This is a genomic window from Brachymonas denitrificans (assembly GCF_907163135.1).
Taxonomy (GTDB): Bacteria; Pseudomonadota; Gammaproteobacteria; order Burkholderiales; family Burkholderiaceae_C; genus Brachymonas; species Brachymonas denitrificans_A.
The window spans coordinates 2375926-2486943 of sequence record NZ_CAJQUA010000001.1; the positions used below are offsets into that span (position 1 = coordinate 2375926).

At 65.7% G+C, this 111018-nt stretch carries 108 protein-coding genes and 2 pseudogenes (2 of these 110 cut by a window edge); 65 read left to right on the forward strand and 45 right to left on the reverse strand.

Features of this window, described 5'->3' with window-relative positions; genetic code table 11:
• From KKQ75_RS11150 to KKQ75_RS11215, 14 genes are all read left to right on the forward strand, one after another.
• Positions 1–422, forward strand: the 3' portion of a protein-coding gene (locus KKQ75_RS11150; protein ID WP_213362242.1) for a hypothetical protein. Its footprint begins 211 nt before the window's first position; only the last 422 of its 633 coding nucleotides appear in the window; its start codon lies off the left edge, out of view; it ends in the stop codon at positions 420–422.
• A 126-nt stretch (positions 423–548) separates the two neighbouring features.
• A complete protein-coding gene (locus tag KKQ75_RS11155) occupies positions 549–800 on the forward strand; it encodes a helix-turn-helix transcriptional regulator (RefSeq protein ID WP_213362244.1) in 252 nt (83 codons plus the stop codon).
• The gene (locus KKQ75_RS11160; protein WP_213362245.1) at positions 797–1099 is read left to right on the forward strand and encodes a helix-turn-helix domain-containing protein; all 303 of its coding nucleotides are present in this window, start codon (positions 797–799) and stop codon (positions 1097–1099) included. The genes KKQ75_RS11155 and KKQ75_RS11160 overlap by 4 nt, the downstream gene beginning before the upstream one ends.
• Positions 1100–1518: 419 nt before the next feature.
• Positions 1519–1830: a hypothetical protein gene (locus tag KKQ75_RS11165; RefSeq protein WP_213362246.1), complete on the forward strand. Its 312-nt coding sequence runs from the start codon at positions 1519–1521 to the stop codon at positions 1828–1830.
• On the forward strand, positions 1827–2108 hold the full coding sequence (locus KKQ75_RS11170) for a hypothetical protein (protein WP_213362247.1): 282 nt from the start codon (positions 1827–1829) through the stop codon (positions 2106–2108). Before KKQ75_RS11165 ends, KKQ75_RS11170 begins: the two co-directional genes overlap by 4 nt.
• Positions 2105–2332, forward strand: coding sequence for a hypothetical protein (locus tag KKQ75_RS11175; protein WP_213362248.1), 228 nt, complete (start codon positions 2105–2107; stop codon positions 2330–2332). Before KKQ75_RS11170 ends, KKQ75_RS11175 begins: the two co-directional genes overlap by 4 nt.
• Positions 2329–2604, forward strand: coding sequence for a hypothetical protein (locus KKQ75_RS11180; RefSeq protein ID WP_213362249.1), 276 nt, complete (start codon positions 2329–2331; stop codon positions 2602–2604). Before KKQ75_RS11175 ends, KKQ75_RS11180 begins: the two co-directional genes overlap by 4 nt.
• On the forward strand, positions 2594–3484 hold the full coding sequence (locus KKQ75_RS11185) for a hypothetical protein (RefSeq protein ID WP_250131074.1): 891 nt from the start codon (positions 2594–2596) through the stop codon (positions 3482–3484). The genes KKQ75_RS11180 and KKQ75_RS11185 overlap by 11 nt, the downstream gene beginning before the upstream one ends.
• A 31-nt stretch (positions 3485–3515) precedes the next feature.
• Positions 3516–5372, forward strand: coding sequence for a DUF927 domain-containing protein (locus KKQ75_RS11190; protein ID WP_213362250.1), 1857 nt, complete (start codon positions 3516–3518; stop codon positions 5370–5372).
• Positions 5359–5787: a hypothetical protein gene (locus tag KKQ75_RS11195; RefSeq protein WP_213362251.1), complete on the forward strand. Its 429-nt coding sequence runs from the start codon at positions 5359–5361 to the stop codon at positions 5785–5787. The genes KKQ75_RS11190 and KKQ75_RS11195 overlap by 14 nt, the downstream gene beginning before the upstream one ends.
• Before the next feature lie 4 nt (positions 5788–5791).
• Positions 5792–6310: a hypothetical protein gene (locus KKQ75_RS11200; protein ID WP_213362252.1), complete on the forward strand. Its 519-nt coding sequence runs from the start codon at positions 5792–5794 to the stop codon at positions 6308–6310.
• Positions 6311–6320: 10 nt separating this feature from the next.
• A complete protein-coding gene (locus KKQ75_RS11205; protein ID WP_213362253.1) occupies positions 6321–6857 on the forward strand; it encodes a hypothetical protein in 537 nt (178 codons plus the stop codon).
• Positions 6850–7194, forward strand: coding sequence for a single-stranded DNA-binding protein (locus KKQ75_RS11210; protein ID WP_213362254.1), 345 nt, complete (start codon positions 6850–6852; stop codon positions 7192–7194). Before KKQ75_RS11205 ends, KKQ75_RS11210 begins: the two co-directional genes overlap by 8 nt.
• An 81-nt stretch (positions 7195–7275) precedes the next feature.
• Entirely contained in the window at positions 7276–7860 is a 585-nt protein-coding gene (locus KKQ75_RS11215; RefSeq protein ID WP_213362255.1) for a hypothetical protein, read from the forward strand.
• A gap of 616 nt (positions 7861–8476) precedes the next feature.
• On the opposite strand, the gene KKQ75_RS11220 is transcribed toward KKQ75_RS11215, so the two are convergent.
• Positions 8477–9037: a LysR substrate-binding domain-containing protein gene (locus tag KKQ75_RS11220; protein ID WP_250131136.1), complete on the reverse strand. Its 561-nt coding sequence runs from the start codon at positions 9035–9037 to the stop codon at positions 8477–8479.
• 1 nt (position 9038) lies between these two features.
• Here KKQ75_RS11220 and KKQ75_RS11225 point away from each other — a divergent pair.
• From KKQ75_RS11225 to KKQ75_RS11250, 6 genes and pseudogenes are all read left to right on the forward strand, one after another.
• Positions 9039–9356 (forward strand): annotated as a pseudogene (locus KKQ75_RS11225) (benzoate 1,2-dioxygenase large subunit); the annotation flags it as partial.
• The gene (gene benB, locus KKQ75_RS11230) at positions 9350–9826 is read left to right on the forward strand and encodes a benzoate 1,2-dioxygenase small subunit (protein ID WP_250131137.1); all 477 of its coding nucleotides are present in this window, start codon (positions 9350–9352) and stop codon (positions 9824–9826) included. The pseudogene KKQ75_RS11225 and the gene benB, both read left to right, overlap by 7 nt.
• A gap of 9 nt (positions 9827–9835) precedes the next feature.
• Positions 9836–10852 carry a benzoate 1,2-dioxygenase electron transfer component BenC gene (benC, locus tag KKQ75_RS11235; RefSeq protein ID WP_213362259.1) on the forward strand — a complete coding sequence of 339 codons (1017 nt, stop codon included), beginning with the start codon at positions 9836–9838 and terminating at the stop codon, positions 10850–10852.
• Between the two features lies 1 nt (position 10853).
• Positions 10854–11639: a 1,6-dihydroxycyclohexa-2,4-diene-1-carboxylate dehydrogenase gene (locus KKQ75_RS11240; protein ID WP_213362260.1), complete on the forward strand. Its 786-nt coding sequence runs from the start codon at positions 10854–10856 to the stop codon at positions 11637–11639.
• Positions 11640–11716: 77 nt separating this feature from the next.
• Positions 11717–12906: pseudogene (locus KKQ75_RS11245) on the forward strand (benzoate/H(+) symporter BenE family transporter).
• 391 nt (positions 12907–13297) lie between these two features.
• A complete protein-coding gene (locus KKQ75_RS11250; RefSeq protein WP_213362261.1) occupies positions 13298–14647 on the forward strand; it encodes an MFS transporter in 1350 nt (449 codons plus the stop codon).
• Between the two features lie 149 nt (positions 14648–14796).
• Here the strand turns inward: KKQ75_RS11250 and KKQ75_RS11255 are convergent, their stop codons facing one another.
• The 4 genes from KKQ75_RS11255 to KKQ75_RS11270 all read right to left on the reverse strand — a co-directional run bounded on the left by KKQ75_RS11255 (position 14797) and on the right by KKQ75_RS11270 (position 19423).
• On the reverse strand, positions 14797–15261 hold the full coding sequence (locus tag KKQ75_RS11255) for a MaoC family dehydratase (protein ID WP_213362262.1): 465 nt from the start codon (positions 15259–15261) through the stop codon (positions 14797–14799).
• A 279-nt stretch (positions 15262–15540) separates the two neighbouring features.
• On the reverse strand, positions 15541–16434 hold the full coding sequence (gene mmsB / locus KKQ75_RS11260; RefSeq protein ID WP_213362263.1) for a 3-hydroxyisobutyrate dehydrogenase: 894 nt from the start codon (positions 16432–16434) through the stop codon (positions 15541–15543).
• A 27-nt stretch (positions 16435–16461) separates the two neighbouring features.
• Positions 16462–17622 (reverse strand): acyl-CoA dehydrogenase family protein, encoded by a 1161-nt coding sequence (locus tag KKQ75_RS11265; protein WP_213362264.1) that lies wholly within the window; start codon positions 17620–17622, stop codon positions 16462–16464.
• A 301-nt stretch (positions 17623–17923) separates the two neighbouring features.
• Entirely contained in the window at positions 17924–19423 is a 1500-nt protein-coding gene (locus KKQ75_RS11270) for a CoA-acylating methylmalonate-semialdehyde dehydrogenase (RefSeq protein ID WP_213362266.1), read from the reverse strand.
• A 215-nt stretch (positions 19424–19638) separates the two neighbouring features.
• Between KKQ75_RS11270 and KKQ75_RS11275 the strand changes: the two genes are divergently transcribed.
• Complete coding sequence (locus KKQ75_RS11275; protein ID WP_213362268.1) at positions 19639–21066, forward strand: helix-turn-helix domain-containing protein; 1428 nt, start codon at positions 19639–19641, stop codon at positions 21064–21066.
• On the opposite strand, the gene KKQ75_RS11280 is transcribed toward KKQ75_RS11275, so the two are convergent.
• Positions 21067–22419, reverse strand: a complete 1353-nt coding sequence (locus KKQ75_RS11280; protein ID WP_213362270.1) for a sodium-dependent transporter — start codon at positions 22417–22419, stop codon at positions 21067–21069.
• A gap of 341 nt (positions 22420–22760) precedes the next feature.
• Between KKQ75_RS11280 and KKQ75_RS13100 the strand changes: the two genes are divergently transcribed.
• The gene (locus KKQ75_RS13100) at positions 22761–23840 is read left to right on the forward strand and encodes a YadA-like family protein (protein ID WP_250131075.1); all 1080 of its coding nucleotides are present in this window, start codon (positions 22761–22763) and stop codon (positions 23838–23840) included.
• A 135-nt stretch (positions 23841–23975) separates the two neighbouring features.
• On the opposite strand, the gene KKQ75_RS11295 is transcribed toward KKQ75_RS13100, so the two are convergent.
• Together KKQ75_RS11295 and KKQ75_RS11300 are read right to left on the reverse strand one after the other, a co-directional pair.
• Entirely contained in the window at positions 23976–25148 is a 1173-nt protein-coding gene (locus KKQ75_RS11295; RefSeq protein WP_213362273.1) for an iron-containing alcohol dehydrogenase, read from the reverse strand.
• 240 nt (positions 25149–25388) lie between these two features.
• Complete coding sequence (locus KKQ75_RS11300) at positions 25389–27593, reverse strand: 3-hydroxybutyrate oligomer hydrolase family protein (protein ID WP_213362274.1); 2205 nt, start codon at positions 27591–27593, stop codon at positions 25389–25391.
• 284 nt (positions 27594–27877) lie between these two features.
• Between KKQ75_RS11300 and uvrA the strand changes: the two genes are divergently transcribed.
• Together uvrA and KKQ75_RS11310 are read left to right on the forward strand one after the other, a co-directional pair.
• The gene (gene uvrA / locus KKQ75_RS11305) at positions 27878–30874 is read left to right on the forward strand and encodes an excinuclease ABC subunit UvrA (RefSeq protein ID WP_213362275.1); all 2997 of its coding nucleotides are present in this window, start codon (positions 27878–27880) and stop codon (positions 30872–30874) included.
• A 180-nt stretch (positions 30875–31054) separates the two neighbouring features.
• Positions 31055–31495 (forward strand): HIT family protein, encoded by a 441-nt coding sequence (locus KKQ75_RS11310; RefSeq protein ID WP_213362276.1) that lies wholly within the window; start codon positions 31055–31057, stop codon positions 31493–31495.
• A gap of 50 nt (positions 31496–31545) precedes the next feature.
• On the opposite strand, the gene KKQ75_RS11315 is transcribed toward KKQ75_RS11310, so the two are convergent.
• Positions 31546–32127 (reverse strand): DJ-1/PfpI family protein, encoded by a 582-nt coding sequence (locus KKQ75_RS11315; protein ID WP_213362278.1) that lies wholly within the window; start codon positions 32125–32127, stop codon positions 31546–31548.
• 95 nt (positions 32128–32222) lie between these two features.
• Positions 32223–33011: a 5'-methylthioadenosine/adenosylhomocysteine nucleosidase gene (locus KKQ75_RS11320; RefSeq protein ID WP_213362279.1), complete on the reverse strand. Its 789-nt coding sequence runs from the start codon at positions 33009–33011 to the stop codon at positions 32223–32225.
• A 191-nt stretch (positions 33012–33202) separates the two neighbouring features.
• Here KKQ75_RS11320 and KKQ75_RS11325 point away from each other — a divergent pair, with 191 nt between their 5' ends.
• On the forward strand, positions 33203–33688 hold the full coding sequence (locus tag KKQ75_RS11325) for a copper resistance protein NlpE N-terminal domain-containing protein (protein ID WP_213362280.1): 486 nt from the start codon (positions 33203–33205) through the stop codon (positions 33686–33688).
• Positions 33689–33795: 107 nt separating this feature from the next.
• Here the strand turns inward: KKQ75_RS11325 and KKQ75_RS11330 are convergent, their stop codons facing one another.
• The 4 genes from KKQ75_RS11330 to KKQ75_RS11345 all read right to left on the reverse strand — a co-directional run bounded on the left by KKQ75_RS11330 (position 33796) and on the right by KKQ75_RS11345 (position 37122).
• Entirely contained in the window at positions 33796–35034 is a 1239-nt protein-coding gene (locus tag KKQ75_RS11330; RefSeq protein ID WP_213362281.1) for a thiamine phosphate synthase, read from the reverse strand.
• Positions 35031–35459 carry an acyl-CoA thioesterase gene (locus tag KKQ75_RS11335; RefSeq protein ID WP_213362282.1) on the reverse strand — a complete coding sequence of 143 codons (429 nt, stop codon included), beginning with the start codon at positions 35457–35459 and terminating at the stop codon, positions 35031–35033. The genes KKQ75_RS11330 and KKQ75_RS11335 overlap by 4 nt, the downstream gene beginning before the upstream one ends.
• Before the next feature lie 10 nt (positions 35460–35469).
• Positions 35470–36132 carry a glutathione S-transferase family protein gene (locus KKQ75_RS11340; protein ID WP_213362283.1) on the reverse strand — a complete coding sequence of 221 codons (663 nt, stop codon included), beginning with the start codon at positions 36130–36132 and terminating at the stop codon, positions 35470–35472.
• A 174-nt stretch (positions 36133–36306) separates the two neighbouring features.
• On the reverse strand, positions 36307–37122 hold the full coding sequence (locus KKQ75_RS11345) for a biotin--[acetyl-CoA-carboxylase] ligase (protein WP_213362284.1): 816 nt from the start codon (positions 37120–37122) through the stop codon (positions 36307–36309).
• Between the two features lie 154 nt (positions 37123–37276).
• Here KKQ75_RS11345 and KKQ75_RS11350 point away from each other — a divergent pair, with 154 nt between their 5' ends.
• On the forward strand, positions 37277–40318 hold the full coding sequence (locus KKQ75_RS11350; protein ID WP_213362285.1) for a DNA topoisomerase III: 3042 nt from the start codon (positions 37277–37279) through the stop codon (positions 40316–40318).
• 123 nt (positions 40319–40441) lie between these two features.
• Here the strand turns inward: KKQ75_RS11350 and KKQ75_RS11355 are convergent, their stop codons facing one another.
• Positions 40442–41017 carry an MOSC domain-containing protein gene (locus tag KKQ75_RS11355; protein ID WP_213362287.1) on the reverse strand — a complete coding sequence of 192 codons (576 nt, stop codon included), beginning with the start codon at positions 41015–41017 and terminating at the stop codon, positions 40442–40444.
• A 287-nt stretch (positions 41018–41304) separates the two neighbouring features.
• On the opposite strand from KKQ75_RS11355, the gene KKQ75_RS11360 reads away from it, so the two are divergent.
• Positions 41305–41766 (forward strand): Lrp/AsnC family transcriptional regulator, encoded by a 462-nt coding sequence (locus KKQ75_RS11360; RefSeq protein ID WP_213362289.1) that lies wholly within the window; start codon positions 41305–41307, stop codon positions 41764–41766.
• A 72-nt stretch (positions 41767–41838) separates the two neighbouring features.
• On the opposite strand, the gene KKQ75_RS11365 is transcribed toward KKQ75_RS11360, so the two are convergent.
• Complete coding sequence (locus tag KKQ75_RS11365; RefSeq protein ID WP_213362290.1) at positions 41839–43239, reverse strand: aminopeptidase P N-terminal domain-containing protein; 1401 nt, start codon at positions 43237–43239, stop codon at positions 41839–41841.
• Between the two features lie 229 nt (positions 43240–43468).
• Between KKQ75_RS11365 and KKQ75_RS11370 the strand changes: the two genes are divergently transcribed.
• Positions 43469–44026, forward strand: a complete 558-nt coding sequence (locus tag KKQ75_RS11370; protein WP_250131076.1) for a cytochrome b — start codon at positions 43469–43471, stop codon at positions 44024–44026.
• A 52-nt stretch (positions 44027–44078) separates the two neighbouring features.
• A complete protein-coding gene (locus tag KKQ75_RS11375) occupies positions 44079–44438 on the forward strand; it encodes a peptidase inhibitor I78 (protein ID WP_213362291.1) in 360 nt (119 codons plus the stop codon).
• A gap of 9 nt (positions 44439–44447) precedes the next feature.
• On the opposite strand, the gene KKQ75_RS11380 is transcribed toward KKQ75_RS11375, so the two are convergent.
• Positions 44448–45218, reverse strand: coding sequence for a nucleotidyltransferase family protein (locus tag KKQ75_RS11380; protein ID WP_250131077.1), 771 nt, complete (start codon positions 45216–45218; stop codon positions 44448–44450).
• 140 nt (positions 45219–45358) lie between these two features.
• On the opposite strand from KKQ75_RS11380, the gene KKQ75_RS11385 reads away from it, so the two are divergent.
• From KKQ75_RS11385 to KKQ75_RS11395, 3 genes are all read left to right on the forward strand, one after another.
• Positions 45359–47506 carry a transketolase family protein gene (locus KKQ75_RS11385; protein WP_213362292.1) on the forward strand — a complete coding sequence of 716 codons (2148 nt, stop codon included), beginning with the start codon at positions 45359–45361 and terminating at the stop codon, positions 47504–47506.
• Between the two features lie 39 nt (positions 47507–47545).
• Entirely contained in the window at positions 47546–48550 is a 1005-nt protein-coding gene (gap, locus tag KKQ75_RS11390) for a type I glyceraldehyde-3-phosphate dehydrogenase (protein WP_213362293.1), read from the forward strand.
• 103 nt (positions 48551–48653) lie between these two features.
• The gene (locus KKQ75_RS11395; protein WP_213362294.1) at positions 48654–49463 is read left to right on the forward strand and encodes a carbon-nitrogen hydrolase family protein; all 810 of its coding nucleotides are present in this window, start codon (positions 48654–48656) and stop codon (positions 49461–49463) included.
• A gap of 111 nt (positions 49464–49574) precedes the next feature.
• On the opposite strand, the gene alr is transcribed toward KKQ75_RS11395, so the two are convergent.
• A complete protein-coding gene (gene alr / locus KKQ75_RS11400) occupies positions 49575–50693 on the reverse strand; it encodes an alanine racemase (protein WP_213362295.1) in 1119 nt (372 codons plus the stop codon).
• Positions 50694–50952: 259 nt separating this feature from the next.
• Here alr and lplT point away from each other — a divergent pair, with 259 nt between their 5' ends.
• Both lplT and KKQ75_RS11410 read left to right on the forward strand, forming a co-directional pair.
• Positions 50953–52242, forward strand: a complete 1290-nt coding sequence (gene lplT / locus KKQ75_RS11405) for a lysophospholipid transporter LplT (RefSeq protein WP_213362297.1) — start codon at positions 50953–50955, stop codon at positions 52240–52242.
• A 52-nt stretch (positions 52243–52294) separates the two neighbouring features.
• Positions 52295–53197 (forward strand): DMT family transporter, encoded by a 903-nt coding sequence (locus KKQ75_RS11410; RefSeq protein WP_213362299.1) that lies wholly within the window; start codon positions 52295–52297, stop codon positions 53195–53197.
• Between the two features lie 3 nt (positions 53198–53200).
• Here KKQ75_RS11410 and KKQ75_RS11415 read toward each other — a convergent pair whose 3' ends face one another.
• From KKQ75_RS11415 to fur, 6 genes are all read right to left on the reverse strand, one after another.
• The gene (locus KKQ75_RS11415; RefSeq protein WP_213362300.1) at positions 53201–53392 is read right to left on the reverse strand and encodes a hypothetical protein; all 192 of its coding nucleotides are present in this window, start codon (positions 53390–53392) and stop codon (positions 53201–53203) included.
• Between the two features lie 357 nt (positions 53393–53749).
• Positions 53750–55006, reverse strand: coding sequence for a glycolate oxidase subunit GlcF (gene glcF / locus KKQ75_RS11420; RefSeq protein ID WP_213362301.1), 1257 nt, complete (start codon positions 55004–55006; stop codon positions 53750–53752).
• A gap of 4 nt (positions 55007–55010) precedes the next feature.
• Complete coding sequence (locus KKQ75_RS11425; protein ID WP_213362302.1) at positions 55011–55727, reverse strand: LrgB family protein; 717 nt, start codon at positions 55725–55727, stop codon at positions 55011–55013.
• A complete protein-coding gene (locus KKQ75_RS11430; RefSeq protein ID WP_213362303.1) occupies positions 55720–56091 on the reverse strand; it encodes a CidA/LrgA family protein in 372 nt (123 codons plus the stop codon). Before KKQ75_RS11430 ends, KKQ75_RS11425 begins: the two co-directional genes overlap by 8 nt.
• A gap of 11 nt (positions 56092–56102) precedes the next feature.
• Entirely contained in the window at positions 56103–57254 is a 1152-nt protein-coding gene (gene glcE, locus KKQ75_RS11435; protein WP_213362304.1) for a glycolate oxidase subunit GlcE, read from the reverse strand.
• A 79-nt stretch (positions 57255–57333) separates the two neighbouring features.
• A complete protein-coding gene (gene fur, locus KKQ75_RS11440; protein ID WP_213362306.1) occupies positions 57334–57777 on the reverse strand; it encodes a ferric iron uptake transcriptional regulator in 444 nt (147 codons plus the stop codon).
• 160 nt (positions 57778–57937) lie between these two features.
• Here fur and KKQ75_RS11445 point away from each other — a divergent pair, with 160 nt between their 5' ends.
• The 4 genes from KKQ75_RS11445 to KKQ75_RS11460 are packed head-to-tail and all read left to right on the forward strand — an operon-like array spanning position 57938 to position 60554.
• Positions 57938–58468, forward strand: a complete 531-nt coding sequence (locus tag KKQ75_RS11445; protein WP_250131078.1) for an outer membrane protein assembly factor BamE — start codon at positions 57938–57940, stop codon at positions 58466–58468.
• Positions 58469–58513: 45 nt separating this feature from the next.
• Positions 58514–59371, forward strand: coding sequence for a 4-hydroxy-tetrahydrodipicolinate reductase (gene dapB, locus KKQ75_RS11450; protein WP_213362311.1), 858 nt, complete (start codon positions 58514–58516; stop codon positions 59369–59371).
• A complete protein-coding gene (locus KKQ75_RS11455) occupies positions 59368–60111 on the forward strand; it encodes a MotA/TolQ/ExbB proton channel family protein (protein ID WP_213362313.1) in 744 nt (247 codons plus the stop codon). The genes dapB and KKQ75_RS11455 overlap by 4 nt, the downstream gene beginning before the upstream one ends.
• Positions 60112–60128: 17 nt before the next feature.
• Entirely contained in the window at positions 60129–60554 is a 426-nt protein-coding gene (locus KKQ75_RS11460; protein WP_213362314.1) for an ExbD/TolR family protein, read from the forward strand.
• Positions 60555–60621: 67 nt separating this feature from the next.
• Here KKQ75_RS11460 and KKQ75_RS11465 read toward each other — a convergent pair whose 3' ends face one another.
• From KKQ75_RS11465 to KKQ75_RS11480, 4 genes are all read right to left on the reverse strand, one after another.
• Complete coding sequence (locus tag KKQ75_RS11465; protein ID WP_213362315.1) at positions 60622–61611, reverse strand: TauD/TfdA family dioxygenase; 990 nt, start codon at positions 61609–61611, stop codon at positions 60622–60624.
• 134 nt (positions 61612–61745) lie between these two features.
• Complete coding sequence (gene gorA / locus KKQ75_RS11470) at positions 61746–63104, reverse strand: glutathione-disulfide reductase (protein WP_213362316.1); 1359 nt, start codon at positions 63102–63104, stop codon at positions 61746–61748.
• Positions 63105–63131: 27 nt separating this feature from the next.
• Entirely contained in the window at positions 63132–63431 is a 300-nt protein-coding gene (locus KKQ75_RS11475) for a HigA family addiction module antitoxin (RefSeq protein WP_213362317.1), read from the reverse strand.
• 12 nt (positions 63432–63443) lie between these two features.
• Positions 63444–63725, reverse strand: coding sequence for a type II toxin-antitoxin system RelE/ParE family toxin (locus KKQ75_RS11480; protein WP_213362318.1), 282 nt, complete (start codon positions 63723–63725; stop codon positions 63444–63446).
• A gap of 109 nt (positions 63726–63834) precedes the next feature.
• Between KKQ75_RS11480 and leuS the strand changes: the two genes are divergently transcribed.
• The 3 genes from leuS to holA are packed head-to-tail and all read left to right on the forward strand — an operon-like array spanning position 63835 to position 68123.
• Positions 63835–66540: a leucine--tRNA ligase gene (gene leuS / locus KKQ75_RS11485; protein WP_213362319.1), complete on the forward strand. Its 2706-nt coding sequence runs from the start codon at positions 63835–63837 to the stop codon at positions 66538–66540.
• A 9-nt stretch (positions 66541–66549) separates the two neighbouring features.
• The gene (gene lptE, locus KKQ75_RS11490) at positions 66550–67044 is read left to right on the forward strand and encodes an LPS assembly lipoprotein LptE (protein WP_213362321.1); all 495 of its coding nucleotides are present in this window, start codon (positions 66550–66552) and stop codon (positions 67042–67044) included.
• A gap of 8 nt (positions 67045–67052) precedes the next feature.
• The gene (gene holA / locus KKQ75_RS11495) at positions 67053–68123 is read left to right on the forward strand and encodes a DNA polymerase III subunit delta (RefSeq protein WP_213362322.1); all 1071 of its coding nucleotides are present in this window, start codon (positions 67053–67055) and stop codon (positions 68121–68123) included.
• Between the two features lie 40 nt (positions 68124–68163).
• On the opposite strand, the gene KKQ75_RS11500 is transcribed toward holA, so the two are convergent.
• Positions 68164–69597: a mechanosensitive ion channel family protein gene (locus KKQ75_RS11500; protein WP_250131079.1), complete on the reverse strand. Its 1434-nt coding sequence runs from the start codon at positions 69595–69597 to the stop codon at positions 68164–68166.
• A 164-nt stretch (positions 69598–69761) separates the two neighbouring features.
• Between KKQ75_RS11500 and KKQ75_RS11505 the strand changes: the two genes are divergently transcribed.
• The gene (locus tag KKQ75_RS11505) at positions 69762–71024 is read left to right on the forward strand and encodes a glutamate-5-semialdehyde dehydrogenase (RefSeq protein WP_434087731.1); all 1263 of its coding nucleotides are present in this window, start codon (positions 69762–69764) and stop codon (positions 71022–71024) included.
• 25 nt (positions 71025–71049) lie between these two features.
• On the opposite strand, the gene KKQ75_RS11510 is transcribed toward KKQ75_RS11505, so the two are convergent.
• Positions 71050–71571: a regulatory protein RecX gene (locus KKQ75_RS11510; RefSeq protein WP_213362324.1), complete on the reverse strand. Its 522-nt coding sequence runs from the start codon at positions 71569–71571 to the stop codon at positions 71050–71052.
• A 101-nt stretch (positions 71572–71672) separates the two neighbouring features.
• The gene (gene recA, locus KKQ75_RS11515) at positions 71673–72728 is read right to left on the reverse strand and encodes a recombinase RecA (protein ID WP_213362325.1); all 1056 of its coding nucleotides are present in this window, start codon (positions 72726–72728) and stop codon (positions 71673–71675) included.
• Between the two features lie 228 nt (positions 72729–72956).
• Between recA and KKQ75_RS11520 the strand changes: the two genes are divergently transcribed.
• A complete protein-coding gene (locus KKQ75_RS11520; RefSeq protein ID WP_213362326.1) occupies positions 72957–73427 on the forward strand; it encodes a MarR family winged helix-turn-helix transcriptional regulator in 471 nt (156 codons plus the stop codon).
• A 103-nt stretch (positions 73428–73530) separates the two neighbouring features.
• On the opposite strand, the gene KKQ75_RS11525 is transcribed toward KKQ75_RS11520, so the two are convergent.
• Positions 73531–74370 carry a transglutaminase-like domain-containing protein gene (locus KKQ75_RS11525; protein ID WP_213362327.1) on the reverse strand — a complete coding sequence of 280 codons (840 nt, stop codon included), beginning with the start codon at positions 74368–74370 and terminating at the stop codon, positions 73531–73533.
• Positions 74371–74504: 134 nt separating this feature from the next.
• Entirely contained in the window at positions 74505–75419 is a 915-nt protein-coding gene (locus tag KKQ75_RS11530) for a LysR family transcriptional regulator (RefSeq protein WP_213362329.1), read from the reverse strand.
• Positions 75420–75522: 103 nt separating this feature from the next.
• Between KKQ75_RS11530 and KKQ75_RS11535 the strand changes: the two genes are divergently transcribed.
• The 4 genes from KKQ75_RS11535 (at position 75523) to KKQ75_RS11550 (ending at position 79426) form a co-directional block, all read left to right on the forward strand.
• Positions 75523–76758 carry an acyl-CoA dehydrogenase family protein gene (locus tag KKQ75_RS11535; RefSeq protein WP_213362330.1) on the forward strand — a complete coding sequence of 412 codons (1236 nt, stop codon included), beginning with the start codon at positions 75523–75525 and terminating at the stop codon, positions 76756–76758.
• Positions 76759–76829: 71 nt separating this feature from the next.
• Positions 76830–77909: a phosphotransferase family protein gene (locus KKQ75_RS11540; protein ID WP_213362331.1), complete on the forward strand. Its 1080-nt coding sequence runs from the start codon at positions 76830–76832 to the stop codon at positions 77907–77909.
• On the forward strand, positions 77909–78610 hold the full coding sequence (locus KKQ75_RS11545; RefSeq protein WP_213362332.1) for a histidine phosphatase family protein: 702 nt from the start codon (positions 77909–77911) through the stop codon (positions 78608–78610). The genes KKQ75_RS11540 and KKQ75_RS11545 overlap by 1 nt, the downstream gene beginning before the upstream one ends.
• A gap of 48 nt (positions 78611–78658) precedes the next feature.
• The gene (locus KKQ75_RS11550; RefSeq protein ID WP_213362333.1) at positions 78659–79426 is read left to right on the forward strand and encodes an SDR family oxidoreductase; all 768 of its coding nucleotides are present in this window, start codon (positions 78659–78661) and stop codon (positions 79424–79426) included.
• Here the strand turns inward: KKQ75_RS11550 and mrdA are convergent.
• The 4 genes from mrdA to KKQ75_RS11570 are packed head-to-tail and all read right to left on the reverse strand — an operon-like array spanning position 79411 to position 84354.
• Entirely contained in the window at positions 79411–81780 is a 2370-nt protein-coding gene (mrdA, locus tag KKQ75_RS11555; protein ID WP_213362334.1) for a penicillin-binding protein 2, read from the reverse strand. The two genes, KKQ75_RS11550 and mrdA, sit on opposite strands and share 16 nt — an antisense overlap.
• Before the next feature lie 16 nt (positions 81781–81796).
• On the reverse strand, positions 81797–82315 hold the full coding sequence (gene mreD, locus KKQ75_RS11560) for a rod shape-determining protein MreD (RefSeq protein WP_213362335.1): 519 nt from the start codon (positions 82313–82315) through the stop codon (positions 81797–81799).
• Positions 82312–83271, reverse strand: a complete 960-nt coding sequence (mreC, locus tag KKQ75_RS11565; RefSeq protein WP_213362337.1) for a rod shape-determining protein MreC — start codon at positions 83269–83271, stop codon at positions 82312–82314. The genes mreD and mreC overlap by 4 nt, the downstream gene beginning before the upstream one ends.
• Positions 83272–83310: 39 nt before the next feature.
• Positions 83311–84354 (reverse strand): rod shape-determining protein, encoded by a 1044-nt coding sequence (locus KKQ75_RS11570; protein ID WP_213362338.1) that lies wholly within the window; start codon positions 84352–84354, stop codon positions 83311–83313.
• A gap of 294 nt (positions 84355–84648) precedes the next feature.
• Here KKQ75_RS11570 and gatC point away from each other — a divergent pair, with 294 nt between their 5' ends.
• The 4 genes from gatC (at position 84649) to KKQ75_RS11590 (ending at position 89267) form a co-directional block, all read left to right on the forward strand.
• The gene (gene gatC, locus KKQ75_RS11575) at positions 84649–84951 is read left to right on the forward strand and encodes an Asp-tRNA(Asn)/Glu-tRNA(Gln) amidotransferase subunit GatC (protein WP_213362339.1); all 303 of its coding nucleotides are present in this window, start codon (positions 84649–84651) and stop codon (positions 84949–84951) included.
• A 58-nt stretch (positions 84952–85009) separates the two neighbouring features.
• Complete coding sequence (gatA, locus tag KKQ75_RS11580) at positions 85010–86503, forward strand: Asp-tRNA(Asn)/Glu-tRNA(Gln) amidotransferase subunit GatA (protein WP_213362340.1); 1494 nt, start codon at positions 85010–85012, stop codon at positions 86501–86503.
• Between the two features lie 4 nt (positions 86504–86507).
• The gene (gene gatB / locus KKQ75_RS11585; protein WP_213362341.1) at positions 86508–87965 is read left to right on the forward strand and encodes an Asp-tRNA(Asn)/Glu-tRNA(Gln) amidotransferase subunit GatB; all 1458 of its coding nucleotides are present in this window, start codon (positions 86508–86510) and stop codon (positions 87963–87965) included.
• 93 nt (positions 87966–88058) lie between these two features.
• A complete protein-coding gene (locus KKQ75_RS11590) occupies positions 88059–89267 on the forward strand; it encodes a benzoate/H(+) symporter BenE family transporter (RefSeq protein ID WP_213362342.1) in 1209 nt (402 codons plus the stop codon).
• A 35-nt stretch (positions 89268–89302) separates the two neighbouring features.
• Here the strand turns inward: KKQ75_RS11590 and KKQ75_RS11595 are convergent, their stop codons facing one another.
• From KKQ75_RS11595 to KKQ75_RS11605, 3 genes are all read right to left on the reverse strand, one after another.
• The gene (locus KKQ75_RS11595; RefSeq protein ID WP_213362344.1) at positions 89303–90016 is read right to left on the reverse strand and encodes an anaerobic ribonucleoside-triphosphate reductase activating protein; all 714 of its coding nucleotides are present in this window, start codon (positions 90014–90016) and stop codon (positions 89303–89305) included.
• The gene (nrdD, locus tag KKQ75_RS11600; protein WP_213362346.1) at positions 90006–90200 is read right to left on the reverse strand and encodes an anaerobic ribonucleoside-triphosphate reductase; all 195 of its coding nucleotides are present in this window, start codon (positions 90198–90200) and stop codon (positions 90006–90008) included. The genes KKQ75_RS11595 and nrdD overlap by 11 nt, the downstream gene beginning before the upstream one ends.
• A 150-nt stretch (positions 90201–90350) precedes the next feature.
• Complete coding sequence (locus tag KKQ75_RS11605; protein ID WP_213362347.1) at positions 90351–92393, reverse strand: ribonucleoside triphosphate reductase; 2043 nt, start codon at positions 92391–92393, stop codon at positions 90351–90353.
• Positions 92394–92567: 174 nt separating this feature from the next.
• Here KKQ75_RS11605 and gshB point away from each other — a divergent pair, with 174 nt between their 5' ends.
• From gshB to KKQ75_RS11620, 3 genes are all read left to right on the forward strand, one after another.
• Entirely contained in the window at positions 92568–93542 is a 975-nt protein-coding gene (gene gshB, locus KKQ75_RS11610; RefSeq protein WP_213362348.1) for a glutathione synthase, read from the forward strand.
• A 401-nt stretch (positions 93543–93943) separates the two neighbouring features.
• On the forward strand, positions 93944–95809 hold the full coding sequence (locus tag KKQ75_RS11615; RefSeq protein WP_250131080.1) for a tetrathionate reductase family octaheme c-type cytochrome: 1866 nt from the start codon (positions 93944–93946) through the stop codon (positions 95807–95809).
• 2 nt (positions 95810–95811) lie between these two features.
• Positions 95812–96477 (forward strand): cytochrome b/b6 domain-containing protein, encoded by a 666-nt coding sequence (locus tag KKQ75_RS11620; protein ID WP_213362349.1) that lies wholly within the window; start codon positions 95812–95814, stop codon positions 96475–96477.
• Positions 96478–96554: 77 nt separating this feature from the next.
• Here the strand turns inward: KKQ75_RS11620 and KKQ75_RS11625 are convergent, their stop codons facing one another.
• Positions 96555–97976: a sigma-54 interaction domain-containing protein gene (locus KKQ75_RS11625; protein WP_213362350.1), complete on the reverse strand. Its 1422-nt coding sequence runs from the start codon at positions 97974–97976 to the stop codon at positions 96555–96557.
• Positions 97977–98121: 145 nt separating this feature from the next.
• On the opposite strand from KKQ75_RS11625, the gene cydP reads away from it, so the two are divergent.
• The 7 genes from cydP (at position 98122) to KKQ75_RS11660 (ending at position 103139) form a co-directional block, all read left to right on the forward strand.
• Complete coding sequence (gene cydP / locus KKQ75_RS11630; protein ID WP_213362351.1) at positions 98122–98298, forward strand: cytochrome oxidase putative small subunit CydP; 177 nt, start codon at positions 98122–98124, stop codon at positions 98296–98298.
• Positions 98295–99866: a cytochrome ubiquinol oxidase subunit I gene (locus KKQ75_RS11635; RefSeq protein WP_213362352.1), complete on the forward strand. Its 1572-nt coding sequence runs from the start codon at positions 98295–98297 to the stop codon at positions 99864–99866. The genes cydP and KKQ75_RS11635 overlap by 4 nt, the downstream gene beginning before the upstream one ends.
• Positions 99867–99878: 12 nt before the next feature.
• On the forward strand, positions 99879–101021 hold the full coding sequence (gene cydB / locus KKQ75_RS11640) for a cytochrome d ubiquinol oxidase subunit II (RefSeq protein WP_213362354.1): 1143 nt from the start codon (positions 99879–99881) through the stop codon (positions 101019–101021).
• A 30-nt stretch (positions 101022–101051) separates the two neighbouring features.
• Positions 101052–101174, forward strand: a complete 123-nt coding sequence (gene cydX / locus KKQ75_RS11645) for a cytochrome bd-I oxidase subunit CydX (protein ID WP_213362355.1) — start codon at positions 101052–101054, stop codon at positions 101172–101174.
• Complete coding sequence (locus KKQ75_RS11650) at positions 101171–101443, forward strand: cyd operon YbgE family protein (protein ID WP_213362356.1); 273 nt, start codon at positions 101171–101173, stop codon at positions 101441–101443. The genes cydX and KKQ75_RS11650 overlap by 4 nt, the downstream gene beginning before the upstream one ends.
• A gap of 141 nt (positions 101444–101584) precedes the next feature.
• Complete coding sequence (locus KKQ75_RS11655) at positions 101585–101989, forward strand: DUF302 domain-containing protein (protein ID WP_213362357.1); 405 nt, start codon at positions 101585–101587, stop codon at positions 101987–101989.
• Between the two features lie 16 nt (positions 101990–102005).
• Positions 102006–103139: an NAD(P)/FAD-dependent oxidoreductase gene (locus tag KKQ75_RS11660; RefSeq protein ID WP_213362358.1), complete on the forward strand. Its 1134-nt coding sequence runs from the start codon at positions 102006–102008 to the stop codon at positions 103137–103139.
• Between the two features lie 91 nt (positions 103140–103230).
• Here KKQ75_RS11660 and KKQ75_RS11665 read toward each other — a convergent pair whose 3' ends face one another.
• The 4 genes from KKQ75_RS11665 to queA all read right to left on the reverse strand — a co-directional run bounded on the left by KKQ75_RS11665 (position 103231) and on the right by queA (position 106399).
• On the reverse strand, positions 103231–103563 hold the full coding sequence (locus KKQ75_RS11665) for a rhodanese-like domain-containing protein (RefSeq protein WP_250131081.1): 333 nt from the start codon (positions 103561–103563) through the stop codon (positions 103231–103233).
• A gap of 126 nt (positions 103564–103689) precedes the next feature.
• The gene (gene tgt, locus KKQ75_RS11670) at positions 103690–104865 is read right to left on the reverse strand and encodes a tRNA guanosine(34) transglycosylase Tgt (RefSeq protein WP_213362359.1); all 1176 of its coding nucleotides are present in this window, start codon (positions 104863–104865) and stop codon (positions 103690–103692) included.
• A gap of 109 nt (positions 104866–104974) precedes the next feature.
• Positions 104975–105145 (reverse strand): hypothetical protein, encoded by a 171-nt coding sequence (locus KKQ75_RS11675; protein WP_213362360.1) that lies wholly within the window; start codon positions 105143–105145, stop codon positions 104975–104977.
• Positions 105146–105337: 192 nt separating this feature from the next.
• Complete coding sequence (queA, locus tag KKQ75_RS11680) at positions 105338–106399, reverse strand: tRNA preQ1(34) S-adenosylmethionine ribosyltransferase-isomerase QueA (RefSeq protein ID WP_213362362.1); 1062 nt, start codon at positions 106397–106399, stop codon at positions 105338–105340.
• Positions 106400–106436: 37 nt separating this feature from the next.
• Between queA and recG the strand changes: the two genes are divergently transcribed.
• The 4 genes from recG to KKQ75_RS11700 form a co-directional block, all read left to right on the forward strand.
• Entirely contained in the window at positions 106437–108593 is a 2157-nt protein-coding gene (gene recG / locus KKQ75_RS11685) for an ATP-dependent DNA helicase RecG (RefSeq protein WP_213362363.1), read from the forward strand.
• Positions 108594–108705: 112 nt separating this feature from the next.
• Positions 108706–109215 carry an NUDIX hydrolase gene (locus KKQ75_RS11690; protein ID WP_213362804.1) on the forward strand — a complete coding sequence of 170 codons (510 nt, stop codon included), beginning with the start codon at positions 108706–108708 and terminating at the stop codon, positions 109213–109215.
• Between the two features lie 6 nt (positions 109216–109221).
• Positions 109222–110001 (forward strand): sulfite exporter TauE/SafE family protein, encoded by a 780-nt coding sequence (locus tag KKQ75_RS11695; RefSeq protein WP_213362364.1) that lies wholly within the window; start codon positions 109222–109224, stop codon positions 109999–110001.
• 129 nt (positions 110002–110130) lie between these two features.
• Positions 110131–111018, forward strand: the 5' portion of a protein-coding gene (locus KKQ75_RS11700; RefSeq protein ID WP_213362365.1) for an MgtC/SapB family protein. 345 nt of this gene lie beyond the right edge of the window; only the first 888 of its 1233 coding nucleotides appear in the window; it begins with the start codon at positions 110131–110133; its stop codon lies off the right edge, out of view.

The following is a 111018-nucleotide window of genomic DNA, read 5'->3' on the forward strand; positions in this document are numbered from 1 at the left end:
CGGGAAGGCCAAAGCACGATGACGCTCATATAGATAAAACCCTCATCGCGTGGGAATTTTTCGATATGCGCGATGACGGGATGACATATCAGGAAACGATGGATGAGCTGGTAAAGCGTCACCATAAGGGTGAGCGTCACCTTGCGCGTATCGTCAAAGATCACAGCACACACTTGCCAAAAACTAAGGAGGAGAGAGACCAGCGGCGTGAATTTTTGCGAATGGGCGCCCGTTTTGATGCTGAGGCGAGAAAGGAGGCTGCAGAGCGTGGGGAGGTGTACGAAACCTTTTTAGAGCGAATGGGCCGGAGAATTGAAGAAATGCGGGCAGAGGCCATGAACCGCGATGTGTTGGCCGAACTGGATAAAAAAATGGATGCCGCGCTTGATCGAATTGCCGAGATGACTGCTGACAAAAAGTAGACCTGTTTTATTGTCAGTGACATAGCGGAATCACTCTTAGAAACTGCATACCGTGCCTCATCGGGCGGTATTGCAGCAACTGGCACAACCTGCAATGCCGTCCTTCCATGAAAGGATCAGACGGCAATGCAGAAAGCAGCCACCAAACCGATTCACGCGCCACAGCGTGAAGTCACCACCAGCCACGACACCCAGCCCCACTATGAGCGGGCGAAAGCAGCAGCGCGTTTCCTGAAGATCAGCGAAACGACGCTGTGGCATTGGGCGAAAACCCGTGACGATTTTCCCAAGCCGATCAAGGCCGGAACCCGCGTCACGCTGTTTGACCTGACGGCGATTCAAGCCTGGCTGCAAGGCCAGACGGAGGGTGCAGCATGAGCAGCATTCCGCACCATCACACCACGCCGGAGAAACTGCAGGCGTTGGTGCAGATTCTCAAGTCCTACCCCAGCGGCAGCGCGGCAGCGCAGCGACAGCGCATCATGGCGGCGCTTGCGCTGTTTCCCTGCACCAGCAGCGAAATGCAACGCCACCTGGACTGCTACGACTGCAATGCACGAATCAACGAGCTGCGCCACAAGGAAGGCCGCAAGATCGGCATGGCATGGGTGCAGCAGGAAACCGAAGCGGGCGAGTTGCACCGCGTGGGCCTGTTCTTTTTGGAGGCCACAGCATGAGGACCACCAAAAAGAAAACCGCCTGGAGCTGGGGAGCTGTGCAGGCGGCCATCGAATCGCATCTGGTACGGCATTCTGCCATCTACGGCTATGCCTGTACAGCAGCGGCAGCCATCGCGCTGGCGACTTGCACGAGCCTGCCCGTACATGCCACAATGACCCCGGCGCAGAAATGCGCTGGTGCTAGTCACACCAAATCTGTAGCGGTTGCTGCCCCCACCGTTAAGCGGGGTTTTGTCATGCCTGAACACCTGGCAGGACGTGGTGTATCCACGGCCAGCCGTCACGGTTACGGGCGTGGGAGCGCCTATCCGCAAGGACGGCGGCACGGCTACGGACGTGTGACTACACCCACGCCCACCCTATGCGCTAGTCACGCAAAAGGGGGCTTCTTCAACGTTCCCGTAGGAGCCTGAACCATGACAACCATCACCCGCGCCAACGGCGCAAGCATCCCCACGCCTGAAGGCGTCACTATCGATCACGTATGGCTGACGCTGACCACCAGCAAAGCCGGTACCAGCATCAAGCGCCGTACCGACGCAATCGACATGCTGACAGAGCGTGCAACGCAACTCCACGCGCTGCTGCTGCAGACGTGTGGCGCATCCCGCGACAACTTCACCGGCCAGCATGAAAGCATTCAGGAAGCCACGCTGTGGCTGGCCTGTTCTGTTGCTGAAGAAGTCAGTGCACTGGCCGAAGCGCTGGCAAGTGGAGGTGCAGCATGAAGGCGCCGACCACTTCCACGACCCCGGCCAGCAATGCCGAATTCTGGTGTGAGGAGCGTCAAGCCATCGCATTGGAAACGCTGTACCAGATCGAGCAGATGGCCGAGATGCTGAGGCTGCGCGCTGAATTTGGCGATATGGACGCACTGCAATATGCAAGCCGTGCAGCAGCTAGGGCCATTGCAGAGCTGGCCTGCAACGCCATGGCGGCGATCAATGATGAGCTGACCACTATCAAGAGCATGGAATACCAACTCGGCAAGGGGGGCGCAGCATGAGCAAAAGATCGGAATTCCGACTCAGCACCCTGGGCCTGGAGGGGCTGCAAATCGAGCTGAACACCGCCAAGGAGCGCATCGCCAGCCTGGTGTCCCTGTTGAATGATGAAATCGACAGCCACGCGATGGATGCCAGCGACAAGGCACGCATGTACGCGCTGGCTTGGGCCATCGAGCAGCAGGCGGGCGAGCTGCCGAAGCTGGTGCAGGAGGTGCAGACATGACCTTCCGACTCGCCATCTACAGCGCATGGAGCAGCACCAATGCCGCGCTGCTGCGACGCCAGCGACTGCCCGGCACCTACCCCACGGCGGGCGACGCTGCAGCGGCTGGTGTGGTGCACCTGAAGGCCAATGCGCAGGCTGTGGGTTTTGAGGTGGAGGCGCCGGGGCTGGAAGCAGCGAACGACGCAGCGATGACAGCACGCACGATCTACCGGGCGCAAGCGGCGCGTCACAAGCGCCAGAAACGCACGGAGGTGCAGCATGACGCCTGACACCATCGTCAACGACTTCCGCGATGCGTTGCTGGGCGCCGGGTTGACGCCACCCGATCACATCGAGGCTGACGGCAAGGTGCACCGCTTCAGTACCAACGGCAAGCGCAGCGACGCGGCGGGCTGGTACTGCCTGCATCTGGATGGCCTGCCTGCTGGCATCTTCGGAGACTGGCGGCAGGGGCTGACTGTCACCTGGTGCAGCAAGAGCGACGAAGCCATGACACCGGCAGAGCGTGCAGCGATGCGCGAAACCATCCGGGCATTGCTGGTGCAGCGGCAGGCCGATCAGCAGCGCAGGCAGGAGCAAGCAAAAGCAAGCGCAATGCAGGCATGGGAGGCGGCAGGCGACTGTACCGGCCACCCCTACCTGCAGCGCAAGGGCGTGCACGGCTACGGGCTGCGGCAGTACGGCGGCTTGCTGATGATCCCGCTGCGCGACACCAGCGGCACCCTGCACAGCATCCAGACGATCACGCCTGATGGTGACAAGCGCTTTCAGGCGGGCGGCAGGGTGCGCGGCTGCTATCACGCCATCGGCAAGCCTGCAGGCGTCATCGTGGTGTGCGAGGGCTACGCCACGGGCGCCAGCATCCACGAGGTGACCGGCCACGCTGTGGCTGTGGCCTTCAACGCAGGCAACCTGCAGGCAGTGGCACAGGCGCTGCACAGGCGCTGCACAGGCGCCACCCTGACCTGCAGATCATCGTGGCCGCTGACGACGATCACGCCACGCCGGGCAACCCCGGCATGGAGCAGGCACAGCAGGCCGCGCTATCCGTGGGCGGCACCGTGGCGGTACCGCTGTTCCACGCTGGCCGACCGGCTGGCGCTACCGACTTCAACGACCTGCACCAGTTGCAGGGGCTGGCGGCAGTGAAGGCCGCATTTGATGAATTGGAGGATTGCCCATGACGGAAGCAATCACGGCACTGGCCGAAGTGCCAGCAGATACCCCTATCGGCCACCTGGTGCAGATCGAGGCGGACGGGCAGCAGGATCAGCAGCAGGCAGAACCCAGCCCCATCCCCGACCAAAAGGATCGTCCGCGCTACGTGGTGCTGAACGAGGCGGTAAAGGGCACTGACGGCAAGGTGACGCACCGTGCAGGCGTCTGGTATTTTGGCATCCGTGAGCGCAATAACGGCGAACCCGAGCTGACCCAAGTCTGGATTTGCGCACCGCTGTACATGGATGCAGTGACGCACGACCCGCAGGAAAACAACTTCGGGCGCCTGCTGCGGTTTCGCACCACGACCGGGAAATGGCGGGAGTGGGCCATGCCCATGGAGCTACTGAAGGCAGACGGCGCCGACTTGCGCGGGGCGCTGCTTTCCATGGGGCTGGAGCTGGACCCGGACAAGCGCAGCAGCCTGACGCGCTACCTGTTGAGCCTGGTGCCGAGAAAGCGGGTTCGCTGCTGCCTGCAGACCGGCTGGGCAGACGCCACCTTCCGGGCTTTCGTGCTGCCTGATACCGTCATCGGCGCCGGGGCTGGCGGCGTGGTGTTCCAGTCTGGTGAGGCAGATGGCAACGAGTACACCACGGGCGGCACACTGGACGGCTGGCGCGAGGGTGTGGCAATGCCTGCTGTGGGCAATCCCGTGCTGCTGCTGGCGCTTTGCGCTGCATTCGCTGGTGCACTGCTGGCAAGGTGCAATGCCGAATCGGGCGGGGTGCACTTCGTGGGCGATTCCAGCACCGGCAAAACCACGGCGCTGCAGGCAGCGTGCAGTGTGTGGGGCGGCGAGGGTTACCGCAGAAGCTGGCGGGCCACGGCCAACGGCATGGAGGGCGCAGCCAGCATGTTCAATGACAGCCTGCTGGCGCTGGACGAAATCAGCGAATGCGATCCGCGCGACATTGGCGCCATCGTGTACAGCCTGGGCAACGGGCGCGGCAAGCAGCGGGCCAGCAGGACCGGCACCGTTCGCACCGTGACGCGCTGGCGCTGCTTCATTGTCTCCACCGGGGAAACCACCATCGAAACGTCCATGCAGGAAGGCGGCCAGAGGGTGAAGGCGGGGCAGGCCGTGCGGCTGCTGGATGTTCGTGTGCAGCGCAGGCATGGCGCATGGGATGAGCTGCACGGCTACGCCAGCGGTACCGTCTTCAGCGACAGCATCAAGCGGGCGGCGGCAACGCACTACGGCCACGCTGGGCGGGCTTTCCTGCAGCGATTGACCCGTGAGCAAGGCGAGGACTTCGCCGAGGCGCTGGCGGGCATTCAGGCGCTGCCTGCATTCGCTGTGCGGGGTGACGGGCAGGTGAAACGGGCGGCAGCCCGGTTTGCCATGCTCGCACTGGCCGGAGAGCTTGCTACCAGCTACGGCGTCACCGGCTGGCCGGAAGGGGCGGCGACTGCAGCGGCAGCGGAGATGTTCACCGCCTGGCAGCAGGATCGGGGCGGCAGCAACGCCAACAAGGAGCAAAGCCAGATCAGGCAGGCCGTGGCCGCATTCATCGAGCTGCACGGGGCAAGTCGGTTTCAGAACGAGGACAACCCGCAAGCCGTGGTGCACAACCGGGCAGGCTGGCGCGAGAACACCGGCAGCAGTGTGCGGTACCTGTTCACGGCTTCGGGCATGAAGGAGGCGCTGAAGGGCTTTGACCTGCAACGCTCGTTGGATGTGCTGGTGCAGTGCGGGGCGCTGCCAAAGCCTGGTGCTGACGGCAGGCGCCAGACGCCCAAGCGACTGGATGGCGCCGTGCGCAAGGTGTACGAGATCAATCCCGAGCGATTGGAGGATGACCATGGGAGCGCTTAAAGCACTGATTCAGCGGCTCCACGCACAGGCTGCAACCCCTGTAACCCGCGCTGTAACCCCGGCTGTAACTCCTGTAACCCCACAAAAAACGGCTGGGGTTACAGAAAAGTTCAATGAAATCAACGGTGTAACCCCTGTAACCCGTGTAACCCCGAAATTCGATAAGGGGCAGGGTTCAAACGCAAAACCACCGGCTGCGGCGCCGATTCCAGCCCCTGCAGTGCCTGGTGCAGAAGCGGCGAACGAAGCCGAGCTGTATGACTGGCACGAGCTGGACCGGGCCTATCTGGATCACCACATGCAATGCACCCAATGCAAGACGGCAGGCAGGCGCCGGGGTGAGCGCTGCGCCATTGGTGCAGCACTGTGGCGCGACTATGAGCAAGCAATGCCCACGTGGGCGACGAAAGTATGACGCAATGAGCAACAGGGAAACTTCACCACAGTTTGAAGCGGCCAACGAGCGGGCCAAACGCTTGGTGGAGGTGCACGGCGTGGATGCACCACAGGCACAGGCTGCCATGCGGGAGGCGCTCGATCTTGCGCCCCAATGGGTCAAGGATGAGCTGAAGGCACAGCAGCAGCGGCACGAGCGCTTCCTGGCGGCAGTGGATGAAATGAATGCCGTGATTGCAGAGCATGGCGAGGATTCCCCAGAAGCGGGCATTGCCATCATGCAGGTGCACGAGCATCTGCCGGAGGAACTGCAGCAGGCCATGATGGACAAGATGTGCGAGATGTTCCAGCTACCGGCGGCCACGCACTGCGATGATGACGGCAATCCGCTGTACAGCGTGGCCGAAGTGGGCGAGGCGCTGGGGCTGGATGAGCAGGAAGCAGAGCAGGCATTTGCCGAGATGCTCGCAGCAGCAGCCGACAAGGGGCTCGACATTGGCGGCATGGTGTCAGACGCCGGGCAGGTTCACCGCATCAACTGAAGGGGCAGCAATGAGCATTCAACAACACGCAGCACGCAAGCAGGCCAGCAAGCAGGCCAACGAGTACCGCCAACGCTACGGCGCCAATCACCCGCTGACGCAGGCCATGCAGGGGCATGCCGATAGCCTGGTGTCCGATGGTGAGCTGTACGGCATGGAACCAGAAGATGCGCAGGCAGTCCGGTATGCAAGAGCGCGGGAGGAACTGCAGGCGGCTTTGCAGGAGAAGGGCGCACGCTCGATACAGGCCATGCTTGCAGCTATCGAGTGTGTGGGGTACGCACCAAAGGGACAGCAGGATCAGGTGCAGCAGGAAATGCAGGACCGCTTCGGCTTGCCGCAGCCTGGTGCATGGGCGGCAGATGGTAGGCCCATGTATTCCATGGAGCAAATCGGCGATGTGCTGGGCATGACAGAAAAGCATGTCCGCGCCACCGTGGAGGCATTGGGGCATGAGCGCTGCAATGCCGGGGTGCCTGTGAATTTTCAGCTTGCCAAGGATGCGGAAGTGCACCAACTCAACAGCGATGAGGAAGACGATGATTGATGGATTGATTGCGGGCAAGGTGTACGGCCAGCCACAAAGCAGGACCGACAGCCACGGCAAGCAATACGCGCTGGGCAAGGTCAAGGCAGCAGCCGGTAACGGCGAGGTGCTGTTTGTCTCGTGCATTGTCTTTGGTGACGCTGCACGGCAGTTCCTGGTGCTGGGTGACGGCGACGCCGTGGCGCTGGCTGGCAGCATCAGCCCGAAGGCATGGACGGACAAGGATGGGCAGGCGCGGCCAGCGCTGGATATGCAGGTGCAGCAGGTGCTGACGGCCTACCATGGCAGGAAGAAGCGCCAGCAGATGCAGGACGCAGAAAACCAGCAATTTGACTGATGTTTTCGGAATATCTTTGAGAGGTGCGGCATGGGCGGATACGGCAGCGGCAGGCACGGCGGGCGCAGCACCACATCGGACATGCGCAGTCTGGACGTGCGCCAGATGCAGCGTAATGGCTGGCTGGCGCCTGCTGCAGCAGGTGAAATCTATTGGAGCAGCAACGGGCAGCGGACAGCGACGATCAATTACCGCATGGAGGGCAAGGGCGTGCGGCTGATATACCGATCACGGCGAACCGGCGAGGACTGGAAGGATCATGACTACGTGGTGCCGCTGACCTACACCCCCTGCAACTATGGAGGAAGTCGGGTTTGGTTTCTGTGCCCCTGCTGCGGGCGCAGAGTGGCAAAGCTGTACGGCGGCGCGATCTATGCCTGCAGGCACTGCCACAAGCTGGCGTATCAGTCACAGCGGGAAACCCAAGACGGCAGGGCATTGCGCAAGGCCGACAAGATGCGGGATCGGCTGGGCTGGGTGCCGGGGATTCTCAACGGCGAGGGTGGCAAGCCCAAGGGGATGCACTGGGCGACCTATGGCCGGATGCTCGATCAGTACAGCAAAGCGTGTGAAGTCACCGTTATGGGGATGCACCGCAGGCTGGGATTGATACGGGGAAGGATTCGAGCTGCAGGCTTGCCCGATGAAGACCTGGACTTCCCATGATGGATCGGCAGCACGGCAAGATCACAGTAATGGGGTGTCAGAAGTGACACCCCTTTTGCATGGGCGCCGCAGTAGTGGCGCGACCAAAGTTGCAGGCGTGGTTGCAGGTTGCAACCCAAAAAAAAAGAGCGCCACATGCTGCCACCTGGTGCGCGACATTCGGCTCGACTTTGAGCCGATCACATCCAAACCCCGTGCTGTAACCCCTGTAACCCCATGGCAAAACGCTGGGGTTACAGAAAAAGTCAATGAAATCAACGGTGTAACCCCGTAACCCGTGTAACCCCACAAAAAAGCAATGACGGGATGCATTGCACGCTCTGCATGGTGCAATGTTGCGGCGATCAACACCATGGCTGTAGGGCATCGGCAACGGGCCAAATCGGCAGAAAAGGGGGCAGCAAATCAATTTGACGGTATTTTTGACGGTACTTTTCCGATTGGTATGTATTGGTGCTCAATGAAATCAATAGGTTATGACTTCAATGTGGTCCCCGCCAGTGCCATCCTTCCTGCCCGCTCCCCTGCGGAGCCCGCCGCCAAGCCCGCGACATGGTGTCGAGCTGGCTTTTTCATGCCCGTCGCAGCATTGCGGTAGTGCACCGGACCGGCATGCTCACAGCGTTTCCCGCACATAGGCAATCCCTTCGTCGTCATAGATGGTGTAGATCAGCTGCAGCAGGTTGCGAAGGTCCTGCGAGTCGTCCAGCATGCGGATGGCCATGACGATGGGGGAAGTGACGCCCCGCTCGTCCAGCGGGAGGTAGGTGACGTCGGTGCGCTGCATGCCGTGCACGCTTTTCGGCACGATGGACAGCCCGGCGCCGGCGGCGACGAGGCCGAGGGCGATCTGTAGTTCGCGCACTTCCTGCATGTTGGCGGGCTCGAGGCCGCGGTCGCGGAAGGCGGCGAGCACCTGGTCGGCAAAGCTGGGGCGCGGGGCGCGCGGGAACAGGATAAGCGGTTCGTGCACGATCTGCTGCAGGCGCACCGGCTTGCCGGCCAGGCCCAGCGGATGCTCGAACGGCACGGCGAGCATCATCACTTCCTCGCGCAGCACGATGCGGCGCACGTTGGCGTCGTCGATGCGCACGCGGCCGAAGCCGACATCGATGCGACCTTCCTTCAGCGCCTGGTTCTGCTCGACGGTGGCCATCTCGTGCAGGGTGAGCTCGATGCGCCGCATCCGCCAGTATGAAGATTTCTTCAACGCCAGCGGCATGGCCACGCCGGACGATCTGGAAGAGTTCCGCGCCTGCCAGCAGGGCTACAACGGCATTGCGCTGGAGTGGAACGACCAGTCGCGCGGCAGCAAGCACTGGATCCGCGGTGCGGACGAAGCCGCCGATGCCATCGGCCTGAAGCCGCTGCTGTCGGGCGTGAAGACCGAGGACGAGGGACTGTACACGCTGCAGCACCACTACTGGATGGAAGTGATGCAGAAGGCCGTAGAAAAAGAAGGAGCAGCAGCAAGAGCGCGAACAACGATCTGGTGAACCTGAAGGCTTTCCTGTACAAGGAGGCGCGCCTGCTGGATGACGAACAGTGGGACGAGTGGCTGGAGTGTTATGACGAGAACGCGCAGTTCTGGGTGCCCTCGTGGGATGACGACGACACGCTGGTGAAGGATCCGCAGCGCGAAATCTCGTTGATCTATTACCCGAACCGCCAGGGTCTGGAAGACCGCGTGTTCCGCATCAAGACCGAGCGCTCCAGCGCCACCATGCCGGACACCCGCACCAGCCACAACATCAGCAATGTGGAGCTGGAAGTGCAGCAGGGCGACATCGTCACCGTGCGCTTCAACTGGCACACGCTGAGCTTCCGCTACAAGACGATTTACCAGTACTTCGGCATGTCGCGCTATCGGATCGACGTCTCCGGCGCGCAGCCGAAGATCGTGGACAAGTACGTGGTGCTGAAGAACGACTACATCAACCAGGTGATCGACATTTTTCACATCTGAGGTGCCATCATGACGTACAGCATCGCACTGCAGTTCGAGGACGGTGTCACCCGCTTCATCCACTGCAATCCCGGCGAGAAGGTGGCCGATGCCGCCTACCGCCAGAAACTGAATATTCCGCTGGATTGCCGTGACGGCGCATGCGGCACCTGCCGCTGCCATTGCGAATCCGGCAGCTATGACATGCCCGAATCCACCTATGTGGAAGATGCGCTCACGCCGGACGAGGCGGCGGAGGGCTATGTGCTGACCTGCCAGATGAAGCCGACCTCGGACTGCGTGGTGAAAGTGCCGGCATCGTCGGCCGCCTGCAAGACCGGGGTGCACAACTTCGATGGCGCGGTGGCAGCGGTGCAGCGCCTGTCGGACACCACCTTCGGCTTCGCCATCCAGCTCGATGATCCGGCCAGCCAGAGCTTTCTGCCGGGCCAGTACATGAATGTGCAGATTCCGGGCGCGGAGCTGACGCGTGCCTATTCCTTCAGCTCGCCGCCGGGTGCGGCACAGGCCGAGTTCGTGGTGCGCAATGTGCCGGGCGGGCGCATGAGCGGCTGGCTGGGCGAGCAGGCCAAGGTGGAGGAGCGCATCCGCATCTCCGGGCCGTATGGCAGCTTCTACCTGCGCCCGGTGCAGCGCCCGGTGTTGTTCCTGGCTGGGGGCACGGGGCTGGCGCCCTTCCTGTCGATGCTGGACGTGCTGGCGAAGACGGGCAGCCCGCAGCCGGTGCGCATGGTGCTGGGCGTGACCAACGATGCCGATCTGGTTGTCATCGACAAGCTGCAGCAGATGCAGGCGCAGCATGATTGGTTCGAGTTCCGCACCTGCGTGGCGGCGCCCGAGAGCGCGCACGAGCGCAAGGGCTATGTGACGCAGCATCTGGAGTCCGAATGGCTCAATGGCGGCGACGTGGATGTCTATCTGTGCGGTCCGGTGCCCATGGTGGATGCGGTGCGCCACTGGCTGGACGAACAGGGCGTGAAGCCGGCGAGCTTCCACTACGAGAAATTTGCTCCGAGCGAGGCCTGAGATGCAGGGACGTGAACGCTACGCCGGCAAGACGGTGATCGTGACGGGCGCGGCACAGGGCATTGGCCGCGGCGTGGCGCTGGCGCTGGCGCAGGAAGGGGCGCGCCTGCTGCTGGCCGACCGCTCCGAGTTGGTGCAGGAAACGGCCGATGAAGTGCGCGCGCTGGGCGTCGATGTGGTTGTGGAACTGGCCGACCTGGAAACCTGGGCCGGTGCCGAGAGTGTGGCCAAGGCGGCGATCAAGCGCTACAAGCGCATCGACGTGCTGGTGAACAACGTGGGTGGTTCGATCTGGTTCAAGCCCTACCAGGAATACCAGCCCGAAGAGGTGGAAGCCGAAGTGCGCCGCTCGCTGTTTCCCACCCTGTGGATGTGCCGCGCCGTGCTGCCGCAGATGCTCAAGCAGAAGGGCGGGGCGATCGTGAACGTGTCGTCGATTGCCACGCGCGGCATCTACCGCATTCCGTACTCTGCCTCGAAAGGCGGCGTGAATGCGCTGACGGCCAGCCTGGCGTTCGAGCATGCACAGGACGGCATCCGCGTGAACGCGGTGGCCACCGGCGGCACCGAAGCGCCGCCGCGCCGTATCCCGCGCAACCCGAACAAGCTGAGCAAAAAGGAAAAAGCCTGGATGCAGGGCATCGTCGACCAGACGCTGTCCAGCAGCCTGATGCACCGCTACGGCACGATCGACGAGCAGGTCGGAGCCATCCTGTTCCTGGGATCGGACGAGGCCTCGTACATCACCGGATCGGTGCTGCCCGTGGGCGGCGGCGACCAGGGCTGAACCGAGCCCCACCCTTCAGGAAGTTCCTCATGCGCAGTACCTCTGTTAGCGCGCCCGCAGCGCACGCCCATGGCCCGATGTCCGCCATCCTGGCCGGCCTGTTGGCCGTGGCGGTGTCCTATGCCGGCCCGCTGCTGATCTTCTTCCAGGCGGCGCACGCCGGCAACATGTCGCCGGAGATGACGACCTCCTGGGTCTGGGCCATCTCGGTCGGCGCGGGCGTTTCCGGCATTTTCCTGAGCTGGTTCCTGAAGGTGCCGGTGGTAACGGCCTGGTCGGCGCCAGGCACGGCGCTGCTGATCACGCTGTTTCCGGCCATCACCATGCCCGAGGTGGTCGGTGCCTATATCACCGCTGCGGTGCTGATTTTCCTGGTGGGGGTGAGCGGCTATTTCGACAAGCTGGTGCGCATGATCCGCGCGGGGTGGCGGCCGGCATGATGGCCGGCATCCTGTTCCAGTTCGGGCTGAACGTGTTCCAGGCGACCGCGAGCATGCCGGAGATTGAGCTGAGCATGATCGTGGTCTATCTGCTGGCACGGCGCTTCTTTGCACGCTACGCGGTGTTGCTGGTGCTGCTGGCGGGGGTGCTGCTGTCCTGGTCGCTGGGGCAGACGCAGTTCCAGAGCGTGACGCTGGAGCTTGCCATGCCGGTGTTCACCATGCCCCAGTGGACCTGGCAGAGCACGCTCAGCTTTGCGCTGCCGTTGGTGCTGGTCAGCCTGACCGAGCAGTTCCTGCCGGGCATGGCAATCCTGCAGCTCTCGGGCTACCACACGCCGGCGCGGCCGATCATCATGGTGACCAGCCTGACCTCGCTCGCAGTGGCGGCGTTTGGCGGCATCACTACCGTGCTGGCGGCCATCACGGCCGCGCTATGCACGGGCAAGGATGCGCACGAGGACCCGGGCAAGCGCTATATCGCCGGCATTGCCAATGGCGCGTTCTATCTGCTGGGGGCGCTGTTTGCCGGTTCCATCGTCACCCTGTTTGCCGCGCTGCCGCCGGCCTTCGTGGCGGCGCTGGCGGCGCTGGCGGCGCTGGCGGGGCTGGCGCTGATCGGCGCGATCACCAGCAATGTGGTGGCTGCGATGGAGCAGCCCGAACATCGCGAGTCCGCCATCGTGTGCTTTCTGGCGACGGCGTCCGGCATGACGTTCCTGGGGCTGGGTTCGGCCTTCTGGGGCATCGTGATCGGTTCGCTGGCGCATGCGGTGCTGAGCTGGCGCAAGGCAGCCCGGACGACCGCGCCAGCCAGCGCTTCTTGAGGGCGCAAAGTATTCCCGTCGACCGTCGCAGGAGGTATACCGAATCAGTGATAGTTCCGTGAATCCCGCATACCTTAGTAGGAAGGTTGGATTCTTGTCCAATTCAAGCCACATAGGTTGCCCCTGAAAGCCGTGATTTAGGAAAAACCCCTAAACCCGTGCCGGGGGCCTCCTTCTATCATTCGGCGCTGCAGTTAACGTAAACGTCAAACAACAAGAGCGTTGTCGTGGCTGCTGCTCCTTATCCGCAGTGTGCGGGGTGCTGTCACTGTCCTGTCAGGCGAAATCAGCATGCTGTACCTGTTTGCCCTCGGCAATTTCGCCATAGATAGAGCCTGGTTCCACCAGGACGCCGGCCTGTGCAGACAGGCCGACAACTAGGAAGACAACCATGAGACACGTGGACCTGCATGCCCTGATAGACCATGCAAAATTTCAGCGCTTCCACTGGATCGTCCTGATCTGGTGCACGCTGATCATCATCTTCGACGGCTACGACCTGGCCGTGGCCGGTGCGGCGCTGCCGTCCATCATGAAGGAAATGGGCGTGTCGCCCACCAACGCCGGCTTCATGATGAGCTCGGCCCTGTTCGGCATGATGTTCGGTGCGATTTTCCTCGGCACCATGGCTGACAAGGTCGGCCGCCGCTGGACCATCGCCATCTGTATCGCGCTGTTCTCCATCTTCACCGCTGCAGCCGGCCTCACGCACGAGCCGATCTCCTTCAGCGTGATGCGTTTCCTGGCCGGCCTCGGCATTGGCGGCGTGCTGCCGAACGTGGTGGCGCACATGGCCGAATACTCCCCGCGCAAGATCCGCTCCACCATGGTGACGCTGATGTTCTCCGGCTACGCCGTGGGCGGCATGCTGGCCGCCGTGCTGGGCAAGGGCCTGATCGCCGACTATGGCTGGCAGGCCGTGTTCTTCGCCGCTGCCGCTCCGCTGGTGCTGGTGCCGTTCATGATGATGTCGCTGCCCGAGTCGGCCACCTACCTGATCAAGAAAGGCCGCCACGAAGAGCTAAAGAAGATCGCGCACCGCATCGAACCCAGCTACGTGGCCCAGCAGGGTGACCACTTCGCACTGCCCGCTTCCGACAACAAGGACCAGTCCGTCAGCCTGGGCCGCCTGTTCCAGGATGGCCGCGGCTTCAGCACCATCATGTTCTGGATCGCCTTCTTCATGTGCCTGTTCATGGTGTACGCCCTGAGCTCCTGGCTTGCCAAGCTGATGGCCAACGCCGGCTACAGCCTGGGTTCCGCCCTGACCTTCGTGCTGGTGCTGAACTTCGGAGCCATGATCGGCGCCATCGGTGGCGGCTGGCTGGCTGACCGCTTCAACATCAAGGTGGTGCAGATCGTGTTCTATGCGCTGGCCGCCATCTCGATCACCTCGCTCGGCTACAAGCTGCCGCTGCCGCTGCTGTACTTCATGGTCGGCCTGGCAGGTGCTTCCACCATCGGCACGCAGATCGTGACCTACGCCTACGTGGGCCAGTTCTACCCCTACGACGTGCGCTCCACCGGTATCGGCTGGGCTTCCGGCGTGGGCCGTGCCGGCGCCATCCTGGCTCCGATCGTGATCGGCATCCTGGTGGCCATGGAACTGCCGCTGCAGATGAACTTCCTGGCCATCGCCCTGCCGGCCGTGGTGGCAGCCCTCGCGATTGCGTTCATCAACCCCAAGAAGTCGCACTCGCACCTGATCCACCTGCAGACGGCTGCGGCGCCTGCGCGCTGAGCCTGCCGGAACACTGGCTGATCCGCGTGTTGCCGATACGCGGACTGCCAGGAGCCGACAACCCCCTGCGGGCTGGCCAGCGCTCCGAAGGAGCCGGTGCCGGTCCTGCATTGCCCCCCATAGCTGGCAACCGCTATGGGTTTTTTTCGTCAGGCCGAGGCGGGCTTGCGGAACACCAGCAGCTTGCTGGTCAGCTTCTGCAGACGCTCGCCGTGCTGGTTGGTGGTGATGCTTTCCACCGTCACCATGCCGCGGTCGGCCTTGCTGCGCGAGGGCTGGATGTCCTTGATGGTGCTGGTGACGCGAAGCACGTCGCCGGGGCGCGTGGGCTGCGACCAGCTCAGTTCGGTGCCGGCGCCGATCAGTCCGTTGGCGACTGGCAGGCTGTGCACCATCAGGCGCATGGAGAGGGCGGCGGTCTGCCAGCCGCTGGCGGCCAGGCCCTGGAAGAATGAATCCCTGGCGGCCTCTTCATCCAGGTGAAATGGCTGTGGATCGTAGCGTGAGGCAAACTCCACGATCTGCTCCTTGTCCAGAGCGTGCGTATCGCTGACAAAGATGTCTCCGACCTTCAGGTCGTCGAGATAGAGCGGGCGTGCGGGGCTGGCGGGCATCGGGGGTCTCCATGAGAGTGTGGGAGGAGCGGATGGACCATTATCCGCGGCCTGCGCAATGTACTGTCGGCTGAGCAAGCTCGGGGATTGCGCGATGGGGAAGGCAGGAGCGGCAGTGCAACTCCAGGAATTGTGCGATGGCGGAGGCATGCGTCGACAGCGTGCCGGCGCAAGATCGGCACGGCAGAGGTGACCCCGCAAACAAAAAAGGCGCGCGGCCCGAAAGCCAGCGCGCCTTGCCTGCGCGCACAAGGCCCGCAGAAGGAGACAGTCGAAGGATCAGGCCTTCTGCAGCATCTGGATGATGGAGGAGAAATCCAGGCCGCCCTTGCCGGACAGGCTGTGCGCCGCGTACAGGCTGCGCGCCATGGCGCCCAGCGGGGTGCTGGCACGCACGTGCATGGCGTTTTCCTGCGCCAGGCCCAGGTCCTTGAGCATCAGGTCGGTGCCGAAGCCACCGGCGTAGCCCTTGCTGGCCGGGGTCGTTTCCATCACGCCGGGCACGGGGTTGTATTTTTCCAGCGCCCAGTTGCCGCCGGAGCTGCGGCGCATGATCTCGGCCAGTGCTTTCGGATCGAGACCGTTGGCCAGACCCAGGGCCATGGCTTCGCTGGTGCCGATCATCAGGATGCCGAGCAGCATGTTGTTGCAGATCTTGGCCGTCTGGCCGGCGCCCACGCTGCCGGCGTGGAAGATGTTGGCGCCCATTTTCTCGAGCAGCGGACGGGCGCGGCCCAGTGCGGCATCGTCACCACCGACCATGAAGGTCAGCGTGCCGGCAGCAGCGCCAGCGGTGCCGCCGGACACGGGGGCGTCGATGAAGGCAAAGCCCTTGGCGGCGGCAGCAGCGCCCACCTTCTGCGCGCTGGCGGCGGCGATGGTGGAGCTGTCGATGATCAGTGCGCCGGCCGGCAGCACGTCGAGCAGGCCGGGCTGGCCGTCCTTGCCCAGGTACAGGGCTTCGACGTGGGCGCTGGCGGGCAGCATGCTGACGACGACTTCGGCGTCCCTGGCAGCATCGTTGGCGCTGGCGGCAACGGTCACGCCTTCGGCCTTGACGGCGTCACAGGCAGCCTGGGACAGGTCGAAGGCCTTGACCGTGTGGCCGGCCTTCTGCAGGTTGATGGCCATGGGGCCGCCCATGTTGCCGATGCCGATGAATGCGATGTTCATGAATGTGTCTCCTTGTGGGTGAATGGGTTAGCGGATCGAATCCAGGCCGCGGTCGCCCAACAGGCGGCGCGACACGATCACGCGCATGATCTCGTTGGTTCCTTCCAGGATCTGGTGCACGCGCACGTCGCGCAGCAGGCGCTCCAGCGGGAACTCGCGCAGGTAGCCGTAGCCGCCGTGCAGTTGCAGCGCCTCGTTCACGATGTTGAAGCAGGCGTCGGTGGCGAAACGCTTGGCCATGGCGCAGTAGGTGGTGGCGTCCGGGCTGCGTGTGTCCAGCTTGAACGCGGCCAGACGCACCATCTGGCGCGCGGCGACCAGCTCGGTCTGCATGTCGGCCAGCTTGAACTGCAGCGCCTGGAACGCGGCCAGCTTCTTGCCGAACTGGCTGCGCTCGTTCATGTACTGCTGCGCGGCATTGAGCGCGCCCTGGGCCGCGCCTACGGAGCAGGTGGCGATGTTGATACGGCCACCGTCCAGACCCTTCATGGCGATCTTGAAGCCTTCGCCTTCGGCACCCAGCAGGTGGCTGGCGGGCACGCGCACGTCGCTGAAGCTGATGGCACGCGTGGGCTGGCTGTGCCAGCCGAGTTTTTCCTCGTTCTTGCCGTACTGGATGCCCGGCAGGTTGGCCGGCACCAGCAGGGCGGAGATGCCGTCTGCACCCGGGCCGCCGGTGCGGGCCATCAGCACCAGCACGTCGGTGGCGCCAGCGCCGGAGATGAACATCTTCTCGCCGTTGATGACGTATTCGTCGCCTTCCAACTTGGCCGTGGTGCGCAGGCTGCCGGCATCGCTGCCGGCGCCGGGCTCGGTCAGGCAGTAGCTGGCGAGCTGGTCACCCGCCGTCAGCGCCGGCGCGTACTGCTCGGCGATTTGGGGTTTGGCCCAGTTGGTGATCATCCACGTCGCCATGTTGTGGATGGTGATGAAGGCCGTGGTGGAAGGATCGACGGCCGCCAGTTCCTCGAACACCAGCGTGGCATCCAGGCGCGACAGGCCGAGGCCGCCGTATTCTTCGGAAGCGTACAGGCCGCAGAAGCCCAGCGCGCCGGCGGTGGAAATGGCCTGGCGCGGGAAGATGTGCTCGGCGTCCCACTTGGCGGCGTTGGGGGCGAGTTCGCCGGCGGCGTAGTCGCGCGCCACGCTGACGAACTGTTGCTGGTCGTCGGTCAGGTCGAAATACATGGTTTGTCTCCTCCTTCCCTCGCTCGGAAAGGGGTCTCGATTCTTGTTGGCGCTGCCGGCGGGGGCAGCGTGTTCTTGCAGGGCGGTACGCGCGGACAGAGGACCAAGGCGCATCGTTTTCGACCGTTACGCGCTTGAACTGAGACAGGCGCGCTACGTCGGGACGCTGGACCGGGTCATGGTGCCGCGCTGACAAACGGAGCCGCAGCGGGGAGGCGACTCCGGGGAAAACAGCGATGGCCAGCCTGCGCAGGGCGGTTGTCTGGGCAACCGTCCCTGCCGGGTCAGGCCGCAGCCGGAATTACTTCAGGCTGATGGTGGTGTGCACGCCACCGGCGTTGGCTTCGTCGAACCAGCGCTTGGTGATGGTCTTGGTCTGCGTGTAGAACGTGATGACCTGCTTGCCGTAGGGGCCCAGGTCGCCCAGCTTGGAGGCGCGCGAACCGGTGAAGGAGAACAGCGGGACCGGCACGGGAATCGGCACGTTGATGCCGACCTGACCGACGTCGATCTCTTCCTGGAACTTGTGCGCTGCAGCGCCGCTCTGGGTGAACAGGGCGGTACCGTTGCCGTTCGGGTTGTCGTTGATGATCTGGATGGCTTCTTCCAGGGTCTCGGCGCCCATCACGCACATCACCGGGCCGAAGATTTCCTGCTTGTAGATGTCCATGTCGACGGTGACGTCCTTGAACAGGGTTGGGCCGACGAAGTTGCCGTTGGCTTCCGCGCCTTCCAGCTGTGGGTTGCGACCGTCCAGCACCAGGGTGGCGCCTTGCTCGACACCGGAAGCGATCAGGTTGTCCACACGGGCACGGGCGTTCTTGTTGATCAGCGGACCGACGTCCACGCCGGGGGTGGCGCCGTTGCCGACCTTCAGGCCCTTGGCGCGCTCGGCGATTTCGTCCACCCAGTTGCGGGCCTCGCCCACCAGGATCACGACCGGCAGGGCCATGCAGCGCTGGCCGGCAGCACCGAAGGAGGCGCCAGCCAGGGCGTTGAGGGTCTGCTCCTTGTTGCAGTCCGGCAGCACGATGGCGTGGTTCTTGGCGCCCATCATGCACTGCACGCGCTTGCCGGCCAGGCTGGCGCGGTTGTACACGTGCGTGCCGACGCCGGTGGAACCGACGAAGCTGATGGCCTTGATGTCCTTGTGGTCGCAGATGCCGTTGACGACGTCAACGCCGCCGTGCACCACGTTCAGCACGCCGGCGGGGATGCCGGCTTCCAGCGCCAGTTCGCACAGGCGGATGGTGGACATCGGATCCTGCTCGGAGGGCTTGAGCACGAAGGTGTTGCCGGTGGCGATGGCCATCGGGAACATCCACAGCGGGATCATGGCCGGGAAGTTGAACGGGGTGATGCCGGCGCACACACCCAGCGGCTGCAGGATGGTGTAGGTGTCGACACCGCCGGCCACGTTGTTGGCGAATTCGCCCATTTGCAGCGTGCCGATGTTGGCAGCGTGCTCGACCACTTCCAGGCCGCGGAACACGTCGCCTTCGGCGTCGGGCAGGGTCTTGCCCTGTTCACGTGTCAGGATGGCGGCCACTTCCTTGATGTTCTCGCGGATCAGCTGCTGCAGCTTCAGGAAAATGCGGGCGCGGGTGCCGATGGGGGTGTAGCGCCATGTCTTGAAGGCTTCCTTGGCAGCGGCAACGGCGGCGTCCAGTTCTTCCTGGGTGGCCATGGGCACGCGGGCAATCACTTCCTGCGTGGCGGGGTTGACGACGTCGCGCCATTCGGTGGTCTTGGACTGGACGAATTGGCCGTTGATCAGCAGCGGGACGCTGGGAATGCTCATGGGGTGTCTCCTTCGGTAGTCGGCATGAAAAAGCGTTGGTCGGGCGCCTGGCCCGACCTTTGCAAAAATGGTATTCACAAGCTTTGCAAATCATCTACGTGTTTCCCCTAGGTTTTCGCTGTATCAGTGTGTAGGTGTGATACCTTTTGCAATTCGGGACGCACTTTTGCAAATGTTGTGCAAAGGGTTCCCGATCACGCCATTCCATTGCTTCCATGTCACGCAAACTCCTGATGGGCCCGGCGCTGCGGCGCCTGCGCGAAAAAAACCAGCTCTCCCAGTCCGCCTTTGCCGAGCGGCTCGGGCTGTCGTTCAGCTATATCTGCCAGCTCGAGAACAACCAGCGGCCGGTGACGGCGTCGGTGCTGCTCAAGCTGACGCAGGTGTTCCAGGTGGACCTGAGCGATTTTTCCGAGGACCGCAACCGGCGCCTGCTGGGCGAGTTGGACGCCATCTTCCGGGACCAGGGACTGGTGGGGGATGCCAGCGTGTCCCCCGCGGATATCGACCGCATGGTGCACACCGTGCCGGCACTGGCCGAGACGCTGGTAGCGCTGTACCAGAAGCAGTTGCATCTGCAGGAGGAGCTGCAGCAGCTGGTGGACCGTTTCTACGGCGATTCGCAGCAGGCGGCCCAGGCGCCGTTTCCGCATGAGGCGGCGCGCGATTTCTTCAACCGGCATGACAACTATTTCGATGCGCTGGACCGGCAGGCCGAGCAGCTGGCGCGCGACTGGGCCCTGCAGCCGGGACGCCGGGGGGCCGAGTTGCGCGAACGCCTGCAGCAGGAGCATGGCATCGAGGTGGTGGCCGGCGAGGCCAGCACGCTGGAACTGCGCCAGTACGACGCACGCCGGCGCCGCCTGGTGCTCAAGCCGCAACTCGGCGATGCACAGCAGGCCTTTCAGATGGCGACGCAACTGTGCTTTCTGGCCTACGGCGACCTGCTGGACCAGGCCTGCGCCGAAGAGACGGCGCTGGCCGACGCGCAAACGCGCACGCTGGCGCGGCAGGGGCTGGCGCATTACTTTGCCGGGGCGCTGCTGCTGCCCTATGGCGAATTCCTGCAGGCGGCGCGCAGCATGCGCTACGACGTGGAGCAGCTGCAGCGGCGCTTCCAGGTGAGTTTCGAGAGCGTGTGCCACCGCCTGAGCACGCTGCAGCGCAGCGGGGCGCGCGGCATTCCGATGTACCTGATCCGGGTGGATCAGGCCGGCAACGTGAGCAAACGGCAGAGCGCCAACTCGCTGCATTTCGCACGCCATGGCGGCACCTGTCCGCTCTGGCATGTGTTCGAGGCGTTTGCCCAGCCGGGGCAGATTCTGACGCAGGTGGCCGAAATGCCGGACGGCACGCGCTATTTCGGCATTGCGCGCAGCGTGCAGCGTGGCGGCGGCAGCTTTCACGCGCCGCGCAAGCGCTTTGCCTTCGGCATCGGCTGCGAACTGGCGCAGGCACGGGAACTGGTGTATGCCGATGGCTGGGATCTGCAGCAGCCGCGCGCCATCACGCCGATCGGGCCGGGCTGCCGCGTCTGCCCGCGCACCGATTGCGTGCAGCGCGCCTTCCCGCCGGCGGGCAAGCCTCTGCACAACGACGATTTCAGCGAGTCGCTGGTGTCGTACCGGCTGGAAGAGAGCTGATCAGCCCAGCAGGCCGTAGAGCATCACGGTCAGGATCAGCAACGGGGTGACCGTGGTCAGCACGATGTAGATGATCCGCAGCAGCGCTGCGTTGCCCAGCGTGCCGCCATTGCTGTTGGCCGCCACGAAACCGGCGCGCTTCCAGCGCAGCAGCACGAACAGGCAGGTCAGCAGGCCGGTGATCGGCATCAGCAGCTTGCTGGAGAGGAAATCGAACAGATCGAACAGGTTCATGCCTGCAAGCTGCACCCCACTCAGCGTGCTGGAAGACAGGGCCGACAGGCTGCCCAGCGCGACCAGCAGCAGGGCGGTGAGCCAGGTGGCGCGGGCACGGCGCATGCGCAGGCGCTCGTGCAGGATGGCGACCGGCACTTCCACCAGCGACAGCATGGCGCCGATGGCGGCGAAGGTGGTCAGCACGAAGAAGGTGACCATCAGCAGGTGGCCGAAGGGCATGCCGGCGAATACGGCGGGAATGGTCTGGAACAGCAGGGCGGGCCCGCCGGCGGGGTTGAAGCCGAGCGCGAATACGGCGGGGAAGATGGCCAGGCCGGCCAGCATGGACACGGTCAGATCGGCCAGCATCACCGTGAGCGCGGTGCGCGGAATGTTCTGCTCCTGGCGGAAGTAGCTCCCGTAGATGGTCATGCTGCCCACGCCCAGCGAGAGCTTGAAGAAGGCCAGGCCGAGCGCCTTGAGCAGCACCTGGCTGTCGATGCGGGAAAAGTCGGGCAGGAACAGGAAGCGCACGCCCTCCATGGCGCCCGGGAGCATCAGTGCGAAAGCCGCTACCAGCACCAGCAGGCCGAACAGCAGCGGCATCAGTCGCTTGGTGACCGCCTCGATGCCGCGGCTGACGCCGAAGGTGATGATGGCGCCGACCAGCAGCAGCACCAGCCATTGCCAGCCCAGAGCGGCGACGGGATTGCTCACCAGGGCGCCGAAAGTCTGCTCCAGCACCCCGCGATCCTGCGTGAGGATGCCGCCGCCCACGCTCTTGCCCACGTAGGCAAAGACCCATCCGACCACGGCCGAGTAGAACGACATGATCAGCAGCACCGAGATGAGGCCGAGCACGCCGATGATCCACCACAGCGTGCCTGGCGCCAGCTTGCGATAGACCCCGACCGGATCGGTGCGTGCGGTGCGACCCAGGCTGATCTCCGCAATCATCAGCGGCAGGCCGGCCAGCAGCGTGGCGATGAGGTAAATCAGCAGAAAACCGGCACCGCCGTTGTTGCCGGTCTGGTAGGGAAACATCCAGATGTTGCCGAGACCGACGGCAGAACCCAGGGTGGCGGCGAGCACGCCGAAGCCGGAGCTGAAGCTGTCGCGGGTGGCGGGGGAGGTCATGTTTTCAGGGGCATGCGGCAGCGTATGCACGGACGATTGCACAGCCTGCCAAAGGGAGTTGCATTATAGGGGCGCTGGAACTGCGGCCCGTGGCATGCGAGGGGAATAGGCCCTCCCCGTTAAATACTCATTTTTGATGAATATTGAGGGTCAATTTCTGAGCCATATAGGATTGTCGCGTAATTGCTACGTGAGCAAGTGAGTAAAGATCTGCAACATCTGCTATCATCGAAACGGCGCACGTTTTGTGACAAATGTCACGAAATGTGGGTCCAGTTTTCTGGTGGGGCACCCTTTTTCCTATAGGGGTTAGTTTCGATCAATGACAAGAGGAGAACGACTTGAAAACACGTAAACACATGGACATGACTCGTAACACGCTGCTAGGCGCGCTGCTGGCTGGGGTGGGCGCTATGGTGCCATTGCAGTCGGCACAGGCGGCGGATGTCACAATTGGAGGCAAGGAAGTCACTGTTTGGAATTCATTCTTGGGCATTCCTTATCCGGATGGGAATAACGGCGGTGTTCTGAATGCGCCTGGTGGCATCACTACGACTACGCTTGGCACTTCCGGCAATGCGACGGTGGGGGGGGCGCTCAGCGTGACTGGCGTTACGACCACCAAGGGCATCACCAATACCGGTTTGCTGACCAACAATGGCAACGCAAAGATCGATGGCGATTTGGAGGTTACCGGCAAGGTAGACTCGGCGGAAGTGAACGCGGGCAAGGTGAACGCTGGCGAAGTGAACGCTGGTGAAGTGAACACCGACAAGGTGAACGCTGGTGAAGTGAACACCGACAAGGTGAACGCTGGTGAAGTGAACACCGCCAAGGTGAACGCTGGTGAAGTGAACACCGACAAGGTGAACGCTGGTGAAGTGAACACCGCCAAGGTGAATGCTGGCGAAGTGAACACCGCCAAGGTGAACGCTGGTGAAGTGAACACCGACAAGGTGAACGCTGGTGAAGTGAATACTGCCAAGGTAAATGCAACTACTGGTAACTTTGGCACCCTGAACGTGGGTCAGGATGTCAATGTTGGTCGCAACCTGTCCGTGGAAGGCATGACCAATACCCACGGCATCAACAACAACGGCCAGCGTATCCAGAACGTTGGTGCTGCCGTTGCAGGCACCGATGCGGTCAACCTGAACCAGCTCAATGAGCGCTTTGGCGAAGCGCAGAAGTACACCGACAACGGCGTTGCTGCGGCTCTCGCGATTCCCAGCATGCCGACGCTGGCTCCTGGCAAGGGATGGGCCGGCATGGCGGTTGGCAACTACGGCAGCGCCACTGCGGTCGGCTTGGCCGTGGGTTACCAGGTGAACGAACGCTGGAACTTGGGTCTGGGCGTGTCTCAAGCCACGCGCTCCGGCGGCAAGACTGCAGTGAAGGCACAGGCCGGCTTCTCCTGGTAAGCCAGCGGGAGAGCGTTCCATCCGTTGAAGGTGCTTGTGCCCTCCCTCAAGCATCCCGGCGACGGATGGGCTGAACAGAAAAATGGCGTCCAGATTTGCCTGGACGCCATTTTTCGCTTGGAACGATGATGGGACTTACAGCGCAGCTTGCAGGATCTGCCTGCTGGTTTCCAGGTTGATATCCTGCTTTTCGCCCAGCTTGACCATCCCATGCTTGTCCAGTTGCGCGACCAGCGCGTTGATGGCGCTGGCGTCGAGCTGGTAGTCGGACAGGCGGGTGGGGACTTCCAGCGACTCGAAGAAGGCGCGCGTGCAGGCGATGGCCTGGTCGATGCGGGCCTCGGGCTCGCCATCGCGGATGTCCCAGACGCGCTCGGCGTATTGCAGCAGCTTGGCGCGCTTTTCCTCGCGGCGCACCTGCATCACCGCAGGCAGCACCACGGCCAGCGTGCGCGCATGGTCGATGCCGTGCAGCGCGGTGAGTTCGTGGCCGATCATGTGCGTGGCCCAGTCCTGCGGCACGCCGGCGCCGATCAGGCCGTTGAGGGCCATGGTGGCGGTCCACATCAGGTTGGCGCGGGTGTCGTAATCGTCCGGCTTCTCGATGGCGTCGTGGCCGATCTCCACCAGGGTGCGCAGCAGGCCTTCGGCAAAGCGGTCCTGCACGCGGGCGTTGACCGGGTAGGTGAGGTATTGCTCGGTGATGTGCACGAAGGCATCGACCACGCCGTTGGCGACCTGGCGCTTGGGCAGGGTGAAGGTTTTGGCGGGGTCGAGCACCGAGAACTGCGGATAGGTGCAGCGGCTGGAGAAGGGCAGCTTGTCGTGCGTGGCGGCCTTGGTGATGACGGCGCCGTTGTTCATTTCGGAGCCGGTGGCCGGCAGCGTCAGCACCGAGCCGAAGGGCAGGGCGGACTTGACCACGCGGCCGCCGGTGAGCAGGATGTTCCAGGGGTCTTCGCCCTCCGGCAGTGCGGCGGCAGCGGCGACGAACTTGGTGCCGTCGATGACCGAACCGCCGCCGACCGCCAGCAGGAAGTCGATCTGCTCGGCCTTGACCTGTTGCACGGCGCGCATCAGGGTTTCGAAGGTGGGGTTGGGCTCGATGCCGGCGAATTCGGTGATCTGGCGCGTGCCGCCTTCGGCCAGCGCGGCCTTCACTTCGTCCAGCGTGCCGTTCTGGATCACGCTGCCGCCGCCATACAGCAGCAGCACGCGGGCATTGGCCGGAACGGCCTTGGCCAGCTTGGCAATGCTGCCCTGGCCGAAGAGGATGCGGGTGGGGTTCTGGTAGTCGAAATTCTGCATGATAGAAGGCTGAGTGAAGGCGCTTGGAACCTGTGGCGGGAAGAGTTTGATGGTAGCGCGGCCCCATTGCCCTTGGAAGCGTAGCGGGATAGAAAGAACAGGGCACACTTTTTACAGGCGCGTTCAGGACGCCGCGGCACGGATCGGTGACGGCGCGTCGGGCGCGATCAAGGCAATGGTGACGATCAAACACAATGCCCCCGGCCCTTCAGGACACGGGGGCATGCTCAGCTTGCGCGCTTACTGCGGGATGCGCAGCGTGTTCTGGCTGAAGGTAATGCGGTTGCCCGCTGCAGCCGCCTGCGCGATGGCCGGCAGGTTGGTGCTGGTGAGCGTACTGCCCGCCGCACGCGGCGTGGTGCGGATCACCTGGCTGTCAGGCAGCGGCTTCTGGTTGCGCAAATGGGCATACATGGCATCCATCGCCTGGTTGAAGTAGTAGTGCAGCGGCACGAAGCGCGTGTCATAGCCCAGCAGCGGGCCGAAGCCGAGGAAGCTGTCGAAATGCTGGGCGTTGGTGACCTCGACGTAGCGCAGCGGCGCGCCGGCCTGCCCCATCAGGCCCTTGCCGATATAGGCGCGGCTGGCGTGGTTGGGCGGGATCAGCGCGTCATTGCGGCCGGCAACCACCAGCGTGGGCTTGCCGCTGGCGGTGCCGGCGATCTGTACTTCGCTGATGCCCTTGCGCACTTTCCGGGCATCGGCATTCAGGGTGCCGGTGAGCGGCTGACCGCTGACCGGGTCGGTACCGGTGGCCATGGCACGCAGACACAGGGCGCCGTCCAGGGCGAAGTCGGCCCGGCGTGTGCTCGGCGACAGCGCGAGGAAATCCAGCACCGGCCCGGCGGCCGTGCCGTCCGCATTCACCGCCGGGTTGTAGACGATGTTCACGCCACTGGTCGGCGGTACCCCGTTGCCGCTGGCAAACAGCCCCGCCAGGGTGGCCGGGGCCTGCGCGACCGGCTTGCCTGTGGCATCGGTATTGGCAAAGCTGAAGCCGCAGACCTGGTCCTGCACGCGGAAGCGGCCAGCGGCATTCACGTAGGTGACGGCGATGGCGTTGGTGGCGAGACGGTAGTGCGACTGGTGCAGGAAGTCATGCTCCGGGCCCCAGCCGTAGGCATGCAGGCGTTGCAACGCTTCGCTGGCCTGTGCCTCGAGCGTGGTCGCCGTCAGCAGGCCTTTTTCCTTCAGGCCGGTGCAGCGGTTCTGCGCAGCGGTGGTGAAAGCGGCTGGCCAGAACGCTGCAGACATGCTCAAGGGCTGGGCCAGTGCGGCACAGGGCTGGTACAGGTTGGCGTAGGTGAAATAGTCCACCAGCGAACTGCCGATGCGGCTGGCCGGCACATTCCCCTGCGTGATGGAAAGTCCGCCCACATCGCGCAGCTGCACCTGGGGTTCGGAGACCGCCACGCCGTCGATCAGGCCCTGGGTGTCCTGCTCGGCAGCGGCCAGCGCGGCGCCGGCGCCGTTGGAAACAGACGAGGCGATCACCAGCGTATTCTGTGGTGTGAACTTGCGCAGCGTCTGGCCGTTGGAGGCCTTGCCGGCGAGCTGTTCATTGAGCACATAGAGAGCGAATTCGACCGAGCGCAGCGTGTCGCGACCCCAGTCCTTCTCGGGGTTGTTCTGCGAATGCGCATGCTTGTAGGCCACATGGTGCGGATAGGTCTGCCTGAAATTGTCGAGATGCGGCTTGTCCGGATAGACCTGGAACAGCGCACGCTTGCCCAGCGCTGCCACCGTCTGCAGCACGCCGTCGATGCCGGTGACCTGGTCGGAGGCGAGCGCATGGATGCCATTGCCTGTGCCCTTGTCGGTGTAGGCTACGGCGCAGCCATGTTTCAGGCCCCAATCGCCCGAGGTGCCGATGGCGCCGTAGATGCCGCGTGAACCGGACGAGGTGCCGGTGACGATGCAGGGATTGGCGGCATCGAAGCGGTCCGGCAGCTGCACCATCAGCGTCACGTTCTCGTGGCCGCTGCCGGGGTCGGCGTAGACGATGTATTCGGTGCCCGGGATCTTGCCTTCGCCCAGCGTGGCCTGGCCCCGGACGTCAACCGCGGGGCCGAACACGGTGCCGAAGCCCCCTGCCGGCGTGGGATCGACGAGGGCGCGGTAATTGTTGTAGATCGCATTGCGGCGTAGCTCGGCCGCGGTGGGTGCCAGCGGGTTGGCATAGGCGGGAGCAGCGCCCGCCAGGCCGGTCTGGCCGAGTCCGGCGGTGAGCAGGTCGTCGGACTGGCCGTCGTAGTGTTGCTTGCCGATGTCGCCGAAGAGATAGGGCGGGCGCTGGTTGTAGGGGCCTTCTGCACTGCTTGCGCCGCCCCCACCGCCACCACAGGCAGCAAGCAGGACGGTGGCGGCAACAGCCGGGATGAGGGACGCGGACGAGCGGGCAGGCTGCAAGGGCAAATCTCCATCGGGTTGGGAAGGAAATGCCATGGTAGGAAGCACGGGACGGAGGACTTGGCAGGGGTTTCCATGGGCTGTGTGACCAATTGCAACGAGTGCGGGCAGAGAGGTGTTGCGTGCAACTGATTTTCGCGGGGGTCAATGGATGTTTGCCTTGCGTTCTGCTGCGGGGCTCTGCTTGATGCTTCTGCGCCTGTGCATCCATTGCCGGCATGCGTCAAGACCTGCGTGGGGCCAGGGCGGCACATTGCCCCCGTCACATGCCGGCGCTATCATGAAGGGTTCTCCTTGCACCGCCCTCGAGCGGCCATTCCATGGCGAAAACCGCACTCAAAGCCCCCCAACGCCCCACCGCCCACACGCACATCAGCATCCGTGGCGCGCGCACGCACAACCTCAAGAACATCGACCTCGACATCCCGCGCAACCAGCTGGTGGTGATTACCGGTTTGAGCGGCTCGGGCAAGTCCAGCCTGGCGTTCGATACGCTGTATGCCGAGGGCCAGCGCCGCTATGTGGAGAGCCTGTCCACCTATGCGCGCCAGTTCCTGCAACTGATGGACAAGCCCGACGTGGACCTGATCGAGGGCCTTTCGCCGGCGATCAGCATCGAGCAGAAGGCGACCAGCCACAACCCGCGCTCCACGGTGGGCACGGTGACCGAGATCCATGATTACCTGCGCCTGCTGTTCGCGCGCGCCGGCACGCCGCATTGCCCGGATCACCACTTGCCGCTGCAGGCGCAGACCGTGAGCCAGATGGTCGATGCCGTGCTGGCACTGCCGGCCGAATCGCGCGTGATGCTGCTGGCGCCGGTGGCGCGCGGCAAGAAGGGCGAATTCACGGATTTGCTGGCGCAAATGCAGGCGCTGGGCTATGTGCGCTTCCGCATCGACGGCCAGACCGTGGATGGCGAGGATGCGCCTGCGCTGGCCAAGAACGAGAAGCACGATATCGACGTGGTGATCGACCGCCTGAAGGTGCGCCCCGATGCGCGCCAGCGTCTGGCCGAGAGCTTTGAAGCCGCATTGCGCCTGGCCGAAGGGCGCGCGCTGGTGCTGGAGATGGACAGCGGGCAGGAGCATTTCTTCAACGCCAAGTACGCCTGCCCGGTGTGCGGCTACAGCATTGCCGAGCTGGAGCCGCGCCTGTTCTCGTTCAACTCGCCCGTGGGCGCCTGCCCTTCGTGCGACGGCATCGGCAGCGTAGACGTGTTCGATGCGCATCGCGTTGTGGCCTTTCCCACGCTGAGCCTGGCCAGCGGCGCCGTCAAGGGCTGGGACCGGCGTAACGGCTATTATTTCTCGCTGCTGGAAAGCGTCTGCCAGCACTACGGCGTGGATGTGGAAACGCCGTTCGAGCAGTTGCCGCAGGCGGTGCGCGAGGTGGTGCTGCACGGCTCCGGCGAGGAGGAGATTCCGTTCCGTTACGTGATGGAAAGCGGCTCGCGCAAGGGCCAGGCGATGGAAAAAAGCCATCCCTTCGAGGGCATCCTGCCCAATATGGAGCGGCGCTACCGCGATACCGATTCCAGCGTAGTGCGCGAGGATCTGGCGCGTTACCGCAGCGTGCAGCCCTGCCCGAGCTGCCACGGCTCGCGCCTGCGCCAGGAAGCGCGCCATGTGCTGATCGGTGAAGGCGAGCAGAAACGCGCCATTTACGAAATCAGCCACGTCACGCTGGGTGAGGCGCAGCGCTATTTCGAGCAACTGACGCTGCAGGGCGCCAAGGCCGAGATCGCCGACAAGGTCGTGCGCGAGATCGCCTCGCGCCTGAAGTTCCTGAACGACGTCGGCCTGAACTACCTGAGCCTGGAGCGTAGCGCCGAGACGCTGAGCGGCGGCGAGGCGCAGCGCATCCGCCTGGCCAGCCAGATCGGCAGCGGCCTGACCGGCGTGATGTACGTGCTGGACGAGCCCAGCATCGGCTTGCATCAGCGCGACAACGATCGCCTGATTGGCACGCTCCAGCACCTGCGCGATATCGGCAACAGCGTGCTGGTGGTGGAACACGACGAGGACATGATTCGCGCTGCCGACTTTGTGGTGGACATGGGCCCGGGTGCCGGCGTGCACGGCGGTCGCGTGATGGCCAAAGGTCCGTACGAGGCGCTGATTGCCGCGCCCGAATCGCTCACCGGGCAGTACCTGAGTGGCGCGCAGACCATCGCAGTGCCGCGCAGGCGCAACCCATGGCTGCCGTACAAAGAGAGCGAAGCGGCGCCTGCCGGCCGCACCAGCATGTTGGCCAGGGTGCGCGGCGAGGGCGCCGCCCAGGCGCCCGACCAGCACCCCGGCCTGCAGAAGATCACCATTGCCGGCGCACGCGGCCACAACCTGAAGGACGTGACGGTGGATGTGCCGGTTGGCCTGATGACCTGCGTGACCGGCGTGTCCGGCTCGGGCAAGTCCACGCTGGTGAACGACACGCTCTATGCTGCCGCCGCCCAGAAGATCCACCGTGCCCACACTGAGCCGGCGCCGCACGACAGCATCGAGGGGCTGGAGCAGTTCGACAAGGTCATCAACGTCGACCAGTCGCCCATCGGCCGCACGCCGCGCAGCAACCCGGCCACCTACACCGGGCTGTTCACGCACATCCGCGAGCTGATGGCCGAAATGCCCGCCGCGAAGGAGCGCGGCTACGGCCCCGGGCGTTTCAGTTTCAACGTGGCCGGCGGCCGCTGCGAGGCCTGCCAGGGCGATGGCGTGGTGAAGGTGGAAATGCACTTTCTGCCCGATGTGTACGTGCCCTGCGACGTCTGCCATGGCCAGCGCTACAACCGCGAAACGCTGGAAGTGCAGTACAAGGGCAAGAACATCGCCCAGATCCTCGACATGACGGTGGAGGAGGCCTACGCTTTCATGAACGCCGTGCCCACCATCGCGCGCAAGCTGCAGACGCTGCTGGACGTGGGTCTGAGCTACATCAAGCTGGGCCAGAGCGCCACCACGCTGTCGGGCGGCGAGGCGCAGCGCGTGAAGCTGGCGCTGGAACTGAGCAAGCGCGACACCGGCCGCACGCTCTACATCCTTGACGAACCCACCACCGGCCTGCATTTTGCGGACATCGCCTTGCTGCTCAAGGTGCTGCACCAACTGCGCGATGCGGGCAACACCATCGTCATCATCGAACACAACCTGGATGTGATCAAGACGGCGGACTGGCTGATCGACATGGGGCCGGAAGGCGGCGCCGGCGGTGGCACGGTGGTGGCGCAGGGCACGCCGGAGCAGGTGGCGGCGGTCGAGGCCAGCCATACGGGGCGCTATCTGGGGCGGTTGCTGAAGGTGGCGCGCCCCGCTGCGTGAAGGGCGGGCCGACTGCTGCCATTTGCCCGTTGCGCAACCTGGGATCAGTTGTCCGGCGCGCAACGCGACGCTCCCGTTTGACCAGCTCGCCTGTGCCAGTGCGTGCGCATGTGGCAAATGGGATAGAAGTCATGCGAAGATGATGGTCTCTATAAACAGAACAATCCCGGAGACATCCCCATGCCCATGTTCGTCGACACAACGCCGCCCGGCCAGTGCATCTTCTGCAAGCTGGTCGCCGGCGAAATCCCGTCCGCCCGCGTCTACGAGGACGACTTGACTCTGGCCTTCATGGACTTGGGCCAGGTCAACCCCGGTCACGTGCTGGTGGCCACCAAGCGCCACGCCGCCACGCTGTTCGACATCACGCCCGAGGAAGCAGCCGCCGTCATGCAGACGGCGCAGAAGGTGGCGCAGGCGGTGCAGGCCGTGTTCGATCCGCCGGGCCTGACCCTGCTGCAGGCCAACGGCAGGGAAGGCGACCAGACCGTGTTCCACTTCCACATGCACGTGGTGCCGCGCCACGGCAACGACGGCATCGCCCTGTCCTGGCCGCGCAAGGAGCCGGGCGCAGAGGTGCTCCACGGTTATGCCGAGCGGTTGCGGGCCGCATTGAGCTGAATGCCACCCGGCACGCTAAGCGCGTCGGTCACCAACCCCTGCCCGCGGCTTCAGATGCTGATCTGTGCCCCCAGCACTTTGGCAAACTGGGCCAGCCAGGCGGGATGCGCTGGCCAGGCCGGTGCCGTCACCAGATGGCCATCGGTCACCGCCTCGGTCACTGCAATCTCGGCATAGCTGCCACCCGCCGCACGCACTTCCGGCGCACAGGCCGGATAGGCCGAGCAGGTGCGCCCGCCCTGCAGGATGCCGGCGGCAGCCAGAATCTGCGCCCCATGGCAGACAGCCGCAATCGGCTTGCGCGCCTCGTCGAAATTGCGCACGATCTCGAGGATGCGCTCGTTCAGGCGCAGGTATTCCGGTGCGCGGCCGCCGGGAATCAGCAGGCCGGCATAGTCGTCTTCGCGCACCGCGGCAAAGTCGTAGTTGAGCGTGAAGTTGTGGCCGCGCTTCTCGCTGTAGGTCTGGTCGCCCTCGAAGTCGTGGATGGCGGTTGCAACGGTGTCGCCGGCCTGCTTGTCCGGGCAGACGGCGTGCACGGTATAGCCCAGCGCCTGCAGGAACTGGAACGGCACCATGGTTTCGTAATCTTCGGCGTAGTCGCCCACCAGCATCAGAATCTGCTTGCTCATCGGTCGTCTCCTCGCGTTTGCGGCGGCTGTGCCACCGGGGATGGAGGCCACAGACTAGCACCCAAGCGGTGACAGATGTCTGACGCCGGCCTGCCTCAGGACGCGGGGCGGGTCAGTCCTTCCAGCCAGGCATCCAGCATCGCCACGCTGTAATGGCTGGCCACCTGTTCGACGAAGCGCGTGAAATCGGTATGCGCGGCATCGTCGGCGCGGTCGGAAATGGTGCGCATGGCGACGAAGGGCAGATCGTAGTCATGGCAGACCTGGGCCACGGCGGCGCCTTCCATTTCAACGGCCAGACCGTCCGGCAGGCGCTGGCGCAGCGCCTCGCTTTCGGCGCTGGTGGCGACGAAGCGGTCGCCACTCAGGATCAACCCCTCGTGCACGCGCGGTGCCTGCAGGCCGAACTCGGTCACGGCCGCGGCTCCCAGCGCCGCCTGCGGATCGGCCAGCACCTGGCGTGCCGCTGCCGCAAGCGAGTCGCTCATGCCGGCTTCAGTGTCGAAGCGCGCACGGCCGTAGAGCGGCACTTCGTGCTGGGCGAATAGCGGCGAGGCATTCATGTCATGCTGCAGAAAACTGCGCGCGACCACCACGTCGCCCACGTTCACACCCTCTGCCAGCCCGCCGGCCACGCCGGTGAACACGATGGCATCCACCTGAAAGCGTTCGATCAGCGCCGTGGCCGTGGTCGCGGCGGCCACCTTGCCGATGCGCGACAGCACAGCCACCACCTCGCGCCCGTGCCAGTGGCCGCGCCAGAAGCTGCGGCCGGCCACGCGGGTCTTGTGTTCGTCGGGCATGCGGTCGAGCACGGCGGAGAGTTCGTCGCGCATGGCGGCAATGATGCCGATGCGGCCGGTGGCGGGCAGGGGAAGTGTCATGGCAGGCAACAGAGGTCGTCGAAAGTAGTGATTGTCCCACCCGGTGGCAATTGCGTGAAAAGGTAACAGGAGTTAAGAGGCGCTTGCAGGCAGACGGGTTTCGGTCATCATGGTCTAATTGGAACCAAGCTTCGTGATTGTGTAGCAAGATTCCGCTGAGGACTTCGAGTCTGGCGGCCGCAGGAATTGCCATGTACACCTCTTTCCGCTCCCTGATTTCCCGCCCGATGCGCATGTTCGGCTTGGCATTTGCCGCCGGCGCCATGCTGCTGGCCGGTTGCGGCAGCCCGCCGCCCGCATCGACATCCAAAAGCACCGTGCGCACCATGCCGCGCAGCGTGTCCAACGCCAACTTGGGCTGGGTCGGCAGCTACCGCACCAATGCACCTTGTCCCCAGACCGGCGCTCCCGGCTGCACCAGCCAGACGTTGATGCTGATGCTCAATCCGGACAATACCTACAGCCTGACCACCACCACCTACCGTCGCAGCGGGGCGCCCTACAGCTTCACCAGCCGTGCGCGCTTCCGCTGGGATGGCCGCGATATCGTGCTGGCCTCCAAGGACGAAAATGCCCGCCTGCGCGTGGTGGGCAATGGCACGCTGGAGCGCATTGGCGCTGACGGGCTGACCCAGTCCGAGGCGGCGCGCACGCCGCTGGTATTCCGCAAGCTGTAAGGCGACAAGCCGGGCAGGCCGGCGGCTGACGGCTAACGGCTAACGGCTAACGAGCAACGGCTCCGGCAGAGCATGCGGTATGCCGCAGCAAGTCCGCCCGGCCCTGGTCAATACATCGGCACGCAAGGCACCGGCCGCAGCGTGGGCTCCGGCCATTCCGGCGCAGGTGTGGCTCCGCGCTGCCCGTGCCCGCGCGCAATCGCCTCGCGCAACGCCTGTACGGCGTGCGCCGGATCGGCCGCGCCGGTAATGTCACTCACCACCGCCACCATGTCGGCGCCCGCGGCAGCCGCCGCCTCGGCGCGGTCCGGCTGCATGCCGCCGATAGCCACCAGCGGCAACGGCGGCTGGTGCGCGTCCCCCTCGCCATGCACCAGTTGCGCCCACCAGCCCACATTGGCGCTGCCCAGCGGAATCCAGGGCATGTCCTTGGTGGTGGTCGCATGCACCGGTCCGCAGGCTACATGGCTGGGCCGGGTGCGCAGCGCGCGCGAAAGCTCCCACAGGCTGTGCGTGCTGAGCCCCAGGCGCAAGCCGGACAGCATCAGCCGATCCAGATCGGCATCCGAGAGGGTCTGCAGGTCTTCCTGCCCCATGTGCACGCCGTAGATGCCATGCCCGTTGCGGTGCAGCAGGTGGCGCAACGCGGCCTGCCAGTGGTCGTTGATGATGAGCAGGGCGCCATGGCGGCCCGCGGCTTCGGCGCAGCGCGCGATCTGCGCATCCAGCTCGCCGGGCGCAGGATCCTTCAGGCGCAGCTGCACCAGCTTCACGCCCATCTCCATGCAGCGGATCACCCAGTCCGCATCGCCCATCACGGCGTACAGCGCATGCGGATGGCCGGGCTGGAACAGCGCGCGCGGCATCGGCGAGAACGCCGCGGGGCGTGGCTCGCCCAGCAGCGGAAAATAACGGCGCTGCCGCGTGAATCCGGCCGAAACGGTACTGAGGGATTGATCCAGCGCCGCCAGCGCCGCCATCATGCCAAGCAGAGCGGCATCGGCGGCGCAGAAGCCGCGTTCGGCAGCCAGCACGGCCGCATCGGACAGCACTTCACCCGCCGCCGGTCGCCAGCGTGGCGCCTCCGCCAGCGGGCTGCGCAGCCAGCCCTGCACCTGCGGACTGGCCAGGTACAGGCGCGCCGCTTCCTCCACGTTGCCCGGCGTCGCCAGCACGGCATGCTGCTGGCCGGGCAGGGCGGTGCACAGGTCCTGCCAGCATTGCTGCGCCCAGTGCTCGATGGCGTGGTCGCGCGCGATGCCGGTGGCCACGCCCGGCAGCTCGGCCAAGGCCGGCTGCCAGTCGAGCACATGCACGGTGACGGGAGTGGGAGTCAGGGCAGTCATGTCGTTTCCTTGGCGTGCAGAAAGCGCGCGAATTGGGTGCGCAGGGCCGGTGCCATGGGAGCGGGGCGCAGGCTCTGGTAATCCACGTTCACCAGCCGCTGGCGGATGCGCACACGTACCTCGCCGGCGCAAGCCAGTTCCATAACCAGCCGCAGCGAGGATTCGCCCAGATGCGTGATCCAGAGCGAACACTCCAGCGTTTCGCCATAGCGCGAGGGGCGCAGAAAATCCAGCTCCAGCGAAGCCGTGGGAAAGCCCTGGCCCCACACCTCGTGCAGGGTATGGAAGTCCACCTCCAGCGCCTCGCGGAACCACTCTTCCAGCAGCTCGTGACCGATCTCTGTATAGCGCGGATAGTAGACGATGCCGGCCGGATCGCACTGGCCAAAGCGCACCACGCGCGTCCTGCGGAAAACCTCGGCCATGGCGACAGGCTCAGACCAGCGGCTTGGCGCGCAGGCCGATGCGCTCGCGTTCCATGGCGCGCTGCACGGCGGGATGTGCGGCCACACGCTCGGCATAGTCCCACAACTGCGGCCACTGCTGCTCGGGCTCCAGGCTGGCCAGCTGGGCCCAGCGGATCACGGTGAGCGCATAGGCATCGACCACGCCCGGTGCCGCGCCGTTGAGGAAATCGTTGCCGGCAGCACGCGCGGTCACCACCTTGTCCTGCAGCTGCTGCATCTGTGCGGCATAGGCCTGGCGTGCCTTTTCGCGCACCGCGGTCTGCATGGCGGCATCCTCCACCACCGCGTCGGGCTTGAATACGCGGTTGAACGTGGTGTGCACGGTGTTGTTCAGCCAGGCCAGCGTTTCGAGGGCGCGCGTGCGGGCCAGCGCTTCCTGCGGGAATAGGCCGGCCTGCGGATGCTGCGCTTCCAGATGCAGCGTGATCGCGATGATCTGGGTGATGGCGGCATCACCATCCTGCAGCACCGGCACCTGGCCGGCCGGGTTGATGGCGAGGAATTCGGGGGAGCGGTGTTCGCCCTTGTGCATCTTCACCAGCTGCGCGTCGAACGGCTGGCCGATCAGTTCCAGGGCGATGTGCGGCACCAGCGAGCAGGCGCCGGGGGCAAAGTAGAGCTTCAGGGGCATGGGTGTCTCCGTGTGGGTTTGCGCCCATTGTGCCGCATCAGGGCAAGCGCCGGTGAAGGAGAGCAATCCGCCTTTTTCCCGAGCGGGTCGGGCCGTGGGGACCGGGTGGTTCAGCGCCGCCATCCAAGTGCGGCAGAGCATGTGCCCGGATCCCATGGGATCGCGGAAGAACGCTCAGTCGACATGCCCCGGCATCGGGCGCACGCTCACCTCGTCGCTCAGCACGTCGCGCAGCCCGTAGGCCGTCTGCACCTGCAGCGCGCCCGAGGCGCTCACGCCCACGGCACGGCCCTGCGAGCCATCGGACAGCCACACATCCTGCCCCGCCAGCGCATCGCGCACCTGGAAGCGGCTGACCCAGGGCGCAAAGCCGTACTGGCTGAACTGGCGCAGCGCCAGCGCCAGCGGCTGCGCGACCTGGGCCAGCACCGCAGGCGCCGTGGCGGCCGGGTCCAGCTCCTGCATCCAGGCCGGCTGCATGGGGGCTGGCAAGGCAGGATCGACCTCGGGCAAGGGCGGCGGCTGGCTGATGTTCAGGCCTACGCCCACTACCACAAAGCGCTGGCGCCCCAGCATGCACACCTCCACCAGGATGCCGCCGAGCTTGCGCTGGCGGTACCACAGGTCGTTCGGCCATTTCAGGCGCAGTTCATGCCGGTGCTGCGGATCCAGGCTGTGCGCCAGGCTGCAGCCCACCACCAGCGAGAGGCCGGACAGGTCGCAGTCCTCCATCGGCAGGCCGAGCGAGAAGGTGAGCGAGCCGCCCACCGGCTGCGTGCTGTGCCACTGCTTGCCCATGCGGCCACGCCCGGCCTTCTGCTGCTCGGCCACCAGCAGAATGGGCTGCAGATAGCCATCGCGGGCGCGCTTCATCAGCGTGGAATTGGTCGAGTCGAGCTGGGGCAGCACCTCCACGCTGAAGCCGGGCCAGGTCGGCTCGATGCTGTGCCACAGGGTTTCGGCGGGCCATTGCAGGGTCAGGGCGGGCATGGGAACAGGGCCTGCGGCCGGATACCGCAGAAGAATGTGCTAATTTATAAAAAGGGAGAAGGTCTAGCCGGGTAAGATGCAGTCCCGCATAGCCTGACGCATTGTAGAAGTCTTTACTCCCCGCGCCCACCCCGTATTCCAGTCAGAACACTCCATGAGCAAAGCTCTCGTCATCGCAGAGAAACCTTCCGTCGCACAAGACATCGTGCGCGCCCTTACGCCCGTTTCCGGCCAGTTCGCCAAGCACGACGAACACTTCGAGAACGAGCGCTACATCGTCACCAGCGCCGTCGGTCATCTGGTGGAAATCCAGGCGCCCGAGCAGTACGACGTCAAGCGCGGCAAGTGGAGCTTTGCCAACCTGCCGGTGATTCCGCCGCATTTCGACCTGAAACCGGTGGACAAGACCAGGACGCGCCTGAACGCGGTGGTGAAGCAGGCCAAGCGCAAGGACGTGAGCGAACTCATCAACGCCTGTGACGCGGGGCGCGAAGGGGAGTTGATTTTCCGCCTGATCGAGCAATATGCGGGCGGTGCCAAGCCGCTGGGCAAGCCGGTGCGCCGCCTGTGGCTGCAGAGCATGACGCAGCAGGCCATCCGCGACGGTTTCGACAAGCTGCGCAGCGACCAGCAGATGCAGGGCCTGGCCGATGCGGCACGCTCGCGCTCCGAGGCGGACTGGCTGGTCGGCATCAACGGCACGCGCGCCATGACGGCCTTCAACTCGCGCGACGGCGGCTTCTTCCTGACCACTGTCGGTCGCGTACAGACGCCAACATTGGCGATCGTCGTCGAACGTGAAGAGAAAATCCGCCAATTCGTCAGTCGCGACTACTGGGAGGTGCACGCCACCTTCGGTGCAGAGGCGGGCGAATACGCGGGCAAATGGTTTGATCCGGCCTGGAAGAAGGGCGACGATGCCGAGGCCAAGGCGGATCGCTTGTGGAACCAGGAGCAGGCACGCGCCATTGCCGCCGCCGTGCGCGGCAAGGCCGCCAGCGTCACCGAAGAGAGCAAGCCCACCACGCAGGCCTCGCCGCTGCTGTTCGACCTGACCAGCCTGCAGCGCGAGGCCAACGGCAAGTTCGGCTTTTCCGCCAAGACCACGCTGAGCCTGGCGCAAAGCCTGTACGAGCGCCACAAGGCGCTGACCTATCCGCGTACCGACGCGCGCCACCTGCCCGAGGATTACCTCGGCGTGGCGCACAAGACCTTCGCCATGCTGGCCGGCAGCGGCATGTCGCACCTCGCGCCGTATGCGCAGCAGGCCATTGACAAGGGCTACATCAAGCCGAGCCGCCGCATCTTCGACAATAGCAAGGTGAGCGATCACTTCGCCATCATCCCCACGCTGCAGGCTCCGGGCCAGCTGAGCGAGGCCGAGCGCAAGCTGTACGATCTGGTGGTGCGCCGTTTCATGGCGGTGTTCTACCCGAGCGCGGAATTTACCGTTACCACGCGCATCAGCACCGTGTCGGTGCCGGCTGATACGCCGGCAGCCGGGGGCGAGCGCATCGGCACCAGCCACCACTTCCGTTCCGACGGCAAGGTGCTGGTCAAGCCGGGCTGGCTGGCGATCTACGGCAAGGAAGCCGCGGCGGAGTCGGGCGATGACAAGGACGGCAAGCACCTGGTGCCGGTCAAGCCGGGCGAGATGGTTCGCACCGAACACGCAGAGGCCAAGGGCCTGAAGACCAAGCCGCCGGCCCGCTTCAGCGAAGCCACGCTGCTGGGCGCCATGGAAGGCGCCGGCAAGTGGATCGAGGACGACGAACTGCGCGAAGCCATGCAGGAAAAGGGGCTGGGCACGCCGGCCACGCGCGCCGCCATCATCGAAGGCCTGCTGACGGAAAAATACCTGCTGCGCGAGGGGCGCGAGATGATCCCCACGGCCAAGGCCTTCCAGCTGATGACGCTGCTCCGCGGCCTGCAGGTGGAGGAGCTGAGCAAGCCCGAGCTCACCGGCAACTGGGAATACAAGCTGGCGCAGATCGAGCACGGCAAGCTCAGCCGCGCAGCCTTCATGCAGGACATCGCGGCCATGACCGAGCGCATCGTGCGCAAAGCCAAGGAATACGACCGCGACACCGTGCCGGGCAACTACGCCACGCTGGCCACGCCCTGCCCGAACTGCGGTGGCGTGGTGAAGGAAAACTATCGCCGCTACGCCTGCACCGGTGCACCGGGCGCGACCGAGGGCTGCGGCTTCTCCATCGGCAAGACGCCGGGCGGCCGCACCTTCGACCAGCCTGAAGTGGAGCAATTGCTGGCCGACAAGCGCATCGGCCCGCTGGAAGGCTTCCGCAGCAAGGCGGGCTGGCCGTTCACGGCCGAGCTGCAGTTGGTGCGCGACGAGGAACTGAACAACTGGAAGCTGGAGTTCGACTTCGGCAACGAGGACGAGGCGGACAGCGGCGAACTGGCCGACTTTGCCGGCGCGCACGTGCTGGGCAAGTGCCCATCCTGCGGCAGCAATGTGGTGGAGCACGGCAGCAGCTACGTCTGCGAGAAGGCGGTGCCCACTGTGGCGCACCCGACGCCGAGTTGCAAGTTCAAGACCGGCACCATCATCCTGCAGCAGCCGATCAGCCACGAACAGCTGGCCAAACTGCTGGTGGATGGCAAGACGGATCTGCTGGACAAGTTCATCTCGAACAAGACGCGCCGTGCGTTCAAGGCCTTCCTGGTGTGGGATGCGTCCGCGGGCAAGGTCGGCTTCGAGTTCGAACCGCGTGCGGGGGGTAAGGGCGCTCCGGCAAGGCGTGGCGCGGCGGCTGCTGCGCCTGCGAAAGGCGGCAAAGCCGCGCGCGGTGCTGCTGCCGATGCAGACACCGGCAAGTCAGCCAGTACGACACGCAAAGCTGCACCCGCGAAGTCGGGGGCAGGCAAGGCGAGCACGACCAAGGCTGGTGCTGGCAAGACCAGCGCCACCAAGGCCACGGTGACCAAGAAGCCACGCGCCAGCGCCGCCGGCACGCTCAAGCCCAGCGCCGAACTGGCCGCCGTGATCGGCGACGAACTGGTGTCCCGTCCGCAGGCCATGAAGAAGATCTGGGATTACATCAAGGCGCAGAACCTGCAGGACCCGAAGGACAAGCGCACCATCGTCGCCGACACCAAGCTGCGCGCCGTGCTGGGTGCGGACAGCGTCAACATGTTTGCGATTGCGGGCATCATCGGCAAGCATGTGAGCTGACAGCCGTAGCCACTTCAGCGTTGTCCGGCGAGGTGTTGTCGGCGATGTCCTGCACCATGGAGGTGACTTTCACGTTGACGCGGCATTCGCTGCTGCGGCCGCCGGTGACTACGACCTGCTGGCTTAATCGTTACGCCGGCGGCGCAGCAGGGTGGTGATGGGCATCTGGCGCGGTCCAGGTTCCAGCGTAGCCTGCTGGCCTGCCTGCAAGGTGCCGGATCGCTGCACCGCCAGATACCAGCCGCTGTAGCCGCTGCTGACCATGTCCTTCGCTGCCTGCGCATAATCCATGATGTGCACGAACTTGAAGCACGGCTGGCGCGGTTCGGTCACGCGCAGCGTGCAGTCGGGAAAGTGCAGCAGGTCGCCCACGTACACGTCCTGCTCCAGCAGGCCCTGCACGGTCAGGTTCTCGCCGAAAAATCCCGGTGGCAGCGCCTCGTCGAACAGGTCCACCTGCCGCTCGCGCCGGCGCTGTTCCCACCAGCCGTAGTGCTCGGCCGGATAGGCATACACCGCCTTGCCCACGCCGCCATGCCATTGCGGATCGGCCTGCTCGTCACCTTCCAGGCCGAGCGCCCCCACGGCGACTGCGCCTGCGCGGGGCCGCTTGCCGATGGCGGATAGCACTTTGCGGCCCTGGATCTGCAGGGGCTGGACGGTGGCGGTGTTGAAGCTGAGCAGGGTAATGGCAGTCATGAAAACAAAAGCGGCACCTGGTTGAGGTGCCGCCACTGTATCACTGAGATGGTCTGGCCTTGGACTGCCGGTGGGCGGTCATCCCGTTGCTCAGATTCCGTTGTGCAGAATCGCGGCAATCCCCTGGGGGCGGCGCCACGCAAAGATGCTGTGTGGGCCGGGGCCGGTGTGCCTTGTGCACATGGCTTCATCTTAGAAGTGCCCGTCGGGCGGATTATTGCCATGATTGCGGAGAAATGCCATCAATTTGGCAGAAAATTGCCAGATGAAGAAAACGAGGGCAATTTATGGAACTTGATCGCTATGATCGCGCCATTCTCGCCGCCTTGCAGCGCGATGGCCGCATGAGCAACCAGGAACTGGCCGACCGCATCGGCCTGTCCCCCTCGCCCTGCCTGCGTCGCGTGCGCGCGCTGGAAGAAGCCGGCCTGATCGGCGGCTACCACGCGCTGGTGGATGCGCGCAAGCTGGGCCTGAGCCTGATGGCGCTGCTCAGCGTCTCGATGGACAAGCACACGCCCGAGCGTTTCGCCAACTTCGAGGCGCTGGTGGGCGACATCCCCGAGGTGCTGGAATGCCTGCTGATCACCGGCCAGAAATCCGACTACCAGCTCAAGATCGCCGTGCGCGACATGGACCACTACCAGCACCTGCTGCTCAACCGCATCACGCGCATCGAGGGCGTCACCGGCGTGGAGACGCACTTTGTGCTGCGGCGCATCTTCGAGCACCGGCCACTGCCGGTGTGACTCCCGCCACGCATCGGCCCGAGCAGGCAGTGCCCCAGCAACGCCAATGGCGTCCGCGCGGCGCCAGGACCCTCAGTCGCGCATCAGCGCCTCGATCTCGTCCGGCTCCACCGGCACACCACGCGTGATCAGCTCGCAGCCTTCGGCGGTGACGATGGCATCGTCCTCGATGCGGATGCCGATGTTCCAGAACGCTTCCGGGACATCGTCCGCCGGGCGGATGTACAGCCCCGGCTCGATGGTGGTGACCATGCCCGGCTGCAGGATGCGGCTCGGCCGCTCCAGCACCGTCTTGCCGCTCAGCGGATCCACGCGCTCCACCGCCTGGTCGACCTCGGAGGGCTCCACATAGCTGCCGCAGTCATGCACGTCCATGCCCAGCCAGTGGCCGGTGCGGTGCATGTAGAAGCGGTGGTAGGCGCGCTGCGCAATCACGTCCTGCGCGTTGCCGACCTTGTTCGCGTCCAGCAGCCCCAGATCCAGCAGACCCTGCGCCAGCACGGCCACGGTGGCCTCGTGCGGATCGTTGAAGCGCGCTCCGGCGCGGGTGGCAGCAATGGCGGCCTTTTGTGAAGCCAGCACCAACTCGTACACCGCGCGCTGCGGGCCGCTGAAACGGCCATCGGCCGGGAAGGTGCGCGTGATGTCGCTGGCATAGCCGTCGAGCTCGCAGCCGGCATCGATCAGCACCAGCTCGCCCGCCTTGAGCGGAGCGGTATCGGCGCGGTAGTGCAGCACGCAGGCATTGGCACCCGCCGCGACGATGCTGGTGTACGCCGGATATTGCGAACCGTGCCAGCGGAAGGCGTGCAGCAGTTCGGCTTCCAGATGGTATTCGCGCGCATCCATGCCGGTCCGCAGCAGTCGGGCGCTGGCCTGCATGGCGCGCACATGGGCTTCGGCGCTGATCTGCGCGGCGCGGCGCATGGTGTCCAGCTCGCCGGCGTCCTTGATCAGGCGCATCTCGTCCAGCAGTGCGCAGGCGTCGAGCTGACGCACCGGCACGAGCGCACCCTGACGCACGCGGGCGCGCAGGCTGTCCAGCCAGCCGGCGACGCGGGTTTCCAAACCGGTGTGCGTGGCAAAGGGATAGGCAACGACCTCGGCGCCATCAAGCAGACCAGGCAATTCCGCGTCGATGCGATCGCTGCTGCAGGCTGCATCCATCCCGAGTGCTGCGGGGGCGGCTTCCGGGCCCAGGCGATAGCCATCCCAGATTTCGCGTTCCAGATCCTTGGGCTGGCAGAACAGCGTGGTCTGCGGGCGCGACTGTGCATCGGTGCGCAGCACCAGCGTGGCGCCGGGCTCGGCAAAACCGGTCAGATAGAAGAAGTAGCTGTCGTGCCGGTACGGAAAATCGCTGTCGCGGTTACGGGCGCGTTCGGGTGCGGTGGGAATCACGGCGACGGCATTCGGGCCGAGCAGGGCGGCAAAACGGGCGCGGCGTTGGGCGCAGAAGGAAAGATCGGTCATGGCGGGCGGGTAACTCCGGAAGAATCACGGCACGGCGGCACGTGCAAGCCCCCATTGTCGCTGCGAGCGGCGCCGTGTGGCGGGGACGTAGAGCCAGACCCCACTGCGGGGAATAGTTCACGCTTCGCGCGAATTTGCGATGCCGGGTGCTACCATGGACCGACAAGATTCGCTGCGGGCAGGCCGTTGGTGCCCGTTTTTGTCTCATGACTGCTTTCGGGAGACCCTCATGAAAGAAACCGCGCAACGCCTGGCTCCAACCACCATCTTCCTGCACTGGGTAGTCGGCCTGTTCATCATCGTGCTGATGGCGGTCGGTTTCTACATGGATACCTTCGAGGTGTTCTCGCTTTACCCGCTGCACAAGTCCTTTGGCGTGATCGTGCTGGTGCTGGCTGCCGTGCGTCTGCTCTGGCGCCTGGCGAAGGGTTTTCCGCCCCCGGCTTCCAACTACGCTGCGTGGGAGCGCACGCTGGCGCGCATCGTGCAATGGGTGCTGCTGCTCGGCACCATCCTGTTCCCGCTGTCGGGCATCATCATGTCTGCCATGGGCGGTAACGGCGTCGCAGTGTTTGGTGTCGAACTGTTTCCGATGAACCCCGACCCCGCCAATCCGGGCAAGAATACGCCCATCGACAAGGCCATGGCCGGCAACGCACGCGCCATGCACGGCCTGCTGCTGTGGGTGATGCTGGTGGCGCTCGCGCTGCACGTGGCGGGCGCCTTGAAGCACCACCTGCTGGACGGCGACGGCACCCTGCGCCGCATGCTGGGTCGTACCCTCTAATTCCGGAATGCCGTGCCGCCGGCAGGGCATTCCTTTCCGAGAAAGGACTGTCATGCCGACAATCGAAACCCTGCCCAACACGCTACGCTGGCTGGCTTTTGCCGGGGTGATCGGACTGGCGGGCTGCGCTGCACCGAAGGCGACCCTGCCACCTCCACCGCCCCCCGGCGCCTCCTTGGAAGCGCCGCCTTTCGTGCCACCGGTCGAGACTTGCAACGCCACGGCCGCTTCAGTGCATGTGCTCGGCAAAGTGTCGACGCCCCAGCTGGAACAGCAGGCGCTGCGACTGGCCAGCGCCACTTCGGTGCGCACCCTGCTCGAAAATCAGCCGATTACCAAGGAATATGGTTTCGGACGCCTGAACCTCGTTGTCAATGCCCAGCGCGTCATCACGCGTGTGTATTGCGGCTGAGTTGCCGTTTCAGCGCGGGGTGGCGTTGAGTTCTGCGAGCCGCTCGGGCGTGCCCACATCCGTCCAGCGGCCCGTGTAGAGGCTGCCCGTGACCAGACCCTGCGCCATCGCGGCGCGCAGCAGGGGCGCGAGAGGGGCTACGGCACCCTGCGGGTTGCCCGGCGGGATGCTGCACCAGGGGGGTGCAAACAGGGCGTGGCGGAACAGGCCGATGGTGCTGTAGGTGTAGCGGGGAAGATTGCCATCGTCTGCGGCTGTGGCATGCAGCAGCCCGTCCGGCGCGAGCGCAAAATCGCCGACGGCGTTGTGCGCAGGATTCGGCACCAGCCACAGATGGGCCAGTGCCGAAGAGGCCAGAAAGCGGACGCGTGCGTCGGCATCGAACACGAAATCCGGCGCATACACATCCCCGGCGGCGAGCCAGAAGCCGTCCTCCAGCCGGGGCAAGGCACGCGCAATGCCGCCAGCAGTCTCCAGAGCAAAGCCGAAGTCGGCCTCTTCCTCCGAATAGTGCAACTGCGTGGGTGGCAGGCCGCCATCATGGCGGTAAAGCGCACCGAAGCGTGCCGGAATTTGCGCGCCCAGCCAGCCCGTATTGACCAGCACCCGGTTGACCCCCTGTGTCGCCAGCGCACGCATCGGCCACTCGAGCAGAGGCCGGCCATGCACCTCCAGCAGGGGCTTGGGCGTGGCATCGGTGAGCGGGCGCATGCGATTGCCGCGGCCGGCGGCCAGCAACATGGCCTGGGCGGGAGCGAGGGAAGGGGTCGAGGGCAGCATGCCGCGATTGTAATGAGGCCTATGTGACACATCACGGCCGCTTCAAGACGTCACCGGCACTGGGGAAACTCCCGAAAACGGAGAGGGAGGCTAAAATAACGGGTCTTTACCCCATCCCACTCCCTTCCGGAGCCCCGCCAATGACCTCCTCCGTACCGGCCGCCACCCTGGCCAATGCCATTCGTGCACTCGCCATGGACGCCGTGCAGCAGGCCAATTCCGGCCACCCCGGCGCGCCCATGGGCATGGCCGACATGGCAGTTGCCCTGTGGGGCCAGCACCTGCGCCACAATCCCGTCGATCCCAGGTGGCATAACCGCGACCGTTTCGTGCTCTCCAACGGGCACGCCTCCATGCTGATCTACGCGCTGCTGCACCTCACCGGCTACGACCTGCCGATGGAAGAGCTGAAGAACTTCCGCCAGCTGCACAGCAAGACCGCCGGCCACCCCGAAGTGGGCATCACCCCCGGCGTGGAAACCACCACCGGCCCGCTGGGTCAGGGCGTGACCAACGCCGTGGGCATGGCGCTGGCCGAGAAGCTGCTGGCGGCCGAATTCAACCGCAAGGGCCACACCATCGTCGACCATCACACCTATGTGTTCTTGGGCGACGGCTGCCTGATGGAGGGCATCAGCCATGAGGCTTGCGCCCTGGCCGGCGCCTGGAAGCTGAACAAACTGATCGCGCTGTACGACGACAACGGCATCAGCATCGACGGCAAGGTCGCTCCCTGGTTCATCGACAACACCGCGCAGCGCTTCCAGGCCTATGACTGGAACGTGATCGGCCCGGTGGATGGTCACGATGCGGCTGCCGTGTCGGCCGCCATTGCACAAGCCAAGAAGAGCCAGAGCAAGCCGACGCTGATCATTTGCAAGACCCATATCGGCAAGGGCAGCCCGAACCGTGTGGATACGGCCAAGGCCCACGGCGAGCCCCTGGGCGCTGCCGAAATCGCGCTCACGCGCGAGTCGCTGGGCTGGGAGCATGCGCCGTTCGAGATTCCGGCCGAAGTCTACGCCGGCTGGGATGCCAGGAAGACCGGCGCCAGGGCCCAGGCCGAGTGGGACAAGGCCTTTGCTGCCTACGCCAACGCCTATCCGGTGCTGGCCGCCGAATTCCTGCGCCGCATGAACGGCCAGCTGCCCGACAGCTTTGCCCAGCTCGCCATCGACACGGCCGTGACGGCCAACGACAAGGCCGAAACCGTGGCCAGCCGCAAGGCCAGCCAGCTGGCGCTGGAAGCCTTCACCGCCGCCATGCCCGAACTGCTGGGCGGCTCGGCCGACCTGACCGGCTCCAACCTGACCAACACCTCGTTCACGAATCCGATGCGCTTCGGGGACGACGGCAGTGTGGTGCTGCCGCCGCTGCAGGTGGCGCGTGACGAGCACTTCGCGCGCGACAACAGCGTGCTGGGCAAAGAAGACGAAGCCACGAGCAGCACGGCGCCGCAACTGCCGGCGATCAAGGTCAAGGCCGACGATGCGCCGCTGTCGCTGCGCTTCCACATCAACTACGGCGTGCGCGAGTTCGGCATGGCCGCCATCATGAACGGCGTGGCGCTGCATGGCGGCTACATCCCCTACGCCGGCACCTTCCTTACCTTCAGCGACTACAGTCGCAATGCCATCCGCATGGCCGCGCTGATGAAGCAGCGCGTGGTACACGTGTTCACGCACGACTCCATCGGCTTGGGCGAGGACGGCCCGACGCACCAGTCGATCGAGCACGCCGCCAGCCTGCGCCTGATCCCGAACCTGGACGTCTGGCGCCCGTGCGACACGGCCGAGACCGTGGTGGCCTGGGCCGCCGCGCTGCAGAACCACGAGCGCCCCACGGCGCTGCTGCTGAGCCGCCAGAACCTGCCTTACGCGAAGAAGGAAGACGCCAGCATCATCCACAAGGGCGCCTATGTGCTGTCCGAGGCCGAGGGCGGCAAGCCGCAGGCGGTCATCATCGCCACCGGCAGCGAAGTGCAGCTGGCGCTGGCCGCGCAGCAGCAGTTGGCCGAGCAGAAGATCAAGGTACGCGTGGTGTCCATGCCCAGCACCACCGCTTTCGACCGCCAGGATGCCGAGTACAAGGCGAGCGTGCTGCCCTCCGGCGTTCCGCGCGTCGCGGTCGAGATGGGCGTGAGCGACTTCTGGTGGAAGTACGGCTGCGCTGCAGTGGTGGGCATCGACACCTACGGGGAGTCGGCTCCAGCCGGCGTGCTGTTCAAGCACTTCGGCTTCACCGCCGAGAACGTGGCTGCCACGGTGCAGGCCGCGCTCCAGGCATAAATCCGGTTTTTTCAGTTTCAAGTTCCAAGGAGAAAGCAAATGGCAATCAAGGTAGGCATCAACGGCTTCGGCCGCATCGGTCGCTGCGTGTTCCGCGCAGCCGTTGAAAACTTCGGCAACGACATCGAGATCGTTGGCATCAATGACCTGCTGGAGCCCGACTACCTGGCCTACATGCTGAAGTACGACAGCGTGCACGGCCGCTTCAAGGGCGAGGTGGCAGTGGACGGCAACAACCTGGTGGTGAACGGCAAGACCATCCGCCTGACCGCCGAGAAGGATCCGGCCAACCTGAAGTGGGGGGAAGTTGGTGCCGATGTGGTGATCGAATCCACCGGCCTGTTCCTGACCAAGGAAGCCGCCCAGAAACACATCGACGCCGGCGCCAAGAAGGTGATCATGTCCGCTCCGTCCAAGGACGACACCCCGATGTTCGTGCATGGCGTGAACTGCGGCAGCTACGCTGGCCAGGCCATCATCTCCAACGCCTCCTGCACCACCAACTGCCTGGCGCCCATCGCCAAGGTGCTGAACGACAAGTGGGGCATCAAGCGCGGCCTGATGACCACCGTGCACGCTGCCACCGCCACGCAGAAGACTGTGGACGGCCCCTCCAACAAGGACTGGCGCGGCGGCCGCGGCATCCTGGAAAACATCATTCCCTCCAGCACGGGCGCTGCCAAGGCCGTGGGTGTGGTGCTGCCCGAACTGAAGGGCAAGCTGACCGGCATGTCCTTCCGCGTGCCCACGTCCGACGTCTCCGTGGTCGACCTGACCGTGGAACTGGACAAGCCCGCCACCTATGCAGAAGTCTGCGCCGAAATGAAGGCCCAGTCCGAAGGCAAGATGAAGGGCATTCTGGGCTACACCGACGAGAAGGTAGTCGCCACCGACTTCCGCGGTGACGCACGCACCTCCATCTTCGACGCCGAAGCCGGCATCGCCCTGGACGGCACCTTCATGAAGGTCGTGTCCTGGTACGACAACGAGTGGGGCTACTCCAACAAGTGCCTGGAGATGGTCAAGGTCGTGAGCGCCAAGTAAGCGTTTTCCTGATCCGCTGAAGAACCGGCCTTGCGCAAGCAGGCCGGTTTTTTCATGCGCCGCTGGCTACACTGGAGGGCAGAACACGCTACGGAGTATTGCCATGAAAGTCGCTGCCATCCAGATGGTTTCGGGAATCGTTGTGGACGACAATCTGCTGGTTGCCCAGCGCCTGCTGGAGCAGGCCGCGGCGCAGGGTGCCGAGCTGGTGGCGTTGCCGGAATACTTCTGCCTGATGGGACAGCGTGATGAGGACAAGATCGGCATTGCCGAGGCGCCGGGCGAAGGGCCGCTGCAGCGCTTCCTGAGCGAGCAGGCGCGCGCGCTGAAGATGTGGCTGGTGGGCGGCAGCATCCCCCTGCGAACGGCGGACGAGCGCCGCGTGACCAACACGCAACTGGTGTTCAACCCGCAGGGCGAGCAGGTGGCACGCTACGACAAGATCCACCTGTTTGCCTTCTCGCGCGGGGCCGAGAGCTACGACGAATCGCGCGTGCAGCAGGGTGGTTCTCAGCCGGTCACCTTCGACTTGTCCTCGGTCGATGGCAACACCTGGCGCATCGGCCTGAGCACCTGTTATGACTTGCGCTTTCCCGAACTGTACCGTCAGCTGGGCGCTGACCTGCTGCTGGTGCCGAGCGCCTTTACTTTTACCACCGGGCAGGCGCACTGGGAAATCCTATTACGCGCACGTGCCATCGAGAACCTGGCCTATGTGCTGGCACCGGCACAGGGCGGCGACCACGAGAATGGCCGCCGCACCTGGGGCCAGAGCCTGATCATCAACCCCTGGGGCAAGGTGCTGAACCAGCTGGCCGAAGGCGAAGGCGTGGTGGTGGCGGATTGCGACTGGGCGCTGATGCAGGAAATGCGGCAGCAATTGCCGGCTTTGCAGCATCGGCAGTTCAGGTAATCGGCGCTGCTGCATTGCCTCTTGGTATGAGGAAACGGGGCCGACCATACGGAGCCCTGTTGTGCGGGCTTTGCGCGTCTTGCCCCTGGAGGGCCCTGCCGCGATGCCGGTTTATTCCGCCACCGCGACCGGTACCCGCTGTGCCAGCGCGCACATCAGCTCGTAGCCCAGCGTCCCCGCACTGGCCGCCACCTCGTCGATCGGCAGTACGGCCCCGCAGGAAGCAGTGCCCCACAGCGTGACCTCCGTGCCGACTCCCACGGTGCAATCCGCCGGAATCGCCGTACTCTCCGGACTCAGATCCACCGCCAGCATGTCCATGCTCACGCGCCCCAGCGTGCGGCTGCGATGCCCCGCCACCAGCACCGGCGTTCCCGTCGGTGCCACGCGCGGATAGCCATCGGCATAGCCGCAGGCCACCACCCCGATGCGCATCGGCCGCTCGGCGGTGAAGATCGCGCCATAGCCCACTTGGTCGCCCGGCTGCAGTTCGCGCACGCTGATCAGCTCGCTGCGCAGGCTCATGGCCGGTTTCAGGTCCCAGTGGGCGATGGAGTGGTCCGGATAGTCCGGGCTGCTGCCATACAGCGCAATGCCCGGGCGCACCCAGTCGGTCTGCTCGGCCAGCGCCGGATGGCGCAGCAGCGCCGCGCTGTTGCACACGCTGCGCTCGCCCGGCAGTTCGGCCGTGGCGGTCTGGAACACCTGCAGGGCGGCTGCGATGCCCGGCACTGCCACATCGGCCGTGGCAAAGTGCGTCATCAGCCCGATATCGTCCACCTGCGGCAGCGCCTGCAGGCGCGCGTAGGCCGCGCGCAGGCGCTCGGACGCAAAGCCCAGCCGCTGCATGCCGCTGTTGAGCTTGAGGAACACCTTGTGTGGCTGCAGCGTCTTGTGGCCGGCCAGCATGTCGAGCTGCTCGTCGCTGTGCACCGTGTGCCACAGGCCCAGGCGCGAGCACAGTTCCAGATCGCGCGGGTCGAATACGCCCTCCAGCAGCAGGATCGGCCCGCGCCAGCCCAGCGCGCGGATACGCTCGGCCTCGGCCAGGTCCAGCAGCGCAAAGCCGTCGGCGCCGCGCAGGCCCTCGTAGGCGCGCTCGATGCCATGGCCGTAGGCATTGGCCTTGACCACGGCCCACACCTTGCTGTCGCCCGCCGCCTGGCGGCAGCGCTGCAGGTTGTGGCTCAGGGCATCGGTATGGATCAGGGCTTGAATCGGACGTGGCATGGCAACAGGCGGACAACGGGGAGAATGCTGCATTATCCGCCCCTGCAGCCACCGCTGCTGCCACACGTGAATTTCTGTGCGGCATCCGGAACTGCCATGCAAATAGCGGATACTATGGGCAGCCCCACAAGGGGATGGAGACGCAGTTTCCGGCCGGCCTACGTCCCGGCCGGCAATCCCATACGCACAGGATGCAGGCAGGACTGAGGTTGCCTTTGAGAGTTCAATCGATACCCGGCAGGATGGAGCAGACCCAGGCATGAAACGCGGCTTCTACACCATCATGGCCGCGCAATTCTTCAGTTCGCTGGCCGACAACGCGCTGTTCATCGGAGCGGTCGCCCTGCTCAAGAGCAGCGATGCCGCCGACTGGCAGAAGGCCGCGCTGGTGCCCATGTTCGCGCTGTTCTACGTGCTGCTGGCGCCGTTCGTGGGGGCCTTTGCCGACGCCCAGCCCAAAGGGCGCGTCATGTTCTACAGCAATGCCATCAAGGTGATCGGCTGCCTGATGATGCTGTTCGGCTCGCATCCGCTGCTGTCCTACGCCGTGGTGGGTCTTGGCGCGGCCGCATATTCGCCGGCCAAGTACGGCATCCTGACCGAACTGCTGCCACCCTCGCAACTGGTCAAGGCCAATGGCTGGATCGAAGGGCTCACCATTGCCTCCATCATCCTGGGCGTGCTGCTCGGCGGCCAGCTGATCGGGCCGCACATCGCCCCCTGGCTGCTGGCCGTGGACGTCCCCCTGATCGAGACCGGCATCGACACCCCGCCCGAGGCTGCCATCAGCGTGCTGGTGCTGATCTACGCCATCGCCGCCTGGATCAACACGCGCATTCCACTCACCGGCGTGGCCATGCGGCCGCTGCCGCGCAATCTGTTCTCGCTGCTGCCCGATTTCCGCAGCTGCAACCGTCGCCTGTGGGACGACAAGCTGGGCCAGATCTCGCTGGCCACCACCACGCTGTTCTGGGGCGTGAGCGGCAATCTGCGTTACATCGTGCTGGCCTGGGCCGCCGCAGCGCTCGGCTATGGCGTGACGCAGGCCTCCAGCCTGGTCGGTGTGGTGGCCATCGGCACTGCCGCCGGCGCGGTGATCGCCTCCATGCGCATGCGTCTGGACATGGCGCCCAAGGTGATGCCGCTGGGCACCATCATGGGCCTGCTGGTGATCTGCCTGATCTTCGTGCGCGACCTGTGGGTAGCCGTGCCTTTCCTGATCGTGCTGGGCGCCATTGGCGGTTTCATGGTGGTGCCGATGAATGCGCTGCTGCAGCACCGTGGCCACAATCTGATGGGCGCCGGCCGCTCCATCGCGGTGCAGAACTTCAACGAGCAGGCCTGTATCCTGGCCTTCGGCTTCCTCTACAGCCTGTCCACCAAGTGGGGGCTGACGGCCTTCGGTGCCATCACCGGCTTCGGTCTGATCGTGGCGACCACCATGTGGCTGATCCAGCGCTGGTACCGCAGCAATCTGCAGCGCTACCCAAAGGAAGTGGAAGCCCTGCTCACGCTGGCGCGCGAAGACAAGAGCCACCACCCCCACTAAGCATGCCCTTCTCCCCGTGTGCAGCCATGCGTGGCTGAAACTTCCCGTTCCCATGCGCCGCCATTCCCCCAGCCCGCTTCTTCCCTCCCTGGCGATTGCGCTCAATGCGCTGATCTGGGGGCTCTCGTGGTGGCCGCTGCACCAGTTGCAGGCGCGCGGCCTGCATCCGCTCTGGGCCACGGTGCTGATGTACAGCGTGCCGGTGCTGGCCATGCTGCTGTGGCGGCGCTGGCCGCTGAAGCTGCTGCTGGAGCGCGCCGACCTGTGGTGGCTGATGCTGGCCGCGGGGCTGACCAACACCTGCTTCAACTGGGCGGTGACGGTGGGCGACGTGATCCGCGTGGTGATCCTGTTCTACCTGATGCCGGTGTGGGCGGTGCTGCTGTCCTGGTGGTGGCTGGGCGAGCGGCCTACGCTGATGGCGGCGGTGCGCGTGGTGGTGGCGCTGGCGGGCGTGACGCTGGTGATGCAGCCCGAGGGCACGAACTGGGCCGACTGGCGCTTTCCGTGGCCGTCCAGCCTGGCCGATGTGCTGGCGCTGCTGGGCGGGCTGTTCTTTGCCGCCACCAATGTGCTGCTCAACCGCACGGCCGATACGCCGCCGGAATCGCGCGTCTATGCCATGTTCATCGGCGGCATTGTGCTGGGCACGGCCACCGCGGCCACGGCGCTGGCTACCGGGCAACTGGGGGTCTCGCCACTGCCGCCCCTGGCCTTTGGCTGGATGGCGCTGGTCGTCGTGTTCAGCATGGGTTTCGTCATCAGCAATACCGCGCTGCAATACGGTTCGGCGCGGTTGTCGGCGCACACCATGTCGCTGATCATGCTGCTGGAAGTGCTGTTTGCCGCCGTTTCAGCCGCCGCCATGGGCACGGCGCAACTGACGATGCAGGTCTTTGTGGGGGGTGCCCTGGTGATGTCGGCAGCGCTGATGGCGGCGATCAGCAGCCACTGAGACTCAGTCAGCCAGCGCCACGGCCTCTTCGCCCGCCAGATCCGGCGCGGCCAGACCTTGTGCAGCCATTGCGTGCAACGCACTGGCGCTGTGCCTGTCTTCGAGCGTCAGCCACAGATAGGTGAAGGCGCTTGCCAGCACGACGGCCAGATACAGCAGCAGGGAAGAGAGGGAGGAAGTACGGCGCAGTGGCATGACGGCACCTCGCTGGGCAGAGGCAGGGCAGGAGGACCCTGCCGGTCAGGACAGCCGCATGCTGCCCTGGGTGTCATGTTCGCCGTGATGGATGCGCCGGCGTGTCAGACCACAGCGCATCCGTGCGTCATCAGGCGCTGGCGGCCAGGGCCACGAACCAGGCGCTGGCCGTGGTGCGGAGGATCTTGCCGATGCGCGCATCAAGGGCGCGCGTGGTGGGTGCAAATGCAAGCGTGCGAAGTTTCATGGGGTCTCCAGATCAGGTGTGCCACAACGCTGGTGGCTTCGTTGGCCGGCATTGTATGAACGATGTATGGCAATCATGTGTCAGACAAACCCTGAGATACGCACAATGATTTACAAATCGGGCTGTCCTCCCAGTGCCGCATCCAGCACCTCGATCCAGTGGCGCACCGGCGTGGCTGTGCCCGATTGCAGATGCGTGATGCAGCCGATGTTGGAGGAAACGATCACGTCCCCGCGTCCCTGCAGCTGCCCCAGCTTGCGGTCGCGCAATTGCTGTGACAGTTCCGGTTGCGTTACCGAATAGGTGCCGGCCGAGCCGCAGCACAGGTGCGCCTCGCTGGCGGCGCGCTGCAGCGCGAAGCCCAGCCGCGGCAGCCAGGTTTCCACCGTATCGCGCACGCGCTGGCCATGCTGCAGCGTGCAGGGCGGGTGGTAGGCCAGCGAGCGCCCCCGGCCCAGGCCATCCGGGTGCGCGGCCAGCAGCGCTGGTGCCAGTTCCGGCAGCATTTCGCTCAGGTCGCGCAGCAGCGACGCCATGCGAGCGGCCTTGTCCGCATAGGCCGGATCATGGCGCAGCACATGGGCGCTTTCCTTCAGCATCAGTCCGCAGCCCGAGACGTTGCTGACGATGGCCTCCACACCGGCCTGCCCGTCACGACCCTCCACCAGCGGCCACCAGGCGTCGATCAGCGCGCGCAACTGGGCCCGGCCGCCGTCCTGGTCATTCATGTGAAAGCGCACCGCCCCGCAGCAGCCCTCGTTCGGCGCCAGCAGGGTCTGGATGCCGGCTGCATCGAGCACGCGCGCCGTGGCGGCGTTGATGCCGGGCTGCATGGCCGGCTGTACGCAGTTGGCATGCAGCAGGATCTTGCGTGCATGGTTGCGCACGGGCCAGTGGCCGGCCGGGCTGCGCTCGGGCACCTTGGCGCGCAGGCTGGCGGGCAGCAGGCCGCGCACCGTCTGGCCCAGGCGCATGGCCGGCGCAAACAGTGGCGAGGGCAGGCCTTCCTTCAGCGTCCAGCGCAGTGCGCGTTCGGCGGCCGGGCGCGGCACGCGCTCGTCCACGATCCTGCGGCCGATGTCGACCAGATGCCCGTACTGCACGCCGCTGGGGCAGGTGGTTTCGCAGTTGCGGCAGGTCAGGCAGCGGTCCAGGTGCAGTTGCGTGGCGCGGGTCGGCGTGCTGCCTTCCAGCACCTGCTTCATCAGGTAGATGCGGCCGCGCGGGCCGTCCAGCTCGTCGCCGAGCAGCTGGTAGGTGGGGCAGGTGGCGTTGCAGAAGCCGCAGTGCACGCACTTGCGCAGGATGGCTTCCGCCTCGCGGCCTTCGGGCGTGTTGGCAAATTCGGGCGCAAGCGTGGTCTGCATGGCGTCAGCGGAACAGGGTGTGGATCAGGGGGATGAGCAGCGAGCCGAGCAGGGCCTGCAGGCCCAGCGCCAGGCCGGCATAGGCGCCGGCCTCGGCATTGAGCTGCAGCGCCCGGGCGGTGCCGAAGCCGTGGGCCTGGGTGCCGAAGGCAAAGCCCTGCACCGGCCACTGGTGTTCGCCGATCAGCTTGAAGACATAGCTTCCGAGGATGGCGCCGATCAGGCCGGTGGTCAGCACGAAAACCGCGGCCAGTTCGGGAATGCCCTGGATGGATTGCGCAATGCCCATGGCCACCGGCGCCGTGATGGCCTTGGGTGCCAGCGACAGCAACACCGAGGGCGGCAGGCCGAGCAACCAGCCCATGCCGACGGCAGCGCCCGATCCCACCGCGCCGCCGATCACCGCCGCCAGCAGCAGCGGCCGGGCATGGCGCGCCAGTACCTCGCGCCGCACCCACAGCGGCCAGGCCAGCGCGACCACGGCCGGTCCGAGCAGGAAGTGGATGAACTGCGCGCCGGAAAAGTAGCGCGGATAGGGGGTTTTCGTGATCAGCAGCAGGGCGATCAGCGTGACCACCGACCACAGCACCGGATTCGCCCAGGGGTTGTAGTTGAGCCGGGTGTAGATGGTCACCGCGAGAATGTAGGCGCTGAGCGTGGCCGCCAGGCCGAACAGCGGCGTACTCGACAGATAGGTGAAGAAGGCGACGAAATCACTCATGGCCGTTCTCCGCGGAGGCCTTGGCAGACGGGCGCAGCAGCAGGCGCAGCACCCAGGCGGTGGCGGCCAGGCCCAGCAGCGTGGACAGCACCAGCACCAGCGCAATGCGTGCCCCGTACTCCTGCAGCAGGGGCAGCTGGCTCACCACGCCCACGCTGATCGGCACGAACAGCAGGGAGAGGTGCGACAGCAGGAATTCCGAGCAGACCTGCACCGGTTCGCGCAGCGGCTTCCAGGCCAGGCAGGGCAGCAGCAGGATCATGCCGATCACGGGCGCCGGCAGGGACAGGTGCAGCAGGCGCGCGATCATCTCGCCGGCGCCCTGCAGGATCAGCAGGATGGTGAAGCCTTGCAGGCCTTTCATGTGCGGCCCCATCAGAATGCCTGGCCGTCGGCAAAAACGCCATGCGGATCGAAGGCCTGTTTCAGGCCCTGGTGGATGCGCTGCAGGGTAGCCGGCAGCGGCGCCTGGCGGGGCAGGCTGGCCGTGGCGATGTCACCGCTGCCCGCATGGCTTGCCGGCAACTGCCACAGCATGGCGTGGCCGCCGGCCGAATCGGCCAGGGCGTGCAGGGCGGTGGCCTGCCGTGCGTCGCAGGGAGCCCACAGCCAGCGCTGGCCGCCATGCCATTCGACCAGCGTGGGCCAGACATGGGCGAAGGCCGGTGTCACCTGCGGCACGGACAGGCGCCACAGGCCCCAGTCCGGCTGCGGTGGCCGGGCAAAGAAATCGAGCAGCTGGTCGCGGCAGGCAGTCCAGCCGTCGCGGGCGGCGTCGGCCTGCACCAGCGTGGCGCCATGCTGCCCGGTCATCATGCGCACGGCAGCGTCCACGGCGGCGCGGGCACCGCGCAGGCGCAGATGCAGGCAGGGGCCGTGTTCCAGCTGTTGCCAGCGGCTGGCATCCAGCGGCAGCGGCTGCGCGCCCCAGGTGTGGAGCAGGTCCAGCGCCTGCTGTTGCGGCAGGGCAAAGGCCAGCGTCGCCTCGGCCGGCGCCAGCGGCAGCACCTTGAGGGAGATTTCGGTCAGCACGGCCAGATTGCCCCAGGAGCCGGCCAGCAGGCGGCTGATGTCATAGCCGGCCACGTTCTTCATGACCTGGCCGCCGAAGGTGAGTGCTTCGCCCTTGCCGTTGAGCGCCTGCACGCCCAGCACGAAATCGCGCAGCGCGCCGGCACTGGCGCGGGCCGGACCGCTCAGGCCGCTGGCAACAGCGCCGCCCAGCGTACCGGCGAGGCTGCTCCCCAGCCGGGGCGGCTCGAAGGCCAGAGCCTGCCCATGCTGCGCCAGCGCCGCTTCCACCTCGGCGAGCGGGGTGCCGGCGCGTGCCGTCAGCACCAGTTCGCCGGGTTCATGGCTGAGGATGCCGCTGTGTCCGCGCGTGTCGAGCGGGGCGGCAGCGGGCGTTGCCGGACACAGGCTGTCCTTGCTGCCACCGCCGCGGATGCGCAGGGTGGCGCCATCGGCCACGGCCGCCAGGATGCGATCGCGCAGCGCGTTCAGGGAGGGTTCGGGAAGCTGGGCCATGCCGCAATGCTAAGCCAGAGCGGCCTTGGCAGCAGCAGGGACTTTCGTGAATTTTTCAGACAGCGGCCGTGAGCGCGGCTCAGCTGCCCTTCTTCTCGGCGGCGTTGGGGCAGTCTGCCTTGCGGCAGTGGGCGTACAGGCTCAGCGCATGGTCGGCCAGCTCGAAGCCGCGCTCGCGGGCAATCACGTTCTGGCGCTGCTCGATCTTGGGATCGAAGAACTCCTCGACATGGCCGCAGTCGAGGCAGACCAGATGGTCGTGGTGTTCGCCCTGGTTGAGTTCGTACACGGCCTTGCCGTTGTCGAAGCTGTTGCGCGTGAGCAGGCCGGCCTGCTCGAATTGGGTGAGCACGCGGTACACGGTGGCCAGGCCGATGTCGGAGCCTTCCGTCATCAGCTGGCGGAACACGTCCTCGGCGCTCATGTGGCGCTGCTGGGTGGTCTGGAAGATCTCCAGGATCTTCAGGCGCGGCCCGGTGGCTTTCAGGCCCGTGCTCTTGATTTCTTCGATGTTGCTGTCCATGCGAGCTGCTGCGGAGGGTTCGGGGGCTGACGGGATGCCGGCGGAGGCGGGAAGCGGCAAAATGCTGTAACAGCAGCATGCCTGCACCCGGGGGCGCACCCGCTACAATGTTCCGCAGGCCGAACCGCCATCATATTACTTTCCTTCAGGACGGATGACCATGCCCGCACAAAACCCTGCACGCCTTCCCCGCCGCTGGCTCACCGCTGCCTCCGCCATTGCGCTGGGCACGGCCCTGCTGGCCGGGTGCGCTGTCTACAAACCCGAAGTGCTGCAGGGCAACTTCGTCTCGCGCGAGCAGGTTTCGGTGCTGCAGCCCGGCATGAGCCGCGAGCAGGTGCGCCAGGTGCTGGGCACTCCGCTGCTGACCGACATGTTCCGCGCCAACCGCTGGGATTACGTGTTTACCGCGCAGCACCGCAAGGGCGTGGAGCCGCAGAAATACGCCGTCGCCGTGTTCTTCGAGGGCGATGCCCTGGCCCGCATCGAGGGTGCCGAGAACCTGCCCAGCGAAGCCGAGTTTGTCGAGCGCATGAGCGACGGCAAGGTCTACAAGCCGCGCAACCTCGAGGCCTCGTCCGACAAGCTGCAGAGCTTCACCGACAGCCAGAAGGCCAAGGCCAAGGCCAAGCCGCAGCCCGAATTGCCGGCCGCACCGTCCACCACCAGCTATCCGGCCCTGCCGCAGTAAACACCCCCATGGGCTGGCATGGCCGGCCTTTTCTTGCCGTATTCCATGACTCCTTCCGATTCTCCTTCTTACGTGGCGGCTGTTCCGCATCGCGTGGCCATTGCCGGTGCCAGTGGCCGCATGGGCCACATGCTGATCGAGGCCGTGCAGGCGGCCGATGACTGCGTGCTCAGCGGTGCGCTCGACCACGCCACTTCCGCCGCGCTCGGCCTGGATGCCAGCGCCTTCACCGGCAAGCTGGCCAACGTGACCATCACGGCCGATCTGGCCCAGGGCCTGCAGGGAGCGGACGCGCTGATCGACTTCACCCGGCCGGAAGGCACCATGGCGCACCTGGCAGCCTGCCGCGCCGCCAAGGTGAACCTGGTGATCGGCACCACCGGCTTCAGCGACGCGCAGAAGGCGCAGATCGCCGAAGCGGCCAGGGACATCGCCATCGTATTCGCGCCCAACATGAGCGTGGGCGTGAACGTCACCCTCAAGCTGCTGGAAATGGCAGCCAAGGCGCTGGACACCGGCTATGACATCGAGGTGATCGAGGCGCACCACCGCCACAAGGTGGACGCTCCGAGCGGCACCGCGCTCAAGATGGGCGAGGTGATTGCCGAGGCCATCGGCCGCGACCTGAAGGAATGCGCGGTGTACGAGCGCTATGGCCACACCGGGGAGCGCGATCCGTCCACCATCGGTTTCTCCACCATCCGCGGGGGCGATATCGTGGGCGACCACACCGTGCTGTTTGCCGGCACCGGCGAGCGCATCGAGATCAGCCACAAATCCAGCAACCGTGCCGGCTATGCCCAGGGCAGCCTGCGCGCGGTGCGCTTCCTGGCCGGCAAGACCAGCGGCCTGTACGACATGTTCGACGTGCTGGGCCTGGAAAAGACCGGCCGCAAGGCATGAATCTGGCCACCCTCTGGGCGCAGAGCGACGGGCTTGGCCGCGGCGTGATGCTGCTGTTGCTGGCGATGTCGGTGCTGTCCTGGATGGTGATTGTCTACAAGGCCTGGCTGCTGGGGCGAGCACGCCGCAGCGTCGAGGGCGGGCTGGCGGGCTATTGGCGCGCCGGGGTTGCTCCGGATGCGGGGCAGGCTGCCCTGCTGCAGGCGGATCGCCTGCAGCTGCTGCAGCCGCTGCATGGCGCCATTGCGCAATTGAACGCCGTGATCGAGGGGGGCGCTGCAGCAGCGCCTGCTGGCTCGCTGGATGGTGATGCAGCCGCCCTGGCAGTACAGCCGGTGCATCCGGCAGACAGGCAAGCACGCACCGGCTCCGTGCGTCAAGCCCATCTCACCCGCCTGCTGCGCGACGCGCTGCAGCAATCCACTCGGCAGCTGCAATGGGGCCAGATCCTGCTGGCCACGGTCGGCTCCACGGCGCCTTTCGTCGGGCTGCTGGGCACGGTCTGGGGTATCTACCACGCGCTGACCGGCCTGACCGGCGGCGGCGCCATCAGTATCAACCAGGTGGCCGGCCCGGTGGGCGAGGCGCTGATCATGACGGCCTTCGGCCTGATGGTGGCGATTCCGGCCGTGGTAGCCTACAACATCTTCGGGCGCCTGATCGGCTCGCTGGTGGAGCGGCTGGACGGCTTTGCGCACGATCTGCTGGCGCTGCATGGCGGCGCCCAGCGCAGCTCCTGAGCCGCCACGGAGCATCCATGTCCCTGGGCCGCTTCGACACTTCCAGCCGCGACAAGCCGATGAGCGAGATCAACATGACGCCGCTGGTGGACGTGATGCTGGTGCTGGTGGCCATTCTGATCATTACTGCGCCGCTGCTGGCCAGCCGCATTGCGCTGGACTTGCCCAAAGCCGATGGCACCACGCAGGCGCAGCCGCAGGTCGCGGCCTTGCGCATTGCCTTGCAGGCTGATGGAGCGCTTTTTCTGGATGACCAGCCCCTGAGCCGCGAGGCCTTGGCGCAGCGCCTGCAGCAGGCCGCCCAGGCCAATCCCGAGACGGAGGTGCAGCTGCGCGCTGACGCCAGCGTGCCCTACGGGCAGGTGGTGCAGGTGATGGGAGTCGCGCAACAAGCAGGGCTGAACCGGATTGGCTTTGTGGCGCTGCCGCAGCAGCAAAAATGATGCTGTCACCCGCAGCCAGCCATGAAAATGGGGGCCACGCCCCCATGCCATCCGATTCCGCCCAGGCTCAGGCCGCCTGCAAGGCTTCCGGCTCCGGAAAACCGTTGCGGCCGGGGAAATCCGGCGAATGCGCGCGCGCATTGGGCATTTCCAGCCACAGGCGCAGCAGCTTGCGGCGCTGGGCCGGATCCTCGTAATCCTCGAAACCGGTGCGTGAGTGCAGCACGGCGTTGTTGTTGGCCAGCTGCAGGTCGCCCGGCTCCAGCATCATGTCCAGCCGGTTGGCCGGGTCGTTCAGCACGGAATCGAACACGTCCAGCGCCTCGATCTCGACGCGCGACAGCGGCAGGCCCATGATCTCGTGGCCCAGGTGGATGTACTGGCGCAGGTAGCGGCAGCTCAGCTTGCCTTCGTGGTAGCTGAACAGGGCGGTCAGGGCCGGGTCGGGCTGGCACAGGTGGGCCATGTACCAGCGCTTGTAATACAGGCCCAGATGCTCGCGGTGCTCGGCCAGGATCTGGTTGTACACCGCCGCCGTGCTGACCAGGCTGGACAGGCCGCCCTCGCGCGCCTTGCGCACGCACATCAGGCCGACCACGTCCGAGGGATCGGTGTGGTAGGGCAGATAGAGGTTGGTTTCGTAGACGCGCGTGTGCTTGTCCTTGATATCGCCCACGGCCTCGACGTTGCCGAGCAGGTCGCCGCGCGGGTTCTGGCGCACCGGGCGGCCCAGGTGCAGGCCGATGCCGTAGGTGAGTATCTGGAAATCCTCGTCGCTGTAACGCTCGGCCGGCAGGCCGCGCACCACCAGGAAGCCCAGGCCGTTTTCCAGCTCCTCGGACCAGCGTCGCATCTCGGCCGCCAGCGACTCGATCGGGAAGTCGGCCTTGCCGAAATCCGGAAAACGCAGGCCGCGGGCCTTGACGCTGACCAGCGCTGCGTCGAGCGTGGCGATGGCTTCGGGCGACAGGCGGTAGACCCAGGCATCACTGTTGGCCAGGTCGGCGGCTTTCCAGGCGGAGGGGCCGGTGATGGGTTGGGTGAGGATCAGGCTCATGGGGATCTCCAGACGGGCAGGCATGGATCACCACGGCGCTGCGGGGCAGCCGGGTGCATGCATTGTTTTTTGGTTGAGCGCCGATGCGCGGCGGGCAGCTCCGGGCTGCCGCTGCGCACATTAGCACAGGAGTATTATGCGCCTACGCGCCGTGCCGGTTCGCGCATCAGCACGAATTCTTCCGCAGCGCTCGGATGCAGTGCAATGGTGCGGTCGAAGTCGGCCTTGGTGGCGCCGCAGGTGACGGCGACGGCCAGGCTCTGGATGATCTCGGGGGCATCGGCCCCTATCATGTGCAGGCCCAGCACCTTGCCGGTGTTCGCGTCAGCGAGCAGCTTCATGTAGCTGCGCGTGTGACCGTCGACGAAGGCGTCCTTCATCGGGCGGAAATCGCTCACGTAGACATCCACCGGGCCCTGCTTGGCCGCTTCTTCCTCCGTCAGTCCGACGGTGCCGATCGGGGGCAGGGTGAACACGGCGCTGGCGACCAGGCTGTGGTCGATCTGGCGCGGATGGTTGCCGAACTCGGTTTCGGCAAAGGCGCGGCCTTCGGCAATCGCCACCGGGGTGAGGTTGACGCGGTCGGTCACGTCGCCCACGGCCCAGATATGGTCGGCGCTGGTCTTGCTGAAGGCATCGACCTCGATGGCGCCTTTCTGGTTGAGCTGTACGCCGACCGATTCCAGGCCCAGGTCCTGCACGTTCGGGTGGCGGCCGGTGGCGTTGAGTGCGGCGGCCGCGCGCACGCTGCTGCCATCGGCGCGGTGCAGCACGAAGCCGTCGCCATCGCGCTCCAGGCGCTCCAGGCCGACGCCGGCATGCAGCGTCACGCCGGCCTGCTGCAGGGCACCGGCCACGCGCACGCGCAGGTCGTGGTCGAAGCCGCGCAGCGGCAATTCGTTGCGATAGGCCAGGTGCACCTGCGCGCCCAGACGCGCCATGATGCTGGCAAACTCCAGCGCGATGAAGCCGCCGCCGATGACCAGCAGGCTGTCCGGCACGCTCTGCAGGTCCAGCAGGGCGCTGGAGTCCATGGCATGCTCCAGACCGGGAATCGCATGGCTGGATGAGGCGCCGCCGGCCGCGATCAGGATGCGTTCGGCCGTGTGGCGCTGGCCGTTGATCTCCACCGTATGCGGTGCCACGATGCGCGCATGGCCGCGCACCAATTCCACCTTGGCATTGGCCAGCATGGTGCTGTAAATGCCTTCCAGCCGGTCGATTTCCTTCGCCTTGGTGGCGGCCCAGCGGCCCATGTCGAAGCTGGCCTCGCCAAAGTCCCAGCCGTAGCCGCGCGCGTCCTGCAGCTGGTCGGCAAAGCCGGCGGCGTACATCATCAGCTTCTTGGGCACGCAGCCGCGAATCACGCAGGTGCCGCCCACGCGGCTGGCCTCGGCAATCAGCACGCGGGCGCCGAGGGCAGCTGCACGGCGGGAAGCGGCAACACCGCCGGAGCCGGCGCCGATGGTAATCAGGTCGTAGTCATGGGGCATGGGAAAGATTCCGGGTGGGATGGGGGTTCAGGCGGTCAGCGGGGCTACTTCGCGTGCGATAACTGCGGCACTGGCGGATTCGGCCACACGCAGGTCGTACATGGTCTGCAGATTGAGCCAGCTTTGCGCATCGCCGCCAAAAAATCGCGTCAGGCGCAGGGCGGTGTCGGCGCTGATGCCGCGGCGTTCCAGCACGATGTCATTGATGCGGCTGGCCGGCACATGCAGATGGCGCGCCAGGGCGTTGGCACTCATGCCCAGCGGCTTGAGATAGTCTTCGCGCAGGATTTCGCCGGGATGGATGGGGCGCATGCCGTTCTTGATCATGGAGGACTCCTTTCAGTGGTAATCGACAATTTCCACGTCCTGCGGACCTTGCGGCCCCCAGACGAAGCAGACTCGCCACTGTCCGTTGATGCGGATGCTGTGCTGTCCGGCGCGGTCGCCCTGCAGGACTTCAAGACGGTTGCCGGGGGGTGCCCGCAGCGATTCAAGCGAAACGGCTGCCTCCAGTTGCACCAGCTTTCGTTCGGCCACTGCAAGAAGGTTGGCAAAACGTCTGGATTTTCCCGTTTCGAACAGGGCCTGTGTGTCTGCGCATCGGAAATTGACAATCGGCATTGGGATATTTTATACCGTTTACCGGTAATAGGTAAATATCGTTTGCCGAAATTGGGGGGTTCCGGCAAATCCGTGCCGCTTGAGTGCATGCGCCAGCTAAAATTGCCGCATGCAAGACACCTACCAGCCCAATGCCGTAGAGGCCGCCGTGCAAGCCGCCTGGGGCGCGGCCGATGCCTACCGCGTCACCGAGACCGCCGACAAGCCCCATTTCTACGCCTGTTCCATGCTGCCGTATCCCAGCGGCAAGCTGCACATGGGCCATGTGCGCAACTACACCATCAACGACATGCTCACGCGCCACCTGCGCATGAAGGGCTTCAACGTGCTGATGCCGATGGGCTGGGATGCCTTCGGCCTGCCGGCCGAGAATGCGGCACTCAAGAACGGCGTGCCACCGGCCAAGTGGACCTACGAGAACATCGCCTACATGAAAAAGCAGATGCAGGCGATGGGTCTGGCGATCGACTGGAGCCGCGAAGTGGCCACCTGCGATGCCGATTACTACAAGTGGAACCAGTGGCTGTTCCTGAAGATGCTCGAAAAGGGCATCGCCTACCGCAAGACCCAGGTCGTGAACTGGGACCCGGTGGACATGACGGTGCTGGCCAACGAGCAGGTGATCGACGGCCGCGGCTGGCGCACCGGTGCGCTGGTCGAGAAGAAGGAAATCCCCGGCTACTACCTGAAGATCACCGACTACGCGCAGGAATTGCTGGACCACGTGCAGGTCGGCAACCCCAAGGCCACGCTAGAGGGCTGGCCCGAGCGCGTGCGCCTGATGCAGGAAAACTGGATCGGCAAGAGCGAAGGCGTGCGCTTTGCCTTCACGCACGCCATCGCGGGCGATGATGGCCAGTTGATCGGCGACGGCCGCATGTACGTGTTCACCACGCGCGCCGACACCATCATGGGCGTGACCTTCTGTGCCGTGGCGGCCGAACACCCGCTGGCGCAGCACGCGGCGCGCGGCAATCCTGAACTGGCCGCCTTTATCGAGAAGTGCAAGCAGGGCGGCACCACCGAGGCCGAACTGGCGCTCAAGGAGAAGGAAGGCATGCCCACCGGCCTGACGGTGACGCACCCGATCACCGGCGAGGCGATTCCGCTCTGGGTCGGCAATTACGTGCTGATGGGCTATGGCGACGGCGCCGTGATGGGCGTGCCGGCGCACGACGAGCGCGACTTTGCCTTCGCCCTCAAATACGGCATCCCGATCAAGCAAGTGATCCTGGTCGAGGGCGAGCCGCATTTCGACTTCCAGCAGTGGCAGGACTGGTATGCCGACAAGGAGCGCGGTGTCACCATCAATTCCTCCGACTTCAGCGGCATGGGCCACAAGCAAGCGGTGCAGGCCGTGGCCAAGGCGCTGCAGGACAAGGGCCTGGGCGAACTCAAGACCACCTGGCGCCTGCGCGACTGGGGCGTGAGCCGCCAGCGCTACTGGGGCACGCCGATCCCGATCATCCACTGCGAGGAGCACGGCCCGGTGCCGGTGCCCGAGAAGGATCTGCCCGTGGTGCTGCCGCAGGACTGCATCCCCGACGGCTCCGGCAACCCGCTGCACAAGCACGAGGGCTTCCACGCCGGCGTGACCTGCCCGATCTGCGGCAAGCCGGCGCGGCGCGAAACCGACACCATGGACACCTTCGTGGACAGCTCCTGGTACTTCATGCGCTACACCTGCGCCGGCAACGACCAGCAGATGGTCGATGCCCGCACCAATTACTGGATGCCGATGGACCAGTACATCGGCGGCATCGAGCATGCCATTCTGCACCTGCTGTACGCGCGTTTCTGGACCAAGGTGATGCGCGACCTGGGCCTGGTGGAGTGCGACGAGCCCTTCAAGCGCCTGCTGACGCAGGGCATGGTGCTGAACCACATCTACAGCCGCCGCACCGCCAAGGGCGGCAAGGAATACTTCTGGCCGGCCGACGTGGAGCATGTGCTGGACGATGCCGGCAAGGTGGTCGGCGCCAAGCTGAACAAGGCCGTGCCCAGCGCCGACGGCGAACTGCCGGCCGGTACCGTGATCGACTACGAGGGCGTGGGCACCATGTCCAAATCCAAGAACAACGGCGTCGATCCGCAGGAGCTGATCGAGAAATACGGCGCGGATACCGCGCGCCTGTACACCATGTTCACCTCGCCGCCCGAAGCCACGCTGGAGTGGAACGATGCGGCGGTGGAGGGCAGCTACCGTTTCCTGCGTCGCGTCTGGGGCTTTGCCGCCAAGCATGCGGCAGCGCTGCAGGCCGGCTTTGCCGTGGACCGCGGCGCCGACGGCAAGGCGCCGGTGGCGTTCAGCGCTGCAGCCAAGCAGCTGCGCTACGAGCTGCACACCACGCTCAAGCAGGCCAACTACGACTACGAGCGCATGCAGTACAACACGGTGGTCTCTGCCGTGATGAAGATGCTCAACACGCTGGAAAGCGCCAAGCTCTCCGGCAGCGCCGAAGACAGCGCGGCGCTGGCCGAAGGCTTCTCCATCCTGCTGCGCGTGCTGTATCCGGTGTGCCCGCACATCACCAGCCACCTGTGGGACGAGCTGGGCTACGGCACCCGCTGCGGCACGCTGCTCGATGTGGCCTGGCCGGAAGTGGATGATGGCGCGCTGGTGCAGGACGAGGTCGAACTGATGCTGCAGATCAACGGCAAGCTGCGCGGCAGCATCCGCGTGCCGGCCGGTGCCGACAAGGCGGCCATCGAGGCTGCGGCGCTGGCCAGCGAAGGTTTTGCCAAGCATGCCGCAGGCGCCACGCCGAAGAAGGTGGTGGTGGTGCCGGGCCGTCTGGTCAACGTGGTGGTGTAAGGAGCGGGCATGCAGCGCAGGCAGATGCTTTCCCTGGGGCTGGCGGCAGGCACTGGCCTGCTGGCCGGTGGTTGCGGCTTTCGCCTGCGTGGTACCGGCGTGCAGCTGCCGTTCCGCTCGGTGCATGTGCAGGGCGGCAGCGGCCCGCTGCTGACGCAGCTGCGCCGTACGCTGGCCGGCTACGCCACCGTGGTGGACGAGCCGGCGGCGGCCGAAGCGGTGCTGCACGTGCTGTCCGAGCGCCAGGAACAGGCCTCGGTGGTGCTGAGCACCAGCGGCAAGGTGCGCGAGGTGCAGCTGCGCCAGTATGTCGATTTCTCGCTGACCGACAATACCGGCGCCACGCTGATAGCGCAGACGCCTCTGCGTCTGGTGCGCGACGTCAGCTACAACGAGAGCGAGGCGCTGTCGAAGGAGGCCGAGTTCGAGCTGCTGTATCGCGACATGCGCATCGATGCCGTGCAGCAGATCATCCGCCGCATCTCGGCGGCCAGGCCCCGCTGATCGCCCGCATGCAAGTCAGTGCAGATCAATTGCCGGCGCAGCTGAAGAACGGCGTGCGCCCGCTGTACGTGGTGCATGGCAACGAGCCGCTGTTGGTACAGGAGGCGGTGGATGCCATCCGTGCCGCTGCGCGCACACAGGGCTTTTCCGAGCGCAGCTCGCATACCGTGACGGGCGTGGGCTTCGACTGGGGCGGCGTGCTCGCGGCCACGCAGTCGCTCAGCCTGTTTGCCGAACGCCAGATCGTCGAAATCCATATCCCCAGTGGCAAGCCGGGCAAGGACGGCAGCCAGGCGCTGCAGCAAATTGCCGAAGGCAGCGCCGGCAACGACGCGCTGCTGGTGATCGTGACGCTGCCGCGGCTGGACAAGGCCACGAAGAGCAGCGGCTGGTTCGTGGCGCTGGAAGGCCATGGCGTGTCGATCCCGGTCGAGACCGTGGAACGCCAGTTGCTGCCGCGCTGGATTGCCGCGCGCCTGCGCCTGCAGGGCCAGCATGTGGCGCCCGGTGCCGAAGGGGAACACGCGCTGCGTTTCTTTGCCGACCGGGTGGAAGGCAATCTGCTGGCGGCACACCAGGAAATCCAGAAGCTGGGCCTGCTCTATCCGCATGGCGAGCTGAGTGCCGAGCAGATCGAGGCGGCGGTGCTGAACGTGGCGCGCTATGACGTGTTCAAGCTGAGCGAGGCGGTGCTGGCCGGGCAGCTGGAGCGTACGCAGCGCATGCTCGACGGCCTGCAGGCCGAGGGCGAAAGCGAGGTGCTGGTGCACTACACGCTGGCCGAGGACATCCGCGCGCTCAAACGCGTGCGCGATGCGCTCGATGCCGGCAAGCCGTTGCCCATGGCCTTGCGGGAGCAGCGTGTGTGGGGCATGCGCGAGCGCCTGTTCGAGCGCGTGGTGCCGCGGATGAGCGGTACGGCCTTGAACGGCCTGCTGCATGCGGCGCATGTGGTCGACGGCATCGTCAAGGGCATCAAGGTGCCGGATTGGCCGGCGGACAGCTGGCAGGCTCTGCACCAGCTGGCCTTCATGCTGTGCCGGCAGGCCGTGGTGACGCAGCAGGCGGGGCGGCGCTAACAGCTGTTGCACAGCCGCGCCGGCGGCTCGGGGCTCGTGGTCAGGGGTTTGCGCCAGTCTGGCCCGGCGGCACTGCGGGAGCTGGAGCGGATGCGGCCGTGCCCGCGCTGGCCGCATCGGGCGACCCTGGATCGGGTATCGGGCGGGCGCTTGAGGCCGGTGCGGCCGGAATGCCGGCACCTTGCATCATCGTCCGGAAATCATGCCCCGACGGCTGCTGGAACACGCGCAGCCCGAACTCCGGCAGCACCGACAGCAGATGATCGAACAGGTCGCCCTGGATGGTTTCGTATTCCTGCCAGTTGGTGGTGGCGCTGAAGCAGTAGATCTGCACCTGCACGCCCTCCGGGCTGGTGCCGGCGGTGTTGACGATCTGTGTCATGTCCTGCCGGATATCGGGGTGCTGCTCCAGATAGGCCGAGACATAGGCGCGGAAGCAGCCCAGATTGGTGAGCTGGCGGAGGTTGAGCGGCAGTGCCGCCGCTTCGGGGGAAAGCTTCTGCAGGCGTGCGGCATTGGTATCGGCCAGGGCCTGGCGCTTTTTCTGCAGATAGGGCTGCAGCAGCGCGATCCGCTCCAGCCGCGTGATCTCCTCGGGGTGGAGGAAGTGCACCGAGGTGGCATCGAGCGACAGCGTGCGCTTGATGCGGCGCGCGCCGGCCTCGCTCATGCCGCGCCAGTTGCGGTAGCTTTCGCTCATCAGGCGCCAGGTGGGGATGGTGGTGATGGTCTTGTCCCAGTTCTGCACCTTGACGGCGTGCAGCGCCATGTCCACCACCTGGCCGTCGGCGCCCACCTGCGGCATCTCGATCCAATCGCCCGCGCGCAGCATGTCGTTGCTGGAGAGCTGCACGCCGGCGGTGAACGAGAGGATGGTGTCCTTGAAGACGAGCATCAGCACCGCCGACAGCGCGCCGAGACCGGACAGCAGCAGCAGCGGCGAGCGGTTGGTGAGCTCGGCGGCCATGATGATCAGGCCGCCCAGGATCACCATCAACTTGGCCAGCTGGATGTAGCTCTTGATCGAGAGCTGCTGGCGCGGCGAGTGGCGCAGGAACACGGTCTGGTGCTTGAGCGTGGCGTCCAGGTAGGCCAGGATCACGCGCACCACGCAGAAGACCGCGTAGGCCGACAGCAGGTTGTAGAGGACGATGGTGGCGAGGCCATGCGGCTTGGGCAGGCTGAGCAGGCCAAGCTGGATCAGCAGCGGCGAAACCACGCGGGCCGAGCGGCGCAGCACGGCGCTGTCGAACAGGATGTCGAGCCAGGCCGGGCTGCCGGTGCGCAGCATGTGCTTGCGGACCTGCATCAGGCCGAATTCGAGGGCGGTGCGCACCAGCCCGGCCAGCACGAACAGGGCGGCAATGATGCCGGCCACGCGCGCCCAGGCGGGCCAGTCGGGCGGCAGCCAGCCGAGGGCTTCGAGCATGGCGCCCCGCAAGGGGTCCCTGACTTGTTCCGGGAGGTTGGGCATCAGTTTGTTGGAATAGGGGTCGGATCCGGGCCAGTTGCCGGATGCCCGCAATGGCGCAAACATGCGGGGGAGCTTATCATGGAGGTTTGCACGGCGCATGACCTTGCCCGGCCGGATGTTATTCGAACTGTAAATCCATGAGCACCCAAGACGTGAACGAACTGATGCAGCAGATGGGCGAACGTGCCCGCGCGGCTGCTACGGCCATGGCGCGCGCCAGCGCGGCCAGCAAGAACCAGGCGCTGCGCGAACTGGCGCGCCTGCTGGGCGAAGCCGGCCCGGCGCTGGATGCCGCCAATGCGCAGGACATCGCCCGCGCCGAAGCCGCCGGCCTGAGCGCACCGATGGTGGACCGCCTGCGCCTGGGCGCCAAGGTGGTGGCCACGCTGCAGGAAGGCTGCCTGCAGCTGGCGGCCATGCCGGACGTGATCGGCACCATTCAGGGCCTGCAGGAGCAGCCCAGCGGCATCCGCGTGGGGCAGATGCGCGTGCCGATTGGCGTGTTCGGCATGATCTTCGAGAGCCGCCCGAACGTGACCATCGAGGCCGCCAGCCTGAGCATCAAGAGCGGCAACGCCTGCATCCTGCGCGGCGGCAGCGAGGCGATCGAATCGAACAAGGCACTGGCGGCCATCGTGCAGCAGGCGCTGGCATCGGCCGGCCTGCCCGGGGATGCGGTGCAGCTGGTGCCCACCACCGACCGTGCCGCCGTCGGCCGCCTGATCGCCATGCCCGAGTATGTGGACGTGATCATCCCGCGTGGCGGCAAGGGTCTGATCGAGCGCATCAGCGCCGAGGCCAAGGTGCCGGTGATCAAGCACCTGGACGGCAACTGCCATACCTATGTGGACGATCCCTGCGATCTGGACATGGCGGTGAAGCTGGCCGACAACGCCAAGACGCAGAAGTACAGCCCCTGCAACGCGACCGAGAGCCTGCTGGTGGCGCAGGGCGTGGCCGAGGCCTTCCTGCCGCGCATCGGCAAAATCTACCGGGACAAGGGCGTGGAAATGCGCTGTGATGCGGCTTCGCGCGCGATTCTGGCGGGCCATGCGGATACCCGCGATGCGCAACTGGTGGAGGCGACCGAGGAAGACTGGTCCACCGAATACCTGGCGCCCATCATCAGCATCCGGGTGGTGGCCGGGCTGGACGAGGCGATTGCGCACATCAACCGTTATTCCTCGCAGCACACCGAAGCCATTGTCACGACCGACCACATCCATGCCCAGCGCTTTTTGCGCGAGGTGGACAGTAGCAGCGTGATGGTGAACGCCAGCACGCGCTTTGCCGATGGCTTTGAGTATGGTCTGGGTGCCGAGATCGGCATCAGCACCGACAAATTCCATGCGCGTGGCCCGGTGGGCATCGAGGGGCTGACCTCGCTCAAATATGTGGTGCTGGGGCAGGGTGAGGTGCGGAGCTGACCGCGAGGCGTTTGCGCGGGCCGGGTTATTCGTCCGGATTGCCGCGTACCACCTGATGCACGACTGCTGAGCTGAAGCCCCGGCTGGCAAGGAAGCGCATCTGTTTGAGCCGCTCCTGCTGGGAAGCGGCCACGGAGCCGAACTTGCGCTGCCAGATTTCGCGGGCGCGTTCCAGCTCGCTGCCGGGCACGGCTTCCATGGCCTGCTCGATGGCGCTGGCGTCCAGGCCTTTTTGCCGCAGTTCCTGCTGGATACGGCTGTTGCCCAGCTTGCCGGCACGGCGATGGATCAGCGCTTCTGCCGCACGCTGGTCGTCGAGAAAGCCCTTGGCTTCCATGGCGTCGAGGGCTTCGGCGATGGCGCTGGCCTGATCGACCTGCTGCATTTCGGCGTCAAGCGGCGCCGCCTCTGCTTCCTCCTCCCTCGCGGAGCGCTCCCGCAGCCATTGGGCCAGCTTGCGCTCCATTTCCGCACGCGTGTAGTCGCGTGCGGCGAGCAGCTGCAGGGCCTTGCCCTTGAGTGTGATCGGAGCGGGAATGCGGGACATGGCAGGGAGAGAGTCAAGCAATAGCGAGGCCAGTGCCGGTGAGACGCCGGAAGGGGCAAGCCCCTCCGGCATCGTGCCTATCGTGCCTAGCGTCAATCCGCTCAGGCCGCGCTGCCGGCTTCTTCCGCCACGGGGGCGCCCTTGGCCGGCATGGTGGCAATGCCCAGCTGGGTGCGCACCTTGTTCTCGATCTCGCGCGCCAGATCGGGGTTTTCCTTCAGGAATTCGCGTGTGTTGTCGCGGCCCTGGCCGATCTTCTCGCCGTTGTAGGAGTACCAGGCGCCGGCCTTGTCGACGATCTTGGCGTTGACGCCCATGTCGATGATTTCGCCTTCGCGCGAGATGCCGGTGCCGTACAGGATGTCGAAGTAGGCTTCCTTGAACGGGGGCGCCACCTTGTTCTTGACGACCTTGACCTTGGTTTCGCTGCCCACCACTTCGTCGCCCTTCTTGATGGTGCCGACACGGCGGATGTCCAGGCGCACGGAGGAATAGAACTTGAGCGCGTTGCCACCGGTGGTGGTTTCGGGCGAGCCGAACATCACGCCAATCTTCATGCGGATCTGGTTGATGAAGATGACGGTGCAGTTGGTTTTCTTGATGGTGGCGGTGAGCTTGCGCAGGGCCTGGCTCATCAGGCGGGCCTGCAGGCCGGGCAGCTGGTCGCCCATGTCGCCTTCGATTTCGGCCTTGGGCGTGAGTGCTGCCACGGAGTCGACCACGATCAGGTCGACCGCGCCGCTGCGCACCAGACTGTCGACGATCTCGAGCGCCTGTTCGCCGGTGTCGGGCTGGCTGATCAGCAGGTCGGGAAGGTTGATGCCCAGCTTTTGCGCGTACTGCACGTCGAGTGCGTGCTCGGCATCGACAAAGGCGCAGGTGCCGCCGGTTTTCTGCATTTCGGCGATGACCTGCAGCGTGAGCGTGGTCTTGCCGGAGGATTCCGGACCGTAGATCTCGATCACGCGGCCGCGCGGAAGACCGCCGACGCCAAGCGCAACGTCCAGGCCGAGCGAGCCGGTGCTGACGGTCTGGATGTCTTCGATCGCCTCGCCTTCGCCCAGGCGCATGATGGTGCCCTTGCCGAACTGCTTTTCGATCTGGGCCAGGGCCGCTTGCAGGGCCTTGGCTTTTTCTGCTTGATCAATCGTGCTCATGCGTTTCTCCTAGAACTTGTGATTTAATGGTTGTGCATACAGCCTGTATGCTTGAGCAGGAGTATAGGGCAGAGTAAATTGAAACTCACAGGATATTTGGTCAGTCTGCATGACTAAAATTGGAAGGGTGCCGACTGCCGTGTTCTGACGGTGCCCGCCCAGCCGGTCGCTGCACACGCAGCGAAGGGCGCACAGACGGATCGGCCGGCACAATCACGAGGAGCAACGATGGCAACAGCACGGGACGACTGGCGCGGCGCGCATCTGGGGCGGCTGCTGGGAGAGGCGATGCGCCGCTTCGACGAGCGCGTGCTGGAACTGATGGCACATGATCCGGAAGTGCCGCTTGCGCTGTCCAATCTGGCGGCGCGCCAGCAGGTGAGTGCTGCGCACATCCACATCACGCGCCATCTGGCGCTGCAGGGCAGCCGCCTGACCGAACTGGCCGAAGCGGCCGGCATGCGCAAGCAGGCGATGGCGGCGCTGGTGGACCAGTGCGAGGCGTGGGGCATCGTGCGGCGCGAGGCCGACCCCTTGGACGGGCGGGCACGGCGCATCCTGTTCACGGAGGCGGGACTGGGCTGGCTGCACGGTTTCGAGCGGGCGGTGGCGCGTGCCGAAAGCGAGTTTGACGAGTCGGTCGGCGAGCAGGTGGCTGCGGTGGTACGGTTGGGGCTGGAGGTATATGCCATGCCCTGATGCCGTTTTGCAGGGTTCCGGAACTTTCGAGCGCAGTTGCCAGCCAGCGCGGCCAAATTGCGGTCGGCTGGCGTTGGCGAGTGCTTGTTTGCAGAAAGGGGATTCAGCTAATCGTCGTGGCGTTCTCTCGCACTTCCTCGGTTACCACCTCAAAGCGCTTCAGTTCACTTGGCCCGAAGCCCATGGTGATCGGCACGTCTGCCGCATCGCGGCCATAGCCGAGCACGATGCGCCCGATGCGGGGCGTGTTGTGGCGGGCATCGAAGGTATGCCAGCCGCCTTCCAGATACACCTCGAACCAGGCGCTGAAGTCCATCGGATAGGGTGCAGCGGGCACGCCGATATCGCCCAGATAGCCCGTCGCATAGCGTGCCGGGATGTTCATGCAGCGGCACAGCGCCACGGCCATGTGCGCAAAGTCGCGACAGACGCCCGTGCCTTCCTGCCAGCCCTGCGATGCGGTGCGCGTGGCACAGGCTGCCTGGTAGTTGAACGTCAGGTGATGGTGCACGTAATCGCAAATGGCCTGCACGCGCGCCCAGCCGCTGGGCGCTGCGCCGAACTGGTCCCAGGCGAACTGCATCAGGCTGCCCTCGAAATCGCAATAGCGGCTGGGCAAGAGGAACTGCAGGACCTCATGCGGCAATTCTTGCAGCTCCAGCTGGCGGGCCTGCGGGTGCTGTGGATCGGGCTGGCCGCTGTCGTGCACCAGCGCCGCGCCGTGCAGGCGGATTTCTTCAAGGCCGGCTGGAACGGTGATGCGGCTGCAGCGGTTGCCGAAGCAGTCCAGGTAATGCGACACGTCAAGAGCGGGTTCGACCGAAAAATGTTCGGTGCGGGACTGGATGTCGTGGGCGCGGGAGGGGTGGATTTGCAGCAGCGAGAGGACCTGGGTGGGCGCGGCTACGGTCAGGATGATGTCGAATCCGGTCTGAATCAGCATGTTGATGGAGCAGTGGTAAGGGGCGCCGCCGAAACGGGGCGCAATGCATTCACTGTAGGCGGCTGACGGGCGCGGACCGGCCGGTGCAGGGCGTCGCGGCGTGTAGGACTGGGGCCAAACCTCTCGCGCAGCGCTCAGCCTGCACCATCCACATGGTGCCACCACTGCGCCAGCACCAGTTCGCGCAGCCAGCGATTGGCTGGATCCTCATCCAGATGCCGGTGCCAGTACAGATACAGCGCCAGCGGTGGCAGGTCCAGCGGCAGCGGCTGGATGTCGAGCGCCAGCGTGCGCGCCACCACCTGTGCGTAGCTGTGCGGCATGGTCAGCCACAGCGTGCCTGCCGCCACCACTTCGCAGGCGGCAAAGTAGTGCTGGCAGCGCAGCGCAATCGGGCGCTGCAGATTGCGGCGATGCAGCGCCATGTCTTCCACCGTGGGCCCGCTCTGGCGCGAGGAAACTGCCACATGCTGCGCCTGCAGGTATTGCTGCAGCGCGGGCGCTGTGTGCAGCCGGCCCCGAGCCGCCACCACCACCAGGGTATCCTCGCCCACGCGCTGGCGCAGGATGCCGTCCGGCAGGGGCAGATCCACGTCCAGCGCCAGATCGATGCGTCCGGCGGCCAGCTCCGCTGCAAGCTCCTGCCGTGCCGGAGCCACCACCTGCAGGCTGACCTGCGGCGCCAGTGTGGCAAGCTGCTGCATCAGCCCCGGCAGCACGGTCGATTCCAGCACGGAACGCAAGGCCAGCCGGAAGCTGCGCTCGGCGCTGGCCGGCTCGAACTGGCTGCCTTGCTGCAGCCCCTGTTCCAGCAGGTGCAGCGCCTGCTGTACCGGCCCGATCAGGCTGCGTGCCAAGGGCGTGGGCACCATGGTGTGCCCCTGGCGCACGAACAGCGCATCCCCCAGCCGCTCGCGCAGCCGGCCCAGCGCGTGGCTGAGCGCGGGTTGCGACAGATGCAGGCGCCGGGCGGCGCGGGTGAGGTTGCCTTCGCTGTAGATGGTGCGAAACACCAGAAACAGGTTGAGGTCGAGGCGATCAAGATGCATGGTATGAATAGTTTGCCATCAAAACAATGCATTTGATCTATGTATCAAGCCTTCCTACACTGGCACGATGCACAGGCGCAGCCCCTTGCGCCAAGGAGACCCCATGCAATTCGGCAATACCCCCCGCGGAAGCGACTATCTGCAGCGCCTGACGGAGTTTATGGACGAGCACGTCTATCCCGCCGAGGCGACCTATTACGCACAGCTCAAGCGCGGCGAGCTGCCCTGGAACGTGCCCCCGGTGATGGAGGAACTCAAGGCCAAGGCGCGGGCCGCCGGCCTGTGGAACCTGTTCCTTCCCGAAGAGGAGTGGGGCGCCGGCCTGAGCAATGCCGAATATGCGCCGCTGGCCGAAGTGATGGGCCGCTCGCTGATCGCGCCCGAGATCTTCAATTGCAACGCGCCCGACACCGGCAACATGGAAGTGCTGGTGAAATACGGCAGCGCGCAGCAGCAGGAGCGCTGGCTCAAGCCGCTGCTGGACGGCAGCATCCGCTCGGCCTTCTGCATGACCGAGCCCGGCGTGGCCAGCAGCGATGCCACCAACATGCAGGCCACGGCCATCGAGGACGGCGACGAGGTGGTGCTGAACGGCCGCAAGTGGTGGAGCACCGGCATCGGCCATCCGGACTGCAAGGTGCTGGTGTTCATGGGCCTGAGTCTGCCTGATGCGCCCAAGCACGCCCGCCACAGCATGGTGCTGGTGCCGATCGACGCGCCCGGCGTGAAGATCGAACGCATGCTGACCGTGTTCGGCAAGCTGGACGAACCCTTCGGCCACGGCGAAGTCAGCTTCACCGATGTGCGCGTGCCGAAAGAAAACGTGATCCTCGGACTGGGCCGCGGCTTCGAGATTGCCCAGGGGCGGCTTGGCCCCGGCCGCATCCACCACTGCATGCGTGCCATCGGCGCTTCCGAGCGTGCGCTGGAACTGCTGGTGCAGCGTGCCATGAGCCGCACTGCCTTCGGCAAGCCGCTGGCGCTGCTCGGCGGTAACGGGGACGTGATCGCCAACGCCCGCATGGCGATCGAGCAGGCTCGCCTGCTCACGCTCAAGGCGGCCTGGATGATGGACACGGTCGGCGCCAAGGGCGCCATGAGCGAGATTTCCATGATCAAGGTGGTGGCGCCCGCGGTTTGCCAGCAGGTGGTTGATGCCGCCATCCAGATCCACGGCGGCGGAGGACTGAGCGAGGATTTCATCCTGGCCGAGCTGTTCGGCTATGCCCGTGCGCTGCGCCTGGCAGACGGCCCGGACGAGGTGCACCGCATGCTGGTCGCCAAGCTGGAGGTGAAGCGCCAGATGAAGCGGCTGGAAGGGATCTATGGCAAGCAGTGAGCCTTTCACGCGGCCATTGGTGCTGTAAATCGGCCGGCCCACCGGAATAGAAACAACCCAGGAGACAACCCATGGCTGAAGCCACCCCCGTTCTCACCGACCGCGCCGGCAAGGTGCGCCCCGGCGAGGAACTCGATGCCGCCCGCGTGGCCGCTTTCCTGCGCCAGCAGGGCGTGGACGTGCCCGGCGAACCCGCGATCACCCAGTTTGCCGGCGGAGCGTCCAACCTGACCTATCTGCTGCAATTCGCCGACCGCGACCTGATCCTGCGCCGTCCGCCCTTCGGCCAGCGTGCCGGCACAGCACACGACATGGTGCGCGAGGCGCGCGTGATGCAGGCGCTGCGCCCGGTCTATCCGCATGTGCCACGCATCGTCGCCATCTGCGAGGATGAATCGGTGCTGGGTTGTCCCTTCTACGTGATGGAGCGGCTGGAGGGCATCATCCTGCGGCGCGATCCGCCCGCCGGCATGACGCTGTCGCCGGAGGCGGCCACCGCCCTGTGCCATGCCATGCTCGACCGGCTGGTCGACCTGCACCAGGTGGACTGGCAGGCCGCCGGCCTCGGCCAGCTCGGCAAGGGCGCCGGCTACGTGGCGCGCCAACTCGCCGGCTGGAGCCAGCGCTTTGCCGCCGCGCAGACCGACGACGTGCCCGGCTGCGAGGACGTGATCCAGTGGCTGCAGCAGCACGCCCCGGCGCAGGACGCCGCCACCACGCTGATCCACAACGACTGGCGTTTCGACAACCTGGTACTCGATGCGCAGCAGCCCGAACGCATCGTCGGCGTGCTGGACTGGGAAATGGCCACGCTCGGCGATCCGCTGATGGATCTGGGCAATGCGCTGGCCTACTGGGTGCAGGCCGATGACGATCCCGTGTTCCTCTCCATGCGCCAGCAGCCCACGCACCTGCCCGGCATGCTCACGCGCGCCGAGGTGGTGCGTCATTACGGCGAGCGCATGGGGCTGGACGTGTCGAACTTTGCCTTCTACGAGGTGTTCGGCGTGTTCCGCCTCGCCGTGATCGTGCAGCAGATCTGGCACCGCTACCGCGCAGGGCATACGCAGAACCCGAAGTTTGCGCAGTTCGGCCAGGTGGCCGCCTACCTGCTGCAGCGCTGCCGCAAGCTGATGCGTCAGGCTGCCTGATGGCGACACTGCACCTGATCCGCCACGGGCAGGCGAACTTCTCCGGCGAGGACTATGACGAGCTCAGCCCGATCGGCAAGGAGCAGGCGGCGCTGACCGGCGCCTGGCTGGCGCAACGCGGCCTGATGCCGCAGCGCGCCTATGCCGGTACCCTGTGCCGCCAGCAGGACAGCGCGCGCGCCGCGCTGCAGGCGGCGGGGCTGGATCTGCCGGTTGCCATCCTCCCCGAGCTGGATGAGCTCGACCACCAGAACATCATCGCGGCCTGGAACCCCGAGTTCGCCGACATGGCCGCCTTGCGCTGCTGGCTGCGCGCGCAGGAACATCCGCGCCGCGCCTTCCAGCAGATTTTCGAGGCCGCCATGCGCGCCTGGCTCGCCGCCGCGCCGGACGACGCGCGTTACCGCGAAAGCTGGCCCCGGTTCCAGGCGCGCAGCGTGCAGGCGCTGCAGCAGATGCTGCGCGACAGCAGCGGCTGCGCGAATGTGTGGGCCTTCAGCTCGGGCGGGCCGGTGGCCGCCATCTGCCAGCATCTGCTGGGCATGGACAATGCACGGACGCTGGGCCTGAGCTGGACGCTGGCCAATGCCAGCATCACGCGCATTCTCTGGCCCGCCCATGCACCGGAACGCGCCAGCGTGCAGTGCCTGAATGGATTCGCCCATCTGGAGGGCGTGCCGGATATGCTGACCTGGCGTTGAGCGAGTCAGCCACCCCTCATAACAACCTGCTTCCAAGGAGACCTCCCAATGAACCAGACCCTCTTCAACCTGCAGGGCAAGATCGCCCTCGTCACCGGCGCCAGCCGCGGCATCGGCGAGGCGATTGCCCTGCTGCTGGCCGAACAGGGCGCGCACGTGATCGTGTCCAGCCGCAAGCTGCCTGCCTGCGAGGAGGTGGCCGACAAGATCCGGGCCGCCGGCGGCCAGGCCACCGCGCTGCCCTGCCATATTGGCGAGCCGGACCAGATTGCCGGCCTGTTCGAGGCCATCGAGCGCCAGTTCGGCCGGCTCGATATTCTGGTCAACAACGCCGCCACCAACCCCTACTTCGGCCCCATCGCCGATACGCCGGTGGACGCCATGCAGAAGACCATCGACGTCAACATCCGTGGCTACTTCATGATGTCTGCGGCCGCGGTCCGGCTGATGAAGCCGAAGGGCGGCGGTGCCATCGTCAACGTGGCTTCGGTGAACGGCGTGATTCCGGGCGACCTGCAGGGCATTTACTCCATCACCAAGGCCGCCGTGATCTCCATGACCCAGGCCTTTGCCAAGGAGTGCGCGCAGGACGGCATCCGGGTGAACGCATTGCTGCCCGGCGCCACCAGGACGAAGTTCGCCGCAGCCCTGTTCGAGACGCCGGCCATGCGCGACCAGTTCATGGGCCACACGCCGATGCGCCGAGGCGCCGAGCCGGAGGAGATGGCCGGGGCCGTGCTTTATCTGGTATCTCCCGCTGCCAGCTACACCACTGGCGTGGCGCTGAACGTGGACGGGGGCTATCTGGTCGGCTGATTGCGCCGCTGCGCCGGCGGCGGGCTGCTGGCCGCCGGGGCCGGCACCGAGGCGCCCGACAGCGGGGCCGAGGCCGGGAACAGGCGCTGCAGCGCCAGCGCCGCGGGCGGCAGGCTGAAGCCCGGCGCGCTGGCCGCTGTGCGTGCGCCATTGGCCAGGGCCGGTGCGCCTGCACTGCGCGGAGCCGAGGGCTGGCCGGCTGCGGCTCCTGTCGCGATGCCTGCCCCCGGCAGCGCGGCCGAAGCGCCGGAGGCAGCCATGCCGGCCGGTCCGGCAACACCGGCAGCCACTGCATCTGCCACGGCGCCTGACGCCGCAGTCACCGCCGCCACCGCAGACGCCCCCTGCAGCGCCGCCATGCCGGTGCCATCGGGCGTCGGCGCCAGCAGCTTCACGTCTTCCGGCGGCCAGGGCATGGTCGCTGCATTGCGTGGCACCCCGATCGGGCGGCTGCTGCGCCCCACTTGCGTCGCCGCAATGTCCCCTGCGTTCGGGTACTGCTGCAGCAGCCAGTAATCCAGCACGCGACGGACGATGGGGGCGGCCGCGGTGGCGCCAAAACCGGCGTTCTCCACAATCACCGCCACCGCAATGCGTGGCGTATCCACCGGCGCAAAGGCCACGTACAGCGAATGGTCGCGCTTGCGCTCGGACAGGGCGGCCGCGTTGTAGCGCTGGTTCTGGCCGATGGTCACGGCCTGGGCGGTGCCGGTCTTGCCGCCGCTCAGATAGGGTGCCCCGGCAAACACGCCCCTGCCGGTGCCCTCCAGCGTCACACCCACCATGCCGTTCTTGATCATGGTGATATGTTCCGGCTTGTAACCCAGCTTGCGGTCCGGCTCGCGCTCGGGCTCCACCAGCTGTTGCGAGCCGGCTTCCTGCAAGCCCCGCACCACGTGCGGTTGCTGGCTGGTACCGCCATTGACCAGCGTGGCCAGCGCATGCGCCAGCTGCAGCATGGTGAAGTTGTTGTAGCCCTGGCCGATGCCCAGCGAAATCGTCTCGCCCGACAGCCACTTCTGCTGCGCGGGCCGCTTGTAGGCCTTGCGCTTCCACTCCGGGCTGGGCAGGATGCCGCGCACCTCGCCCTTCAGGTCGATGCCGGTGATCTGGCCGAAACCCAGCGGCGCCATGAAATCATGAATGGCCTGCACGCCCATCTCGTGCGCCAGCGAGTAGTAGTACACGTTGCTCGACTTGACGATGCTCCGGTGCAGGTTGACCGAGCCCAGCGCATGTCCGCTGCGGAAACGGTGGTTGCCGAACATCCAGTAGCCCGGATCATGGATGGTGGTGCCGGCCGTGCGCGCACCGGTTTCCAGTGCAGCCAGCGCCATGAAAGGCTTGTAGGTGGAGCCGGGGGGATAGGTGCCCCGCAACGCGCGGTTCAGCAGCGGCTTGTCGATGGAGTCGTTCAGTGCCGACCAGTTTTCCTGGTCGATGCCTTCCACGAACAGGTTGGGGTCGAACGTGGGCTTGCTCACGAAGGCCAGCACCTCGCCATTGCGCGGATCGATGGCCACCAGCGCGCCGCGCCGCTTGCCGAACAGGTCTTCCACCATTTTCTGCAGCTTGATGTCGATCGACAGCACCACGTTCTGCCCGGGCGTGGCCGGGCTGCTCGCCAGCCGGCGCACGATGAAGCCGCCCGCGGTGGTCTCCATCTGCTCCCGCCCGGAAATGCCGTGCAGCTCCTTCTCGTAGGCCTGCTCCACCCCCAGCTTGCCGATATGGTCGGTGCCCTTGTAGTTGTCGGCGTCGTCGCCTTCCTCGATCGCTTCCTTCTCGCGCTGGTTGATGCGGCCGATGTAGCCGATGAGGTGGCTGCCCAGCTCGCCGTAGGGGTAGTAGCGCAGCAGGCGGGCATTCACCTCGACCCCCGGGAAGCGGTAGCGCTGGGCGGCGAAACGCGCGATCTCCTCGTCGCTCAGGCGGGTGCGCAGCGGGATCGCCTCGTAGCTGCGGCTGTCGGCGCGCAGGCGGTTGAAGCGGCGGCGGTCGGTGTCGCTGATCGGAATCAGTTCGCCGAGTGCGGCAATGGTGGCTTCCAGGTCCTCGATCTTGCTCGGCGTGAGTTCCAGCGTATAGGCCGAATAGTTGGAGGCCAGCACGATGCCGTTGCGGTCGCGGATCTCGCCACGGCTGGGTACCACCGGCACCAGCGCCGTGCGGTTGCTCTCGGCCTGGGCGATGTAGTCCTCGTGGCGCACGATCTGCAGCACGCTCCAGCGGTATACCAGCAGCCCGAAACAGACCAGCACCAGCAGGCCCATCGCGATCAGGCGATAGGTGAACTGCTGCTGCTGCGATTCGGCATTGCGCAGCTCGTTGGCGACGGGAAGGCTGTAGTTCATGCGCGCAACAGCTCCCTCAGAGCGGGCGCGTCAGGTCGCGGTCGGGGGCGCGGCGCTGCGGCGCCAGCAGCAGCAGGCTCAGCAGCGGCCACAGTGCGGTCTCGAGCAGCGGAGCCCCGAGCAGCGACCAGCCCGGGAACTGTCCGCCGCTGATCAGGCGCAGCACCCAGATCAGGCCGTGCGTGAGCAGCGCGATGCCGAAAATCTGGGGCGTCTGCAGCCAGGGCGAAAACCACAGCATGCGGCGCTGTGCCAGCGTGATCAGGTAGGCGGCCAGCGCATAGCCCACGGCATGCATGCCCAGCAGGGTGGTGTGGTGCACGTCCATTACCAGTCCGAACACGAAGGCCATGCCCACACCCAGAAAGGCCGGCTGGTGCAGGCACCAGAACAGCACGGTCAGCAGCAGCACGTCCGGCACCCAGGGGGTGCGCCCGAACGGCATCAGGTTGATCAGCAATGCCACCAGCAGGCTGCCCCAGATGAACCAGGGGTTGACCGGCAGCAGCAGGCGTTGGCCTTTTTCCAGCATCATCGTTTCGCTCCCTGGCCCGGACGCTCCTTGCCCGCCGGGCCCTTGCGTTGCGGCGTTCTGGCCGCGCTGGCTGCAGCTGCCACGGCTTCACTCTTGACCTGTTCCTGCGGCTCCAGCACCAGCACATAGCCCAGGGCCAGCGGCTTGGCGGCCGGCGTGGCCTGCACGCGCGTGAACGAGGTGTTGCTGCGGCGATCCACCAGCGAGACCGTGCCCACCGGCAGGCCGGCCGGATAGACACCACCCAGACCGCTCGTCGTCAGCACATCGCCGACCCTGAAATCGGCATTGCTAGCCATGAAGCGCACTTCCAGCGCGCTGGCCTGCGGCGACTGGCTGTCGCCATAGGCCAGGCCGCGCTCGCCGGTGCGGCTGTTGATGATGGGGGTGGCATGCTCGGGGTTGTCGATCAGCGTGACTTCGCTGGAGAGCGGATAGACGCGCAGCACCTGGCCCAGCAGGCCGGAGGCATCGATGACCGGCGCCCCCTCGACGATGCCGGCGCTGCTGCCCTTGTTGATCACCACGCGGCGGGTGAACGGATCGGGGGCGATGTAGACCACCTCGGCCGCGCGGGCCTGGATCGGCAGCGCCTGCTCCAGGCTGAGCAGTTCGCGCAGCGACTGGTTCTCGCGCATCAGCAGGTCGGCACGTTGCGCCTTCAGGGCCTGCTGCGCCATCAGCGTGGCGGCCTGCTCCTGGGTCTGCTTGGCGGTTTCCACCGTGGTGACGTAGGTGCCGAGCAGGTTGACGGTCTTGACCGGCTGCGCGCCCAGCCATTGCAAGGGCGCCAGCACCGTGGCCGTGACGGAACGCGCGGTGCTGCCGATGCCGAACCGGCTGTCGGCCACCATCAGGAAAATGCCAAGCGTCGTGGCGAGCAGCAGCCGCACCAGCGGCGTGGGGCCGCGGTTGAACAGGCGGGGCGTGCTGCGCTCGAAGGTATCCAGCGGCATGATTCAGCGGGCGTGCAGCGCGGCAGCCACGGGCGGGCCTTACTCGCTGGTGAAGATGCTGCCCAGGCGGTCCATGCGCTCCAGCGCGATGCCGCAGCCGCGCACCACGCAGGACAGGGGCTCTTCGGCCACCAGCACCGGCAGGCCGGTTTCCTCGGCCAGCAGGCGGTCCAGGTCGCGCAGCAGCGCGCCGCCGCCGGTCAGCATCATGCCGCGGTCGGCAATGTCGGCACCCAGCTCGGGCGGCGTCTGTTCCAGCGCGTTCTTGACGGCGCTGACGATCTGGTTCAGCGGGTCGTTCAGCGCCTCGAGGATCTCGTTGCTGCTGATGGTGAACGAACGCGGCACGCCTTCGCTCAGGTTGCGGCCCTTGACTTCCATCTCCTTCACCTCGGAGCCGGGGAAGGCGGAGCCGATTTCCTTCTTGATCGCCTCGGCGGTCTGCTCGCCGATCAGCATGCCGTAGTTGCGGCGGATGTAGTTGATGATGGACTCGTCGAACTTGTCGCCGCCCACGCGCACGCTGCCCTTGTAGACCATGCCGCCCAGGCTGATCACGCCGACTTCGGTGGTGCCGCCGCCGATGTCGACCACCATGGAACCGCTGGCCTCGCTCACCGGCAGGCCGGCCCCGATGGCGGCGGCCATGGGTTCCTCGATCAGGAATACGTCGCTGGCGCCGGCGCCCAGTGCCGCATCACGGATGGCGCGTTTTTCGACCTGGGTGGAGCCGCAGGGCACGCAGACGATGATGCGCGGGCTCGGCTTGAGCAGCGAGCGCGGATGCACCATCTTGATGAACTGCTTGATCATCTGCTCGGTGACGACGAAATCGGCAATCACGCCGTCCTTCATCGGGCGGATGGCATCAATGTTGCCGGGCACCTTGCCCAGCATGGCCTTGGCCTCGCGGCCGACGGCCTGGATCACCTTGCGGCCGTTGGGACCGCCTTCGTGGCGGATGGCGACCACGGAGGGTTCATCGAGGACGATACCCTTGTCGCGGGTGCAGATGAGGGTGTTGGCGGTGCCCAGGTCAATGGCCAAGTCGGTGGAGAAATACCGGCGGAAACCAGCGAACATGTAGAAATCCTTTGCCAGCCCGGCAGGAGCAGGTCGCGGTGCCTGCCGCAGCTTGTGGAAAAATTCGGGGGAGGTGGCGCGCATCACTCCCGCAAGCGGCACAGCAACGCACAACGAGGACAGCAGTTCGAACCGCGCCCTCTGAAACCTAGGATAATACCGCAATACCGTTTGGGCCGACAGGGTGTTTCCGACATTTTGTCGCGCTTGCCGCGGGGTGGATGCTGCATTGCAACATGCGCCGCCGGGCAGGCCGTTCCAGGCCCGATGGCAGACCCGAAATGGATGGATCGCATGCCGCTGACTCCCGAAAATATCGCCTTCATCGCCAGGCTCTCGCGCCTGGCCCTGACCCCGGATGAAACCACCGGCATGGTCAATCACCTGAACCAGTTCTTCGACACCGTGGTGGCCCCGATGCAGGAGGTGGATACCACCGGTCTGCAGCCCATGGCGCACCCGACCGAGGCCATGCGCGAAGTGGCGCTGCGCCTGCGCGAGGACGTGGCCAGCGAGCCCAATCAGCGCGAGCTGAACCAGCGTAGCGCCCCGGCCGTGGAAAACGGCCTGTTCCTGGTGCCCAAGGTCATCGAATAATGGTTTACGGGTTCGAGTCTCCCCCCGAGCGTCGAGCCCTCCACACAAAGCACACAGCATGAGCGACTTCCACACGTACACCGTGACCGGCTTGAGCCGGTTGCTGGCCGACAAGCAGGCCAGCGCCACCGAGCTGGCACAGCATTTCCTGGCGCGCAGCCAGGCCCGCGCCGATCTGGGCGCCTATCTGAGCATTGACGCCGAAGCCACGCTGGCCCAGGCGAAGCTGGCCGACGAGCGCCGCGCCAACGGCCAGGCCACGCCCCTTACTGGCGTGCCGATCGCGCACAAGGACATCTTCGTCACGCGCGACTGGCCGACCACCGCCGGCAGCAAAATGCTCGAAAACTACCGCAGCCCGTTCGATGCCACCGTGGTGGCGCGCCTGGGCTTCGGCAACCGCGACCAGGGCGGCCAGGACGATGGCGCCGGCATGGTCACGCTGGGCAAGCTCAACTGCGACGAATTTGCCATGGGCTCGGGCAACGAGAACTCGGCCTATGCCAAGGCGCACAACCCCTGGGACGTGGCGCGCGTGCCGGGCGGCTCTTCCGGCGGAAGTTCGGCCGCCATCGCCGCGCGCCTGGCCCCGGCCGCCACCGGCACCGATACAGGCGGATCGATCCGCCAGCCCGCGGCCTTCTGCGGCATCACCGGCATCAAGCCCACCTACGGTCGCGCCAGCCGCTACGGCATGGTGGCCTACGCCTCCAGCCTGGACCAGGCCGGCCCGATGGCGCAGACCGCCGAAGACTGCGCGCTGCTGCTGAGCGCCATGTGCGGCGTGGATGCCGACCGCGACTCCACCTCGCTCGATGTGCCGGCAGAAGACTTCAGCCTCAAGCTGAACGACAGCATCGAGGGCCTGCGCATCGGCGTGCCGAAGGAATTCTTCGGCGAAGGCCTGGATGACGACGTGCGCGCAGCCATCGAGGTCGCGCTCAAGCAGTACGAGCAGCTTGGCGCCAAGATCTGCGAAATCAGCCTGCCCACCGCGCCAGTCTCCATTCCGGTGTACTACATCATCGCCCCGGCCGAGGCCAGCAGCAACCTGAGCCGTTTCGATGGCGTCAAGTTCGGCCATCGCGCCAGGGATTTCACCGACCTCGCTAGCATGTACGAGAACACGCGTGAAGAGGGCTTCGGCGACGAGGTCAAGCGCCGCATCCTGACCGGCACCTACGTGCTGAGCCACGGCTACTACGACGCCTACTACCTGAAGGCGCAGCAGATCCGCCGCCTGATCGCCAACGAATTCCAGCAGGCCTTCGCGCACTGCGACCTGATCGCCGGCCCGGCCGCGCCCAGCGTGGCCTGGAAGATCGGCGCCGACAAGGATCCGCTGGACGATTACCTGGCCGACATCTTCACCCTGCCGGCCTCGCTGGCCGGCCTGCCGGGCATGAGCCATCCGGTCGGTTTCGGCAATGGCGGCATGCCGGTCGGCCTGCAGCTGATCGGCAACTACCTGCAGGAAAGCCGTCTGCTCAACGCCGCCCACCGTTTCCAGCAAGCCACCGACTGGCACAGCCGCACGCCCGAGGGAGTCTGACACCATGACCCAACAATCCAAGTCGCTGCTGGTGCAGGGCTACGAAGTCGTGATCGGCTTCGAGACGCATGCCCAGCTCTCCACCCAGAGCAAGATCTTCAGCCGCGCCAGTACCGCCTTCGGCGCCGAACCCAACACCCAGGCATGCGCCGTGGACATGGCGCTGCCCGGCACGCTGCCGGTGATGAACCGCGCCGCGGTCGACCGCGCCATCCGCTTCGGCCTGGCCGTGGGTTCGCACATCGCGCCGCGCAGCATTTTTGCGCGCAAGAACTATTTCTACCCGGATCTGCCCAAGGGCTACCAGATCAGCCAGTTCGAGATACCGGTGGTGCAGGGCGGGGAAGTCAGCTTCTATGTGGGTGACGAGCCGCGCACCGTGCGCCTGGTGCGCGCGCACCTGGAAGAGGACGCCGGCAAGTCGCTGCACGAGGACTTCCACGGCCAGAGCGGCATCGACCTGAACCGCGCCGGCACGCCGCTGCTGGAGATCGTGACCGAGCCCGACATGCGCAGCACCGAAGAGGCCGTGGCCTATGCCAGGGAACTGCACAAGATCGTGACCTGGATCGGCATCTGCGACGGCAACATGCAGGAAGGCTCGTTCCGCTGCGACGCCAACGTCAGCGTGCGCAAGCCGGGCGCGCCGCTGGGCACGCGCCGCGAGATCAAGAACCTGAACAGCTTCAAGTTCATGCAGCAGGCGATCGACTACGAGATCCGCTGGCAGATCGAGCAGATCGAGGACGGCCACGCGATCCAGCAGGCCACCGTGCTGTTCGATCCGGATACTGGCGAAACGCGCGCCATGCGCACCAAGGAAGACGCAGCCGACTACCGCTACTTCCCCGACCCCGACCTGCCGCCGCTGCTGATCGCGCGCGACTGGGTGGAGCAGGTGAAGGGCGAAATGCCCGAGTTGCCGCGCGCCATGGCGACGCGCTTCGTGGCCGACTACGGCCTGCCCGAATACGACGCCAGCCAGCTCACGCTGAGCCGCGAGGTGGCCGCCTACTTCGAAGACACCGCCCGGGCCAGCGGCCAGCCCAAGCTGAGCAGCAACTGGGTCATGGGCGAACTGTCGCGCCGCCTGAATGCGGACGAGAAGGACGTGACGCAGAGCCCGGTCGGCAGCGGACAATTGGCCAAGCTGATCCAGCGCATTGCCGATGGCACCATCAGCAACGCTGCCGGCCGCCAGGTGTTCGAAGCGCTGTGGACCGGCGAATCCGCCGACGTGGACGCCACCATCGAGGCCAAGGGCCTGAAGCAGATGAATGACACCGGCGCGCTGGAGCAGATCATCGACGAGGTGATCGCTGCCAACCCCGGCAACGTCGAGCAGTACAAGGCCGGCAAGGACAAGGCCTTCAACGCCCTGGTCGGCCAGGTGATGAAAGCCAGCAAGGGCAAGGCCAATCCGGGGCAGGTGAACCAGCTGCTCAAGCAGAAGCTGGGCTAAGTACAAGGACGGATTCGCCTGCGGGCTACGTTCTGTCACAATTCGCATTGACCCGGCGGAAGGTTCCGCCGGCGCACGCAGCATCACTTTCTTATGCATTGGGCCTCGCACCTCTCGCCACGCCAGTGGTGGGCAGATTTTTCCCTGACCGCCTTCACGGCGGGCTTTGTCGCGACGCTGGTGGGCTTCACCAGTTCGATTGCCATCATCTTCAGTGCGGCCCGGGGATTCGGCGCCACCGAAGGCCAGATTTCGTCCTGGATCTGGGCGCTGTGCATCGGCTGCGGCCTGACCAGCCTGCTGCCCTCGCTCTGGCTGCGCAAGCCGGTGATGATTGCCTGGTCCACGCCGGGCGCTGTGGTGCTGGCGACGGCTGCCGCCGGCGGGCAGTTCCATATTGCAGACGCGGTGGGCGCCTTTGTCGTCAGCTCGCTGCTGATCACGCTGTCCGGCGTGAGCGGCTGGTTCGAGCGCATCATGCACCGCATTCCGCTGGCAGTGGCGGCGGCGCTGCTGGCCGGCGTGCTGGCGCGTTTTTCCATGCAGGCCTTCAGCGCGGCGGGTACCGAGCCCGGTTTGGTAGTGGCCATGCTGCTGGTGTATCTGGCGGGCAAGCGCTTCAGCCCGCGCTATGCGGTGGTCTGGACGCTGCTGGCGGGTGTGGCATATGCGGCATTGCGCGGCATGCTGGACTGGTCCTCGGTGCACATCGGACTGGCGCAGCCGGTATTCACCTATCCGCAGTTCGGCCTGCAGGCCATCGTCAGCCTGGCGCTGCCGCTGTTCATTGTCACCATGGCCTCGCAGAACCTGCCGGGCGTGGCGGCGATCCGTGCGGCCGGCTACGACATGCCGGTGTCGCCACTGATCACCATGACCGGCTTCGCTTCGCTGATTCTGGCGCCGCTGGGCGGCTATGCGCTCAACCTGAGCGCCATCACCGCCTCGATCTGCATGGGGCCGGAGGCGCATCCGGATCCGGCCAAGCGCTACATGGCCGCTGTCGTGTGGGGGCTGTGGATGCTGGTGATCGGGATTTTCGGCGTGGCGGTGACGGGGCTGCTGGTGGCGTTTCCGGAGCAACTGGTGCAGGCGATTGCCGGCCTGGCGCTGCTCTCGACCATTGGCACCAGCCTGATGCTGGCGCTGGACCAGCAGAGCCATCGCGAGGTGGCTGTGATCACCTTTCTGGTCACGCTGAGCGGCGTGGAGCTGCTGGGTGTGGGTTCGGCCTTCTGGGGTGTGGTGGCCGGGGTGGTGGCGCTGCTGATCCAGGATTACGCGCCGCGGCGCCGGGTCTGACCTTGCTTGCTGGCCAGACTGTCTCCCATGCGCACTTAACGCCGTAGCGTAAAACGCGCGAACAGGGTGTTGAGCTCGGCCAGCTGCTCGTCCTGCAAGGTCCAGAGGGGTGCGTCGGCACTGCGGCACTCCTGCAGCGCCCATTGCTGCACGCCACGGTCCGAGAGGGCGCGGGCCAGTTGCAGCAGCTCTTCCACATCAAACAGGCCGGCATGCCAGGTGGTGCGCACCTCATGGTCGATGCCGCTGGCCAGCAGCCAGTCCAGCGCTTCCCAGGGTTTGCTGCCGCTGGCGGGCGTGGCGGTGAGGAAAGGGTAGCGCGCGGGCAGCGCCTTGATGTCCAGGCCCACCCAGTCCAGCAGGGGCAAGGCAGTGACCAGCCGCGGCAGATACATGCCGCCAGTATGCAGCCCGGTCTGCAGGCCGAGCTCTCGGCAGGCTTGCAGCGCCGCGGGCAGGGCTGCCTGCAGCGTCGGCTCGCCGCCCGAAAACACGACACCGTCGAGCAGGCCCAGGCGTTGCTGCAGAAAGCCGAGGGCATCGCTCCAGGATAGCTGCGCCGGCGTGTCGGCAGGGAGCAGTTCCGGGTTGTGGCAATAGCTGCAGCGCCAGGGGCAGCCCTGGCAGTACAGCACCGCGGCCAGCCGGCCCGGAAAGTCGATCGTGGTCAGCGGCGTGAGGCCGCCCAGACGCAGCGCCGTTGCCGGAACCGTGCCCGGGCAAGCCGGTATGTGCAGCTCAATCCGCATGCGTGGAGCTACGGGCAGTGGCTTCGGCAAAGAAGCGGCGCTCGCCATGCTCCCCCTGCTTGCCGATGTTGAAGCTGGCCACGGGACGGTGGTAGCCCATCACGCGGGTCCAGACCTCGCAGGGCTGGCGCTCGTGGTCTTCCAGCTGGACGGTTGCGGCGGACAAGGTGGAGGTGTGAGACATGGGAGGTCCTTTCTTTGGGGGTGGATAAAAGAGGGCGGTATGCAAGGCAACGGGTCTACAGCTGAAACCCGCAGCCGGTAGTCGGCCTGAGGCATCAGGCATCAGGCATCAGGCATCAGGCATCAGGCATCAGGCATCAGGCATCAGGCATCAGGCATCAGGCAGTGCTTCCGTTTCCTGCAGACGCTTGCGTTTCTCCGCCAGCCGCTCGGCATCGCACTTCGGACAGAATGCATGTTCGCCGGCCAGATAGCCATGCACCGGGCAGATAGAGAAGGTAGGCGTGACGGTGATGTAGGGCAGGCGAAAGCGCGTGAGGGCGCGGCGCACCAGTTCGCGGCAGGCCTCGCCGCTGGACAGGCGCTCGCCCATGTACAGATGCAGCACGGTGCCGCCGGTGTAGCGCGACTGCAGCGCCTCCTGCCGGGACAGCGCCTCGAACGGATCGTCGGTAAAGCCGACCGGCAGTTGCGAGGAGTTGGTGTAGTAGGGCTGCTCGGGCGTGCCGGCCTGCAGGATCTGGGGCCAGCGTTTGCGGTCCTCGCGCGCAAAGCGGTAGGTGGTGCCTTCGGCTGGCGTGGCTTCGAGGTTGTACAGATGGCCGGTCCGTTCCTGGAAGCTGACGATGCGCGCACGCACATGGTCGAGCAGGCGCAGGGCGAAGTCGTGGCCCCAGGGGCTGGTGATGTCGTGCGCATCCTGCGTGAAGTTGCGCACCATCTCGTTGATGCCGTTCACGCCCAGCGTGGAGAAGTGGTTGCGCAGCGTGCCCAGGTAGCGCTTGCTGTAGGGGAACAAACCCTGGTCCATCAGGCGCTGGATCAGCTTGCGCTTGATTTCCAGGCTCTGGCAGCCCAGCTCCAGCAAACGGTCCAGCGCGGCCAGCAAGGTCGGCTCGTCGCCCGCGTGCAGCAGGCCCAGGCGTGCACAGTTGACGGTGACCACGCCGATGCTGCCGGTCTGCTCCGCGCTGCCGAACAGGCCGTTGCCGCGCTTGAGCAGCTCGCGCAGGTCCAGCTGCAGGCGGCAGCACATGGAGCGCACCATGTTGGGCGAAAGTTCGGAGTTGATGAAGTTCTGGAAGTAGGGCAGGCCGTACTTGGCCGTCATCTCGAACAGGCGCCCGGCGTTCTCGCTCTCCCAGGGGAAGTCCGGCGTGATGTTGTAGGTCGGGATCGGGAAGGTGAAGGCGCGGCCCTTGGCGTCGCCGGTCATCATCACGTCCATGTAGGCCCGGTTGATCATGTCCATCTCGACCTGCAGCTCGCCATAGCTGAAGGGCATCTCTTCGCCGCCGATCACGGGGATCTGCTCGCGCAGGTCTTCCGGGCAGGTCCAGTCGAAGGTGAGGTTGGTGAATGGCGTCTGCGTGCCCCAGCGCGAGGGCACGTTGAGGTTGTAGATCAGCTCCTGCAGGCACTGCCGTACCTCGGCGTACGACATGGCGTCCTTGCGGATGAAGGGTGCCATGTACGTGTCGAAGGAGGAAAACGCCTGCGCGCCCGCCCATTCGTTCTGCAACGTGCCGAGGAAGTTGACGATCTGCCCCACCGCCGAAGACATGTGTCGCGGCGGCGCCGACTCCACCTTGCCCGGCACGCCGTTCAGGCCTTCGTGCAGCAGCGTGCGCAGCGACCAGCCGGCGCAGTAGCCGCTGAGCATGTCCAGATCGTGGATGTGGAAGTCGCCATCGCGGTGCGCCTGGCCGATCTCGGGCGGATAGACGTGCGACAGCCAGTAGTTGGCCGTGACCTTGCCCGACACGTTCAGGATCAGCCCGCCGAGCGAGTAGCCCTGGTTGGCATTGGCGTTGACGCGCCAGTCGGCCCGCGTGAGGTATTCGTTGATGGAGCTTTCCACATGCACCAGGGTTTCGCGGTCGGCGCGCAGGGTGGCGTGCTGCTGGCGGTAGGCCATGTAGGCGCGGGCGGTGGCGAGGTGGTTGGCGGCAATCAGGGTTTGCTCCACCACATCCTGGATCTGCTCGATCTGCGGGCTCTGGCCGGCAAAGCGGTGCGCCAGCACCTTGACGGCCTGGGCGGCCAGCAGGGCGGCTTCGTCAGCGCCGTATTCGCCGCTGGCAGTGCCGGCGCGCTGCAGCGCCGAGCGGATGCGAGCGGCATCAAAAACAGCGCTCTGGCCGTTGCGCTGAATCACTGCCGCGGGCAGTGTGGTCGGGGTTGTGATCTCCATGATTTCCACCTGAACACTATATGTGTGGTGGATGATAGATATCAAACACTAGATGTGGTATTGATCGAAATCAAACTTTGTCACATGGAAATCATTGCCGGGTACCGAACGCTTGCAGCAAAAAGGGAAACCCCTTGTCTGCCTGCAGGGCAAAGCTCCGCGTAAACTGCAGGCATGAACCTGCTTTTCGTTGCCGATCCCATCGAGTCCTTCGTCATCTACAAGGACACCACTTTTGCCATGATGCGCGAGGCGCAGGCGCGCGGGCACCGCATCAGCGTGTGCGAGCCGCGCGACCTGCACTGGAGCGCGCACTCGGCCAGGTCGGCCGGCCTGGTCACGGGCGCGGTGCGCGACATCATCCTGACCGGAGAGCGGCCACAGTGGTTCCGTTCCGTGCAGTCGGGCAGCGAGCGGCGCCGGGCGGCGCTGCGCGACTTCGACGCGGTGCTGATGCGCAAGGATCCGCCCTTCGACAGCGAATTCTTCTACTGCACGCACCTGCTGAGCCAGGCCGAGCGCGAGGGCGCGCGCGTATTCAACAAGCCGCAGGCACTGCGCGAACACTCCGAGAAGCTGGCCATTCTCGAGTTCGAGCAATTCATTGCACCGACGCTGGTCACGCGGCGCGAGGCGGACGTGCGCGCCTTCCATGCCGAGCACAGGGACATCATCCTCAAGCCGCTGGACGGCATGGGCGGCATGGGCATCTTCCGCGTGGGTGCCGACGGCCTGAACCTCGGCAGCATCATCGATACCCTGAATCAGGGCGGCACGCGTACGCTGATGGTGCAGAAATTCCTGCCCGAGATCGCCGAGGGCGACAAGCGCGTGCTGATCATCGATGGCGAGCCGGTGCCGTTCTGCCTGGCGCGCATTCCGCAAGGGGGCGAAGTGCGCGGCAACCTGGCCGCCGGCGGCAAGGGCGTGGCCGAGCCGGTGACCGAGGCCGACATGGCCACGGCACGCGCCATCGGGCGCGAACTGGCACCGCGCGGCCTGCTGCTGATCGGGTTGGACATCATCGGCACCAGAGTCACCGAGATCAACGTGACCAGCCCCACCTGCTTCCAGGAAATCAACGACCAGATGCAGTGCAACGTGGCGGCGCTGTTCATCGATGCACTGGAACGTGCCGTTAATACCTGATATACAAAAGAATGCATCCTTGTGACAAGGGAATGAAAGTCTCTTGACGGCCCGGTCTTTGCCCCATGGCAAGCCTCGGGTCGCTTGATTCCGCACTGAATTAGTGGGGAAAGCATGGCACAGCGCGGGCTTTCTGCCCGTTTGCGCACAAAACACAACGCTGGAAATACCCTTTGTAAGCAAATGGTTTATAAAATGTAAAAATATTTTTTGGTAAACCGTGGGTGGCACCCAAAAGGTTGCTTCCGGCTGGCATACTGGAACCTGTGAAAGCGGTACACCTGCAGTAGTGTGTGCGACAGATCACTGGGTGCCGGATGCATGTGCAGGCGTTCCAACTTCTGATGAGGTTCGGCTTTCCGTGGATGCGGAAAGCGGTTCAGTAAAGGAACAGGTGCCATATGCCATCCAGACTTTCAGCCACTCTCTCGGCCTGGCGCGCCTCGGCAGCGCGCAGCAGCCGGGCACTCCGCCAGGAGGGGCCCGGCCAGCCGGTTTCCCGCTTCCTGCAGCCCAAGCGCAGCCTGCCGCTGCTGGGACTGCTGTTTGCCCTGGTGGCCGCACCGGGCCTGCAGGCACAGCAGCCCGCCAGCGCCGCTGCCAGCGCTGCGCCCAAGGTCGCACCTGCCAGCCAGCCGGCCTCCGTCGCGGCCACGCCGGCATCGGCTGCGGTTGCGCCGGCCTCTGCCGCTTCAGGCACCTGGAAGGCTGCCCCCAACATCAAGATGCCCACCAAGGGCACGGCTGACCACACCAAGTTCAAGGAGCTGCAGGGCCCCTTCGCCAGCGGTACCGAAGTAACCAAGGTCTGCCTGAGCTGCCACACCGAGGCCGCCACGCAGGTCATGGGCACGCGCCACTGGACCTGGGACTACACCAACCCCGATACCGGCCAGGTGCTGGGCAAGAAGACCATGCTCAACGGTTTCTGCATCGGCAACCGCTCTAACGAGCCGCTGTGCCAGGGGTGCCACATCGGCTATGGCTGGAAGGACAAGAATTTCGACTTCAAGGACCAGAGCAAGGTCGACTGCCTGGTCTGTCACAACACCCTGGGCGGCTACAAGAAGATGCCCGGCACCGGTGGTGAAGTGCCGGTGGTGCGCACCGAAAACCCGCCCGGCTCCGGCAAGTTCATCGAACCGGTGGACCTGGCCCTGGTGGCCCAGCATGTGGGCAAGACCAGCAACCGCACCTGCGGCAGCTGCCACTTCCTGGGCGGCGGTGGTGACGGCGTCAAGCACGGTGATCTGGACACTTCGCTGAACAAGGCCGACAAGGCGCTCGATGTGCACATGGCCAGCAAGGCCAAGGGCGGCCAGGGCTTCCAGTGCGCCACCTGCCACCAGGCCGACTCGCACGCGATTGCCGGCAGCCGCATCAACATGACGGCCTCCGACCCGCACGGCGCCCGCATCCGCGGGGACGGCATGAGCGGCCGCAACGCTGCCACCTGCCAGTCCTGCCACGGCGACAAGCCGCACAAGGAAAGCCTGCTCGACGCACAGCGCCTGAACAACCACAGCAACAAGCTCGCCTGCCAGACCTGCCACGTGCCGGCCATGGCCCGCGGCGGCATCGCCACCAAGATGACCTGGGACTGGCAGAAGGCCGGCCAGCTCAAGGATGGCAAGCCCTTCATGAAGAAGGACGAAAAAGGCAACGTGGTCTATGACAGCAAGAAGGGTTCCTTCACCTTCGGCGAAAACGTGGTGCCCGACTACATCTGGTTCAACGGCAAGGTCAGCTACACCCTGCAGGGCGAGAAGATCAATCCCAAGGAACTGGTGAAGATCAACAGCTTCCTGGGCAGCCCGGATGACCCGAATGCCCGCGTCTGGCCGGTCAAGCGCTTCATCGGCAACCAGCCCTACGACACCGTCAACAACGTGCTGCTGGTGCCCCACGTGACCGGTGCCCCTGCAGATGCCGCCTACTGGAACACCTTCGACTGGAACAAGGCCCTCGACGTGGGTGCCAAGGCCACCGATACCAACTTCAGCGGCAAGTACGACTTCGTGAAAACCGAAATGATCTGGCCCATCACGCACATGGTGGCCCCCAAGGACAAGGCCGTGGCCTGCATCGAATGCCACAGCCCCAACGGCCGCCTCAAGGATGTGCCCGGACTGTACGTGCCTGGTCAGGTGCAGTTCCCCTGGCTGGAACGCATCGGCTGGATCGCCGCCGGTCTGGCAGTGCTCGGAGTGCTGCTGCACGCCACGCTGCGCCTGCTGTCGCGTAACAAGAAAACTTCGGGAGTGTGATCATGGCTGAACCGAAACTCCATACCGTGGCCCCGGCCCAGGCCGGGCAAGCAACCCGCATCTACATCTTCAAGGGCTATGAACGCCTGTGGCACTGGATGCAGGCCATCCTGATCAGCCTGATGCTGGTCACCGGCTTCGAAATCCACGGCACCTACCAGTTGCTGGGCTTCGATGCTGCGGTGCGCCTGCACACGCTGGCCGCCTGGATCCTGATCGTGCTGTGGCTGTTCACGCTGTTCTGGCACGTGACGACCGGCGAATGGCGCCAGTACTCGCCCACCACGACCAAGATCGGTGCGATGATGAAGTTCTACGCCTCGGGCATCTTCCGTGGCGAAGAGCATCCCTACGAAATCACCGCCGCCAAGAAGCACAACCCGCTGCAGCGCATGACCTACCTCGGCCTGCTGGTGGTGGTGCTGCCCCTGGTGTGGATCAGTGGCCTGCTCTACATGTTCCGCGCCTACTGGCCGGCGCTGGGCCTGGAAAACGTGCTCAGCCTGTACTGGGTGGCCGTGGCGCATACCGCTGGCGCCTTCATGATCCTGGTCTTCCTGATCATGCACCTGTACCTGATCACCACCGGCCATACCGTGGGTTCGCAGCTCAAGGCCATGATCACGGGGTGGGAAGAGCTTCCTGGCGCCGGCGAACGCAAGGCCTGAGTCTCCTCCGACGGGGCGCTGGCAGCGCCCCTTGAAGCCAGCCGGAGCGGCATATGCCCCACCGGCTTTTTTGTGGCTCAGGCCGAGTGGCCGGTTTCCTGCTGCAACTGGCGCAGGCGGCGGTACAGCGTGCGCTCGCTGATGCCGAGCGCGCGCGCCAGCTCTGCGCGATTGCCCGCATGGCGCTGCAGTGCCTGCAGCAGGGCCTGACGCTCGAGTTGCTGCAGGGTTGCGACAGGCGCCGCACGGAAAGCGCTGCCAGCGTCCGCAAGGGCGGTGGTGCCGTGGCCAGGGGAGGCCGCGGAGGCGGGCAGACTGTACGCACCGGGCAGGGCCGCAGCAGCTTGCCAGGCCGTTGCCTCGGGCTGCAGTGCCTGCGCCATCAGTGCCGCATCCAGCACCTCGCCATCGGCCAGCAGGCAGGCGCGCTCCAGCACATTGCGCAGCTCGCGCACGTTGCCGGGGAAGGGCCAGGTCTGCAGGCAATGCAGCGCAGCGGCACTGAGCCGCATGTCGCGCCCCGGTGCCAGGCGTTGCAGCAGGTGCGCGGCCAGCGCGGGAATGTCCTGCACCCGCTCGCGCAGCGGCGGCAGCCGGATCGGAAAGGTGGACAGGCGGTAGTACAGGTCCTGGCGGAACTTGCCGGCAGCCACCATGTCGGGCAGGCTGCGGTGCGAGGCCGAGATCAGCCGCACATCCACATGGCGCAGCTCGGTGCTGCCGACGCGGCGGTAGGTGCCGGTTTCGAGCAGGCGCAGCAGCTTGACCTGCATGGACAGTGGTATGTCGCCCACCTCGTCCAGGAACAGGGTGCCCCCGCTGGCAGCCTCGACCAGACCGGGCTTGCTTTGCGAGGCACCGGTAAAGGCGCCTTTCTCGTGGCCGAACAGTTCCGATTCGAACAGGGTCTCGGCCAGGCTGGCGCATTCCACCACCACGAAGGCATGGCTGCGCCGGTTGCTGCTTTCGTGCAGCGCATGCGCCACCAGTTCCTTGCCGGTGCCGGATTCGCCGTGCAGCAGCACGCTGGCCTCGGAGGGCGCCACGCGCGACACCATTTCCAGCATGCGGCGGAAGGCCGGCGAGGTGCCGGTTAGCCGGGGGCCGCCCTCGGGTGCATGCATGCGCAGCGGCTCCATCTTCTCGATGAAGTAGCGCAGCTCGCCGCGGGCATTGCGGATGGGCGCCAGTTCGATCTGCACGTATTCCTCGCCCTGCGGCGTATGGTGCAGGTGCAGCACGCGCTCGCGCTGGCCGGATTGCAGCGCCTGCGCCAGCGGGCAGGTTTCACCGGCCTGGTCGCAGGGTACATCGGAGCGGTGCGAGGCTTCGTGGCAGCGCTGGCCGATGATGGCGGCGCTGTGGCCATAGATGCGCTGGTAGGCGGCATTGGCAGCGCGGATGCGGTAGGCGCTGTCGCAGACGATGTGCGGCTCGGGCAGGCTGTCGAGGTAGGACAGCATTTCATGCGGCAGCGTGTCGGTGGGGACGGGTGACATGCCTGTCATTCTGGCAGAAATGCTGTCAGAATGACAGTGGCATTGACACGGGTCAAGACTTTGGCGAACAGCAGCCGTTTGCAAGCCCTTGTTTTCTGCCGTATTTGCAAGTTGGCACGATTCTTGTATGGATGGAGGCATGCGCATGCAATGGTCTGATTCCGCACTCGTGCGCCACCTGGTCTGGGTGGTGCTGGTCAAGCTGGTCCTGCTCACGGCCATCTGGTGGGCGTTCTTCCGCAGCGAGCGGGTGCAAGCCGACGCGGGCAGCACGGCAGCGCACGTTCTCGTCTCCCCCTCATCGTCAGGAGCTTCGCAGTGATATCCGAACAACTGGTTGACTTGTCGCGGCTGCAGTTTGCCGCCACGGCCATGTACCACTTCCTCTTCGTGCCGCTCACGCTCGGCATGGTCTGGCTGCTGGTGATCATGGAAAGCGTTTACGTGATGACCGGCAAGGTCATCTGGAAGGACATGACGCGCTTCTGGGGCAAGCTGTTCGGCATCAACTTCGCCCTGGGCGTGACCACCGGCATCACGCTGGAATTCCAGTTCGGCACCAACTGGGCCTATTACTCACACTATGTGGGCGATATTTTCGGCGCGCCGCTGGCGATCGAGGGGCTGATGGCCTTCTTCCTCGAATCGACCATGATCGGCCTGTTCTTCTTCGGCTGGGACCGTCTGAGCAAGCCGCAGCATTTGCTGGTGACCACGCTGATGGCCATCGGCACCAATCTGTCGGCGCTGTGGATCCTGATTGCCAACGGCTGGATGCAGGCCCCGGTGGGCGCCGAGTTCAACTTCGAAACCATGCGCATGGAGATGACCGACTTCATGGCCATCGTGTTCAACCCGGATGCGCAGGCCAAGTTCGTGCACACCGTGTCGGCCGGCTACGTGACGGGTGCCATGTTCGTGCTGTCCATCTCGGCCTGGTACCTGCTCAAGGGGCGCAACGTGGAGTTTGCCAAGCGCAGTTTCCGCGTGGCGGCTGCCTTTGGCCTGGCGTCCATCCTGTCGGTGATCGTGCTGGGAGATGAATCCGGCTATACCGTGGGCGAGGCGCAGCAGACCAAGATGGCCTCGCTCGAGGCGATGTGGGAAACCGAGCCGGCGCCGGCCGGGCTCAAGCTGGTGGCCGGCATCAACGAGGCCGAGCAGAAGAACGACTGGGAGATCGAGATTCCGTGGGTGATGGGCATCATCGGTACGCGCTCGCTCGACCGGCAGATTCCCGGCATCCACGATATCAAGCAGAAGAACCGCGAGCGCATCGAGCGCGGCATTCCGGCCGTGGTGGCGCTGGAGGCCCTGCGCAAGGACCGCAACGATGCCGAGGCGCTGCGCGTATTCAAGGAACACCAGAACGATCTGGGCTTCGGTCTGCTGCTGAAGAAATACACCACCGACGTGCGCCAGGCCACGCCCGAAATGATCCAGAAGGCGGTGGACAGCACGGTGCCGCGCGTGACGCCCATGTTCTGGAGCTTCCGCATCATGGTCGGGCTGGGCTTTCTGATGCTGGCGCTGTTTACGCTGGCGTTCTGGGAAACGCTCAAGGGCCGCTTCAGCGAGAAGCGCTGGCTGCTGCACTGGGCGCTGTGGATGCTGCCCGCGCCCTGGATCGCCGCCGAACTGGGCTGGTTCGTGGCCGAGTACGGCCGCCAGCCCTGGACTATCTACGGCGTGCTGCCGACGCACCTGTCGGTGTCCACGCTCAGCGTGGAGAGCCTGTATGGCTCGCTGGCGGGCTTCGTCGGCTTCTACACCTTGCTGCTGATCATCGAGATGTACCTGATGATCAAGTTTGCCCGCAAGGGGCCGGGCAGCCTTGGCACCGGACGCTATGACAACGACGTGGCACAGCAGCCGCGCACGCAGGCCTGAGGAGGACACACCATGCTGGACTATCCAACCCTGAAAATCATCTGGTGGCTGCTGGTGGGCGTGCTGCTGATTGGCTTTGCCATCATGGACGGGCATGACATGGGCGTGGGCACGCTGCTGCCCTTCGTCGGCAAGACCGACGACGAGCGCCGCGTGGTCATCAACTCGGTGGGCATGCACTGGGAGGGCAACCAGGTCTGGTTCATTACCGGCGGCGGCGCCATCTTTGCCGCCTGGCCGCTGATCTACGCCACGGCCTTCAGCGGCTTCTACTGGGCCATGATGGCCGCGCTGTGGGCGCTGTTCTTCCGGCCGGTCGGCTTCAAGTACCGCAGCCTGCTCAAGGACGCGCAGTGGCGCCGCAGCTGGGACTGGGGCCTGTTCGTCGGCGGCTTCGTGCCCCCGGTGATCTTCGGCGTGGCTTTCGGCAACCTGCTGCAGGGTGTGCCGTTCCAGTTCAACGAGCTGCTGATGGTGAACTACACCGGCAGCTTCTGGCAACTGCTCAATCCGTTTGCACTGCTGGCCGGCATCGTCTCCAGCGCCATGATCACGCTGCAGGGCGCCGTCTATCTGGCGCACCGCACCGAGGGTGCGATCCAGCGCCGTTCCGCAACGGCAGCGCTGTGGTCGGCCGTGCTGATGGTACTGGCTTTCGTGGGCGCCGGCCTGTGGCTGCGCTATGGCGGCATCCAGGGCTATGCCATCACGTCCGTGGTGGATCCGGCCGCGCTGCCCAACCCGCTGGGCAAGACGGTGGAACGCAGCGCCGATGGCTGGTGGATCAACTACGCGCGGCAGCCGCTGCTGTGGCTGCTGCCCTTGCTGGGCATCGCCGGGGCCCTGTTGGCCGCGCTGCTGACCAGGGCAGGGCGCACGCTGACGGCCTTCGTGCTGTCCTCGCTCGCCATCGTGGGCGTGATCGGCACGGCAGGGGCGGCCATGTTCCCGTTCCTGATGCCCTCGTCCTCCCATCCGGATTCCAGTCTGACAGTGTGGGACAGCGTCTCCAGCCACCTGACCCTGGGAGTGATGTTCTGGGCCACGCTGATCTTCATGCCGCTGATCATCTTCTACACCGGCTGGGCCTACCGCGTGATGCGCGGCAAGATCACGGTGGAGCAAATCCGCGCCAATGACCATTCGGCCTACTGAGGCCAACGCCAAGCAACAAGGAGAAAACGCATGTGGTATTTTGCCTGGGTCCTGGGCGTCGGCTTTGCCGTGCTGCTGGCCATCCTGAACGCCATGTGGGGCGAGAACGAGGAGGCCCGCGCCGAGGCCGCGCAGCGCAAGGACGGCGCATGAGCGAGGCGACAGGCAGCCGCGGCCTGCGCTGGCCCAGCCTGCTCGCCGGCATCGGCATCATGCTGGGCATCACGCTCTATCCGCTCGGCATCACGCATGCCGATGGCAGCGCCGACCATGGCATGGCGCTGCTGCTGTGCTGGTCCATGGCGGCGGGCATCGTGCACGGGGTTGGCTATGTGCCGCGCTTCTGGCTGTGGCGCTGGCTGCTGTCCGGCTGGGCCTGTCTGCTGGCCCTGCTGGGCGCAGTGGCGCTGAAACTGCTGTGACAGGGTGGCCGGATTGGCAGACAATGGGCGCACGGGCCGGCGGCGCATATCCCGACCGACCCGTGCTGCACAACAATTAAAGTTTGTGTAAACTGTAGGACTCACCAAGGGCCACTGGCTGGCCCGGATCGGACTGCCGCCATGTCGCTTCCCAGCTATGCCCTGACCGTCGAACTGCAGCGCCCGTTTGCGGCGGCGTTGGCAGACCTGCGCCAGGCGCTGGAAGCCGAAGGCCTGCAGATTCTGCACGCCCTCGACCTGCAGGCCGGCCCGATGCCGGAGGCGCCCCCGCAGCAGTTGCTCGGCCTCTGGGCCGCGCCGCTGGGCGAAGCCATGCATGCCGAGCCGCAACTGGGCGCGCTGCTGCCGCTGGGTGCCTACGTGGTCGCCGTGGCGCCCGGCCATACCCATGTGGCCCTGCAGGATCCGATGCTGCTGGCCGCCCAGACCCGCAACAGCGAGGTGCGCAAGGCCTGCAAGACGCTGTACATCAGCCTGCGCCGTGTGGTCGACCGTCTGATGCTGGGCCCGCCCATCACTTTCTGATCGCCTGGAACCTGCCATGCCCAACACCCACATCACCATCCTCGGCGCCGGCTTCGGTGGCCTGTCCAGCGTGCGCATGCTGCGCAAGCAGGGCTTCAGGGGCCGCATCACCGTGGTAGCGCCGCGGGCCGAACTGCACTACCTGCCCGGCACCATCTGGATTCCCAGCGGCCTGCGCACGCGCGAGCAGCTGGTGGTGCCGCTGGACAACTTCTTCCGCCGCATGCAGGTGGAGCATGTGGCCGCGCAGGTGACCGGCCTGTCGGACGATGCGCGCACTGTGCAGACCAGCAGCGGCATGGTGCAGACCGATGCCCTGATCGTGGCCTCGGGCGGGCGCTTCATCCGCAAGCTGCCCGGCATCGAGCATGCGATCACGCCCTGCGAGGGCATCGCCGCGGCCGAGCAGATCCGCGACCGCCTGCGCGCCATGCAGGGCGGCACCATTGCCGTCGGCTTCGGCGCCAATCCGAACGAGCAGAGCGCAGTGCGCGGCGGGCCGATGTTCGAATTCCTGTTCGGCATCGACGAGCAGCTGCGGCGCGAAGGGCGGCGCGACAAGTTCGAGCTGGTGTTCTTCAACCCCTCGCCGCGCCCGGGCAACCGCCTGGGCGACAAGGCGGTGGACCATCTGCTCGGCGAAATGCAGCGGCGCAACATCCGCACGCACCTGGGCCACAAGATGGTGCGCTTCGAGGCCGACAAGGTGGTGACCGAAGGCGGTGAATTTGCCGCCGACCTGATCCTGTTCATGCCCGGCCTGACCGGCCCCGCCTGGCTGGACCAGAGCCCGCTGCCGCGCTCGCCGGGTGGCATGGTGCAGGCCGATGCACACTGCAAGGTGGCCGGCTTCGACAAGGTCTATGTGGTGGGTGACAGCGGCAGCTTCCCCGGCCCGGACTGGATGCCCAAGCAGGCGCACATGGCCGATCTGCAAGCCGAAGCCGCGGCCGCCAACCTGCTGGCCGAGTTGGCGGGCAAGCCGGCGCGGCGTGGTTTCAAGGTGGAGCTGGTGTGCATCATCGATGCGATCGACAAGGGCTCGCTGGTGTACCGCACCGAGCAGCGCAACGTGCTGCTGCCCTCCACGCGCGTGTTCCACTGGGCCAAGCGTGGCTTCGAGCGGCGCTATCTGGCGCAATATCGCTAGACCTTGACGGGTGGAGAAATGACGCCCTGCCGGCGAGGCGGGCAGGGCGGTGTGGCCGGGCGCGCAGGCCCGTTAGAGGCATCAGGCAGGATCAGCCTGCGACCAGCGGCTTGCCGAACACGGCAGCCACTTCCTGCGGGCTGCCGCCGTTGGTGACGCGGCTGTAGCCCATCTGCGCGAGCAGGGCCTGCGCCATGCTGGAGCGGCCACCGCTGGCGCAGTACACCACGATCGGCTGGTCCTTGTCCTCCACGGGCACGGGGCAGCCACTCATCAGGTCGCTCAATGGCAGCAGCAGCGCGCCCTGCACATGGCCCATCTGGAATTCTCCGGGGCTGCGTACATCGACGATCACGCTGTCAGCGGGCACATCGGCCATCTTGTTGCGCGCCATGTCGGCACGCAGTTGTTCCAGCCAGTTCATGGCGCTCCATTCATTTGCAGTTGGGGGCACACGGAGCGATCGTCCGCGCAATCCGATAGTTTATAAATAAATAGAGCGACTCGTCCAGCAATCAAGTGAGCGGGACGATGCATGTGCAACAGCGTTTTACACCCCGCGGGCGCGATCGGCGTGGAACTGCGTCACGAAGGCATCGAAGCGGTTGGCATCCATGGCGTCACGCATCTCCTGCATCAGGTTCAGGTAGTAGTGCAGGTTGTGGATGGTGGTGAGCATCGGGCCGAGCATCTCGCCGCAGCGGTCCAGATGGTGCAGATAGGCACGCGAGAAGCCGCCGCGGCCGCCTTCGGCATAGGGGATGCCGCTTTCGCCGGCGCAGGCATAGCAGGTGCAGGTTTCATCCAGCGGACGCGGGTCGGTCTTGTGGCGCGCGTTGCGGATTTTCAGGTCGCCGAAGCGCGTGAACACGTGGCTGTTGCGCGCGTTGCGCGTGGGCATCACGCAGTCGAACATGTCCACGCCGTGCTGCACGCCGTACACCAGGTCCTCGGGCGTGCCCACGCCCATCAGGTAGCGCGGCTTGTGTGCGGGCAGGCGGTGCGGCGTGTAGGCCGTGAGGCGCAGCATGTCCTCCTTCGGCTCGCCCACGCTGACGCCGCCCACGGCATAGCCGGGGAAGTCCATCTCGACCAGCTGCTCCAGCGATTCCTGGCGCAGGTGCTCGTACATGCCGCCCTGCACGATGCCGAACAGGGCGTTGGGGTTTTGCAGGCGCGCGAATTCGGCGCGGCAGCGCTGCGCCCAGCGCAGGCTCAGCTCCATGGAGGCGCGCGCCTCGCGTTCGGTGGTGAGGTGGCCCTTGGTTTCGTAGGGCGTGCACTCGTCGAACTGCATCACGATGTCGGAGTTGAGCACGGTCTGGATCTGCATGCTGATCTCGGGCGTGAGGAACAGCTTGTCGCCATTGACGGGGCTGGCGAATTTCACGCCTTCCTCGGTGATCTTGCGCATCTCGCCCAGGCTCCAGACCTGGAAGCCGCCGCTGTCGGTGAGGATGGGCTTGTGCCAGTTCTCGAACTGGTGCAGGCCGCCGAAGCTCTGCATGATGTCCAGGCCGGGGCGCATCCAGAGGTGGAAGGTGTTGCCCAGGATGATCTGCGCGCCCATGTCGTGCAGGCTGCGCGGCATCACGCCCTTGACGGTGCCATAGGTGCCGACGGGCATGAAGATGGGGGTTTCGACCACGCCGTGGTTGAGGGTCATGCGGCCGCGGCGCGCCTTGCCTTCGGGGCCATGGGTGGAGAGGAGATCGAATTGCAGCATGCGTGGAATTGTAGGCGCGCGCTGCCGGCGCACGCGCAGAAACGACAAAGCCACCCGCGAAGGGGTGGCGTGGGGGCAACTGCGGCCAGCGTGCCGGCGCTGGCGGGACTTACTGCTGCTGTGTGCCTTCGGTGGCGATGGATTGCACCGCCTGCTGCGTGCCACGCACGTCAGCACCGGTTTGCGCCTTGTCGGAACGGTCCCAGGCCCAGGCGGCGAACACGCTGAAACCCATCAGAAATACCAGCGACACGGCGAGGCGGCCAAGCAGAGAGAACATTGCAGAATCCTTCTTGTGAACGCATCCATTGTGCATCAAGCTGAAGCGCCTGGTGTAGGCAATGTTCGCCGGAGCTTGTAAAACTGTGAAGAAATACCGTAACTTGGATGTGCTTCGTGAGGATGATCCGAGTTGCTGCGATGCAACAAGATCCCGTGCAAAACAGTCAGGATTAAGTCAGGCAAGGCGGGCTCAGGCAGCGTCTGCCTTGCGCTGCAGCAGCATGGCGTCACCATAGCTGAAGAAACGGTAGCGCTGTGCAATCGCATGCTGGTAGAGCGCCATGATGTGCCCGTAGCCGGCAAAGGCGCTGACCAGCATCATCAGGGTGCTCTTGGGCAGATGGAAATTGGTGAGCAGCATGTCCACGGTACGGAACTGGTAGCCGGGGGTGATGAAGATGTCGGTATCGCCCTGGGCTTGGCCGCAGGTGGCCCAGCTTTCCAGGGCGCGCACGCTGGTGGTGCCCACGGCCAGCACGCGGCCGCCGCGGGCGCGGCAGGCGGCGATGGCATCGGCCGTGGCCTGGGGCACCTCGTAGCGCTCGAAGTGCATCACGTGCTCGGCGATGTTCTCGGTCTTGACCGGCTGGAAGGTGCCGGCACCCACGTGCAGGGTGACGCTGGCGCGCTGCACGCCGGCTGCGTCGAGCGTGGCGAGCATGGCTTCGTCGAAGTGCAGCGCGGCGGTGGGGGCGGCCACGGCGCCGGGACTGCGGGCGAACACGGTCTGGTAGCGGCGCTCGTCCTCGGCACTGTCGGCATGGGTGATGTAGGGTGGCAGCGGCACGTGGCCGTGCTGCGCCATCAGGGTGTAGGGATCTTCGCTGAACTGGAAGCGGAAGATCGGGCCGTCTGCGTTGGGCCAGCGGCCGAGCAGGGTGGCGGTAAAGCCGCCGTCCATCTGCAGCACGGTGCCGGGCTGCGGCTTCTTGCTCACCTTCATGTGGGCGGCCACGGTATGGGGCAGGTCCGGCTCGTGCAGCACGCGCTCGACCAGCAGTTCCAGCCGGCCGCCGCTGGGTTTGTGGCCGAACAGGCGGGCTTTCACCACCTGCGTGTCGTTGAACACCATCAGGTCACCGGCGCGCAGCAGGGCGGGCAGCTCGCGGAACTGGCGGTCCTGCGGGGCCGGGCCGGTGCCGTCGAGCAGGCGCGAGCCGGTGCGCTCGGCAGCGGGGTGCTGGGCGATCAGTTCGGGCGGCAGGTGAAAATCGAAATCGCTGAGGGTGAAGCGGGAAGGAGCGCTGGGCATGGCGGGGCGGACAGGGAAAAACAGGCAGAATTGTCCCATGTCCGAGTCCCCTGCGCCCGTTTCGGCTGCCAAGCCGCTGTCTGCCATGCAGAAGGCCCTGCGCAAGCTGGGTCTGGTGGGGCCGATGGATTTTGCCTTGCACGTGCCGCTGCGCTACGAGGACGAGACGCGCATCACGCGGCTGCGCGACGCGCGGCCGGGCGAGATGGTGCAGATCGAAGGCGTGGTGACCTCGTGCGAAGTGACGTTCCGGCCAAGGCGGCAGCTGATCGTGACGGTGGACGATGGCACGGACGTGTGCACGGCGCGCTTCTTCAATTTCTATCCGAGCCAGCAGAAGGCCCTGGCGGAAGGGCAGCGCGTGCTGCTGCGTGGCGAGGTCAAGCCGGGCTTCATGGGCTGCACCATGCTGCACCCCTCGTTCCGCGCGGCAGGGGGCGAACTGCCGGACGTGCTCACGCCGGTCTATCCCTCGTCCGGCAATCTGCCGCAGGCCTATCTGCGCCGGGCCGTGCAGGGCGGGCTGGAGCGCGCGCAGGCAGCGGGGTTGCTCGGCGAGACCGTGCCGGCCGAAGCCCTGCAGGATCTGGGGCGGCAGTTGCACCAGCCGCCCTGGGCGCTGGGGCCGGCGCTGCGTTATCTGCACCATCCGACGCCCGATGTGTCCGTGGCAGCGCTGGAGGACCGCAGTCATCCGGCCTGGCTGCGGCTGAAGGCGGAGGAGTTGCTGGCGCAGCAGTTGTCGCAGGCCCAGGCGCATCTGGAGCGGGAGCGCCTGCAGGCACCGGCCCTGCCGCTGCGCCGCGGTGGCCTGCACGAGAAGTTGCTGGCGGCCCTGCCGTTCAGCCTGACCGAAGCGCAGCGCCGCGTGGGCGAGGAGATCGCGCGCGATCTGCAGCGCGGCCTGCCCATGCACCGCCTGCTGCAGGGCGACGTCGGTTCGGGCAAGACGGTGGTGGCAGCGCTGGCGGCGGCGATCTGCATCGATGCCGGCTGGCAATGCGTGCTGATGGCGCCGACCGAAATCCTGGCCGAGCAGCATTTCCGCAAGCTGCTGGACTGGCTGACGCCGCTCGACGTTGGCGTGGCCTGGCTGACGGGCAGCCAGAAGACGAAGGAGCGGCGCGAGATGCTGGCGCGCATCGCCAGCGGCGAGGCGCAGCTGGTGGTGGGCACGCATGCGGTGATCCAGGACAAGGTGCAGTTTCACAAGCTGGCGCTGGCCATCATCGACGAGCAGCATCGCTTCGGCGTGCAGCAGCGGCTGGCCTTGCGGCAGAAGATGCAGGGTGCGGCCGTGCCAGTAAGCGCGGGCGATGCTTCCTCAGGGGCTGCATCTTCCGGGCATCCCGTGGTTCAGGAACCCCATCTGCTGATGATGAGCGCCACCCCCATTCCGCGCACGCTGGCGATGAGCTATTACGCCGACCTGCATGTGAGCACCATCGACGAGCTGCCGCCGGGCCGCACACCGGTGCTGACCAAGCTGATCAGCCAGCAGCGTCGCGACGAGGTGATCGCGCGCATCGGCCAGCAGCTGGCCGAAGGCAGGCAGGTGTACTGGGTCTGTCCGCTGATCGAGGAAAGCGAGGCGCTGGACCTGCAGAACGCCACCCATACCTGGGAAGACCTGCAGCAGGCGTTGCCTGGCGTGCAGGTGGCCTTGCTGCACTCGCGCCTGCCCACGGCGGAGAAGAAGGCCATCATGGAAGCCTTTTCGAGTGGCGCCACCGGCGTACTGGTGAGCACCACCGTGATCGAAGTGGGAGTGGATGTGCCCAATGCCAGCCTGATGGTGATCGAGCATGCCGAGCGCTTCGGCCTGAGCCAGCTGCACCAGCTGCGCGGGCGCGTCGGGCGCGGTGCCGCGGCCAGCGTATGCGTGCTGCTCTACGCCACCAACGAATCCGGCCGCGTGAGCGAGACGGCACGCGAACGGCTGCGTGCCATGGCAGAGACCAACGACGGCTTCGAGATTGCGCGGCGCGACCTCGAAATCCGCGGCCCCGGCGAACTGCTGGGCGCGCGCCAGAGCGGCGCCCCCCTGCTGCGTTTTGCCGATCTGGAGCAGGACGCGCTGCTGCTGGACTGGGCGCGCCATTGGGCGCCGCGCATGCTGCGCCAGCATCCGCAGTTGGCGCAGCGCCACCTCGAGCGCTGGCTGGGCGGGAGGGCCGAGTTCCTGAAAGCGTGACCATTGGCACGCCTGCTGCAGGCGCAGCGCGTCGATTGCAGTGATAATGAATGGTTATCCGAAGCCGCAGGCATGGCGTCTGCTGCCGGCAACCGAGCTTGATGACCCGACCATGGAAACCCGCTGGACCCCCCGAGTCACCGTGGCCGCCGTGCTGGAGCGCGACGGCAAATTCCTGCTGGTGGAAGAGCGCCAGACGCGCGGCCTGGTGCTGAACAATGCAGCGGGCCACCTGGACTGCGGTGAATCGCTGACACAGGCCGTGGTGCGCGAGGTGCTGGAAGAAACCGCGCACGACTTCACGCCCACATCGCTGGTCGGCGTCTACCTGTCGCGCTACCAGGGCCATGATCCGGTCCGTGGCCGCGACCGCGACCTGACCTTTCTGCGCTTCACCTTCTGCGGCACACTGGGCGATTTCCACCCCGATCGCGTGCTGGACACCCCGATCGAGCGCACCCTGTGGCTCACCCCCGAGGAAATCCGGGCCAGCACGTCACGCCATCGCAGCCCCATGGTGCTGCGCTCGCTCGAAGACTATCTCGATGGCCACCGTTTCCCGCTGGACACCATTTACGCGCACGAGAGCGTGTTCGATCCGGCCGCGTTCGAGACGCGCTGACGCGGCATGCTGGGCGGCATTGATCTGACTACCCTGGGCGTGCTGCTGCTGGCCGCCTTTGGCGCCGGCGTGCTCAATGCCATTGCCGGTGGCGGCAGCTTCCTGACCTTCCCGGCGCTGGTCTGGGCCGGTATTCCACCGATCCCGGCCAACGCCACCAGCGCCATCGTGGTGGCGCCCGGCTATCTGGGCAGCACCCTGGGCTTCCGGCAGGAACTGGGCGAGCTGCCGCGCCGCACGCTGCGCAACGATGCCCTGGTGTCGGCAATTGGCGGTGTGGCGGGGGCGCTGTTGCTGCTGGTGACACCGGCGAAGGTGTTTGCCGGCATCGTGCCCTGGCTGCTGCTGTTTGCCACCGCGCTGTTTGCTCTTGGCCCGCGCATCGGGCGCTGGGTGGGAGCGCACCATGCCGAGGGCAGTGCCGGCCAGCGCTGGCGCCTGCCCGCGCTGTTGCTGGTGGCCGTCTATGGCGGCTATTTCAATGGCGGGCTGGGCATTCTGCTGATGGCCATGTACCTGCTGGTGGGCGAAACGCGTCTGCATACCGTCAATGCGCTCAAGAACCTGGATTCGCTGGTGCTGTCGATCGTGTCGGTGGCGGCGTTTGCCTGGGCTGGCGCGATCGTCTGGCAGCATGCGCTGCCGATGATGGTGGCGGCTACCGTGGGCGGTTTTGCCGGGGCCGGCATGGCGCGGCGCCTGCCGCTGGCCTGGGTGCGCGCCATCGTGATCGGTACCGGTGTGGTGATGAGCGTGCTGTTCTTCATGCGCACCACGCAGGCCTGACAGCGCGACGCCACGCCACGAATCGGCCGGTTTGCTGCCCTGGCTCAGACTTGTGCGCCCGAGGCCCTGTGCGCAGGCAGGTGCCCGGGTCTACACTCGGAGTTGCAGAAGAACAGAAAGGAATGCGCGATGGATTGGGACAGCACCAAGGGTGTCATGACGGCACTGGGTATCGGCCTGCTCATCGGCGCCATTCGCGAGCGCCACAGCGCGGAGCCCATGGCGGGCTTGCGCACCCATGCGCTGGTGGCCATCGTGGGCGTGGTGAGCATGCAGCTGGGCATGGGGGCCTATATTGCGGCAGTGCTGGCCGTGGGGGCGCTGGCCGTGGCCGGCTACATGCGCAACGATCCGGATGACCTGGGCCTGACGGGTGAGGTGGCCCTGCTGGTGAACGTGTCGCTGGCCGGCCTGGCCTATACCGACCAGGTGCTGGCAACCGCGCTGGGCGTGACGGCGGCAGCGCTGCTGCAGGCCAAGCGCCAGCTCAAGAACCTGAGCCGCAATATCATCACCGAGCAGGAAATCAAGGATGGCCTGCTGCTGCTGGCCGCGGCGCTGGTGGTGATGCCGCTGCTGCCCACCGAGGCGCTCGATCCCTGGGGCGTGCTGCGTCCGCGCACGATCTGGAAAATCGTCGTGCTGGTGATGGGCACCGGCATGCTGGGCCACGTGGCTCTGCGCATGGTGGGAGCGCGCTGGGGGCTGGCCGTGGCGGGCTTCTTTGCCGGCTTTGCCTCGTCCACCGCGGCGACGGCCAGCTTCGGCGCCCGCGTCAAGGCCGATTCCAAGGTGCTGATGGCGGCCAGTTCGGCAGCCATCCTGGCGAACCTGGCCTCGCTGCTGCTACTGCTCGCCGTGGTATGGGCGGCATCTCCCGAACTGCTGATGTCGCTGGCCTGGCCCATGGGGGCAGCGGTGCTGGTGCTGGTGGTGAATGCGGCCTTCGGACTGCGCAGTGCCAGCGGCCAGGCCGAGGTGGAGGACGAAGGAGGCCATAACGCCTTCAAGCTGTCG

Bases quoted from the DNA above. Each gene is read 5' to 3' on its own strand.
- KKQ75_RS11410 (WP_213362299.1), top strand. From the start codon at position 52,295: ATGCGCCGCCATTCCCCCAGCCCGCTTCTTCCCTCCCTGGCGATTGCG.
- KKQ75_RS11590 (WP_213362342.1), top strand. From the start codon at position 88,059: ATGCATTGGGCCTCGCACCTCTCGCCACGCCAGTGGTGGGCAGATTTT.
- KKQ75_RS11455 (WP_213362313.1), top strand. From the start codon at position 59,368: ATGAATCTGGCCACCCTCTGGGCGCAGAGCGACGGGCTTGGCCGCGGC.
- KKQ75_RS11320 (WP_213362279.1), bottom strand. From the start codon at position 33,011: ATGACACTTCCCCTGCCCGCCACCGGCCGCATCGGCATCATTGCCGCC.
- KKQ75_RS11525 (WP_213362327.1), bottom strand. From the start codon at position 74,370: ATGCTGATTCAGACCGGATTCGACATCATCCTGACCGTAGCCGCGCCC.
- KKQ75_RS11275 (WP_213362268.1), top strand. From the start codon at position 19,639: ATGTCACGCAAACTCCTGATGGGCCCGGCGCTGCGGCGCCTGCGCGAA.
- KKQ75_RS11325 (WP_213362280.1), top strand. From the start codon at position 33,203: ATGTACACCTCTTTCCGCTCCCTGATTTCCCGCCCGATGCGCATGTTC.
- KKQ75_RS11385 (WP_213362292.1), top strand. From the start codon at position 45,359: ATGACCTCCTCCGTACCGGCCGCCACCCTGGCCAATGCCATTCGTGCA.
- KKQ75_RS11475 (WP_213362317.1), bottom strand. From the start codon at position 63,431: ATGATCAAGAACGGCATGCGCCCCATCCATCCCGGCGAAATCCTGCGC.
- KKQ75_RS11345 (WP_213362284.1), bottom strand. From the start codon at position 37,122: ATGCCCGCCCTGACCCTGCAATGGCCCGCCGAAACCCTGTGGCACAGC.
- tgt (WP_213362359.1), bottom strand. From the start codon at position 104,865: ATGCTGCAATTCGATCTCCTCTCCACCCATGGCCCCGAAGGCAAGGCG.
- KKQ75_RS11620 (WP_213362349.1), top strand. From the start codon at position 95,812: ATGGCTGAACCGAAACTCCATACCGTGGCCCCGGCCCAGGCCGGGCAA.
- KKQ75_RS11445 (WP_250131078.1), top strand. From the start codon at position 57,938: ATGCCCGCACAAAACCCTGCACGCCTTCCCCGCCGCTGGCTCACCGCT.
- KKQ75_RS11625 (WP_213362350.1), bottom strand. From the start codon at position 97,976: ATGTCACCCGTCCCCACCGACACGCTGCCGCATGAAATGCTGTCCTAC.
- KKQ75_RS11550 (WP_213362333.1), top strand. From the start codon at position 78,659: ATGAACCAGACCCTCTTCAACCTGCAGGGCAAGATCGCCCTCGTCACC.
- KKQ75_RS11250 (WP_213362261.1), top strand. From the start codon at position 13,298: ATGAGACACGTGGACCTGCATGCCCTGATAGACCATGCAAAATTTCAG.
- cydB (WP_213362354.1), top strand. From the start codon at position 99,879: ATGCTGGACTATCCAACCCTGAAAATCATCTGGTGGCTGCTGGTGGGC.
- gatA (WP_213362340.1), top strand. From the start codon at position 85,010: ATGAGCGACTTCCACACGTACACCGTGACCGGCTTGAGCCGGTTGCTG.
- KKQ75_RS11175 (WP_213362248.1), top strand. From the start codon at position 2,105: ATGAGCAAAAGATCGGAATTCCGACTCAGCACCCTGGGCCTGGAGGGG.
- KKQ75_RS11535 (WP_213362330.1), top strand. From the start codon at position 75,523: ATGCAATTCGGCAATACCCCCCGCGGAAGCGACTATCTGCAGCGCCTG.
- KKQ75_RS11570 (WP_213362338.1), bottom strand. From the start codon at position 84,354: ATGTTCGCTGGTTTCCGCCGGTATTTCTCCACCGACTTGGCCATTGAC.
- KKQ75_RS11375 (WP_213362291.1), top strand. From the start codon at position 44,079: ATGCCGACAATCGAAACCCTGCCCAACACGCTACGCTGGCTGGCTTTT.
- mmsB (WP_213362263.1), bottom strand. From the start codon at position 16,434: ATGAACATCGCATTCATCGGCATCGGCAACATGGGCGGCCCCATGGCC.
- KKQ75_RS11180 (WP_213362249.1), top strand. From the start codon at position 2,329: ATGACCTTCCGACTCGCCATCTACAGCGCATGGAGCAGCACCAATGCC.
- KKQ75_RS11545 (WP_213362332.1), top strand. From the start codon at position 77,909: ATGGCGACACTGCACCTGATCCGCCACGGGCAGGCGAACTTCTCCGGC.
- KKQ75_RS11530 (WP_213362329.1), bottom strand. From the start codon at position 75,419: ATGCATCTTGATCGCCTCGACCTCAACCTGTTTCTGGTGTTTCGCACC.
- KKQ75_RS11240 (WP_213362260.1), top strand. From the start codon at position 10,854: ATGCAGGGACGTGAACGCTACGCCGGCAAGACGGTGATCGTGACGGGC.
- KKQ75_RS11365 (WP_213362290.1), bottom strand. From the start codon at position 43,239: ATGACCGATCTTTCCTTCTGCGCCCAACGCCGCGCCCGTTTTGCCGCC.
- mreC (WP_213362337.1), bottom strand. From the start codon at position 83,271: ATGCCGCTGGATACCTTCGAGCGCAGCACGCCCCGCCTGTTCAACCGC.
- KKQ75_RS11185 (WP_250131074.1), top strand. From the start codon at position 2,594: ATGACGCCTGACACCATCGTCAACGACTTCCGCGATGCGTTGCTGGGC.
- recA (WP_213362325.1), bottom strand. From the start codon at position 72,728: ATGAGCACGATTGATCAAGCAGAAAAAGCCAAGGCCCTGCAAGCGGCC.
- benC (WP_213362259.1), top strand. From the start codon at position 9,836: ATGACGTACAGCATCGCACTGCAGTTCGAGGACGGTGTCACCCGCTTC.
- alr (WP_213362295.1), bottom strand. From the start codon at position 50,693: ATGCCACGTCCGATTCAAGCCCTGATCCATACCGATGCCCTGAGCCAC.
- queA (WP_213362362.1), bottom strand. From the start codon at position 106,399: ATGCCCAGCGCTCCTTCCCGCTTCACCCTCAGCGATTTCGATTTTCAC.
- gshB (WP_213362348.1), top strand. From the start codon at position 92,568: ATGAACCTGCTTTTCGTTGCCGATCCCATCGAGTCCTTCGTCATCTAC.
- KKQ75_RS11155 (WP_213362244.1), top strand. From the start codon at position 549: ATGCAGAAAGCAGCCACCAAACCGATTCACGCGCCACAGCGTGAAGTC.
- KKQ75_RS11605 (WP_213362347.1), bottom strand. From the start codon at position 92,393: ATGGAGATCACAACCCCGACCACACTGCCCGCGGCAGTGATTCAGCGC.
- KKQ75_RS11595 (WP_213362344.1), bottom strand. From the start codon at position 90,016: ATGCGGATTGAGCTGCACATACCGGCTTGCCCGGGCACGGTTCCGGCA.
- KKQ75_RS11270 (WP_213362266.1), bottom strand. From the start codon at position 19,423: ATGAGCATTCCCAGCGTCCCGCTGCTGATCAACGGCCAATTCGTCCAG.
- KKQ75_RS11315 (WP_213362278.1), bottom strand. From the start codon at position 32,127: ATGAGCAAGCAGATTCTGATGCTGGTGGGCGACTACGCCGAAGATTAC.
- KKQ75_RS11650 (WP_213362356.1), top strand. From the start codon at position 101,171: ATGAGCGAGGCGACAGGCAGCCGCGGCCTGCGCTGGCCCAGCCTGCTC.
- KKQ75_RS11330 (WP_213362281.1), bottom strand. From the start codon at position 35,034: ATGACTGCCCTGACTCCCACTCCCGTCACCGTGCATGTGCTCGACTGG.
- KKQ75_RS11210 (WP_213362254.1), top strand. From the start codon at position 6,850: ATGATTGATGGATTGATTGCGGGCAAGGTGTACGGCCAGCCACAAAGC.
- KKQ75_RS11510 (WP_213362324.1), bottom strand. From the start codon at position 71,571: ATGTCCCGCATTCCCGCTCCGATCACACTCAAGGGCAAGGCCCTGCAG.
- KKQ75_RS11430 (WP_213362303.1), bottom strand. From the start codon at position 56,091: ATGAAAGGCCTGCAAGGCTTCACCATCCTGCTGATCCTGCAGGGCGCC.
- lplT (WP_213362297.1), top strand. From the start codon at position 50,953: ATGAAACGCGGCTTCTACACCATCATGGCCGCGCAATTCTTCAGTTCG.
- gatC (WP_213362339.1), top strand. From the start codon at position 84,649: ATGCCGCTGACTCCCGAAAATATCGCCTTCATCGCCAGGCTCTCGCGC.
- KKQ75_RS11165 (WP_213362246.1), top strand. From the start codon at position 1,519: ATGACAACCATCACCCGCGCCAACGGCGCAAGCATCCCCACGCCTGAA.
- KKQ75_RS11205 (WP_213362253.1), top strand. From the start codon at position 6,321: ATGAGCATTCAACAACACGCAGCACGCAAGCAGGCCAGCAAGCAGGCC.
- KKQ75_RS11215 (WP_213362255.1), top strand. From the start codon at position 7,276: ATGCGCAGTCTGGACGTGCGCCAGATGCAGCGTAATGGCTGGCTGGCG.
- glcE (WP_213362304.1), bottom strand. From the start codon at position 57,254: ATGGCCCAGCTTCCCGAACCCTCCCTGAACGCGCTGCGCGATCGCATC.
- KKQ75_RS11170 (WP_213362247.1), top strand. From the start codon at position 1,827: ATGAAGGCGCCGACCACTTCCACGACCCCGGCCAGCAATGCCGAATTC.
- KKQ75_RS11415 (WP_213362300.1), bottom strand. From the start codon at position 53,392: ATGCCACTGCGCCGTACTTCCTCCCTCTCTTCCCTGCTGCTGTATCTG.
- KKQ75_RS11500 (WP_250131079.1), bottom strand. From the start codon at position 69,597: ATGCCCAACCTCCCGGAACAAGTCAGGGACCCCTTGCGGGGCGCCATG.
- KKQ75_RS11280 (WP_213362270.1), bottom strand. From the start codon at position 22,419: ATGACCTCCCCCGCCACCCGCGACAGCTTCAGCTCCGGCTTCGGCGTG.
- KKQ75_RS11675 (WP_213362360.1), bottom strand. From the start codon at position 105,145: ATGTTCTCTCTGCTTGGCCGCCTCGCCGTGTCGCTGGTATTTCTGATG.
- KKQ75_RS11695 (WP_213362364.1), top strand. From the start codon at position 109,222: ATGCTGGGCGGCATTGATCTGACTACCCTGGGCGTGCTGCTGCTGGCC.
- fur (WP_213362306.1), bottom strand. From the start codon at position 57,777: ATGGACAGCAACATCGAAGAAATCAAGAGCACGGGCCTGAAAGCCACC.
- dapB (WP_213362311.1), top strand. From the start codon at position 58,514: ATGACTCCTTCCGATTCTCCTTCTTACGTGGCGGCTGTTCCGCATCGC.
- nrdD (WP_213362346.1), bottom strand. From the start codon at position 90,200: ATGTCTCACACCTCCACCTTGTCCGCCGCAACCGTCCAGCTGGAAGAC.
- KKQ75_RS11520 (WP_213362326.1), top strand. From the start codon at position 72,957: ATGGCAACAGCACGGGACGACTGGCGCGGCGCGCATCTGGGGCGGCTG.
- KKQ75_RS11295 (WP_213362273.1), bottom strand. From the start codon at position 25,148: ATGCAGAATTTCGACTACCAGAACCCCACCCGCATCCTCTTCGGCCAG.
- mrdA (WP_213362334.1), bottom strand. From the start codon at position 81,780: ATGAACTACAGCCTTCCCGTCGCCAACGAGCTGCGCAATGCCGAATCG.
- holA (WP_213362322.1), top strand. From the start codon at position 67,053: ATGCAAGTCAGTGCAGATCAATTGCCGGCGCAGCTGAAGAACGGCGTG.
- KKQ75_RS11395 (WP_213362294.1), top strand. From the start codon at position 48,654: ATGAAAGTCGCTGCCATCCAGATGGTTTCGGGAATCGTTGTGGACGAC.
- KKQ75_RS11690 (WP_213362804.1), top strand. From the start codon at position 108,706: ATGGAAACCCGCTGGACCCCCCGAGTCACCGTGGCCGCCGTGCTGGAG.
- gorA (WP_213362316.1), bottom strand. From the start codon at position 63,104: ATGCCCCATGACTACGACCTGATTACCATCGGCGCCGGCTCCGGCGGT.
- cydX (WP_213362355.1), top strand. From the start codon at position 101,052: ATGTGGTATTTTGCCTGGGTCCTGGGCGTCGGCTTTGCCGTGCTGCTG.
- KKQ75_RS11425 (WP_213362302.1), bottom strand. From the start codon at position 55,727: ATGAGTGATTTCGTCGCCTTCTTCACCTATCTGTCGAGTACGCCGCTG.
- KKQ75_RS11360 (WP_213362289.1), top strand. From the start codon at position 41,305: ATGGAACTTGATCGCTATGATCGCGCCATTCTCGCCGCCTTGCAGCGC.
- KKQ75_RS11380 (WP_250131077.1), bottom strand. From the start codon at position 45,218: ATGCTGCCCTCGACCCCTTCCCTCGCTCCCGCCCAGGCCATGTTGCTG.
- leuS (WP_213362319.1), top strand. From the start codon at position 63,835: ATGCAAGACACCTACCAGCCCAATGCCGTAGAGGCCGCCGTGCAAGCC.
- KKQ75_RS11160 (WP_213362245.1), top strand. From the start codon at position 797: ATGAGCAGCATTCCGCACCATCACACCACGCCGGAGAAACTGCAGGCG.
- recG (WP_213362363.1), top strand. From the start codon at position 106,437: ATGTCCGAGTCCCCTGCGCCCGTTTCGGCTGCCAAGCCGCTGTCTGCC.
- KKQ75_RS11660 (WP_213362358.1), top strand. From the start codon at position 102,006: ATGCCCAACACCCACATCACCATCCTCGGCGCCGGCTTCGGTGGCCTG.
- gap (WP_213362293.1), top strand. From the start codon at position 47,546: ATGGCAATCAAGGTAGGCATCAACGGCTTCGGCCGCATCGGTCGCTGC.
- KKQ75_RS11480 (WP_213362318.1), bottom strand. From the start codon at position 63,725: ATGCCGATTGTCAATTTCCGATGCGCAGACACACAGGCCCTGTTCGAA.
- KKQ75_RS11190 (WP_213362250.1), top strand. From the start codon at position 3,516: ATGACGGAAGCAATCACGGCACTGGCCGAAGTGCCAGCAGATACCCCT.
- KKQ75_RS11340 (WP_213362283.1), bottom strand. From the start codon at position 36,132: ATGCCCCTGAAGCTCTACTTTGCCCCCGGCGCCTGCTCGCTGGTGCCG.
- KKQ75_RS11505 (WP_434087731.1), top strand. From the start codon at position 69,762: ATGCAGCAGATGGGCGAACGTGCCCGCGCGGCTGCTACGGCCATGGCG.
- mreD (WP_213362335.1), bottom strand. From the start codon at position 82,315: ATGATGCTGGAAAAAGGCCAACGCCTGCTGCTGCCGGTCAACCCCTGG.
- KKQ75_RS11460 (WP_213362314.1), top strand. From the start codon at position 60,129: ATGTCCCTGGGCCGCTTCGACACTTCCAGCCGCGACAAGCCGATGAGC.
- lptE (WP_213362321.1), top strand. From the start codon at position 66,550: ATGCAGCGCAGGCAGATGCTTTCCCTGGGGCTGGCGGCAGGCACTGGC.
- KKQ75_RS11665 (WP_250131081.1), bottom strand. From the start codon at position 103,563: ATGAACTGGCTGGAACAACTGCGTGCCGACATGGCGCGCAACAAGATG.
- KKQ75_RS11370 (WP_250131076.1), top strand. From the start codon at position 43,469: ATGAAAGAAACCGCGCAACGCCTGGCTCCAACCACCATCTTCCTGCAC.
- cydP (WP_213362351.1), top strand. From the start codon at position 98,122: ATGCAATGGTCTGATTCCGCACTCGTGCGCCACCTGGTCTGGGTGGTG.
- KKQ75_RS11350 (WP_213362285.1), top strand. From the start codon at position 37,277: ATGAGCAAAGCTCTCGTCATCGCAGAGAAACCTTCCGTCGCACAAGAC.
- KKQ75_RS11255 (WP_213362262.1), bottom strand. From the start codon at position 15,261: ATGCCCGCCAGCCCCGCACGCCCGCTCTATCTCGACGACCTGAAGGTC.
- uvrA (WP_213362275.1), top strand. From the start codon at position 27,878: ATGGCGAAAACCGCACTCAAAGCCCCCCAACGCCCCACCGCCCACACG.
- KKQ75_RS11355 (WP_213362287.1), bottom strand. From the start codon at position 41,017: ATGACTGCCATTACCCTGCTCAGCTTCAACACCGCCACCGTCCAGCCC.
- KKQ75_RS11615 (WP_250131080.1), top strand. From the start codon at position 93,944: ATGCCATCCAGACTTTCAGCCACTCTCTCGGCCTGGCGCGCCTCGGCA.
- glcF (WP_213362301.1), bottom strand. From the start codon at position 55,006: ATGCAGACCACGCTTGCGCCCGAATTTGCCAACACGCCCGAAGGCCGC.
- KKQ75_RS11195 (WP_213362251.1), top strand. From the start codon at position 5,359: ATGGGAGCGCTTAAAGCACTGATTCAGCGGCTCCACGCACAGGCTGCA.
- KKQ75_RS11465 (WP_213362315.1), bottom strand. From the start codon at position 61,611: ATGAGCCTGATCCTCACCCAACCCATCACCGGCCCCTCCGCCTGGAAA.
- KKQ75_RS11310 (WP_213362276.1), top strand. From the start codon at position 31,055: ATGCCCATGTTCGTCGACACAACGCCGCCCGGCCAGTGCATCTTCTGC.
- gatB (WP_213362341.1), top strand. From the start codon at position 86,508: ATGACCCAACAATCCAAGTCGCTGCTGGTGCAGGGCTACGAAGTCGTG.
- KKQ75_RS11540 (WP_213362331.1), top strand. From the start codon at position 76,830: ATGGCTGAAGCCACCCCCGTTCTCACCGACCGCGCCGGCAAGGTGCGC.
- KKQ75_RS11300 (WP_213362274.1), bottom strand. From the start codon at position 27,593: ATGGCATTTCCTTCCCAACCCGATGGAGATTTGCCCTTGCAGCCTGCC.
- KKQ75_RS11335 (WP_213362282.1), bottom strand. From the start codon at position 35,459: ATGGCCGAGGTTTTCCGCAGGACGCGCGTGGTGCGCTTTGGCCAGTGC.
- KKQ75_RS11200 (WP_213362252.1), top strand. From the start codon at position 5,792: ATGAGCAACAGGGAAACTTCACCACAGTTTGAAGCGGCCAACGAGCGG.
- KKQ75_RS11265 (WP_213362264.1), bottom strand. From the start codon at position 17,622: ATGTATTTCGACCTGACCGACGACCAGCAACAGTTCGTCAGCGTGGCG.
- KKQ75_RS11655 (WP_213362357.1), top strand. From the start codon at position 101,585: ATGTCGCTTCCCAGCTATGCCCTGACCGTCGAACTGCAGCGCCCGTTT.